The sequence below is a fragment of the Novosphingobium sp. FSW06-99 genome, assembly GCF_001519065.1.
Taxonomy (GTDB): domain Bacteria; phylum Pseudomonadota; class Alphaproteobacteria; order Sphingomonadales; family Sphingomonadaceae; genus Novosphingobium.
Genome location: NZ_KQ954254.1, coordinates 1 through 114,865 on the forward strand (window position 1 = coordinate 1; position 114,865 = coordinate 114,865).

The 114,865-nt window shown below is 65.3% G+C and carries 102 protein-coding genes, 1 pseudogene and 2 CRISPR repeat arrays (1 of these 105 cut by a window edge); of the genes and pseudogenes, 60 read left to right on the forward strand and 43 right to left on the reverse strand.

The window, feature by feature from the left end; all coding sequences use genetic code 11:
* The first annotated feature begins 141 nt into the window (after positions 1-141).
* Positions 142-933, forward strand: coding sequence for a hypothetical protein (locus AQZ49_RS06810; protein ID WP_067614323.1), 792 nt, complete (start codon positions 142-144; stop codon positions 931-933).
* 96 nt (positions 934-1,029) lie between these two features.
* Here AQZ49_RS06810 and AQZ49_RS06815 read toward each other — a convergent pair whose 3' ends face one another.
* Positions 1,030-1,806 (reverse strand): metallophosphoesterase family protein, encoded by a 777-nt coding sequence (locus AQZ49_RS06815; RefSeq protein WP_067614324.1) that lies wholly within the window; start codon positions 1,804-1,806, stop codon positions 1,030-1,032.
* Positions 1,807-1,866: 60 nt separating this feature from the next.
* Here AQZ49_RS06815 and AQZ49_RS06820 point away from each other — a divergent pair, with 60 nt between their 5' ends.
* From AQZ49_RS06820 to AQZ49_RS06870, 11 genes are all read left to right on the forward strand, one after another.
* The gene (locus AQZ49_RS06820; protein WP_082701620.1) at positions 1,867-2,715 is read left to right on the forward strand and encodes a TorF family putative porin; all 849 of its coding nucleotides are present in this window, start codon (positions 1,867-1,869) and stop codon (positions 2,713-2,715) included.
* 14 nt (positions 2,716-2,729) lie between these two features.
* A complete protein-coding gene (locus AQZ49_RS06825) occupies positions 2,730-3,164 on the forward strand; it encodes a VOC family protein (protein ID WP_067614328.1) in 435 nt (144 codons plus the stop codon).
* Positions 3,165-3,332: 168 nt separating this feature from the next.
* On the forward strand, positions 3,333-3,965 hold the full coding sequence (locus AQZ49_RS06830) for a TetR/AcrR family transcriptional regulator (protein WP_067614330.1): 633 nt from the start codon (positions 3,333-3,335) through the stop codon (positions 3,963-3,965).
* The gene (locus AQZ49_RS06835; protein WP_067614332.1) at positions 3,955-4,302 is read left to right on the forward strand and encodes a c-type cytochrome; all 348 of its coding nucleotides are present in this window, start codon (positions 3,955-3,957) and stop codon (positions 4,300-4,302) included. The genes AQZ49_RS06830 and AQZ49_RS06835 overlap by 11 nt, the downstream gene beginning before the upstream one ends.
* A 10-nt stretch (positions 4,303-4,312) precedes the next feature.
* Positions 4,313-5,716: a D-arabinono-1,4-lactone oxidase gene (locus tag AQZ49_RS06840; RefSeq protein ID WP_067614334.1), complete on the forward strand. Its 1,404-nt coding sequence runs from the start codon at positions 4,313-4,315 to the stop codon at positions 5,714-5,716.
* The gene (locus AQZ49_RS06845; protein WP_067614336.1) at positions 5,709-6,971 is read left to right on the forward strand and encodes an alanine racemase; all 1,263 of its coding nucleotides are present in this window, start codon (positions 5,709-5,711) and stop codon (positions 6,969-6,971) included. The genes AQZ49_RS06840 and AQZ49_RS06845 overlap by 8 nt, the downstream gene beginning before the upstream one ends.
* A 40-nt stretch (positions 6,972-7,011) precedes the next feature.
* Positions 7,012-7,773 carry an ABC transporter substrate-binding protein gene (locus AQZ49_RS06850; protein WP_197410961.1) on the forward strand — a complete coding sequence of 254 codons (762 nt, stop codon included), beginning with the start codon at positions 7,012-7,014 and terminating at the stop codon, positions 7,771-7,773.
* Complete coding sequence (locus AQZ49_RS06855; protein WP_067614340.1) at positions 7,770-8,423, forward strand: amino acid ABC transporter permease; 654 nt, start codon at positions 7,770-7,772, stop codon at positions 8,421-8,423. Before AQZ49_RS06850 ends, AQZ49_RS06855 begins: the two co-directional genes overlap by 4 nt.
* Positions 8,420-9,148 carry an amino acid ABC transporter ATP-binding protein gene (locus tag AQZ49_RS06860; RefSeq protein ID WP_067614342.1) on the forward strand — a complete coding sequence of 243 codons (729 nt, stop codon included), beginning with the start codon at positions 8,420-8,422 and terminating at the stop codon, positions 9,146-9,148. The genes AQZ49_RS06855 and AQZ49_RS06860 overlap by 4 nt, the downstream gene beginning before the upstream one ends.
* Positions 9,149-9,150: 2 nt before the next feature.
* Complete coding sequence (locus AQZ49_RS06865; protein WP_231738996.1) at positions 9,151-10,533, forward strand: NAD(P)/FAD-dependent oxidoreductase; 1,383 nt, start codon at positions 9,151-9,153, stop codon at positions 10,531-10,533.
* Positions 10,534-10,540: 7 nt separating this feature from the next.
* Positions 10,541-10,987, forward strand: a complete 447-nt coding sequence (locus AQZ49_RS06870; protein ID WP_231738999.1) for a hypothetical protein — start codon at positions 10,541-10,543, stop codon at positions 10,985-10,987.
* A gap of 42 nt (positions 10,988-11,029) precedes the next feature.
* Here AQZ49_RS06870 and putA read toward each other — a convergent pair whose 3' ends face one another.
* On the reverse strand, positions 11,030-14,596 hold the full coding sequence (putA, locus tag AQZ49_RS06875) for a bifunctional proline dehydrogenase/L-glutamate gamma-semialdehyde dehydrogenase PutA (RefSeq protein WP_067614347.1): 3,567 nt from the start codon (positions 14,594-14,596) through the stop codon (positions 11,030-11,032).
* 94 nt (positions 14,597-14,690) lie between these two features.
* Here putA and AQZ49_RS06880 point away from each other — a divergent pair, with 94 nt between their 5' ends.
* The 3 genes from AQZ49_RS06880 (at position 14,691) to AQZ49_RS06890 (ending at position 16,750) form a co-directional block, all read left to right on the forward strand.
* Positions 14,691-15,176 carry an Lrp/AsnC family transcriptional regulator gene (locus tag AQZ49_RS06880; protein ID WP_067614349.1) on the forward strand — a complete coding sequence of 162 codons (486 nt, stop codon included), beginning with the start codon at positions 14,691-14,693 and terminating at the stop codon, positions 15,174-15,176.
* 34 nt (positions 15,177-15,210) lie between these two features.
* Complete coding sequence (locus AQZ49_RS06885) at positions 15,211-15,621, forward strand: DUF2946 family protein (RefSeq protein ID WP_067614351.1); 411 nt, start codon at positions 15,211-15,213, stop codon at positions 15,619-15,621.
* A gap of 142 nt (positions 15,622-15,763) precedes the next feature.
* Entirely contained in the window at positions 15,764-16,750 is a 987-nt protein-coding gene (locus AQZ49_RS06890) for a hypothetical protein (RefSeq protein ID WP_067614352.1), read from the forward strand.
* Between the two features lie 222 nt (positions 16,751-16,972).
* Here AQZ49_RS06890 and AQZ49_RS06895 read toward each other — a convergent pair whose 3' ends face one another.
* The 5 genes from AQZ49_RS06895 to gluQRS all read right to left on the reverse strand — a co-directional run bounded on the left by AQZ49_RS06895 (position 16,973) and on the right by gluQRS (position 19,946).
* Entirely contained in the window at positions 16,973-17,320 is a 348-nt protein-coding gene (locus AQZ49_RS06895) for a DMT family protein (protein ID WP_067614354.1), read from the reverse strand.
* Between the two features lie 11 nt (positions 17,321-17,331).
* The gene (locus AQZ49_RS06900; protein ID WP_067614913.1) at positions 17,332-18,204 is read right to left on the reverse strand and encodes a 3-hydroxybutyryl-CoA dehydrogenase; all 873 of its coding nucleotides are present in this window, start codon (positions 18,202-18,204) and stop codon (positions 17,332-17,334) included.
* Between the two features lie 78 nt (positions 18,205-18,282).
* Positions 18,283-18,861, reverse strand: coding sequence for a cob(I)yrinic acid a,c-diamide adenosyltransferase (locus tag AQZ49_RS06905; protein ID WP_067614356.1), 579 nt, complete (start codon positions 18,859-18,861; stop codon positions 18,283-18,285).
* Positions 18,862-18,870: 9 nt separating this feature from the next.
* Entirely contained in the window at positions 18,871-19,104 is a 234-nt protein-coding gene (locus AQZ49_RS06910; RefSeq protein ID WP_067614358.1) for an HIG1 domain-containing protein, read from the reverse strand.
* Positions 19,101-19,946 carry a tRNA glutamyl-Q(34) synthetase GluQRS gene (gluQRS, locus tag AQZ49_RS06915; RefSeq protein ID WP_067614914.1) on the reverse strand — a complete coding sequence of 282 codons (846 nt, stop codon included), beginning with the start codon at positions 19,944-19,946 and terminating at the stop codon, positions 19,101-19,103. Before gluQRS ends, AQZ49_RS06910 begins: the two co-directional genes overlap by 4 nt.
* A 529-nt stretch (positions 19,947-20,475) precedes the next feature.
* Between gluQRS and guaA the strand changes: the two genes are divergently transcribed.
* The gene (gene guaA / locus AQZ49_RS06920) at positions 20,476-22,035 is read left to right on the forward strand and encodes a glutamine-hydrolyzing GMP synthase (protein WP_067614915.1); all 1,560 of its coding nucleotides are present in this window, start codon (positions 20,476-20,478) and stop codon (positions 22,033-22,035) included.
* 12 nt (positions 22,036-22,047) lie between these two features.
* Here guaA and AQZ49_RS22925 read toward each other — a convergent pair whose 3' ends face one another.
* The 7 genes from AQZ49_RS22925 to AQZ49_RS06955 are packed head-to-tail and all read right to left on the reverse strand — an operon-like array spanning position 22,048 to position 29,615.
* Complete coding sequence (locus AQZ49_RS22925) at positions 22,048-22,563, reverse strand: methylated-DNA--[protein]-cysteine S-methyltransferase (protein ID WP_067614361.1); 516 nt, start codon at positions 22,561-22,563, stop codon at positions 22,048-22,050.
* Positions 22,560-23,969 carry an efflux transporter outer membrane subunit gene (locus AQZ49_RS06930; RefSeq protein WP_067614362.1) on the reverse strand — a complete coding sequence of 470 codons (1,410 nt, stop codon included), beginning with the start codon at positions 23,967-23,969 and terminating at the stop codon, positions 22,560-22,562. The genes AQZ49_RS22925 and AQZ49_RS06930 overlap by 4 nt, the downstream gene beginning before the upstream one ends.
* Positions 23,970-23,974: 5 nt before the next feature.
* Positions 23,975-25,093 (reverse strand): ABC transporter permease, encoded by a 1,119-nt coding sequence (locus tag AQZ49_RS06935; RefSeq protein ID WP_067614364.1) that lies wholly within the window; start codon positions 25,091-25,093, stop codon positions 23,975-23,977.
* On the reverse strand, positions 25,090-26,214 hold the full coding sequence (locus tag AQZ49_RS06940; RefSeq protein ID WP_067614366.1) for an ABC transporter permease: 1,125 nt from the start codon (positions 26,212-26,214) through the stop codon (positions 25,090-25,092). The genes AQZ49_RS06935 and AQZ49_RS06940 overlap by 4 nt, the downstream gene beginning before the upstream one ends.
* Positions 26,211-27,926: an ATP-binding cassette domain-containing protein gene (locus AQZ49_RS06945; protein WP_067614916.1), complete on the reverse strand. Its 1,716-nt coding sequence runs from the start codon at positions 27,924-27,926 to the stop codon at positions 26,211-26,213. Before AQZ49_RS06945 ends, AQZ49_RS06940 begins: the two co-directional genes overlap by 4 nt.
* A gap of 1 nt (position 27,927) precedes the next feature.
* Positions 27,928-28,935, reverse strand: a complete 1,008-nt coding sequence (locus AQZ49_RS06950) for an HlyD family secretion protein (protein WP_067614368.1) — start codon at positions 28,933-28,935, stop codon at positions 27,928-27,930.
* A gap of 47 nt (positions 28,936-28,982) precedes the next feature.
* The gene (locus tag AQZ49_RS06955) at positions 28,983-29,615 is read right to left on the reverse strand and encodes a TetR/AcrR family transcriptional regulator (protein ID WP_067614370.1); all 633 of its coding nucleotides are present in this window, start codon (positions 29,613-29,615) and stop codon (positions 28,983-28,985) included.
* A gap of 121 nt (positions 29,616-29,736) precedes the next feature.
* Here AQZ49_RS06955 and AQZ49_RS06960 point away from each other — a divergent pair, with 121 nt between their 5' ends.
* The 3 genes from AQZ49_RS06960 to AQZ49_RS06970 are packed head-to-tail and all read left to right on the forward strand — an operon-like array spanning position 29,737 to position 35,242.
* Positions 29,737-30,789, forward strand: coding sequence for an efflux RND transporter periplasmic adaptor subunit (locus tag AQZ49_RS06960; protein WP_067614372.1), 1,053 nt, complete (start codon positions 29,737-29,739; stop codon positions 30,787-30,789).
* Entirely contained in the window at positions 30,786-33,845 is a 3,060-nt protein-coding gene (locus tag AQZ49_RS06965) for an efflux RND transporter permease subunit (RefSeq protein WP_067614374.1), read from the forward strand. Before AQZ49_RS06960 ends, AQZ49_RS06965 begins: the two co-directional genes overlap by 4 nt.
* Positions 33,842-35,242, forward strand: a complete 1,401-nt coding sequence (locus AQZ49_RS06970) for an efflux transporter outer membrane subunit (RefSeq protein WP_067614376.1) — start codon at positions 33,842-33,844, stop codon at positions 35,240-35,242. The genes AQZ49_RS06965 and AQZ49_RS06970 overlap by 4 nt, the downstream gene beginning before the upstream one ends.
* On the opposite strand, the gene AQZ49_RS06975 is transcribed toward AQZ49_RS06970, so the two are convergent.
* Positions 35,231-36,085: a DODA-type extradiol aromatic ring-opening family dioxygenase gene (locus AQZ49_RS06975; RefSeq protein ID WP_067614378.1), complete on the reverse strand. Its 855-nt coding sequence runs from the start codon at positions 36,083-36,085 to the stop codon at positions 35,231-35,233. The genes AQZ49_RS06970 and AQZ49_RS06975 overlap by 12 nt on opposite strands.
* 168 nt (positions 36,086-36,253) lie before the next feature.
* On the opposite strand from AQZ49_RS06975, the gene AQZ49_RS06980 reads away from it, so the two are divergent.
* On the forward strand, positions 36,254-39,616 hold the full coding sequence (locus AQZ49_RS06980) for a trifunctional glycoside hydrolase family 18/polysaccharide deacetylase/glycosyltransferase family 2 protein (protein WP_067614380.1): 3,363 nt from the start codon (positions 36,254-36,256) through the stop codon (positions 39,614-39,616).
* Positions 39,617-39,728: 112 nt separating this feature from the next.
* Here the strand turns inward: AQZ49_RS06980 and AQZ49_RS06985 are convergent, their stop codons facing one another.
* A complete protein-coding gene (locus AQZ49_RS06985) occupies positions 39,729-40,439 on the reverse strand; it encodes an RNA polymerase sigma factor (RefSeq protein ID WP_082701622.1) in 711 nt (236 codons plus the stop codon).
* Between the two features lie 352 nt (positions 40,440-40,791).
* Here AQZ49_RS06985 and AQZ49_RS06990 point away from each other — a divergent pair, with 352 nt between their 5' ends.
* On the forward strand, positions 40,792-44,145 hold the full coding sequence (locus AQZ49_RS06990; protein WP_231739002.1) for an autotransporter outer membrane beta-barrel domain-containing protein: 3,354 nt from the start codon (positions 40,792-40,794) through the stop codon (positions 44,143-44,145).
* A gap of 58 nt (positions 44,146-44,203) precedes the next feature.
* Here the strand turns inward: AQZ49_RS06990 and AQZ49_RS06995 are convergent, their stop codons facing one another.
* On the reverse strand, positions 44,204-45,346 hold the full coding sequence (locus AQZ49_RS06995; RefSeq protein ID WP_067614386.1) for a pyridoxal phosphate-dependent aminotransferase: 1,143 nt from the start codon (positions 45,344-45,346) through the stop codon (positions 44,204-44,206).
* A 124-nt stretch (positions 45,347-45,470) separates the two neighbouring features.
* Here AQZ49_RS06995 and AQZ49_RS07000 point away from each other — a divergent pair, with 124 nt between their 5' ends.
* Complete coding sequence (locus AQZ49_RS07000) at positions 45,471-46,004, forward strand: hypothetical protein (RefSeq protein ID WP_231739005.1); 534 nt, start codon at positions 45,471-45,473, stop codon at positions 46,002-46,004.
* A 93-nt stretch (positions 46,005-46,097) separates the two neighbouring features.
* On the opposite strand, the gene AQZ49_RS22210 is transcribed toward AQZ49_RS07000, so the two are convergent.
* Positions 46,098-46,355, reverse strand: a complete 258-nt coding sequence (locus AQZ49_RS22210) for a hypothetical protein (RefSeq protein ID WP_156428188.1) — start codon at positions 46,353-46,355, stop codon at positions 46,098-46,100.
* A gap of 169 nt (positions 46,356-46,524) precedes the next feature.
* Here AQZ49_RS22210 and AQZ49_RS07005 point away from each other — a divergent pair, with 169 nt between their 5' ends.
* From AQZ49_RS07005 to AQZ49_RS07035, 7 genes are all read left to right on the forward strand, one after another.
* Positions 46,525-47,445, forward strand: coding sequence for a hypothetical protein (locus tag AQZ49_RS07005; RefSeq protein WP_067614388.1), 921 nt, complete (start codon positions 46,525-46,527; stop codon positions 47,443-47,445).
* Between the two features lie 3 nt (positions 47,446-47,448).
* Positions 47,449-49,560, forward strand: a complete 2,112-nt coding sequence (locus AQZ49_RS07010) for a hypothetical protein (RefSeq protein WP_156428190.1) — start codon at positions 47,449-47,451, stop codon at positions 49,558-49,560.
* Positions 49,560-51,233: a COG3014 family protein gene (locus AQZ49_RS07015; protein ID WP_067614392.1), complete on the forward strand. Its 1,674-nt coding sequence runs from the start codon at positions 49,560-49,562 to the stop codon at positions 51,231-51,233. Before AQZ49_RS07010 ends, AQZ49_RS07015 begins: the two co-directional genes overlap by 1 nt.
* A gap of 40 nt (positions 51,234-51,273) precedes the next feature.
* Positions 51,274-51,708 (forward strand): hypothetical protein, encoded by a 435-nt coding sequence (locus AQZ49_RS07020; protein ID WP_156428191.1) that lies wholly within the window; start codon positions 51,274-51,276, stop codon positions 51,706-51,708.
* A gap of 3 nt (positions 51,709-51,711) precedes the next feature.
* The gene (locus AQZ49_RS07025; RefSeq protein WP_067614396.1) at positions 51,712-52,638 is read left to right on the forward strand and encodes a toll/interleukin-1 receptor domain-containing protein; all 927 of its coding nucleotides are present in this window, start codon (positions 51,712-51,714) and stop codon (positions 52,636-52,638) included.
* A 575-nt stretch (positions 52,639-53,213) separates the two neighbouring features.
* Positions 53,214-54,695: a hypothetical protein gene (locus tag AQZ49_RS07030; protein WP_231739007.1), complete on the forward strand. Its 1,482-nt coding sequence runs from the start codon at positions 53,214-53,216 to the stop codon at positions 54,693-54,695.
* A 242-nt stretch (positions 54,696-54,937) separates the two neighbouring features.
* A complete protein-coding gene (locus AQZ49_RS07035; protein WP_067614400.1) occupies positions 54,938-55,477 on the forward strand; it encodes a c-type cytochrome in 540 nt (179 codons plus the stop codon).
* A gap of 36 nt (positions 55,478-55,513) precedes the next feature.
* Here the strand turns inward: AQZ49_RS07035 and AQZ49_RS07040 are convergent, their stop codons facing one another.
* From AQZ49_RS07040 to AQZ49_RS07070, 7 genes are all read right to left on the reverse strand, one after another.
* Positions 55,514-55,732: a hypothetical protein gene (locus AQZ49_RS07040; protein ID WP_067614402.1), complete on the reverse strand. Its 219-nt coding sequence runs from the start codon at positions 55,730-55,732 to the stop codon at positions 55,514-55,516.
* Positions 55,733-55,764: 32 nt separating this feature from the next.
* The gene (locus AQZ49_RS07045; protein ID WP_067614404.1) at positions 55,765-56,247 is read right to left on the reverse strand and encodes a TspO/MBR family protein; all 483 of its coding nucleotides are present in this window, start codon (positions 56,245-56,247) and stop codon (positions 55,765-55,767) included.
* Entirely contained in the window at positions 56,244-57,446 is a 1,203-nt protein-coding gene (locus tag AQZ49_RS07050; protein WP_067614406.1) for a geranylgeranyl diphosphate reductase, read from the reverse strand. The genes AQZ49_RS07045 and AQZ49_RS07050 overlap by 4 nt, the downstream gene beginning before the upstream one ends.
* The gene (locus AQZ49_RS07055; RefSeq protein WP_067614408.1) at positions 57,443-58,750 is read right to left on the reverse strand and encodes a BCD family MFS transporter; all 1,308 of its coding nucleotides are present in this window, start codon (positions 58,748-58,750) and stop codon (positions 57,443-57,445) included. Before AQZ49_RS07055 ends, AQZ49_RS07050 begins: the two co-directional genes overlap by 4 nt.
* On the reverse strand, positions 58,747-59,655 hold the full coding sequence (gene chlG, locus AQZ49_RS07060; RefSeq protein WP_067614410.1) for a chlorophyll synthase ChlG: 909 nt from the start codon (positions 59,653-59,655) through the stop codon (positions 58,747-58,749). The genes AQZ49_RS07055 and chlG overlap by 4 nt, the downstream gene beginning before the upstream one ends.
* 69 nt (positions 59,656-59,724) lie before the next feature.
* The gene (gene ppsR / locus AQZ49_RS07065; RefSeq protein WP_231739010.1) at positions 59,725-61,053 is read right to left on the reverse strand and encodes a transcriptional regulator PpsR; all 1,329 of its coding nucleotides are present in this window, start codon (positions 61,051-61,053) and stop codon (positions 59,725-59,727) included.
* Positions 61,054-61,188: 135 nt separating this feature from the next.
* Positions 61,189-62,115 (reverse strand): cobalamin B12-binding domain-containing protein, encoded by a 927-nt coding sequence (locus AQZ49_RS07070; RefSeq protein WP_156428193.1) that lies wholly within the window; start codon positions 62,113-62,115, stop codon positions 61,189-61,191.
* 212 nt (positions 62,116-62,327) lie between these two features.
* Here AQZ49_RS07070 and bchF point away from each other — a divergent pair, with 212 nt between their 5' ends.
* From bchF to hemA, 14 genes are read left to right on the forward strand one after another with little or no spacing between them, the layout of a single operon-like run.
* Positions 62,328-62,867 (forward strand): 2-vinyl bacteriochlorophyllide hydratase, encoded by a 540-nt coding sequence (gene bchF, locus AQZ49_RS07075; protein ID WP_067614416.1) that lies wholly within the window; start codon positions 62,328-62,330, stop codon positions 62,865-62,867.
* Positions 62,864-64,141: a ferredoxin:protochlorophyllide reductase (ATP-dependent) subunit N gene (locus tag AQZ49_RS07080; protein WP_067614418.1), complete on the forward strand. Its 1,278-nt coding sequence runs from the start codon at positions 62,864-62,866 to the stop codon at positions 64,139-64,141. The genes bchF and AQZ49_RS07080 overlap by 4 nt, the downstream gene beginning before the upstream one ends.
* A complete protein-coding gene (gene bchB / locus AQZ49_RS07085; protein WP_067614420.1) occupies positions 64,141-65,652 on the forward strand; it encodes a ferredoxin:protochlorophyllide reductase (ATP-dependent) subunit B in 1,512 nt (503 codons plus the stop codon). The genes AQZ49_RS07080 and bchB overlap by 1 nt, the downstream gene beginning before the upstream one ends.
* Positions 65,642-69,307, forward strand: a complete 3,666-nt coding sequence (locus AQZ49_RS07090; RefSeq protein ID WP_082701624.1) for a magnesium chelatase subunit H — start codon at positions 65,642-65,644, stop codon at positions 69,305-69,307. The genes bchB and AQZ49_RS07090 overlap by 11 nt, the downstream gene beginning before the upstream one ends.
* Positions 69,308-69,318: 11 nt before the next feature.
* Positions 69,319-70,224, forward strand: a complete 906-nt coding sequence (bchL, locus tag AQZ49_RS07095) for a ferredoxin:protochlorophyllide reductase (ATP-dependent) iron-sulfur ATP-binding protein (RefSeq protein ID WP_067614424.1) — start codon at positions 69,319-69,321, stop codon at positions 70,222-70,224.
* Between the two features lies 1 nt (position 70,225).
* On the forward strand, positions 70,226-70,912 hold the full coding sequence (bchM, locus tag AQZ49_RS07100; protein ID WP_067614428.1) for a magnesium protoporphyrin IX methyltransferase: 687 nt from the start codon (positions 70,226-70,228) through the stop codon (positions 70,910-70,912).
* Positions 70,909-72,408 carry a PucC family protein gene (locus AQZ49_RS07105; protein WP_082701625.1) on the forward strand — a complete coding sequence of 500 codons (1,500 nt, stop codon included), beginning with the start codon at positions 70,909-70,911 and terminating at the stop codon, positions 72,406-72,408. The genes bchM and AQZ49_RS07105 overlap by 4 nt, the downstream gene beginning before the upstream one ends.
* 13 nt (positions 72,409-72,421) lie before the next feature.
* On the forward strand, positions 72,422-73,189 hold the full coding sequence (gene puhA, locus AQZ49_RS07110; RefSeq protein ID WP_067614430.1) for a photosynthetic reaction center subunit H: 768 nt from the start codon (positions 72,422-72,424) through the stop codon (positions 73,187-73,189).
* Entirely contained in the window at positions 73,186-73,824 is a 639-nt protein-coding gene (gene puhB, locus AQZ49_RS07115) for a photosynthetic complex putative assembly protein PuhB (protein WP_067614432.1), read from the forward strand. Before puhA ends, puhB begins: the two co-directional genes overlap by 4 nt.
* A complete protein-coding gene (puhC, locus tag AQZ49_RS07120; protein WP_067614434.1) occupies positions 73,821-74,300 on the forward strand; it encodes a photosynthetic complex assembly protein PuhC in 480 nt (159 codons plus the stop codon). Before puhB ends, puhC begins: the two co-directional genes overlap by 4 nt.
* A complete protein-coding gene (locus AQZ49_RS07125; protein WP_067614436.1) occupies positions 74,297-74,593 on the forward strand; it encodes a hypothetical protein in 297 nt (98 codons plus the stop codon). The genes puhC and AQZ49_RS07125 overlap by 4 nt, the downstream gene beginning before the upstream one ends.
* Positions 74,590-75,660 (forward strand): magnesium-protoporphyrin IX monomethyl ester (oxidative) cyclase, encoded by a 1,071-nt coding sequence (gene acsF / locus AQZ49_RS07130; RefSeq protein WP_067614438.1) that lies wholly within the window; start codon positions 74,590-74,592, stop codon positions 75,658-75,660. Before AQZ49_RS07125 ends, acsF begins: the two co-directional genes overlap by 4 nt.
* Positions 75,657-76,460, forward strand: coding sequence for a putative photosynthetic complex assembly protein PuhE (gene puhE, locus AQZ49_RS07135; RefSeq protein WP_067614440.1), 804 nt, complete (start codon positions 75,657-75,659; stop codon positions 76,458-76,460). The genes acsF and puhE overlap by 4 nt, the downstream gene beginning before the upstream one ends.
* A complete protein-coding gene (hemA, locus tag AQZ49_RS07140; RefSeq protein ID WP_067614442.1) occupies positions 76,457-77,677 on the forward strand; it encodes a 5-aminolevulinate synthase in 1,221 nt (406 codons plus the stop codon). The genes puhE and hemA overlap by 4 nt, the downstream gene beginning before the upstream one ends.
* A 31-nt stretch (positions 77,678-77,708) precedes the next feature.
* Here the strand turns inward: hemA and AQZ49_RS07145 are convergent, their stop codons facing one another.
* The 11 genes from AQZ49_RS07145 to AQZ49_RS07190 form a co-directional block, all read right to left on the reverse strand.
* Positions 77,709-78,962, reverse strand: coding sequence for a DUF3422 domain-containing protein (locus AQZ49_RS07145; RefSeq protein WP_067614444.1), 1,254 nt, complete (start codon positions 78,960-78,962; stop codon positions 77,709-77,711).
* Positions 78,963-79,020: 58 nt separating this feature from the next.
* A complete protein-coding gene (gene pufC, locus AQZ49_RS07150; RefSeq protein ID WP_067614446.1) occupies positions 79,021-80,154 on the reverse strand; it encodes a photosynthetic reaction center cytochrome PufC in 1,134 nt (377 codons plus the stop codon).
* Complete coding sequence (pufM, locus tag AQZ49_RS07155) at positions 80,151-81,125, reverse strand: photosynthetic reaction center subunit M (protein ID WP_067614448.1); 975 nt, start codon at positions 81,123-81,125, stop codon at positions 80,151-80,153. Before pufM ends, pufC begins: the two co-directional genes overlap by 4 nt.
* A gap of 15 nt (positions 81,126-81,140) precedes the next feature.
* Positions 81,141-81,965: a photosynthetic reaction center subunit L gene (pufL, locus tag AQZ49_RS07160; protein WP_067614450.1), complete on the reverse strand. Its 825-nt coding sequence runs from the start codon at positions 81,963-81,965 to the stop codon at positions 81,141-81,143.
* Between the two features lie 156 nt (positions 81,966-82,121).
* Positions 82,122-82,301: a light-harvesting antenna LH1, alpha subunit gene (pufA, locus tag AQZ49_RS07165; protein WP_067614452.1), complete on the reverse strand. Its 180-nt coding sequence runs from the start codon at positions 82,299-82,301 to the stop codon at positions 82,122-82,124.
* Between the two features lie 59 nt (positions 82,302-82,360).
* Positions 82,361-82,513, reverse strand: coding sequence for a light-harvesting antenna LH1, beta subunit (gene pufB, locus AQZ49_RS21745; protein ID WP_082701626.1), 153 nt, complete (start codon positions 82,511-82,513; stop codon positions 82,361-82,363).
* Between the two features lie 124 nt (positions 82,514-82,637).
* On the reverse strand, positions 82,638-84,083 hold the full coding sequence (bchZ, locus tag AQZ49_RS07170) for a chlorophyllide a reductase subunit Z (protein ID WP_067614454.1): 1,446 nt from the start codon (positions 84,081-84,083) through the stop codon (positions 82,638-82,640).
* Between the two features lies 1 nt (position 84,084).
* Positions 84,085-85,590, reverse strand: a complete 1,506-nt coding sequence (gene bchY / locus AQZ49_RS07175) for a chlorophyllide a reductase subunit Y (RefSeq protein ID WP_369819102.1) — start codon at positions 85,588-85,590, stop codon at positions 84,085-84,087.
* Positions 85,591-85,602: 12 nt separating this feature from the next.
* Positions 85,603-86,586, reverse strand: a complete 984-nt coding sequence (locus tag AQZ49_RS07180; protein ID WP_067614456.1) for a chlorophyllide a reductase iron protein subunit X — start codon at positions 86,584-86,586, stop codon at positions 85,603-85,605.
* Positions 86,583-87,509, reverse strand: coding sequence for a chlorophyll synthesis pathway protein BchC (bchC, locus tag AQZ49_RS07185; RefSeq protein ID WP_156428194.1), 927 nt, complete (start codon positions 87,507-87,509; stop codon positions 86,583-86,585). Before bchC ends, AQZ49_RS07180 begins: the two co-directional genes overlap by 4 nt.
* A gap of 98 nt (positions 87,510-87,607) precedes the next feature.
* On the reverse strand, positions 87,608-88,726 hold the full coding sequence (locus tag AQZ49_RS07190; RefSeq protein ID WP_067614921.1) for a methyltransferase: 1,119 nt from the start codon (positions 88,724-88,726) through the stop codon (positions 87,608-87,610).
* Positions 88,727-88,789: 63 nt separating this feature from the next.
* On the opposite strand from AQZ49_RS07190, the gene crtD reads away from it, so the two are divergent.
* Both crtD and AQZ49_RS07200 read left to right on the forward strand, forming a co-directional pair.
* Positions 88,790-90,343 (forward strand): 1-hydroxycarotenoid 3,4-desaturase CrtD, encoded by a 1,554-nt coding sequence (crtD, locus tag AQZ49_RS07195; protein WP_067614458.1) that lies wholly within the window; start codon positions 88,790-88,792, stop codon positions 90,341-90,343.
* Positions 90,244-91,176 (forward strand): hydratase, encoded by a 933-nt coding sequence (locus tag AQZ49_RS07200; protein ID WP_067614460.1) that lies wholly within the window; start codon positions 90,244-90,246, stop codon positions 91,174-91,176. Before crtD ends, AQZ49_RS07200 begins: the two co-directional genes overlap by 100 nt.
* Here AQZ49_RS07200 and AQZ49_RS21750 read toward each other — a convergent pair.
* Genes AQZ49_RS21750 through AQZ49_RS07215 form a run of 4 tightly spaced genes read right to left on the reverse strand, consistent with a single transcriptional unit; the run spans position 91,123 to position 94,869 of the window.
* The gene (locus AQZ49_RS21750) at positions 91,123-91,314 is read right to left on the reverse strand and encodes a hypothetical protein (protein WP_082701628.1); all 192 of its coding nucleotides are present in this window, start codon (positions 91,312-91,314) and stop codon (positions 91,123-91,125) included. The two genes, AQZ49_RS07200 and AQZ49_RS21750, sit on opposite strands and share 54 nt — an antisense overlap.
* Entirely contained in the window at positions 91,311-92,198 is an 888-nt protein-coding gene (gene bchO / locus AQZ49_RS07205) for an alpha/beta fold hydrolase BchO (RefSeq protein WP_067614462.1), read from the reverse strand. Before bchO ends, AQZ49_RS21750 begins: the two co-directional genes overlap by 4 nt.
* The gene (locus AQZ49_RS07210; protein ID WP_067614464.1) at positions 92,195-93,889 is read right to left on the reverse strand and encodes a magnesium chelatase subunit D; all 1,695 of its coding nucleotides are present in this window, start codon (positions 93,887-93,889) and stop codon (positions 92,195-92,197) included. The genes bchO and AQZ49_RS07210 overlap by 4 nt, the downstream gene beginning before the upstream one ends.
* A gap of 2 nt (positions 93,890-93,891) precedes the next feature.
* Entirely contained in the window at positions 93,892-94,869 is a 978-nt protein-coding gene (locus AQZ49_RS07215; protein ID WP_082701661.1) for a magnesium chelatase ATPase subunit I, read from the reverse strand.
* A 50-nt stretch (positions 94,870-94,919) separates the two neighbouring features.
* On the opposite strand from AQZ49_RS07215, the gene AQZ49_RS07220 reads away from it, so the two are divergent.
* The 9 genes from AQZ49_RS07220 (at position 94,920) to cas2e (ending at position 106,689) form a co-directional block, all read left to right on the forward strand.
* Positions 94,920-95,390: a TspO/MBR family protein gene (locus AQZ49_RS07220; protein WP_067614466.1), complete on the forward strand. Its 471-nt coding sequence runs from the start codon at positions 94,920-94,922 to the stop codon at positions 95,388-95,390.
* A gap of 1,004 nt (positions 95,391-96,394) precedes the next feature.
* A CRISPR array of direct repeats spans positions 96,395-98,131; the repeat unit is 29 nt; unit sequence CTGTTCCCCGCACGCGCGGGGATGAACCG.
* A gap of 82 nt (positions 98,132-98,213) precedes the next feature.
* The gene (gene cas3 / locus AQZ49_RS07225; protein ID WP_197410963.1) at positions 98,214-100,724 is read left to right on the forward strand and encodes a CRISPR-associated helicase Cas3'; all 2,511 of its coding nucleotides are present in this window, start codon (positions 98,214-98,216) and stop codon (positions 100,722-100,724) included.
* 124 nt (positions 100,725-100,848) lie between these two features.
* The gene (casA, locus tag AQZ49_RS21755) at positions 100,849-102,405 is read left to right on the forward strand and encodes a type I-E CRISPR-associated protein Cse1/CasA (protein ID WP_082701629.1); all 1,557 of its coding nucleotides are present in this window, start codon (positions 100,849-100,851) and stop codon (positions 102,403-102,405) included.
* Positions 102,402-102,950, forward strand: coding sequence for a type I-E CRISPR-associated protein Cse2/CasB (casB, locus tag AQZ49_RS07240; RefSeq protein WP_067614472.1), 549 nt, complete (start codon positions 102,402-102,404; stop codon positions 102,948-102,950). The genes casA and casB overlap by 4 nt, the downstream gene beginning before the upstream one ends.
* Positions 102,947-104,026, forward strand: a complete 1,080-nt coding sequence (gene cas7e / locus AQZ49_RS07245) for a type I-E CRISPR-associated protein Cas7/Cse4/CasC (protein WP_067614474.1) — start codon at positions 102,947-102,949, stop codon at positions 104,024-104,026. The genes casB and cas7e overlap by 4 nt, the downstream gene beginning before the upstream one ends.
* Positions 104,019-104,732, forward strand: coding sequence for a type I-E CRISPR-associated protein Cas5/CasD (cas5e, locus tag AQZ49_RS07250; RefSeq protein ID WP_231739012.1), 714 nt, complete (start codon positions 104,019-104,021; stop codon positions 104,730-104,732). The genes cas7e and cas5e overlap by 8 nt, the downstream gene beginning before the upstream one ends.
* Positions 104,729-105,439 (forward strand): type I-E CRISPR-associated protein Cas6/Cse3/CasE, encoded by a 711-nt coding sequence (cas6e, locus tag AQZ49_RS07255; RefSeq protein WP_197410964.1) that lies wholly within the window; start codon positions 104,729-104,731, stop codon positions 105,437-105,439. Before cas5e ends, cas6e begins: the two co-directional genes overlap by 4 nt.
* 7 nt (positions 105,440-105,446) lie before the next feature.
* Entirely contained in the window at positions 105,447-106,400 is a 954-nt protein-coding gene (gene cas1e, locus AQZ49_RS07260; RefSeq protein ID WP_067614480.1) for a type I-E CRISPR-associated endonuclease Cas1e, read from the forward strand.
* Positions 106,401-106,407: 7 nt separating this feature from the next.
* Positions 106,408-106,689, forward strand: a complete 282-nt coding sequence (cas2e, locus tag AQZ49_RS07265; protein ID WP_067614482.1) for a type I-E CRISPR-associated endoribonuclease Cas2e — start codon at positions 106,408-106,410, stop codon at positions 106,687-106,689.
* Positions 106,690-106,754: 65 nt separating this feature from the next.
* A CRISPR array of direct repeats spans positions 106,755-107,576; the repeat unit is 29 nt; unit sequence CTGTTCCCCGCGCGTGCGGGGATGAACCG.
* Between the two features lie 180 nt (positions 107,577-107,756).
* Here the strand turns inward: cas2e and AQZ49_RS22965 are convergent.
* A pseudogene (locus AQZ49_RS22965) lies at positions 107,757-107,940 on the reverse strand (hypothetical protein); the annotation flags it as partial.
* A gap of 217 nt (positions 107,941-108,157) precedes the next feature.
* Here AQZ49_RS22965 and AQZ49_RS07275 point away from each other — a divergent pair.
* Complete coding sequence (locus AQZ49_RS07275) at positions 108,158-108,493, forward strand: helix-turn-helix transcriptional regulator (RefSeq protein ID WP_067614486.1); 336 nt, start codon at positions 108,158-108,160, stop codon at positions 108,491-108,493.
* Positions 108,483-109,772: a type II toxin-antitoxin system HipA family toxin gene (locus AQZ49_RS07280; RefSeq protein WP_082701631.1), complete on the forward strand. Its 1,290-nt coding sequence runs from the start codon at positions 108,483-108,485 to the stop codon at positions 109,770-109,772. Before AQZ49_RS07275 ends, AQZ49_RS07280 begins: the two co-directional genes overlap by 11 nt.
* Before the next feature lie 229 nt (positions 109,773-110,001).
* Here the strand turns inward: AQZ49_RS07280 and AQZ49_RS07285 are convergent, their stop codons facing one another.
* Positions 110,002-110,190 (reverse strand): helix-turn-helix transcriptional regulator, encoded by a 189-nt coding sequence (locus AQZ49_RS07285; protein WP_067614490.1) that lies wholly within the window; start codon positions 110,188-110,190, stop codon positions 110,002-110,004.
* A 492-nt stretch (positions 110,191-110,682) separates the two neighbouring features.
* Here AQZ49_RS07285 and AQZ49_RS07295 point away from each other — a divergent pair, with 492 nt between their 5' ends.
* The 3 genes from AQZ49_RS07295 to AQZ49_RS07305 all read left to right on the forward strand — a co-directional run bounded on the left by AQZ49_RS07295 (position 110,683) and on the right by AQZ49_RS07305 (position 112,798).
* A complete protein-coding gene (locus AQZ49_RS07295) occupies positions 110,683-111,591 on the forward strand; it encodes an ArdC family protein (protein WP_067614494.1) in 909 nt (302 codons plus the stop codon).
* Positions 111,588-111,824, forward strand: a complete 237-nt coding sequence (locus AQZ49_RS07300; RefSeq protein ID WP_067614496.1) for an RNA polymerase sigma factor — start codon at positions 111,588-111,590, stop codon at positions 111,822-111,824. Before AQZ49_RS07295 ends, AQZ49_RS07300 begins: the two co-directional genes overlap by 4 nt.
* Positions 111,825-111,904: 80 nt before the next feature.
* Positions 111,905-112,798, forward strand: coding sequence for a HEPN domain-containing protein (locus AQZ49_RS07305; protein WP_067614498.1), 894 nt, complete (start codon positions 111,905-111,907; stop codon positions 112,796-112,798).
* Positions 112,799-113,213: 415 nt separating this feature from the next.
* Here AQZ49_RS07305 and AQZ49_RS07310 read toward each other — a convergent pair whose 3' ends face one another.
* Positions 113,214-114,092 carry an HNH endonuclease gene (locus tag AQZ49_RS07310; protein WP_231739013.1) on the reverse strand — a complete coding sequence of 293 codons (879 nt, stop codon included), beginning with the start codon at positions 114,090-114,092 and terminating at the stop codon, positions 113,214-113,216.
* Positions 114,093-114,539: 447 nt separating this feature from the next.
* Between AQZ49_RS07310 and AQZ49_RS07315 the strand changes: the two genes are divergently transcribed.
* On the forward strand, positions 114,540-114,865 hold the 5' portion of the coding sequence (locus tag AQZ49_RS07315) for an NUDIX hydrolase (protein WP_067614502.1). The gene runs 136 nt beyond the window's last position; the window shows 326 of its 462 coding nt (coding positions 1-326); it begins with the start codon at positions 114,540-114,542; the stop codon falls past the right edge of the window.

The window sequence follows — 114,865 nt, forward strand, 5'->3', positions numbered from 1 at the left end:
TTCAGTATACTGTCCCCGGAATTCCCAGAAATCTAGGGGCTATTCAGTATACTGTCCCCGGAATTCCGTAGGGGCTATTCAGTATACTGTCCCCGGAATTCCGCTGTCCCCGGAATTCCGAAAATGGAGAGGTTTTGAACAATGCATGTAGCAATCGACGACACCTACGGCCCGATCACGGCTACTCCCTCCAAATACATTACGGGCGCACGTCGAACCTATGTTGCGGTCGAATTCCCGGACCATGCAGTGGGCGATATCCGCAGGAACATCACCAATTGCCTCGACGAAATTCCCAATTTGTTGGGCATAAATCCGACCGAATTCCACTTCGTTGACATCTACAACCGTTCTAAAGAGTGGAAGGATGTGCCGGACGAGCAGAATCTCAAGATATTTGAATCCTTCGCTCAGATTTATCGAATGTACCGGTGGCGTGTGCATGTCCAAACGGTCGACGACCGAACCCTGTCGGATCATGGATTCCACTTCGACTTGACCGTGGATGGTATAGATTTGCGTGAGAGAGATGGGCAGGCGCTTTTCTTTCTTTTGGTGAAACTTAAGCAACGGGTGCCCCGGCCACCAGAGCGGCTGACGTTGCGCATCGACGCTGGGCGGGCCCAGCCTGGAAAGCCTATCGCGAAGGCTTTATTTAGCGAATGGGGCCCTCATTATGACGGGCAGTACGCGGCGTCGCACCTGGAGCCGCTGATCCAGATCGCAGACTTCCTCGCCTTCAGCATCAATCGCGTCACCCACCTGTCGCTCAAGCCCCAGCGCACCGAACTCGACCTCTGGTTCCTCAACCTCGTCGGCAGTATGGACATACTCTCAGACGACTTGGCGCGCGGCTTGCTACCGCCTAACTTCACTACGACGGATATCGACGATCTCCATTCGGCAGACCGCAAACAAAAGGGTCTTGAGTGACGGGAACTGGCAAACCCGGTCGTTCGAGGCGCTACCTCGGAAAGGCAGCAATGTCCCAGAATCCGCCCTTCAATCAACGGAAAACCAGCCCGCCCCTTACGCAGGCTCACCCTCGGCGGTGATCAGCCAGCGGTCGGTGCCTTCCAGGCCGATGGCGGTCAGTTGGCCGCTGGCGAAGGCGCCGGTGTCGATGCCAATGCGGCAGGGGTGGAGTTCGGGGCCGGGGGTGATCGTGTGGCCGTGGACCACGGCAAAGTCGCGCGGGGCCGGATCGTCCAGGAATTCGCCGCGAATCCAGCGCAGGTCGCCCGGGTTCTGCGCATCGAGCGGCACGCCGGGGCGGATGCCGGCATGGACGAACACATAGTCGCCGATCCGGATCAGGTCTTCCATCGCCTGCATGAAGGCGATGTCGGCGGCGGGCACGCGTTCGGCCATAAGCGCCTGCAGCTCTTCCAGCGTGGTCGGCTGGTACTCTTCGGGCGTGATGGGATAGCTGAACAGCGTTTCGCGCCCGCCAAAGCGCAGAAAATGCCGCAGCGTGTTTTCGTCGGTGAAGGATTTGAGGAACATTTCCTCGTGATTGCCTTGCAGACAGCGCACGGTGCGGTGCCTGCCCCATTCGCGCGCCATGGCGATCACTTGCGCGCTGCCGGGGCCGCGATCGACCAGATCGCCCAGCAGGATCACGGTGGTGCGCGCCGGGGCCCTGGCGGCATCGTCGGCCTCGATGCGGGTGACCATGGTTTCGAACAGATCGGCGCGCCCGTGGATATCGCCCACCGCATAGACCCGCTCACCCGCAGGGATTGCGGTCATGACACGCGCCGGGGCGGGCGCGGGGGTAAACAGGGTGCGCAACGATTTGAACATGATCTGGCCTCTTGTCCATATGGGCCCCGCTGCGCGGCTGGCAAGGGGAAAGCGGGCAGGATGCTTGCAAGGGCAGGCGCTTGCGGTCATGACGCAGGGGTGATCCTCAGCAAATATCTCCCAGTTTTGCACCCTGCGGTCTGGCTGATCGCCTGCGCCGCGCTGGCGCCCGTTTCAGCGCATGCGGGCGACATCGTCGCCCAGCCTTCGCCGTTCAGCCTGTCGGGCTCGGCCGAGGCGCTCAGCCAGTATCGCTTTCGCGGAATTTCGCGATCCGACGGGCAACCGGCGGTACAGGGCGATCTGTCGGTCACCCATACCAGCGGCATCTATGCCGGGGTTACGCTGGCCAGCGAATCGCCCGGCCCGGCGGTCGATCTGGGGCATGGCGAACTGGACGTTTACGCCGGATACGACCATGCGCTGGGCGCCAGCGGGTGGATGCTCGATGTGGGGCTGCGCGGCTATTTCTATGCAGACCGGGCCCATGCCGATCTGGTCGAACTGTCCGCCGCGCTCGATCACCAGATCGGGCCGATCGACGTGCGCGCTGGCGTGGCCTGGGCTCCGCCGCAGGGCGCCTTGGGCCGCACCGCGCCGGGCAACGGCCTGCGCGACAATCTCTATGCTTATGCGCAGGCGCGCGCCGACATTCCCGGCACGCCGTTCAATATCCACGCGCATGCCGGACATACCGCAGGCGGGCTGGATTACACCGGCAGCTATTGGGATTACCGCGTGGGTCTTGGCGCCAGCCGCAAGGCGGTGGGCCTTGATCTGTCGCTGGTCGGCACCAATGTTTCACATGCGGCCGCCCTGGCCGCACCGCAAGGCCCCGCCGCCGATCCCGAAGCCACCTGGCGCGCCGCGCGCCGCGCGGGCGTAATCACTTTGTCCTACCAGTTCTGAACCGGAGTCCCCCCATGACCAAGTTCCTCCATTCGATGATCCGGATCACCGATCCCGATGCCACGATCGCCTTTTTCAACCTGATCGGGCTGGAAGAAGTGCGCCGCTTCGACAGCGAAGCCGGGCGCTTTACGCTGATCTTTCTGGCCGCGCCGGGCCAGGCGGGGGTGGCCGAGGTGGAACTGACCTACAACTGGCCGCCTGCGGATGGCAGCGCCGAAGTCTATGGCAGTGGCCGCAATTTCGGGCACCTGGCGTTCCAGGTCGACAATATCTACGAAACCTGCGCGCGGATCGCCGCCGCCGGGCACATCATTCACCGCCCCCCGCGCGACGGGCACATGGCCTTTGTGAAGAGCCCCGACGGCATTTCGGTCGAACTGTTGCAGGACGGTCGGCTGGACCCCGCCGAGCCCTGGGCCAGCATGGCGAACACCGGCACCTGGTAGATCTGGCTGCATCGCCCGAATTTCTGATAGATTTCAATGTCCGTTCATCCTTCGACGGTTCAGGATGAACGGACTGCGGCAAGCTCGGCAAGGCTGGGAGTTGACAGCCGGCCCCGATAAAATGTAGTCATCGCTATCGAATCACGGTTCCGCGAAAGGGAACGGGCGATGGGCGAGGCTTTGGTACCCGATTTTGCGCGTGGCGCGCGCCCGGTTCAGGACCGGGCGCACCGCACGCGCGAACGGCTGCTCGATGTGGCGGGCGCGCTGCTTGGCGATGTCGGGATCGAGCGCATATCGACCAATCTGGTGGCGCAGCAGGCGGGCGTTACGCCGCCCGCGCTCTATCGCCATTTCCGCAGCAAATATGATCTGCTCGCCGCGCTGGCCGAACGGCTGATGGACCGGCAGAATCAGGTGCTGATCGACTGGCTCGACCGCCGCGCCGCGCAGGGCCTTACCGCGCATCTGCCCGAACTGTTCCGCCTGACCGCGCAAGTCACCGATGCCGAACCGGGCGGGGTGTGGATCGAACGCGCCTTGCGCGCGGTGCCGCAACTGGCGCCGATCCGCATCGCTTCGCACCGCCATGTTACCGATCAGATCGTTGCCGCCATGGCAGAGCCGGGGGAAGACCGCGATGTGCTGTGGCGACGCGTCCGGCTGGCGGTGGAACTGGGCTATGCGGTCGATGAGATGCTCCACGAAGAAGACCGCATAGCCCGCGAAGACCTGTTTGCCGACGCGGCCCGCGCGATCGAGGGGATCTTTGCCATGGGGGTGCCCGGCAATGCGGATTGAACGATACGGCGCGCTGCTGGCCACGGTGTTGCTGGCGTCTTGCCAGGCGGCGCAACCGCTGACCGAGGCGCAGGCGGCGGCGCGCCGGCCCGCCGGGGCGCATCTAGCCGCGCTGTATGATGCATCGTGCCGGTCGTGCCACACGCGGCGCGACAGCGGCGCACCGCTGTCGGGCGATCACACGCAATGGGATGCGCGCTGGGCCAAAGGGCCCGATACGCTGCTGCAACACGCGGTGGCCGGGTACAACGCGATGCCCGCGGGCGGCCAGTGCGCCACGTGCACCGCCGCCGATTACACCGCGCTGATCCGCTTCATGGCCGACCAACGCCAATAGGAGACGATGCATGGGGACGACACGCAGGGCATTGCTGATCGGTGGGGGTGTGGTCGCGGCGGGCGCGGCGGGGCTGGCCGGGCGGCGGGTCTGGCTCGATCGCGAACCGCCCGCATTGCCGGTGATCGACCGGTCGGGGCACTTGCTGTGGCAGAACTGGGCCGCCACCGAACATGCCTATCCGGCCACGCGCGTATCGCCGGCCAGCCCCGACGAAGCCGCGCATCTGTTGCGCACCGCCAAGGGCCCGGTGCGCATGGTTGGCGCCGGGCACAGCTTTACCGCGCTGGTGCCGACCGATGCCACGCTGGTCAGTCTCGACAACCTGAGCGGGGTGCTGGGCCATGATGCCGCGACCGGCCGCGCCAGCGTCGGCGCCGGGACGCGGCTCTATGATCTGGGGCCGCAGCTTGCCGCGATCGGCCAGGAAATGCCGAACCTGCCCGATATCAACAAGCAGACGCTGGCCGGGGCGACCCAGACGGGGACCCACGGCACCGGGCGCGGGTTTACCGCGCTGCACGGCGGGATCGTCGAGTTTGATCTGGCGACGCCGCGCGGCGAGGTGCTGACCTGCAATGCCACCAGCAATCCCGAAGTGTTCAACGCGGCGCGCGTCGGGCTGGGCGCGTTCGGCATCATGACCCGGTTCACGATGCAGAACCACGCGTTGACGCGGGTGAAAAAGGTCACTTCGCTGCGCCCGCGCGAAGAGCTGATCGAGGGGTGGGACGATCTCCAGCGCCGCCATCGCAATGTTGAATTCTATGTCATCCCGTTCAGCCACTGGGGTCAGTTGATCACCCACGACGAAACCACCGAGCCGGTGCGCCCGCGTGGGCCCGATACCGACACCAAAGGCGCGATGGATCTGAAACAGGCGCGCGATCTGTTTGAATTCGCGACGCCCTTGCGGTTCTGGACGGCGGATCACCTGATCGCCGGCATGCCCGACCAGGTGGCGATCGATCAGGGATGGAAACTGCTGTCGAACGAGCGGCCCTTGCGCTTTCGCGAGATCGAATACCATCTGCCGCGCGAAAACCAGATTGCCGCCTTGCGCGAAGTGGTCGATGCGATCGAACGCCATCGCCCCGACGTGTTCATCCCGATCGAGGTGCGCAGCATTGCCCCCGACGATGCCTGGCTGTCGTCATTCCAGGGCCGCGAAAGCGGATCGATCGCGGTGCACGCCTATTACAAGGACGATTACCAGTTCTTCTACACGCTGATCGAACCGATCTTGCGCAGCCATGGCGGGCGCCCGCATTGGGGAAAGCTCAACAGTCTGAAATACGATGATTTTGCCGCGCTCTACCCGCGCTGGAAGGAGGCCCTGGCCGTGCGTGATCACCTCGATCCCGAAGGAAAGCTGCTCAACCCCTATCTGACGCGGGTGCTGCGTCGTGGTTAGGCTGTCGCGCCGCGCGGCGATCGTCGGCGGGGTGGTCGCGTTCGGCGCGGGCGGGCTGGGTGCCGTGCGCAGCAATGACCATGGCGCCGACCACGATGCCTATTTTGCGGGTCTGCAGCGCGCGCTGGCGCAGGCGGCGATTGCCCAGCCGGTGCTGGTGGTCGATGCCGCGCGGCTGGATGCCAATATCGCCCGGCTGCGCGCGGCGGTGGGCATGGCGCATCTGCCCTTGCGCGTGGTGGTCAAATCGCTGCCGTGCCCGACCTTGCTCGACCGGGTGGCCAAAGGGCTCGGCACCAACCGCTTCATGGTGTTCAACGGTGCGATGTTGACGGCGATGCTCGCGCTGCATCCCGACGGCGACTATCTGATCGGCAAGCCGCTGCCTGCGCCACTGGTTGCGCAGATCTATGCCAGCCAGGGCGCGGCGGCGCTGGAGCATGTGCAATGGCTGGTCGATACGCCCGAACGGATTGCCGCCTATGCCGCGATCGCGCGGGCCAATGCCACGCGCATGAAGCTGAGCTTTGAAATCGATGTCGGGTTGCACCGGGGCGGGTTTGCCGATGCGGCGGCCTTGGCCGAAGGGCTGAAGGCGGCCCTGGCGGCGGGCTGTTTCGATGTGGCCGGGCTGATGGGCTATGACGCGCAAGTTGCCAAGCTGGGCAATGGCGATGCCGCCTGGGCCGACGCGCAAGGCCGCTATGCCGCCGCGATCAAGGCGCTGGCGGCGGTGGTGCCGGGCGATCCGCGCGCGCTGACGCTCAATTCGGCGGGCAGCTATACCGTGATGCGCCACACGCGCGGTACGGTTGCCAACGAAGTCTCGGTCGGGTCGGCCTTCGTCAAACCCAACGATTTCGACATTGCCGAAAACGCCGGGCTGATCCCGGCGCTGTTCATCGCCACCCCGGTGATCAAGGCCGGGCACAAGCTCGACTTGCCGGGGCACAGCTATCTCGACGGGCCGCTGGCGTTCATCGATCCCAACACCGCGCAGGCGATCTATATCTTTGGCGGGCACTGGCTGGCCGATCCGGTCTCGCCGCCGGGGTTGCAGACCAGCGATCTGATCGGACTGTCGAGCAACCAGGAATTGCTGACAGCATCGTGGCGCGTGCACGTCAAACCCGATGACAGCGTGTTTCTGCGCCCGCACCAGAGCGAGGCGCTGATGCTGCAATTCGGCGATCTGGCGCTGTATCAACAAGGCCACATCGGCGAACGCTGGCCGGTGTTTCCCGCCTCGGCTTGACATCGCGGCGGCGCGCTTCACACTCGGCATGGTGGGGACCATGCACCATCTTGTGACCCGTCGCGGCGCGGCAGCGGGGATTGGCGCGGCGCTTGTTACCGCCTGCGCGCGCCATCCGCGGGATCCGCATGTGGTGGTGGTGGGCGCCTCGCCCTCGGGCGTGCCGTTCAGCTATGTCGATCCGGTCACCAACCGGTTGACCGGGGCGATGGTCGATATTGCCGCGATGCTGCTGGCGCGGCTGGGCCTGGTGGCGGATTTTCGCATCGTGCCGTTCGCCTCGCTGGTGCCGTCGCTGATGACCGGGCGGATCGACCTGATCGCCGCCGCGATGCTGCGCACCCCTGCGCGTGAGGCGCTGGTCGGCTTTTCCGACCCGGTGTTCGCTTATGCCGGGGGGCTGGCGGTGCGCGGCGATACGGCGGGGCACTTTCCCGATCTGGCCAGCCTGCGGGCTTTGCGCGTCGGTGCACAGCTCGGCACGCGGTTTGTCGACCAGTTGCATGGCGCGGGCGTGGCGCAAGTGGTGACGTATCAGGGGCTGGGCGATATGCTGCGCGATCTGGCGCATGGGCGCATCGATGCCGCCTATGGTGATGCGCCGATCCTGACCACCATCCTGCGCGTGGGTCCGCGCTGGCATCTGCGTATGCCGGGCGAATTTCGCGGACCCGCCAAGGAACAATTGTGCCTGATCGGGCGCAAGGCCGCGCCCTTGCTGGCGCGCATCGATCACCAGTTGGATGGCCCGGCGCGCGCTGGAATTGCGCCAATCCTGTCGCATTGGGGGCTGAACGCGTGATCGGGTTTGTGAACGATGCCCAGGCCTTTTTGCCGGTGCTGTTGCGCGGGTTGCTGGTCACGCTGGAACTGACCGTTTGCGCGCTGACGCTCAGTCTGGCGCTGGGCGTGGTGTGGGTGGTGATGGGCCGCGCGCGGTTTGCCCCGTGGCGCTGGGTCAGCCGCACGGTGATCACCGTGGTGCGCGGCATTCCGATCATCGTGCAACTGTTCTTCATCTATTTCGTGCTGCCCGACTGGGGGCTGGATCTGCCGCCGTTTCTGGCCGGGGTGATCGGGCTGGGTCTGGCCTATTCGGTCTATCAGGCGGAAAACATCCGGGGCGGGATCGGCGCGGTGGACAAAGGCCTGATCGAGGCGGGTGAGGCGCTGGGGATGAACCGGATGACGCTGTGGCGGCGGGTGGTGCTGCCACTGGGGCTGCGCCATGCGCTGCCCTCGATTGGCAATACGATGGTCATGCTGTTGAAAGACACCTCGATCGCATCGACCATCACCATCGCCGAACTGACCCGCGAAGGGCAGTTGCTGGCCATTTCGACGTTCAAGAACGGATCGGTCTATGCGCTGATCGCGCTGCTCTATCTGGCCGCCAGCCTGCCGCTGTCGGGGCTGGTGCGCACGCTCGAACGCAAGGGGCGGCTGGCATGATCACGCTGCGCGGCGTTACCAAGCGGTTTGGCGACCGCACCGTGCTCAAGGGCGTCGATCTCGACGTGGCCAAAGGCGAAGTGCTGTGCCTGATCGGCGGGTCGGGTTCGGGCAAATCGACCATGCTGCGTTGTATCAACGGGCTGGAGCGCCACGACGAAGGGGAGATCACCGTCGGTGGCGTGCGCGTCGATGCGGCGGGGCTGCCCGCGATCCGCCGCCGCGTGGCGATGGTGTTTCAGCGGTTCAACCTGTTTCCCCATCGCACCGTGCTGGACAATGTGATCGAGGCGCCGGTGCATGTGCATCATGAGCCGCCGGATCAGGCGCGTGCGCGGGCGATAGACCTGCTGGCGCGCGTCGACATGGCCGACCATGCGCACAGCCTGCCCTCGGCGCTGTCGGGCGGGCAGCAACAGCGTGTCGGCATTGCCCGCGCGCTGGCGCTGCGGCCAGAGGCGATCCTGTTTGACGAGCCGACGTCTGCGCTCGATCCCGAACGCGTTGGCGAAGTGCTGCGGGTGATGCGCGAACTGGCCGAGGAAGGCATGACGATGCTGATCGTCACGCACGAAATCGGCTTTGCCCGCGAAGTGGCCGACCGGGTCGCGTTTGTCGACCAGGGGGTGATTGCCGAACAGGGCGCGGCGCGCGACGTGCTGACCGCCCCGCAGGCGGCGCGCACGGCGCAGTTTCTGGCGCGCGTGCTGCACAAGGATGGATGACCATGACCGGTTATGGCGCGATATACTGGCTTGACGATTGCGGCGATGATCTGACCCGGCGGCCCGCGCTGGCGGGCGATACCACGGTCGATGTGGCGATCCTGGGCGGCGGGTTTTCGGGGCTGTGGACGGCCTGGTTCCTGTTGCGCGCCAATCCCGATCTGCAGGTCGCGGTGATCGAGCGCGAGTTCTGCGGCTATGGCGCGTCGGGGCGCAACGGCGGCTGGTGCAGCCCACGCTATCCGATGCTGGTCGACGAACTGGAAAAGCATTTCGGGACAGAGGCGGCGTGCGCCACCATCCGCGCGCAGCATGCCATCATCGACGACATTGGCGCGATCATCGCCGAAGAAGGGATCGATGCGCATTTCACGCCTGGCGGGATGTTGTCGGTGGCGCGCACCGCGCGGCAGTGGGCGGCGCTCAAGGCAACTTATGACGGGTATGCACGGCTGGGGCTGGCCGATGACACGCGGCTGCTGACGGCCGACGAATCGCGTGCGCTGATCGACGTGACCGGCGTGCTGGGCGGCATGAAGACCGATTCCGGGGCGTCGATCCACCCGGCGCGGCTGGTGCGCGGGCTGGCGCGCGCGGTCGAACGGCGCGGCGGACGGATCTACGAAAGCACCGCGGTGACCGGGGTGCGCCCCGGCCAGCCCGCCATGCTGGAAACGGCGGGCGGGGTGGTGACGGCGCGGCGCGCGGTGGTGCTGGCGGGAGAGGCCTATCTGTCGGGGCTGTCTGCCTATCATCGCCAGTTGCTGCCGATGTCATCGATGATCGTGGCGACCGCCCCGCTCGATGCGGCCACATGGGATGCGATCGGCTGGCAGGGGTACGAAAGCCTGAGTTCCGGGGCCTACACCAAGGATTATCTGACCCGCACGCGCGACGGGCGCATCCTGTTCGGCAGCCGGGGCGCGCCCTATCTGTTCGGATCGGCGATGCCCGAGGCCGCGCTGGCCGACGCGGCGCTCTATGGCCCGTTGATCGACAATCTGCGGCGCTGGTTCCCGGTCTTGCACGATGTGCCGATCACCCATGCCTGGGGCGGCTATCTCGGCGTGCCGCGCGACGGCATGCCGTCGGTGCATTTCGATCCCGACAGCGGCATTGGCAATGCCTTTGGCTATACCGGGCGCGGGGTGGCCACCACTGCGCTGGCGGGGCGTGCTCTGGCCGGGCTGATCGCGGGGGTGCGCGCCTATGTGCCCGATCTGCCGATGCTGCACGCGCCGGGGCCGAAATGGGAAGTGGAACCGCTGCGCTGGATCGGCGTGCGTTATATCCAGAATGCCTTTGCCCGCATCGACGCCGCCGATTTCCGCAACGGCAGCGTGCCGGTCGATGCCAGGCTGGCCAAGACGCTGGCGCCGATCTGATCCGCCGATGGATGCCGATCTGACCACGGCGTTGCAGGCGGTTGGCGCCCTGATGCGCGCGGCGCGCGACCCGTGGTGGGTGATCACCAGCGCCGCCGTTGCGCTGCACGGAGCCGACGCCGGGCCGGTTGGCGATATCGACGTGCTGTTGAGCGTGGACGATGCGAAATGCATTTTGCCGACGCTTGGTGTCGAGCCCGCAGCGGGGGCGGCCCATCGCGATTTTCGATCAGGCCTGTTCGGCACTTGGCATGGCACCGTGCTACCGGTCGAATTCATGGCCGACTTTGCCTATCGATCCGCCACCGGCTGGATGCCGGTTGAACCGGTAACGCGCCAGCGCATCGACATCGCGGGCACCACACTGTTCGTCCCCGACCGCGCCGAACTGCGCCATCTGTTCCAAGCCTTCGGCAGGCCAAAGGATCTCGCCCGTGCCCGCGCCCTGGGCTGAATCCCAAAAAGCCCCGCCCCTCGGGGCGGGGCTTTTACAAGGTCAGGCCAGCGCCATCAGGCTGGCATTGCCGCCGGCCGCCGTGGTGTTGATCGAAATCGTCGTTTCGCGCAGCAACATCGCGGGGGCATAGCCACCGCCAGCGCACGGCATTTCGGCCGTGACGATCGGGCCGGGCAACGCGGCCAGATTGCCCAGCGCCGCGCGCACAAAGGGGGGTGATCCGGCGACCAGCGCGCGCGCAAAGGGCCCGGCATGGCGCCAGTCGCGCGGGGTCTCGATCCGCGCCAGCAATCCATCGGGCAGGCGCGCGATCAGGTCGGCAACCGGCGCGGCATCGGCCAGCACCACACGGTTGCCCGCCGCCAGCGCCCAGGCGATCTGTTCGATCAGCCCGGCGCGCGTTTCGGCCAGTGCCAGCACGGTCCCGGCAGCCCCCAGCCGATAGCGATTGCGTTCACCGACCGGGCCGGGCAAGTCGATATCATATCCCAGCGGCACATGCGGCAGCGCCGCCCCGCTTAGCGCACACCATGCCGTGGCGGCAGGGTCGCTGGTGCCGCCCGCCAGCGGCAGGTCGGGCACTGGCTGGGCCAGGCGTGTCAGGTACAGCGGCCCGCCGGCCTTGGGCCCGGTGCCCGACAGGCCGTGGCCGCCAAACGGCTGCACGCCGACCACCGCGCCGATGGTGTTGCGGTTGACATAGATATTGCCTGCATGGATCGCCTCGGTCACTTCGCGCAAGGTGGTGTCGAGCCGGGTGTGCAGCCCGAACGTCAGGCCATAGCCCAGCGCGTTGATCGCATCGATCAGGCGCATGCGGTCGGCGCGGGCATAGCGCACGACATGCAACACCGGGCCGAACACTTCGTGCGACAAGTCCGACAACGCGGACAGTTCGATGATCGCCGGCGCCACGAAATGCCCCTGCGCGGTTGCCGGGGGCAGCGCGATGCGGTGCACGGCACAGCCCCTGGCCGCCATCGCCGCGACATGGTTTTCGATGGTCAGCCGCGCCTCGGCGGTGATCACGGGGCCGACATCGTGCGCCAGCACATCTGGCGGGCCCAGGTGCAGTTCGGCCATCGCGCCTTTGAGCATGGTCAGGATGGTGTCGGCAATGTCGTCCTGCAGGCACAGTACGCGCAGCGCCGAACAGCGCTGGCCCGCGCTGTCGAACGCCGAGGCCAGGCAATCGGCAACCACTTGTTCGGGCAAGGCCGATGAATCCACCACCATCGCGTTCTGCCCGCCGGTTTCCGCGATCAGCGTGACCGGGCGCCCCGCAGGCGACAGCCGCAACGACAATTGCCGCTGGATCAGGCGACCGACCTCGGTCGAGCCAGTGAACAGCACCCCGGCAATGGCAGGCGCGGCGACCAGCGCGGCACCGATCGCGCCGTCGCCGGGCACGAGTTGCAGCACATCGGCGGGAATGCCCGCCGCATGGAGCAAGCGCACCGCCTCGGCGGCGATCAGCGGGGTTTCCTCCGCCGGTTTGGCCACCACCGGATTGCCGGCGGCCAGCGCGGCGGCAACCTGGCCGACAAAGATCGCCAGCGGAAAGTTCCATGGCGAAATGCACACCACCGGCCCCAGCGGGGTGCCATCGCTGGCGGCATCGGCGTAATAGCGCAGGAAATCGACCGCTTCGCGCACTTCGCCGACCGCGTTGGCGACCGATTTGCCCGCCTCGCGCACGATCAGGGCGACCAGCGGCGCGATCGACGCCTCCATCGTGTCGGCGGCCCTGCGCAGCATTGCGGCGCGCTGCGCCATCGGCACCGCCGCCCACTGCGGGGCGGCCGCAGCGGCGATGGTCACCGCCGCACGTGCCCCGTCGGGGGTGGTTTCCACCGCATGGCCGACCACATCGTCAAGCCGCGCCGGATTGCGCACTACGCGGGTTGCGCCATGCGCCAGATCGCCGGTCGGCACGGCGCGCCAGGTGCGGTCAGCCTCATAGGCAAATTGTGCCGACAGATCGGCCAGCACCGTCTCGCTCGCCAGATCGAGCCCGGCGCTGTTGCGGCGCGCGCCCAGGATCGCGGGCGGCGCGGCGATCATCGGGTGCGGCTGGCCCAGATCGGGATCGTCGATCGGATCGGCGATCACTTCGGCGATCGGGATGGCCGGATTGGCGATGCGGTTGACGAACGAGGAATTGGCGCCGTTTTCCAGCAGGCGCCGCACCAGATAGGCCAGCAGTGTCTCGTGCCCGCCGACTGGGGCATAGACGCGGCAGGGCCGATCGAGATGGTCCGGCCCCACGACACGCCCGTAGAGCGGCTCACCCATCCCGTGCAGGCACTGGAATTCATAGTCGCCGAGGGCAAAGTCGGGCCCGGCCAGCGCCATGATCGACGCCAGGGTCAGCGCATTGTGCGTGGCAAATTGCGGGAACACCGCGTCGCGTGCCGCCAGCAGGCGCCGCGCGCAGGCCAGATAGGCCAGATCGGTATGGCTCTTGCGCGTATAGACCGGAAAATCGCTCAGCCCGTCGACTTGCGCGCGCTTGATTTCGGCATCCCAATAGGCACCCTTGACCAGCCGCACCATGATCCGGCGCGAAGACCGGCGCGCCAGATCGATGATCCAGTCGATCACCATCGGGCACCGCTTGCCATAGGCCTGGACGACAAAGCCCAGCCCGTCCCATCCCGCCAGATCGGGATCGGTGGCCAGGCTTTCAAGCAGATCGAGGCTCAGTTCCAGCCGGTCGGCCTCTTCGGCATCGATGTTCAGGCCGATGTCGGCGGCGCGCGCCATCAGGCACAAGTCTTTCACGCGCGGCAGCAATTCGGCCATTACGCGGTCTGCCTGCGCGCGGGCATAACGCGGGTGCAGCGCCGACAGCTTGATCGAGATGCCCGGCCCGGCATGAATCCCGCGCCCGGCCGAGGCGGCGCCGATGGCGGTGATCGCGGTGCGATAGTCGGCCATGTACCGCGCGGCATCGGTGGCGGTCATCGCTGCCTCGCCCAGCATGTCATAGCTGTAGGCAAAGCCTTTGGCCTCCATCGCCCGTGCGCGGCCAAGGGCTTCGTCGACGGTGCGCCCGGTGACGAACTGTTCGCCCATCAACCGCATCGCCAGATCGACCCCGGCGCGGATGATCGGTTCACCCGCGCGCGCGATCAGGCGGGTCAGCGCTGCGCCCAGCCCCTGTTCGTCGATGCTGCCGACCAGCTTGCCGGTCACCACCAGCCCCCAGGTGGCGGCGTTGACAAACACCGGGCGCGTGCGGCCCAGATGCGCCCACCAGTCGCCGCCCGCGATCTTGTCGCGGATCAGCGCATCGCGCGTGGCGGCATCGGGAATGCGCAACAGCGCCTCGGCCAGGCACATCAGCGCAACGCCCTCGCTGGTCGACAGGGCATATTCCTGCACCAGATGCTCCACGCCACCCGATGGCGGCGCGGCGCGCAATTCGGAGACCAGTCGGGTCGCCAGCGCAGTGGCCTGTGCGCGTTGGTCGGCGGACAACGTTGCCGCTTCGGCCAGGGCGGCGATGCAGGCGGTTTCGGGCCTGCGTGTGGCAGCGGTGATCGCGGCGCGCAGCGGGGTGGCGGGGCGCAGGGCGGGGGCAAAGGCGGTGAAGCTGGGCATGGCCAGATGATACCATGCGCCAAAAAAGCAATCTGCCTTGTTTGTCTTGCAGAGATGTACGTGATACCTGAAATTATGGTACAGATCAGGTATTATGGCTGATAATTTTTCCAAAAACAGGCAACTTGATGCCTTTGACCTGAAAATCCTTGGCGTTCTGGCGCATGACGGGCGGATCGCGGTGACCGATCTGGCCGCGCGCGTCGGTTTGTCGCGCACGCCGTGTCAGCAGCGGCTGACGCGCTTGATCGAGACGGGGGTGATCCTGGGCTTTCGCGCGGTGATCGATCCGCGTCCGCTGGGGCTCGACCATATCGCCTATACCGAAGTGAAGCTGTCCGACACGCGCGAGGCGGCGCTGCAGGATTTCAACCGCGCGGTGCGCGCGATCGACGAAGTCGAAGAATGCCACATGATCGCCAGCAGTTTCGACTATCTGCTGAAAGTGCGTACCGCCAATATCGCCCGGTTCCGTGCGGTGCTGGGCGAAAAGATCTCGCGCCTGCCGCATGTCACCTCGACTTCGACGTTCGTGGTGATGGAGGCGGTCAAGGACAGCGCCAGTCCCCAAAAAGGATGACAATCGGCGGCGCCTGGCTTATCGGACCGGGATCATGCATCGCTTGCGCGCCTTTTTCCTGCGTCACCGCGCCACGGCCTTTGCCGTGATCGCGCTGGCCCTGGCGATGAAAGTGCTGTTGCCCGCAGGGACGATGGTCGGCGGCAGTGCCCATATGCTCACCGTGCAGATCTGCGATGGCTATGGCGATGCGGCGCACGATGCGGCCTTGTCGGTGGCAATCCCGATCAAGGGGCACAGCGACACCGGCAAGGGCGGGCCCGACCATCAGGCTTGTCCGTTTTCGGCGCTTGGCCATGCCGCGCTGACCGGCGCGGACCCGGTATTGCTGGCGGCAGCGCTGGCGTTCATTCTGGTGCTGGGGCTTGCCGCGTCGATTGCGCCGGCGCCGCGCCCGCAATTCCGGCTGCGCCCGCCGTTGCGCGCCCCTCCCGCGCTGGGCTGAACCGCCGATCCGGGCTGTCTTCGGGGCAGTTCACGATAGGCCACAAGACCAGTGCGCGCCGAACAACGGCGCCGATCCGACCGACAAGTGAGCCCGGCCTGTCCGGCACTTGCGGTCACACCCGGGATATCATGAGGGTTCAATGACCAGATTTGCACGTAACAGCGTGGCCGGCCTTGTGCTGCTGGCCGGTGTTTCGCCCGTCGCCGCGATGGCCTGCGCCTGCGGATGCGGTATTTTCGATGCCGGGGTCACGTCGATCACCCCGCAAGATTCGGACAGCGGGCTGTCGGTGTTTGCCCGCTATTCCTACATGGATCAGGACCAGAACCGCGAGGCGGGCCATGCCGCCAGCCCCGACGACAATTCGGACAAGCGCATCCAGACCGATTTCTACACGCTGGGCGTCAACTATGTGATCAACCACAAGTGGATGGTGATGGCCGAATTGCCGCTGTATCAGCGCAAGTTCACCACCACCGGCGCCGATACCAATGGCAATCCGGTGGTGGAAACCGTGCCGCTGACCGATCTGGGCGATGCGATGATCCGCGTCGATTACACCGGCTTTGCCCCCGACATGTCGACGGGCCTGGGGATCGGGATCAAGCTGCCGACCGGGCGTTATACCAGCCCGATGGATCAATATGGCGGCTATCCCTACGATCGCGATTCGCTGCCCGGCACCGGCAGCACCGATCTGGAAGTCAACGGCTACCACGTCGGGCATCTGGGCGGCGGCGCGCGTTGGTTTGTCCAGGCGCAGTACAAGTTCGCGGTGGCCACGCGCGATGGCTATCGCCCGGGCAACGAAGTCGATGGCGGGCTGGGGCTGACTTATGACTTGCCTGCGGGCCAGTCGATCGTGTCGCCCACGCTGCAATTGCTCGGTTCGGTGCGCGCGCATGACAGCGGACCCGAAGCCGATCCGCTCAATTCTGGGTATCAACGGCTGCTGCTGGCGCCGGGCGTGCGGGTGCAGATCACGCGCAAGCTGTCGGTCTATGGCGACGTCGCCTTTCCGATCGCGCAATATACCAATGCCGCCAGCTCGGTGGCGATCGAAGGCACCTCGGGCCAGTTGGCGGCCAAGGCGCTGTTCAAGCTGCAGGTCAATTACGGGTTCTGACCGGCTCGAAAAAAGGGCCGGCGGCTGGTTCAGCCGCCGGCCAATAAGTGTGATGCGATCAGCGACCGACGGGGTCGAGGTCGGCGCTGTCACGATCAGCATCGCCCGGTCCGAGGGTGGGACCGACTGGCAATGTGACCAATGCATCGCAATGCGAATTATCGCGGAACACGCTATCGGCGCAGCCTCGGAATCTACGCGTCGGATTTGAGGTTCGCGGCTCTATCGTCCCACAAACATGAAGCCGACCGCGCCGACCAGACAGGCAAATGCGGCAAAGTGGCGCCATTGCAAGGGTTCGCCCAGCACCACCACCATGAACACGCCAAAGATCACCAGCGCGATCACTTCCTGCACGATCTTGAGCTGACCCGCGCTCCACCCGGCGGCAAACCCCGCCCGGTTGGCGGGTATGGCCAGGCAATATTCAAAGAACGCCAGGCCCCAACTGATCGCGATGACCACCGGCAGCGATCGCGCCTCGGCCACGGCCACGCCGCCGCGCAAGTGCCAATACCACGCGGTGGTCATGAACGTGTTCGATGCGATCAACAGCAGGATGGTCTGCATGGGCCAGCCTTTCAGCGAGTGGGCACGGGAACCTCGCCGCTGTAATCATAGAAACCGCGCCCGGTCTTGCGACCCAGCCAGCCCGCCTCGACATATTTCGCCAGCAGTGGGGCGGGGCGGTACTTGCTGTCGCCGGTCGAATTGAGCAGCACGCGGGTGATTTCGAGGCAAGTGTCCAGCCCGATGAAATCGGCCAGCTCGAGCGGACCCATCGGGTGGTTGAGCCCCAGTCTGATGCCCTTGTCGATATCGGCCACGCTGGCGGTGCCATTGCCCAGCACAAAGCAGGCCTCATTGAGCATCGGCATCAGGATGCGGTTGACGATAAAGCCCGGCTCGTCCTGCGACAGCACGATTTCCTTGCCCAGCGGCCCGGCGGCAAAGGCGCGCACGGCCTCGACGGTGGCGGGCGCAGTGGCGAGGCCGGGAATGATTTCGACCAGTTTCATCACCGGCACCGGGTTGAAGAAATGCACCCCGACAAACCGCGCCGGATCGGTGGTGGTGGCCGCCATCCGGGTGATCGGGATCGAACTGGTGTTCGACGCCAGGATCGCATGGGGCGCCAGCACTTTGCCGGCCGCCGCGAAAATGCGCGCCTTGATCTCTTCGCGCTCGGTCGCCGCTTCGATGATCAGGTCGGCTTCGGCCATCGGCGCATAGTCGGCGACCGGCTGGATCAGCGCGACGGCGGCTTCGGCGGCGGCGGCGGTGATCTTGTCCTTTTCGACCAGCCGGGCCAGGCCTTTGGCGATCTTTGCCTTGGCCTTTTCCGCCAGCGCCAGATCGACGTCGCACAACAGCACGGCAATCCCGGCCTGCGCGGTCACCTGGGCAATTCCTGCGCCCATCTGGCCCGCGCCGATCACACCCACTTTGTTCATCACCAACTCCCGTGCAGACGATTCCATGCGCCGCCTTTGCCAGAACCGGGACACGCCGTCATGGGGCAGGGGATGTTTTTATGCGCGCGAGGCGCCGGGCACCCACAGCGGATCATCACCCGCGTTGATCGCGCGGGCGAGCACGAACAGATAGTCCGACAGCCGGTTGACATAGGCGCAGGCGCAGGGGTTGACCGGCTCGGCACTGGCCAGTGCGGCAATCGCGCGTTCGGCACGCCGGGCGATCGCGCGGGCCAGGTGGACGCGCGCCGCCGCTTCGCTGCCGCCGGGCAGGATAAAGCTGGTCAGCGGCGGCAAGGCGGCGTTGTGGCGGTCGATCGCCGTCTCCAGCCAGTCGATTTGCCTGGCAACAATCCGCAGCACCATGTCGGTCGGGGCAAAATCGGGCGTGTCGAACGCGCCGAGCGGGGTCGCCAGATCGGCGCCCAGATCGAACAGGTCGTTCTGGATGCGCAACAGCTCGGCATTTATCGCAGGCGCAACCATGAGCGTGGCCAGCCCGACCGCGCTGTTCAGTTCATCGATTTCGCCGATCGCGGTCATGCGCGCATCGTGCTTGGCGCGACGCGAGCCGTCGACCAGCCCGGTGGTGCCATCGTCGCCGGTACGCGTGTAGATCTTGTTCAGTTTTACCAAGGCCCTGGCCTACTTGTGGCCGCCGAGCGCCATCAGGATCGCCACCACAACGATCGCCAGCCCCTGGTACTTGATGCGGTTGAACATCATCCGGTTCTGCAGCATCTGCATTTTCAGCAGCGCCTCATCGCCGCCTTCGAGCCCGGCACGGGTGGTCTGCATGAACGCGACGATGCCGCGCACCAGCGACCAGACCACCAGGCCCATCAGCACGATCAGAACGGGAACCAGGATGTATGTCATGGGGACCGGTCTACGTATTCGGACAGCGAAATGCCAGTGTCAAATAGGGCGGCGCGCAAGGTCGCGGCGACCGCGTGTCCGTTTTCGCCCGCACGCCGCCGCGCGGCCAGCGCATCGGCTCCGCGCCGCTTGGCCAGCTTCCGCCCGTCCGCCTCGACCAGCACGCGATGATGGTGCCACACCGGTTCGGGCAGGCCGAGCAGAACCTGCAACAGGCGATGGACATGGCTGGCGGCAAACAAGTCGGCGCCGCGCGTGACCACGCTGACCCCGTCGGCGGCATCATCGAGCGTGGCGGCCAGATGATAGCTGGCCGGGGCATCCTTGCGCCACAGCACGACATCGCCGAACAGATCGGGCCGCGCCACGTGCAGCCCGCGCCGTTCATCGCGCCAGGTCAGCGGTCCGGCCAGATCCATGGCCTGTTCCATGTCGAGCCGCCAGACCGCATCGGGCCCTGGCGGCACCGGATCGCGCAGGCAGGTGGACGGGTAGACCGGGCCATCGGGCCCCATGCGCCGCGCCGTGCGGGCAATGTCGGTCCGGGTGCAGCGGCACGGATAGACCAGCCCCATGATCATCAGGGATTCGAGCGCCTGACGGTATTGTGCGATGCGGGTCGATTGCGCGGGCACCTCGCGCCAGGTCAGACCAAGCCAGGCCAGGTCTTCGCGAAATTCGTCGGCCCATTCGGCACGGCTGCGCGCGCCATCGATATCCTCGATCCGCAACAGCATTTCGCCGCCATCGGCCCGGGCACGGTCGTGCGCAATGATTGCGGCATAGGCATGGCCAAGGTGCAGCGGCCCATTGGGGCTGGGGGCAAAGCGGGTGGTGGTCACCACCGCTCTATCGGGCGATTGGCCCGCAAATGCAAAACGGCCGGCCAGTGAGGCAAGGAATTGCCCCCAAAGGCCAGCCGCCGTGCGGAAAGATCGGTTGCCGAACCGTGGTTCGTCAAGGCAGGCCGCCCGGTATGAGCCGGGTTTGGTGGCCAGACGCTTAGACGAGCGTGGCGGTGAACATCAGGCCGCTGATCCCAGCGGCGAGAATGATCGGCAGCACGATAGTCGTAATGCTGCGCATAGTGTCCTCCAAGTAATGAGGCACTTTCAGGCAGTCTCCCAAGTTCGGCGCGCCGGCAGGGTGAATCGCACAGAGCAACTGAACGAGGCCGCATCTACGTCAAATGGCGTATATGACAATTGCTCATAAGGCGCGTCCGGTTGCATTTTGTGCAACTGCCGGTCTTTGGCACTGTTTGTGTGCCGACGCGTTCGCGTCGGCGCGCCGGTGCGGCCTCTTCCAAATTCCCGCAGCCCGATAACCCTCCGGCTGGACAGCGGCGGTGTGCATCTCTATCGGCTGGCCATGTCCATAGAGCCCAGCGAATCCATCCTCATTGTCGATTTCGGCAGCCAGGTAACCCAGCTGATCGCGCGCCGCGTGCGCGAGGCCGGGGTCTATTCCGAGATCGCCCCTTACACCCAGGCCGAGGCAGCATTTGCCCGCATGAAGCCCAAGGGGATCATCCTGTCGGGTTCGCCCGCCAGCGTGCCCGCCGATGGCAGCCCGCGCGCGCCGCAAGTGCTGTTCGACAGCGGATTGCCGATTCTGGGCATCTGTTATGGCCAGCAGGTGATGAGCCAGCAACTGGGCGGGCAGGTCGAACCGGGCGATTCGGGCGAATTTGGCCGCGCGTTCCTGACCGTGACCGAGCCCTGCGTGCTGTTCGACGGGCTGTGGCAAGTGGGCGAACGCCATCAGGTGTGGATGAGCCATGGCGACAAAGTCACGCAATTCGCCCCCGGTTTCCGCATTGTCGCGGTGTCCGACGGCGCGCCCTTTGCGGTGATCGCCAACGATGAACGCAAATATTACGGCACCCAGTTCCACCCCGAAGTGGTCCACACCGCCGATGGCGGCAGGCTGATCGCCAATTTCGTGCGCCATGTCTGCGGGTGCGAAGGCACCTGGACGATGGCCGAATTCCGCAAGACCAAGATCGCCGAAATCCGCGCCCAGGTTGGCAGCTCGCGGGTGATCTGCGGGTTGTCGGGCGGGGTCGATTCGGCAGTGGCGGCGGTGCTGATCCACGAGGCGATCGGCGATCAGTTGACCTGCGTGTTCGTCGATCACGGGCTGATGCGGCTGGGCGAGGCCGAACAAGTGGTCGGCCTGTTCCGCAACCATTACAACATCCCGCTGGTCCACCACGATGCTTCGACGCTGTTTCTGAACGGTCTGGCCGGGGTCACCGACCCCGAGGCCAAGCGCAAGTTCATCGGCAAGACCTTCATCGACGTGTTCGAACAGGAGGCGCGCCAGGTCGGCGGGGCCGATTTCCTGGCCCAGGGCACGCTCTATCCCGATGTGATCGAAAGCGTGTCGTTCACCGGCGGGCCGTCGGTGACGATCAAGAGCCACCACAATGTCGGCGGGTTGCCCGAACGCATGAACATGCAACTGGTCGAACCCTTGCGCGAACTGTTCAAGGACGAAGTGCGCGCATTGGGCCGCGAATTGGGCCTGCCCGATATTTTTGTCGGTCGCCACCCGTTCCCCGGGCCGGGCCTGGCCATCCGCATCCCCGGCGAAGTCACGCGCGAACGGTGCGACATCTTGCGCAAGGCCGATGCGGTCTATCTCGACGAAATCCGCAAGGCCGGATTGTACGATGCGATCTGGCAGGCGTTTGCGGTGCTGCTGCCGGTGCGCACGGTGGGCGTGATGGGCGATTTCCGGACTTATGATTCGGTCTGTGCGCTGCGCGCGGTCACCTCGACCGACGGCATGACCGCCGATATCTATCCGTTCGATGCCGCGTTCCTGGCCCGCGTGGCCACGCGCATCGTCAACGAGGTGAAGGGCATCAACCGCGTCGTCTATGACTATACGTCAAAGCCGCCCGGCACGATCGAGTGGGAATAGGTCCGACCTGATTCAAAAGAAGCGGGCTTGCGCGCCTTCGTGTTCGAGCAGCCATTGCTTGCGCGGCAGACCGCCGCCAAACCCGGTGAGTGCGCCGTTGGCCCCGATCACGCGGTGGCACGGCACGACGATCGCGACCGGATTGGCGCCATTGGCCAGCCCGACCGCGCGACTTGCGCCGGGTGAGCCCAATTGCCGCGCCAGCGCGCCATATGTCGCGGTGTGCCCGGCAGGAATTGTGCGCAGGGCCGCCCACACGCTGCGTTGAAACGCGGTGCCCCCGGTTTCGACCGGGATCGCCGCCAGCGCGCCGAAATCACCCTCGAAATAGCGCTGCAACGCCTGTGTTGTGCGATGTGGGGCGGGGGCATCGGCCAGGGTGAACGGGCCATAGTGCAGCCGCAACAGACGGTGCATGCGGTCTTCATAATCGCCGAAATCGAGCGCGCGCAGAACGTGCGCGTCGTCGTGCACCAGCAGAATCGTGCCGACCGGCGCGGCAAAGCGGCTGAGCAGCAGGGGGGTCATCGTGGTGCATCCTCTTGCCAGCCGCCGCCGAGCGCCTTGACCAGTGCGGCATAGGCCTCGAACGCGGATTCGTGGGCCTGAATGGCCGCGCGCTGCACTGTGGCAAAGGTCGACTGCGCCTGCAACAGCGCCAACCGGTCGTCTTCGCCCGCCGCAAAGCGTTGATGCGCAAGGTCGAGCGAACGGGCGCTGGCGGCCAGCGCGGCATCGCGTTCGGCCGCCGTGGTCTGCCACGCGGCGTAGCGGTTGATGGCGGTTTCGCTGTCGGCCAGTGCGGCCAGCACGGCCTTGGTATAGCGCGCGGCGGCCTGGTCGGTGCGGGCATCGGCGGCGCGGATCTGCGCGCGGATGCGCCCGCCATCGAACAGTGCCCAGGTGAACCGGGGCCCCACCGCAAAACCCAGACTGTTGCCAGTGGCAAGATTGCCCAGCGCGCGCGATTGCGGGTCAATCCCGCCGGCCAGGCTCAACCGGGGATAGAGATCGGCAGTGGCCACCCCGACATTGGCGGTGGCGGCGGCCAGATCGGCCTCTGCCGCGCGCACGTCGGGGCGTCGGCGCAGCATGTCGGCCCGCGTGCCGGGCGCGACATTGGCGGGCAGAATCGGCAGCGCGGCAGGGGTGTCGATCAACGACGACAGCGCTTCGGGCGGGCGTCCGGTCAACAGCGCGAGGGTGAACACGGCGGCATGGGCATCGGCCTCCAGCCCGGCGATCGGCGCATGGGCGGTGCGCGCCGCTTCGCGCGCACGTGTTTCATCGCCTCGCGCGGATTCGCCCGCCTGCAACCGTTGGCGGGTGATCTGCGCGGTGTCGGCCTGTGCCGCGGCATCGGCGCGCGTGGCGATCAGCAGCGCCTGGCTGCCGCGCAACTGGGCATAGGCGCGCACCACTTCGGCCACGGTCTGCAACCGCACGTCGCTGGCACGCGCATGTGCGGCCTCGATCTGGCGCCGGGCCGATTGCACCGCGCGGCGCTGGCCGCCCCACAAGTCGATTTCCCACGAAGCGTCGAAGCCTGCGTCATAGAGCGCGAAATTGCGTCGATAACCGGGCAGGTCGCCCACCGGGAATTCGCCGTTCAGGCTGGTGCGGTTCTGCTGTGCCGATCCGCTGAGCGTGGCCTGCGGCGCACCGTTGGCGCGGGTCACGCCAAGCGCGGCACGCGCCTCGCGCAAACGACCCTCGGCCTCGGCGATGTCGGGATTGGCGGCCAGCGCGCGGGTGATCAGATCGGTCAGCACCGGATCGCCGAGTTTTAACCACGGCATCAGATCGATATCGGCACCTTGCGCCGGCGTGGTCCACGCGGCCTGTTCGCCCGCCACGGTGGGGCGCTGATAGTCGGGCCCGACGGTGCAGGCGGTCATCACCAGGGGCAGACAGGCAGCAAGCAAGCGGCGCATCGGGGTCACTCCAGGCGCGAACGGAACAGGGCAGAGGCGGCACCGATCGTCACCGTGGCGATCACCACCATTGGCCAGGTGTTGGCGAACACGTCGGCGGCGGGCATGCCCTTGAGGAACAGCCCCTCGGACACGATGAAAAAATGCTTGGCGGGGTTAGCCTGCGCGATCACTTGCAGGAACGGCGGCATGTTGGCGATCGGCGCGGCATAGCCCGACAACAGCGTGACCGGGACAGTCAGCGCAAACATGCCCAGAAAGGCCTGCTGCTGGGTCTGGGCGATGACCGATATCAGCATGCCGATGCCCGTCATCGATAGCAGGAACAGGATCAGCGCGGGATAGAACAACAGCAATGCGCCATGGAACGGCACGCCGAACACCAGTGGGTTGATCACCAGAAACAGCGTCGCATTGGCCACCCCGATCGTCACCGGCGGCACCATCTTGCCCACCAGGATTTCCCACACGCGAAACGGCGAAACCATCAACTGGTCAAAGGTTCCCAGTTCCTTTTCGCGCGCCACCGATTGCGACACGACCGAAGTGGCTGACACCAGCGAGATCACCACCACCAGCGAGGGGATGGTGAACCACAGATAGTCGAGATTGGGATTGAACCAGTAGGTCACGCTCGAATTGCCCGGCGCCGGCGGCTGCGCGACGGCGATCGTGTCGGACACGTCGCCGACGATGCGATCGACATAGCCGCCGACGATCTGCGCCGCGTTGACCTTGCGTCCGTCATAGGCCGCACCCACGACACCGCCCCGGCCGGCACTGACATCGGCCGAAAAGCGGGCATCGAACCGCAACGCGGCGATCACCTGTTGGCTGTCGATCGCGCGGGCCAGATCGGCATCGGAATCGAGCCGCACGATCCGCTGCACATTGGGGCTGCCGGCCAGGCGCTGGATGATCTCGTGGCTCCAGTATCCGCCGTCGCGGTCGAGCACGCCGATGGTGACATGCTTGACCTCCATCGTCGAGGCATAGCCGAACACCAGCAACTGGATCAGCGGCGGCATGATCAGCGACAGGCGCGCGCGCGGGTCGCGCAGCACCGCCCAGAATTCCTTGACGATGATCGCCACGAGGCGCGGCCCCAACAGCGCGGCAATCATGCGATCCTCCGCAGCGTGGCCCGCACCGTCAGCGCAAAGAACGCCATGCCAAAGCCCAGCAGCACCGCCATGTCGGGCACAAACAGGCCCCAGTCGTCCCCGGCGATAAACACCGTCTGCAATTGCGGGATCAGATAGCGCGATGGCACCAGATAGGTGATTGCCTGAATCGGCACAGGCATCGAACTGATTTCAAACAGAAACCCCGACAACAACAGGGTCGGCAGAAACGCCGACAGCAGCGCCACCTGGCTGGCGACGAACTGGTTTTTGGTCAGCGCCGAAATCAGCAGGCCCTGACCCAGCGCGGGAAACAGAAACACGCTGGCAATCACGATCAGCGCCAGCGGGCTGCCCCTGAACGGCACGCCGAACACGGTGACCGCCAGCACCGCGCACAAGGTCATCGAGCCGAGCCCCAGCAGGAAATAGGGCACCACTTTGGTGGCGATGAATTCGGCCATGCCCAACGGGGTGGCCATGATCGCCTCCATCGTGCCGCGTTCCCATTCGCGCGCAATCACCAATGCGGTCAGCAGCGTGCCGACCATGGTCATCACCACCGCGATCGATCCGGGCACCAGATTGTAGCGGCTCTTGAGTTCGGGATCGAACCAGTAACGCGGATCGGTCTGGATCGGCGGCGGTTTGGCCGTGCCGCGATCGCCAGCCCGCGCGGCGGCCCAGGTGGCGCGCACCCCTTCGGCATAGGCGGCGATGAAGTTGGCCGTATTGGGCGCGGCGCCGTCGGTCAGCACCTGGATCGTGCCGCCGCCTTGTGCCACCAGGCGCCCAAACCCGTCGGGGATCACGACGATGCCGCTGATGCGTCCGCCCACTAGATCACGCGATAGCTGGCTGACCGCGCCGGTGGTCACCACGTCGAACCATTTCGAGGTCTGATAGCTGCCCGCCAGGCTGTGCGCCGCCTCGCTGTGATCGGTGATGACCAGGCCGATGCGGCTGCGCGCGGTATCGAGATTGATCCCATAGCCGAACAGGAACAGCAACAGCATCGGCAGTGCGAACGCGATCAGGAACGTCGAGGGATCGCGCGCGATCTGCAGGCTTTCCTTGACCAGCATCGCGGCAAACCGCCGGGGTCTGAACACGTCGGTCATGCCGCGTCCCGATGCAGATCGCTGGCTTCGATCAGCGCGACAAAGGCGTCTTCCATCGTTGCGTCGGCCTTGCCCGCCATGGCCTTCAGTTCATCGGGGGTGCCGGTGGCGATCTGCCGGGCGCGATAGATCAGCGTGGCGCGGTCGCAATATTCGGCTTCGTCCATGAAGTGCGTGGTGACCAGCACGGTCACGCCCTTTTCGACCATGCCGTTGATATGGGTCCAGAATTCGCGCCGCACCAGCGGATCGACACCCGACGTCGGCTCGTCCAGAAACAGCACCGGCGGCTGATGCAGCACCGCGCAGGCCAGCGCCAAGCGCTGTTTGAAGCCCAGCGGCATGGTGCCCGCATTGGTGCCCAGATAGCGTTCGAGATGAAAGATCGCGATGGCCTGCTCGATCGCGTCGCGCGCGCGTGCGCCCGATAGGCCATATGTCCCGGCAAAGAAGTTGAGGTTCTGGCGCACCGACAGATCGCCATAGAGCGAGAATTTCTGGGCCATGTAACCCAGCGCCTGGCGCGCATCGGCCTTGGCGCGGCGCAAGTCGATGCCGGCCACCGAACCACTGCCGGTGCTGGGCGTCAACAGCCCGCACAGCATCTTGAAGGTGGTCGATTTGCCCGCGCCATTGGGGCCGAGCAGGCCGAAGATCTGCCCGCGCGGCACGGTAAAGCTGATCGCGTCGGCGGCGACGAAGGTTCCGAACCGGCGCGTCAGCCCTTCGGCCACGATCGCGGGCCGGTGCGTGTCGGGGATCACCCGGTAATGGCGGGCCAGGTCCGAGGTGCCCGAGGGACCGCCCCCGAGCAGATCGATGAACGCGTCCTCAAACCGGGGCCGTGCGGGTTCGATCACCGATCCTGGCGCCAGACCCAGCGCCTTGGCATCCGGCACCGGGGTGTCGGCGCGGACCATCAGGCGCAGCGCGTCGCCCTGCACGGTGCCATCGATGATCGCCGGATTGTCGAGTGCATGCTGCAACGCCACGCGGCGGCCTTCGCCAGGCACCGCGATGCGGATCACCCGGCCCTTGATTGCATCGGTCAGCGTTTGCGGCGGGCCATCGTAAATCGCCTTGCCCTCGCTCAGCAGCGTGACGCTGTCGCATTTTTCGGCTTCGTCGAGATAGGCGGTCGACCACAGCACGCCGATCCCGTCGCTGGCGAGATCCTTGACCATCTGCCACAATTCGCGTCGCGACACCGGATCGACCCCCACGCCGGGCTCGTCGAGCAGCAGCAGGCGCGGCGCGCGCACCATCGCACAGGCCAGACCCAGCTTCTGCTTCATTCCGCCCGACAATTGCCCGGCCAGCCGCGTGGTAAACCGGCGCAGATCGGTGAAATCGAGCAGCCGGTCGAAACTGGCCTGCCGCTCCGATGGGGCCAGCCCGCGCAGATCGGCATAGAGCCGCAGGTTTTCCATCACGCTCAGGTCTTCGTACAGGCCAAAGCGCTGCGGCATATAGCCGATCATGCTGCGGTCGGTCGCGGTGGCGGGTTGCCCGAACACCGTGGCCGTCCCCTGATCTGGGTCGATCAGCCCGGCCAGAATGCGGATGAGGGTGGTCTTGCCCGCGCCGTCAGGGCCGATCAGCCCGGTCATCCGCCCCGGCGCGATGCTGATCGACACGCCGTCGAGCGCCGGGCTGGCCTGCCCGGCAAAGCGCTTGGTCAGCGCGTGGGCCGTGGCAACGGGTTCGGCCATGTCAGTGGCCGGTGTCGGCGCGCGCGCCCGGAACGGCAATGGTGACCGGCGCGCCCTGCCGCAACGCATCGTCGGGATCGGTCACGATCACCCGCACGCGATAGACCAGATCGGCGCGCAGCGCGTCGGTCTGCACGGTCTTGGGGGTGAATTCGGCGGTCGGCGCGATATAGCCGATGGTGCCGTGATAGGCCTTGCCGACCCCGTCGACATGGACCGTGACCGCCATGCCCGGTGCGATCCGCGCCAGTTCGGGTTCGGGAATATAGGCGCGCACGCGCATTGGGCGGTCGATCGTCAGCGTCAGCACCGTCTCGCCGGGCTGGACAATTGCACCGGGTTCGCGCGCGCGGGTCAGGATGGTCCCGGCGTTGGGCGCGCGCAGCACGGTATCGCCCAGATCGGTCTTCGCCCGCGCCGCACTCGCCAGCGCCTGTTGATGGCTGGCCGCCGCCGAGGCGATGTCTTCGCGGCGATATCCGGCCTGTTGCAGCGACAGCGCCTGTGCGGCAGCATCGACTTCGGCCTGGGCCGAATGGAACCGTGCCGCCGTGCTGTCGAACAGCGCCTGGCTGACCGCGCCGGTTTTGACGAGCGTGACGCGGCGGTCGTAATCGTCACGGGCCGTGGCCAGCACGGCCTGCGCATCGGCCAGCTTGGCGCGCGCCTGCGCAATGTCCTGTGGCCGGTTGCCATTGCGGCGCTTGTCGAGTTCGGCGCCGGCGACCGCAACCTGGGCTTCGGCGGCGTCGAGCTGATCGTGCAGCGGCTGGCGGTCGAGCGTGGCCAGCACCGCACCGGGCGGCACGTGCACGCCTTCCTCGAACGGGATCGTCGCGATCCGTCCCGATACACGAAAGCCCAGATCGACCTGCCGGATATCGACATTGCCGTGCAGCACCAGCCCGTTGGCATCGGCACCGCGCCACAAGCCGAAACCGCGCGTGGCGAGGGCCGCCACCACCAGCGCAACCAGCGCCAGAATTCCAAGGATACGACGGCGGTTCATGCGAGGGGCGTCTCCGGCTCGGGGCAGGTCGGCAGCGTCGGTTGCGGTCAGTCGGTCACCCGCTGGTCGGCAAGATAGGCGCGCGCCATGGCCAGCACCGCCTCGATCAGCGTTTCACGTTCGGCCCAGGGAAAATAGGGCTTGCTGATCAACAACGCGGTCAATCCGTGGACCAGCGCCCAGATCGCCTGCGAAATCACGCCGATCGCGGCATCGTCGCGCCCGCAAATGCGCACGACCGGATCACGCAACGCGGCAAAGGCGTGCAAGCCCGCCGCCATGCCCGGATCGCACGTCGCCAGATCGAAGGTGACGTCCGGCGGCGGTGCGGTCTCGCGCGTGGGCATGAAAGCGATGCGATACATGTCGGGGTGTTCCAGGCCGAATTCGATGTAACTGCGGCCCAATATGTCGATGCGCTGCCACGGATCATCGACATCGATCAATTTTGCCGCAAATCGTGCGTGCAGGGCATCGAACGCGCGTACGCACAGTTCTTCGGCAATCGCATCGGCGCTGGCAAAGTGGGCATAGAGCGACGGCTGCGAAATGCCCACGGCCAGGGCAATCTGGCGCGTGGTCACGTTGCCCGCGCCCCGTTCGCCAAACAGGCGCAGTGCAACCTCCAGGATCTGTTCGCGGCGCTCGCCGCTGCGCGCGCGCCTGGTGGGCTCGTTCATGGGGCCAGACTTCGCGCGAATCCGGCGCGCGGTCAACCGATCATCGATAGGTATCGCTTGAATACCTATCGATGATAGCCTATCGCTGATAGGTCATTAGCGATTTCGGGGATTCGCAGCCATGGTCGACCGCCGCCTTGCCGCCGTTGCCACATTTGCCGTGCTCGGCCTGGGGGCGCTGGGTCTGGCGCTGGCCCAGCCGCACCACGCCGCCGCGCCCGCACCCGCGCTCGCGGTGCGCGCGGTAACCGTGGCCGACAGCGACGCGGCGGACAGCGGCGGCCCGCGCTTTGCCGCGACGATCCACTATGACCGCGAGGCCAATCTGTCGTTTCGCGTGCCAGGCCGGATTGCCGGACTGGCGGTGCGTCCCGGCGATCGGCTGGCCGCAGGCGCGCTGGTGGCGGCGATCGAGCCGGCCGCCTTCGCCTCGGTTGCCGCGATACGCGGGGCCGATGCGGCGCATACGGCACGCGATGCCGATCGTCTGGCCGGGCTGGTGCATGACGGCGCGAGCAGCCCGGCCGCCGCCGACGCCGCGCGCGATGCCGCGCAAGGCAGCGCGGCGGCGCTGGCCGGCGCGCGCTATGATCTTGCCTCGACCCGGTTGACCGCGCCGTTCGCCGCGCTGGTGCTGGCGCGTGGGGCCGAACGCGGTGAAACCGTGGCCGCCGGGCAGACCGTGGTGCGCGTGGCCGATCGCGCGTCGGCCTTGCTGGCGATGGCCGATGTGCCGGCCGAAACCGCCGCGCATCTGGCGCGCGGCCAAGTGGCGCAAGTGTGGACGGCGGGCGCCACCGCCCCGGTCGCTGCGCGGGTGTGGCGGATTGCGGGCGGGGCCGACGCGCGCAGCGGGCTGGTCTCGGTCGAAGTCCGGCTCGACGGTGCGCATGATCTGGCCAGCGGCAGTCCGGCAGCGGTCGGCTTTGCGCAAGAGACGCAGGTGACGCGGCAACAGCGCCTGCCCGCCGAAGCGCTGATCGATGCCGACAGCGCCGGGGCGAGCGTGTGGGTGATCGATGCGGAGGGCCGCGCGCGGCGGCAGCGGGTGCGCTTTTTCGGATTTGACGACCGTGATGCGCTGGTCGGCGGCCTGCCTGCGCGCGCGCGGGTGATCACCGCCGGGGCCGGGTTTGTCGGCGAGGGCCAGGTGGTTGCGGTGATCGGCGCATGACCAGGATCATCGCGTTTGCCGTGGGGCGCTGGCAGTTTTCGTTGCTGGCGACATTGCTGATCGCCGCGTTGGGCGTGTTGACCTTCGTCTCGCTGCCGCAGACCGAAGATCCGCAGCTCAACTTTCCGCTCTATATTGTCACCGCCGTGCTGCCTGGCGCCAACCCGCGCGATATCGAACAGCAAGTGACCAAGCCGATCGAGGATGCGCTGTCGGGGCTCGATGCCATGCGCGAGATCAGCTCGACCAGCAGCGACGGGGTCGCGGTGATCCGTGCCGAATATCTGTGGGGCACCGACACCGATCGCAAATACGACGAAGTGGTGCGCGAAGTGAACGCCTTGCGCGCCACGTTGCCCGCCGGGATCACCCGGCTGGAGGTCGAGCGCGCGCGCCCCAACAATGTGCCGATTGTCGAAGTGGCGCTGATCAGCGACGTGCTGCCGATGCGCGTGCTCGACAAATCGGCGCGCGACTTGCGCGACCGGTTCGCACGGATCGCCGGGATCCGGCTGGCCGAAGTCCATGGCGTACCGTCGAACGAACTGGCGGTGTCGATCGACACCGCGCGGCTCGCGGCGCTGGGGCTGGCACCGGGCGCGGTGGTCGATGCCTTGCGCGCGGGCGGGATCGACACTCCGATCGGTTCGGTCAATGCCGGGGATCGGCGGTTCAACGTGCGCTATGCGGGCGACTATCCCGATGCGGCCACGGTGGCGGCTGTGCCGCTGCCCACGCCGGGGGGCAAGCTGCTGACCGTGGGCGATGTCGCGCAAGTGCGCTGGGACAGTGCCGAGCCGACGCATGTCGTGCGCTACAACGGGCATCGCGCGGTGCTGGTCACTGCCTCGCAAGGCGATCGGCAGGATATCGGCGCGCTGACCGCACAGATCTCCCAGGCGACCGAGGCCTTTCGCCGCACTCTGCCGGGCAGCGTGCGGCTGGAAACCGGGTTTGTGCAAAGCGCCAATGTCCACCACCGCATGCACCAGTTGGCGCGCGATTTCCTGCTGGCCTTTGTCATTGTCGGGATCACGCTGTTGCCGCTGGGCTGGCGTGCGGCGGGGGTGGTGATGATCGCCATTCCCGTGTCGCTGCTGATCGGCGTGCTGGTGCTGGCCATGGCCGGGTACAATCTCAACCAGTTGTCGGTGGCCGGATTCGTGCTGTCGCTCGGCCTGTTGGTCGACGATGCGATCGTGGTGATCGAAAACGTGTCGCGCTGGCTGCGGTCGGGGGCCAGCCGCACCCATGCGGCGATTGCCGGGACGGGGCAGATCGCGCTGGCAGTACTGGGCTGTACCGCGTGCCTGATGTTTGCCTTTCTGCCGCTGATCGCCTTGCCCGAGGGATCGGGCGAATTCATCCGCTCGATGCCGGTGGCGGTGCTGGGCACGGTGGGCGGGTCGCTGATCGTGGCGATGACGCTGATCCCGTTTGTCGCCAGCCGCCTGTTGCCGCGCGATGCCGACCCCGAAGGCAATCGCCTGTTGCGCGCGCTGCATGCCGGGATCGAGCGGGTCTACAGCCCGCTGTTGCACCGTGCGCTCGATCGGCCGTGGCGTGCGCTCGGGGTGATCGCGCTGATCGCGCTGCTGGCGGTGCCGTTGACCGCCGCGATCGGCAGCAGCCTGTTTCCGCCCGCCGATCTGCCGCAATTTCTGGTACGCGTGGAAATGCCGCGCGGCACCGCGCTGGCCGCGACCGACCGGGTGGTCCACGCGGTGGCCACGCGGCTGGCGCGCGAACCGTCGGTCGCCTGGACGATCGAAAACACCGGGCGTGGCAATCCGCAGCTCTATTACAACAACCCGGCCTCGGTCGAAGATCCCGCGCTGGGTGAAGTGGCTGTGGCGTTCCACGCCTGGGATGCGCGGCGCTCGCCTGCCGTGCTGGCAGGTTTGCGCGCCGATTTTGCGAAAATTCCCGGTGCGCGGATCAATGTGATCGAATTCGTGCAAGGGCCGCAAGTGCTGGCGCCGGTTGCGCTGCGGATTGTCGGGCCCGACATTGCCGTGCTGACCCGGCTGGCCGATGCGGGCGAAAACGCGCTGCGCACATTGCCCGCCTTGCGCGATGTGACCAATCCGCTGCGCGCCCGGCGCACCGATCTGCATCTGGCGGTGGACGAGGCGCGCGCGCGGGCGCTGGAGGTCGCGCCCGGTGCCTTGCGCGAAGCGGTGCAACTGGCCATCGGCGGCGCGTCGCCCGCCATCGCGCGCGATGCCGATGGCGACCAGTATCCGGTTACCGTGCGCCTGCCGATGGTCGGCCGGCGCGAGATCGGCGCGCTCGACCGCATCTTTGTGCCGACGCTGGCCGGGGGCAATGTGCCGCTGTCGGCGCTGGCGGCGATCACGCTCGACAGCGGGCCCGGCGCGATTGAACGCCACCAGCGCGAACGCGCGGTCACGCTGACCGCCTATGTCGCGACCGGCGAGCTGGTGTCGCGCGCCACCGCCCAGGCGATTGACCGGCTGAACACGGCGGTGCCGCTGCCGCCGGGATACCATCTGGAAGTGGCTGGCGAGGCGGAAAGCTCGGCACGCAGTTTCGGCGGATTGCTGCCCGCGATCGTCGTCGCCACGGTGGGCATTCTGGCGGTGCTGGTGCTGGAATTCGGCAGTTTCCGCAATGTGCTGGCGGTGGCGACGGTGATCCCGCTGGGCTTTTTCGGCGCGGTGCTGGCACTGTGGCTGACCGGCAACAGCCTGTCGTTCACCGCCGCGATCGGGATGATCGCGCTGGTCGGGATCGAGATCAAGAATTCGATCCTGCTGGTCGATTTTACCGAACAGTTGCGCCGCGACGGCATGGCCATGCGCGAAGCGGTGGAACGGGCGGGCGAAACCCGGTTCCTGCCCGTGCTGCTGACCTCGATCACCGCAATCGGCGGGCTGCTGCCGCTCGCGATCGAGGGCAGCGGGCTCTATTCGCCGCTGGCGATCACCATGATCGGCGGTCTGGTCACGTCAACCCTGCTCGCCCGCATTGCCACCCCTGCGCTCTATCTGCTGCTTGCCGAACGCGCGCCATCCGAAGGAGTTGCGGCATGACCGCGCGTCGGCTTGCCCTGCTGGCCACGCTGTGGCTGACCGCCTGCGCCGGGGCAGGGCCCTATCATGCGCCCGACCTGCCGCTGGCCCCGGCGTGGGATGCGGCCAATGCCGATCCGCGCGCGGCGCGTACCGACTGGTGGCATGACTTTGGCGATCCGCAGCTCGATCGCCTGATCGCGGCCGGGCTGGCCGACAATGCCGATATCGCGGGCGCGCTGGCGCGGCTCGATCAGGCGCGCGCGGCGGCAGGCGCAGCGCATGCCGCGCGGCTGCCGAGCGGCGAGACGCAGGATACCGTGGCACGTCAGCGCCAGTCGATCGACAGCGGGCTGGGGCGGCTGGTGCCCTATGTTCCCGGCCTGTCGCGGGTGCAGAACCAGGGTGATCTGGGTGTTTCGGTCAATTGGGACATCGATTTTGCCGGGGGCCTGGCGGGGCAGGCACACGCTGCGCAGGCCGATGCCGAGGGCGCGCATGCCGGGCTGGCGGCGGCGCAACTGGCCACTGCAGCGGCCATCGCTGACGCCTGGTTGGCCTGGCGCCACGCGCGCGCCGATCGGGCGCTGTTGCTGCATCAACGCGAACTGACCGATCAGCAGGTAAGCCTGGTCGATGCGCGGGTGGTGCGCGGTGATGCCGCGCGCCACGATGGCGACGAGGCGGCGGCCACGCTGGCGGCAATCGATGCCGTGCTGCCCGATGCCGACAGCGCGATCGTCATCGCGCGCAACCGCATCGCCATCCTGATCGGGCGCCCTGCCGGGACCGACTTGCCCGAACTGGACGGCCCGCCCGATACGGCACCGATGCCGACGGCCGACGAACCGGCGGCGGGCACCCCTGCCGATCTGTTGCGCCAGCGCCCCGATCTGGTACTGGCCGAGGCACGCCTGCGCGCCAGCCATGCGCGCATCGGATCGGCGCTGGCCGAATATTGGCCGAAATTCAGCCTGTCGGGGCTGTTCGGGTTTTCCAGCAACAATCTGGCACTGCTGGGCGGCAATTCGGCCAATGTGATCACCGGGGCGGCGGGCCTGCGGTGGCGGCTGTTCGATTTCGGGCGCATCGATGCCGAAGTTGCCGGTGCCCGCGGCGCCGAGCGCGAGGCGCTGGCGGCTTATCGCGGCGCCGTGCTGTCGGCGGGGGGCGAAGTCGAGAACGGCTTTGTCACGCTGGCTGCGGCACGCCGCCGGCTGGCCGCGCGCATGGCCGCCGACGCGACCGCCGAACACTTGCTGGCGCAAGCCCGCGCCCGCCAGCGCGCGGGCGATATCAGCCAGTTCGAACTGGTCGTTGCCGAAACCCGCCGCATCGATGCGGCACGTGGCCTGCTGGCGGCGCGCGCCGATGTGGCCAGCGCGCTGGTGGCCTGCCACCGTGCTTTAGGTGGCTAGCGCCATCCCCAGCCGGTCGAACCCGGTCGGCGTGGTATCCTGGCCAAAGCGCCAGGCCGAAACGGTGATCCCGCCGCGCAAGTCGTCCTGCGAATAGATGCACGCGGCCGGATCATCGCCCGCCGCGCCGACCGCGACCATCAGCGGGATCAGGTGATCTTCGCGCGGATGGGCGATGCGGGCCGCAGGCGCGCGCTCCCAGGCGTTCAGCGCGGCAATGCGCCGGGCCGGATCGGGATCGGTCAGCGTGTGGCGCAGCCAGCCGTCGAATGCCGCCGAGGGCCCCGCCGCCTGCGGATTGAACATCCGCAAGTTGTGATAACTCAGCCCCGATCCGATGATCACCACGCCTTCATCGCGCAGCGGCGCAAGCGCGCGGCCCAGCGCGATATGCGCCGCCGGGTCATAGCTTTGGCGCAGCGACAGGCTGACCACCGGCACTTGCGCGTCGGGATAGATCGGCTGCATCATCGAAAACGTGCCATGGTCGAACCCGCGCGCCGGGTCGGTGCCGATGGCGATCCCCGCCGCTTGTCCCAGATCGACCACCCGCGCGGCCAGTTCGGGCGAACCCGGGGCAGGGTATGAAATGTGATACGTATGTTCGGGAAAGCCGAAATAGTCATAGACCATGCCCGGCTGCGACGCGGACGAGACGGTAAACCCCGGTTCTTCCCAATGGCCCGACACCGCCAGCACTGCGCGCGGGCGAGCGGGCAATTGCGCGGGCAGCGCCTTGAGCGAAGCCTCCAGCCAGTCGAAGTCGCGGCGGAATTCGCCGTCCAGCCAGGGCCAGGGACCGCCGCCGTGCGACAGGAAGAATACGGGTTGGCGTGTTGTCATGGCTGGCATTTAGCGCCGATCCGCGCGCCGGGGCAGGGGGAAAGTCTTGGGGACAACCGTTCGGAAAAGCTGAACAGCGGGCCTGCGTTCCAGCGCTGTGTCCCGAGGGTCTGTGCATTCGCGTGATGTCGGTGCTATAGGCCTGCGGGTCAAACCCCGGGGACCTTTGTGCAACGTCCGATTTTCTTCGATCCCACTGGCCGCAGGCGCCGCTGGACACGCCGTATCGTGTTTGCCGCGATTGCCGTTCTGATCATCACGGCGCTGGCCTTTGCCACCACGGTTGCCACGGTTCCCGCGTCCCAGCCGCTGAAGCTCGGCTTTGAACGGCCCCAGCCTTTGCCGTTGCGGACCCAGGTCGGGCGGCTGTCGCGGCGCATCACGCTGCTGTTCCGGCCGGGCCGCGTGCGCGCCGCGCGCCAGTCCGACAATCTGACGATCGGGTTCTATTCGCCGTTCGGCGAAGGCGCGGTGGAAAGCCTGAAGCGGCAGGCCGCCACGCTCGATTGGGTTGCCCCGACGTTGTTCACGCTCGACCATCAGGGCAATTTCAACGCGACCGACGATTCGCGTATGCGCCGCGTGCTGGCCGGGCAGATCCGCCGCCCGCTGGTGATCGACGTGATCCAGAACATCGACAACGGCACCTGGGACGGGGCGGGGACCACCCGCGCGCTGGCCGACCGCACCCGGCGCACCGCGCTGGAACGCAGCATCGATGCCGCGCTCGACACCAACGGCGATGCCGGGGTGATGATCGATTTCGAGACGATGCCCAAGGCCGGGATCGCACTCGAACGCCAGTTCATTGTCGAATTGCGCGCGCGGCTGGCGCCCAAGCACAAGCTGGTCACCGTGACCGTGCCGATCGATGACGATACGTGGAGCCCGCGTGCGTTCGCCGAGGTGGCCGACAAAGTCGTGCTGATGGCCTATGACGAACACTACATGACCGGCACGCCCGGCCCGATCGCGTCGAACAACTGGTTTGTCAGCCACCTGGGCGATGCGCTGAGGGGGGTCCCGGCCAACAAGGTGGTCGTTGCGCTGGGCAGCTATGCCTATGACTGGCACGGCGGCGAGGCGGACCCGCTGACGATCGAAGAAGCCTGGTTGTCGGCACTCGATTCGGGCACGCGCCCGAACTGGGACAAAGTCAGCGGCAATGCCGGATTTGCCTTTGACGGCGATCCCAATCCCGCCACGCCGGTGGCCCGCCACGATGTGTGGATGATCGATGCGGCGACCAGTTGGAACCAGATGCAGGTGCTGGGACAATTCGGCATCGGTTCGGTCGCGTTGTGGCGGCTGGGTTCCGAAGATCCCGGATTCTGGACCGCGCTGTCGAGCTGGCGTCAGCATGGCGGCGCGCGCCCCAATCTGGGCCCGCTGCGCGAAATGACCAACGTCGATATCGAAGGCAATGGCGAGATTCTGCGTGTCGATTCGGTGCCGCAGGGCGGCAGCCGCACGCTGCGCTATGACCCGCGCTCGGCGCTGATTGTCGATGAAAATTACGATCAGTTGCCAACGCCTTATGTCGTGCGGCGGACGGGTGATAAGCCAAAGCAGATCGCGCTGACGTTCGACGATGGCCCCGATCCGAAATATACCCCGCAGATCCTGGCCGTGCTCGAACGGTACCATGTGCCGGGCACGTTCTTCGTGATCGGCGAAAACGGCGTGGAAAACCGCAAGCTGCTCGAACGCGAACTGGCCGACAACTTCGAGATCGGCAACCACAGCTATACCCATCCCAACATGGCCGATGTCAGCGACACCGGCATCCGCATCGAACTCAACGCGACACAGCGGCTGATCGAGGCCTATACCGGGCGATCGACCCGGCTGTTCCGCGCGCCCTATTTCGGCGACGCCGAACCGTCCACGCCCGATGAACTGGGGCCCGCGCTGATCGCCCAGCAACAAGGGTATACGATTGTCGGCCTGCACGGCGATCCGGGCGACTGGCAGAAACGCACCGCCGACGACATTTTTCAGCGCACGATCAACCAGGTCGAACAGGCCACGCCCGATCGCACAGTGAATGTCGTGCTACTGCACGACGGCGGCGGCGACCGCAGCCAGACCGTCCTGGCGCTGCCCCGGATCATCGAAAAGCTGCGCGCCGATGGCTATACGTTCGTGCCCGCATCGCAACTGGCCGGGCTCGACCGCGATGCGGTGATGCCCATCGTGGCGGGCTGGGACCTGGCGGCGGTGCGCCTCGATGTCGGGATCTTCGTGGTGCTGGCCGGGCTGTTGGCAGGGCTGAACTGGACGTTTTTCTTTGCCATCGCGCTGGGCGTCATCCGTTCGCTCAGCCTGACCGGGCTGGCCCTGTTCGCCGGCCGGGACGAGGCGATGCAGCCGCCGGTCGATGCGCCCGAAGGGCCGTGGCGCCCGCTCGTTTCGGTGATCATCCCGGCCTACAACGAGGAACGGGTGATCGAGGAATCGGTGCGCCGGATCCTCGCCAGCAACTATCACCCGATGGAAGTGATCGTTGCCGACGACGGGTCGAAGGACCGCACCAGCGCCATTGTCGCAGCGGTGTTCGGCACCGAATCGCGGGTGCGGCTGATGACCATGGCCAATGGCGGCAAGGCCAGCGCGCTCAACCGCGCGTTGGCGGTGGCCAGTGGCGAGATCGTCGTGGCGCTCGATGCCGATACCCAGTTCGAACCCGAAACGATCGCGCGGCTGGTGCGCTGGTTCCGCAACGCGGATATCGGCGCGGTCGCCGGCAATGCCAAAGTGGGCAACCGGGTCAATCTGGTCACCCGCTGGCAAGCGGTCGAATATGTCACGGCGCAGAATATCGAGCGCCGCGCGCTGACCCGGTTCGATGCGATCATGGTCGTGCCCGGCGCGGTCGGGGCCTGGCGCCGCAGCGCGCTCGAAGATGTCGGCGGCTATCCCGAAGACACTCTGGCCGAAGACCAGGATCTGACCATCGCGATCCAGCGCAAGGGCTGGAAAGTCGCCTATGACGAAGACGCGGTGGCCTGGACCGAGGCGCCCGAAACGCTGCGCGCGCTGGGCAAGCAGCGGTTTCGCTGGGCCTATGGCACGCTGCAATGCCTGTGGAAGCATCGCTCGGTAATCTCCGAACGCGCGCCGTCGGGGCTGGCCTTTGTCGGCATGCCGCAGGCGTGGATGTTCCAGATCGTGTTTGCGATGATCTCGCCGCTGATCGATCTGGCGCTCGCGGTGTCGATCATCGGCACCTGGGTGCGCGTGTTGCAGCATGGCTGGGCGCAGACCCAGACCGACGTGCTGCGCATGGGTTTCTACTGGATCGGCTTTACCACGATCGACCTCGCTTGCGGCTGGATCGCGTTTCGCCTCGACGTGCGCGAAAAGCGGTTCCCGGCGCTGTTGCTGCTGACCCAGCGGTTTGTCTATCGCCAGTTGATGTATGGCGTGGTCATCCGCGCGGTCGGTGCGGCCACCGCCGGGCTCGGCATCGGCTGGGGCAAGCTGGAACGCACCGGCCGCGTCAATTCGCAACCGCCTTCGGTGGGCTGAGCGTTGGACGTTAACAAGTCCGCACCGGCCCCGCTCCCCCACCCGACCACCCTACGATAGCACCCTATGGGTGGTCGGGTGGGGGAGCGGGGCCGGTGCGGACTTCAAGCGATCAGCGCGTCGCAGCCAGCAATTCGGTAACCCCAACCTGCCGCGTGACGAGAATGTCGCGCAACTGGCGGCGGGCGCGAAACAGCAATGATTCCATCGCTTTGATGTGCAGATTCAGCGCGTCGGCGGCCGCTGCGTTGGACAGGCCATCGTAATAGCACAGCATCAGCGCGGTGCGATGGCGATCGGGCAGCGCGCGCAACGCCGCGGCCATCTGCGCGGAGGCCTGTTCCGCCTCGATCATGCAATCGGCCAGCGGCGCCTCGTCGGCGATGTCGGGCAGATCGGGCGTGGTGGTCACGCGATGACGGCGCTTGCGGTCAAAGCACAAGTTCAATGTCACGCGGTGCAGCCAGCCGACCAGCCCGGCGCCGCTCGGTTGCCATGTGCCCGCGTTCTGCCACAGCCGGGCGAAACAGTCCTGCACCACGTCTTCGGCTTCATGCGCATCGCCCAGCATGCGCAAGGCCTGGCGGTGGAGCGCGGGGCGGTGCCGCGTCACCAGGACGGAAAACGCCTCGACCGAACCGGCGCCGACCGCTGCCACCAGTGTCGCATCGTCGATCTGTGCCGGATCGTGGACCGAACGAAAACGGGCTCGCCCTGTTTCGCCAATTGGCCTAAGAGCGCTTGCACACGTGGGCGCGGCCTCTCGCGGCGGTGTTCCCGCACGGGCTCCACGACCGGGCCGGTTCTCGCAGACCACAGTCATCGAATGGTTTCACCACGCAAGAGGTTTGCTCCACCCCCCCCGATTAATCCCAATTCAGCCCGCGTTTGTGCTGACAATGCGCGGATGAACATCAAATTTACGGCGAACCGAGTGATGTTCTTTTTTTGACCGGCTTGCCTTGCGGGGTTTTCCGACTATCCACGTTAGCCATTCTAGCACCCTTGCGCCGGGTTTCGGGCCCCTGACCACGATCAGGAGCAAAAGGCCGGTTGCACGGGGGGGCAGTACCATTTCGACGGGCGGGGGGACGGCTACGCCAGCCATCCGCTAACCAGACCACGGTCCACCAGGCATCATGCCGACGGACCCATTGCCGGATGACTCAATGCTGATGCAGCGCAAAATTTCGCAATTCCTGGCTTCGGCGGCGCCGGTTGCCTTCACCTGTGCAGCCGGGCTGCTGGCCGCGACCCCTGCCCTGGCAGACACCACGGTTTCAACCGGTACGACCACCACGCTCAACACCTCGACCGCCGGCAATGTCACGATTTCGGGCACCGGCACGCTGACCTCACCGACCGGTGCGACATCCGGGGTTGCGGCGGTGACCGTCGATTCGTCGAACACCGCCACGCTCAACGGCGGCGGGATCATCTATGCAGGTGTCGCGACGGCTCCCCAGAACAACGCGATCGGCATCCAGATCAACACCGGGGTGACCACCACTGTCACCAATCTGGGTTCGATCTATTCGCTGGAAGATTTCACCCCGGCGACGATCAACAACGGTATCGTCTATAGCGCGGTATCGGGCGTCAGCGGCCGTTATGGCATCTATGGCGCGGCCGGCGGCACGATCAATGGCACGATCAACAACAGCGGTGCAACGACGGTCGGTTCCAACACCTACACCGGCTCGATCGCGATCGACGGCAACAATTCCGCCGGGATCGAAATCAACAGCGTGCTGAACGGATCGCTCAACACCGAAGGCAACATCACCGTCCTGGGCAACAACAGCTATGGTGTCTATCTGTCGACGGTGACCGCCAACACCGCGACCAATTCCGCGGCGACCGGCGATGTGACCATCGGCGGGGTGATCACGGTGACCGGTTCGGGCAGCCAGGGCTATGTCCAGGCTGGCGATGTCATGGGTTCGGCGGGGATCCTGATCGACGGCGCGATCAGCAATTCCTACACCTATACCGACACCAGCGGCACCTCGCTGACGCTGTCGCGTTCGTCGCTCAACGGAGGCACTCTCACCGGGACCGCCTATCTTTCGCCCAGCAGCACCCCGGTGGTCGAAATCGAAGGCAATGTTACCGGCGGTATCCTGATCAACGCCCCGACCACCTCGACGTCGAGCGACACCAATCGCGGCAGCATCACCTCCTATGGCAACAACGCCGCGCTGCAGATCGGCGATGAAACCAACATCACCATCGGCGCCAATGCCAACACCGACAACGGCAGCCTGAACCCCAACACCAACAGCGGCAGCTTTGCACTGGGGATCGACGGCTCGATCTCGGCCAACGCCTATTACAGCTCGACCGCCGCCTATGCCGTGATCATCGGCAATCCGTCGACTTCGAGCACACCGGGCAGCAACGTCACGCTGACCGGCGGGATGGAAGTCTATGGCACGGTCAGCGCCTCGACCGTCGATACATCGGCCACGGCGATCCTGATCAACGCGGGTTCGAATGTCAGCACGATTTTCAATTCGGGCACGATCAAGGTTTCCGCCAGCCAGGAAGCGACCGGCAATCTCTACGGCGTTCAGGATCTGTCGGGCACGGTCAAGACGTTCACCAACCAGGGCTATGTCACTGTGTCGGGTTCGACCGACGGCACCGCTGCGGCGCTGGATTTCTCGCACAACAACACCGGCACGACGCTGATCCAGAATTACACGGTCACCAACCAGACCAACGAAACCAACGATGAAGCCGCCACCGGGTACAACCCGCTGACCGAAACGCTCTATGCCGGGATCACCGGCGATGTGCTGTTCGGCGGCGGCACCAACGTGATGAACATCGAAAGCGGCGGTGTGACGGGCAACACCTATTTCGGCGAAGGCAGCGCCGACACGGTGACCGCCAGCGACGTGACGCGCTGGGTCGGCAACATCAACGTCGGTGACAGCACCGCCGGTGGCTCGCTGACCATGACGCTGAACAACTATGCCCAGTTCAACGGCAATCTGAACCTGTTCGGCAGCACCGGCACGCTGACCATCAACAACAACGCCTCGTTCCTGGGCACGGTCAACAACGGCAGCAACTTCAACGTCAATGTCACCGGCGGCACGTTCGGTGCCAATGCGGTCACCACCAGCACGGTGGGCGCGCTGCACGTTTCTTCGGGGGCGTCGCTCGGTGTCTATATCGATGGCACCACCGGTACCGCATCGCAACTGATTGCCAAGTCGGCACAGTTCGACAGCGGCTCGAAAATCGCGCTGACGATCAATTCGCTGACCAACGTGACCGGCAAATACGACGTGCTGACGGCCACGACGCTGACCGGGGCGAGCAACCTGACCAGCGAATCGTTCAACCTGCCCGTGCTGTTCAATGCGTCGGTGAGCACTGATGCCAACAATGTCTACGTCACGCTGGCCAAAGCAACCGCCGCGCAACTGGGCCTGACCACTGCGCAGGCGGCTGCCTACAACGGCATCCTCAACGATGCGGCCAACAACAGCAATATCCAGGCGGCACTGCTGGCGGTCTATGACACGCCGACCTTGCGCGGCCGGTTCAACGAATTGCTGCCCGATTACTCGGGTGGCGGGTTCGATATCGTGACGCGCGCCACGCGGATTGCCGACAAGCATTTCGACGACGATTCGACGATGTTCTCGATCAGCGACAGCTCGGCCTGGCTCGAACCGATCGTGTTCCATGGCACGCGCACGTTCGGCGACACGCCGGGCTTCAAGGACAGCGGCGGCGGTCTGTCGCTGGGTTATGAAAAGGTCACGCCGGTTGGCAATATCGGCTTCCAGTTTGCCTGGCTGACGGGTTCGGCAAAGACCGCGACCTATCAGAACGTCAAGACCGGCGAATTCGAGCTGGGCCTGTTCTGGCGCAAGTCGGCCGGACCGTTCTATGTCTGGGCGGGCGGCAATGTCGGTCGTGAAACGTTCAACTCGACGCGCACGTTCTACGGTTCGTACACCACCACCACGCAGACCTCGGTGACCACCACCAACTTCACCAACAACGCGGCCGGTCACTGGGCCGGTTGGTCGGCGGCCTTCAACGGCGGTGCATCCTACACCGTGGCGTTGAACGAACACTGGAACTTGCGTCCGCGCGCGGTGCTCGAATACGACCGCCTCGAAGAAAACTCCTATATCGAAAGCGGCGATACGCCGATCGCGCTGACTGTGGGTGGCCGCGTGGATACGCAGACCACCGCCACCACCACGCTGGCTGCGCAATGGACTTCGGGGCCAAGCAGCCACGAAGGCCGTCCGTTCGGGGTTTCGCTCGAAGCGGGCCGTCGTAGCTGGCTGTCGGGCGAACTGGGCACGACCACCGCGACGTTCGAAACCGGTGACGTGTTCTCGATCAACGGCGGGCACTTGCCTTCGGCCTGGGTCGGCAACCTGTCGATCATGCAGGGTGGGCTCGATTACACTTGGAAAATCGGCACCGATGTCGAACGCGGCACCGACAAGGGCGTCGCCTACGGCGTGCGGGCATCGATCTCGATCGCACTGTAACGCGAGACCGGCAAAGGCATGAAAGGGGCGGGCGACCAGCGGTTGCCCGCCCCTTTTGCTATCCGGCGGCGGCCATTTGCGCGGCGAACCAGGGGATCATCCGCGCGATCGCCGTTTCGACCAGCGGGGTGGCCACGGCAAAGCTGATCCGCACGAAGCGGTGGCCCAGCACCGGGTCGAAATCGATCCCCGGGGCGATCGCCACACCGGTGTCTTCCAGCAGGCGCATGGCAAAACCCAGGCTGTCCTGTGTCAGATGGCCGACATCGGCATAGATGTAGAACGCGCCATCGGGCGGGGCGATGCGATCGAGCCCCAGCGCGGGCAGCGCGGCCAGCATCAAGTCGCGGTTGCGGGCATATGTCGCGACATGGCCGTCCAGTTCGCCCCGCGCGTCAAACGCGACCAGGCCGGCCTTCTGGCTGAGCACCGGCGGGGTCAGGAACAAGTTGCCCATCCGCGCGCGCGCCTGATCGACCAGATCATCGGGCACCACCAGCCAGCCAAGGCGCCAGCCCGGCATGCTGAAATATTTGGAAAAGCTGTTCACCACCAGCGCGTCGGGATCGTGCGCCAGGATTGACCCCGCGACCGCGCCAAAGGTGATGCCCTGATAGATCTCGTCGGCGATCAGCCGGATGCCGCGCGCGCGGCAGACCTGGGCAATGCGCGCCAGTTCGTCGGGCGCGATCACCGTGCCGGTGGGATTGGCGGGGCTGGCCAGAATCACGGCACCGGGCGCCGGATCGAGTGCGGCGAGCGCAGCGGCGTCCAATTGATAGCGCTGTTCGGGGCCGCAGGGGATCTCGACCGGTTCCATGAACAGCGCCCGTGCGTTGTTGCGATAGGCGACATAGCCGGGCCGGGCAAAGGCAATCCGCGCGCCGGGGCCGCCGACCAGCGACAGCGCCATCACCAGCGCGGGCGATGCCCCGCAAGTCAGCACAATCCGCGCCGGATCGATCGCCACGCCGTCGGTTTCCAGATAGTGCTGCGCGATGCGCGCCTTGAGCGCATGGCTTTCCCAATACCCCATCGGATCGGTGTCGAGCACCTGATGGGCGGCGGCGATTGCCGCCGCCGGGGCGCCGGTCGACGGCTGGCCGAATTCCATGTGGATGATCGAGCGACCTTCGGCACCCAGGCGGTGCGCAAGCGTCGATATGGCGATGGCGTGAAACGGTTCGAGCTGGGCAATCATGCCCCACGCCTAGCAGACCGGTGGTGCGGGTGAAACCGGCCCATTGACAAGCCCGCCGCGCTGGTCGAGCTTTCACGACGAAGGCCGGGCGGCACGTATCGCCCCGCCACAGGTGGAGAGTTCGATGCAAGATGCGTCCGTCGTTCCTGGTACGCCCCCGGTCCAACCCCTGATGACAGCGCTGGTGATTACCGTCATCGCCGTCGTGCTGATCGCCGGCTTTGTGGTGATCGGCGCCGTGTTGCATGTGGTGCCGGTCTATGCCGGGTTTCTACTGTTGTGGTACTGGACGTCGGTCACCCATTCGGATTTGCGCGCACTCGCCCCGGCGGTGGTCGGCGGTCTGACCGGCGCGGCGCTCAGTTATCTGTTGCAGACAGGGGCGGCGATGGCCAGCGTGCCGCTGATTCTGGCGGCGCTGGGCCTGATGATCGTGGCGCTGTTTCTGGTCATTGCCGGGCGTCTGCCGCTGTTCTGCAATGCCAGCACGATGCTCTATGTGACCGTGTTCAATGCGCCCGCGCTGCAAAAAGCCGAAGATTTCCGCCAGGTGATCGTCGCCACCGTGCTGGGGCTGATCTGGTTCGGCCTGACAATCGGGCTGCTGGGCCGACTGGCACCGCAAGCGGCGGCGGAAAGTGCCCCGGCCCAGGCATAGCGCCGGAGGCCTTTGCCTCGACCAGATCAACCCCATAGCGCAAATCCGCCGTTGCGCAGTTTCGCAACGGCGCCCTGGTCTTTTCGGAACGGGTCAACGCGAAATCTGACGATCCTCATGGCCTGCCGCAGATTGCCGCACTGCGGTAATACAACGGCTTTTTACTGCACAAAACATCTCTCCAAGCAAAAAATGCCTCGCTTTGACAACGTCTGCGTGGCGAATGGGGAAAAATATACCCGATTCTAAAAAGGAGGCTGAAAATTCCGGAATCGGGTCGCTGGTATTTCCAATAAATATAAAATGAATCCAACAGGCGTATTCGATCGAAATGAGGCGGTCGAGGTCCATGCTGACCGTTAAATTGGCCCCGTGCTAAAGGGGCTGACAGGCAGCCCGGAATCAAAATTGCCGTCTGTTGGGGAAACTGGTCGGTTGACCTCGAAAAAATAGACATTCAGGATAGCGATGATTTTTCCGATTCGCGAAAGATCATCTCATATACTGGATCGGAATCGTCATGATGTTGAAATATATCAGCCGATACATGATCCAATTTGCGATATTAACATATTGTTTTTCATGTAATATTTCCTACGCGGCAGAAAATGGCACGGCCAAGATTTCTGCAGTAGTCGAAACGGTACAAGTCGATTCCACCCTGCAATCGAGCCTGCCAACTTTCTATTCTGCCGACACTCTGACGCGCGAATTGGAAACCGCACTCGAAGCAACCGGGGTGTTTACTGTGCCGACGCGCGACCGGCGCGAGATCGAACCGATGATTGCCGAATTGAAGCGGGCCCATGGACAATCGTTGAAATTTTCCAGGGCACGCTACATCATGGAGCCAGTAGTTACTTCGATCAGGCTCGACATGCGTCTGCGCGAGGCGCCGCATATGCGCACAAAAGTGCTGCGTTCAGTCAATGGTAGTGCAACGATGTTCGTTACCGTGATCGATACGCGTGACGCATCGGTCAGCAAACGAATTCCGATAGAGGCGCATTATTCGACGCCGGAACGCCTCGACGATTATTATCCCGGCGAATACGTCGGAGACAATGGTGCACTTCACCTCGATGCCGGATCGAGTGCCTATATTGCGCTGTGCCAGACCGTCGGCCGCGCCTTTGCCAAGCGCATCCTCGATCAGGTAAGCCCGGTCTTCGTGGCCCAGCGCGATGGCGACCGCCTGTTCCTGACGCGGGGCGAAGATGCCGGGTATCGCATCGGCGAAGTGCTGCGGGTCATCCATCGCGGCGGCGCGATCATTCATCCGGTCACACACGAAGTGCTTGGCTACGACGAACACGAAGTCGGCCAGGCCGAAGTCATCGAAGTCCTTCCCAAGTTGTCTATTGCCCGAATAACGCCAGTCAGCAGCACCGCCACTGCCGGGGACATCGTGCGAGAACCTGTGGAAGAGGGCGGGAACTGAGTGATGATCGAGATCCGATCCAAACAGCGCAGCCTGATCGTGCTAGGCGCCCTGATGGGCATCATGGGCCTGATGGCGCTGGGTGTCGCCGGGCGCAATCTCTACGATCGCTATGCCCGGCAAAGCCGCGATGTGCCCAGCATCATGATCCTCAGCCGGGACCTGCTGTCCGATGCGATTGTGGCCAACACCGCTGCCGACCAGCTCAAATTGCAGAACAAGAAATTTACGACCGATATTCTCAAGGATGCCGCGCCAAACCAGGCCAGGGATGCCAGGGCGACCGGGCAGGCGGCAGGCGTCGATCGGACGCAAGGATCGGACACCCACGAGGATCGCAATCTGCAATTGCAGTTGCTCAAGTCGTCGATGGGCGACGGGATCGCCCTGTCGATAAGCGATCTTCTGCGCCACAGCCATCTGTTCAACCCGATTGCGGGCGGGCTGGTCGCGGGCCAGCTCGCACAGTTGCACCAGACGCGTGACGCCGAGTTGGCGTCGGCCGGCGGCAAGGCGAGCGGTCCGGCAACCAAAGTGAGCGATACCGAGCGTGCGACCAGGGCGGCTGCGCGGGCGCAAGTCAGCGATCCGACGCTGGCGACGATGGCGCACAATCTTGACGCGCAATATGTGCTGACGGTGGCGGTCACCGAACCCGATCTGCGCGTTCGCATTCTGCCCGGGGACAAGTCGACGCCGCAGGTCCATGCCGAGCTTTCGGCCCGTCCGATCGTCCATGTCGAAGTCTTTGCGGTTGGTGGCAAAGGATTTTCCGATTCGAAGGAGATCATGTTGCCCGGTGCGATCAGCCGGAACGTGCCTCTCAGACTTCCGCTGATCGAAACCAACGTCGAATCCGATGTTTCCGAAGCCTCTGCGGCGATTGCTGTCGAAGTCGACAGGCGCGTGGCGCAGGCCGTGGTCGAATGGCTCGTCAACGAGGCCGCACCCGCGCGCGTGGTGCTGGCCAACAATGGCCAGTTCACGATCGATCGCGGCAGCAACGACGGCGTTCGGGTCGGCGCGGTCTATCCGGTGCTGCGCGAAGTCGGCGACGATGTTTCCGGCGGGGGTGTCGACGGCGCGCAACGGAGCCTTGGCAAGCAACGCATCCCGGTTGGATCGATCACAATCAGCGGGATCGACACCCTGAAATCCTACGGCACGGTTGCCAGCGGCGGACCGTTCAAACAGGGCGATGTGGTGGCTATGACCGGGTCGGGCAGCGGCGGGGGCACGGCCGACGTCCCGCTCGGAACCCAGGAGCTGGCCCGTGCTGGTGTGGCTGCGGGCCATAAAGTGCAACTGGCGGTGGACGACATCAACTATAGCGCCGAGGGGCGTTCGGGTGACAGCGACCAGCTTGGCGAGTTGATTTCGGCTGCGCTGGCGCGTGATCCGCGCGTTACCGTGATCCCCCGTGCCGAAATGCAGAATGTCGTCGCGGAACGCGATCTCAATGCCCAGAGCTCGGGCGATCAGGATGCGGGCGGGGTTCAGGGCATGGCCACCTCGAACTATCTCGTCTCGGGCAGCTTTTCCAGCGCCAGCAGCCGCCACAACCGGACGATCTCGGCCGGCGGGGTGACTGAAAACCTCTCCAGTTATATGACCACCGCGGTGAGCGGCACCTTACGCGTGACCAGCACCGGTGGCGTGCTGAAATACACCACGAGTGTCAGTGGTGGATCGCCGCAGGAGGTGGCGCAGGCCGCCGCGCGTGCCTTGCTGGTCATGCTTTTTCCCACCCAGGTGGTCGAGGTCAGCGGGCAGATGATCGTGCTTGATCGCGGACAGGACGTCGGCATGCGCGTGGGCACACGCCTGTCGCTGTTTCATGTTGGCAGCCCGATCGTCGACAAGATGACCGGCGCGGTCCACGAAGGGGTGCGCATCCCCGCTGGCGAGGCCATCGTGCAAAGCGTCCAGCCGACGCTGAGCACCGCGCAGTTGCAGGGCACGTCATCGGCGCGCGAGGGGGATATCGTGCTGACCGGCGGCGGCGGTCGGACCGACGCGCTGGCGCCTGGGGCAGCACCGCATCGGGTCACCCATCGCGCTCCGCGACCCGCGGACCGCGCAGCCCCGGCGCACGACGAAGGCTTGCATTTCTGATGCGCAACGAAAAGATGGTGCTGCGCCTGTCGCGCAGGGCAATGCTGGGCGGGTTGATCGCGGCCGGTCTGCCCCATGCGGCATATGCCCAGCTTTCGCTGGGCAGCCTGTTTGGCAAAAAGCCCGATGCCGGCAAGGACGCCGCGTCGACCCAGAAAAAGCCCGCCGACAAGCTTAAGCCCGGCAAACAGGGCCTGTTTGCCGGCGGTTATTCACAACGTTTTGAACCGCTTCGCGTGATGATCGCCACCGCCGATTATACCGATGCGATCCAGGCCTTCGTACCTCCCGCAGCACCCACCCCCACCGGTTCGGGCACCGCGCCCGAAACCAAAGGCGACGTCAAGGCGCCCCTGCCAGAGGCGCATCATGCGGTGCTGACCAGCGATCCTTTTCTGGCCAATGTCGAATTGGGCCTAATCGCGTTCGAAGCGGGGCAGCTCGACGAGGCTGTCGATCACCTGAAGAAAGCCGAGATTTTGCAAGATCACGCCAAAGGTCTGGGCCATACCCTGGGGCGCGGGTTTGGCTGGTTCGGCAGCAAAGTCACCGGGCAGGGAGAACTCGCACCCTATCACCCGCTCGATTACGAGGCGGTGCTGCAACTCAACTATCTTGCCCTTGCGCATCTGATGAAGGGGCAGCCGACCTGCTATAACGTGGCGCGCCGCTGCATCGACTTTCAGCAGGAAATCAAGGCCCGGTTCGAAAAGGAAATCGACGAGGCCAAGGCAAAGCTGGCCAGGCAGGACGCCGACGAGGCCAAAAAGCCGCCGCCAAAAGACCAGGCGGCCAGGGACGAGCAGGCTACCGAGCACCAGACGCTCAACGATTTCACGGGCGAATTCAAGGCCTATGACAGCTATGCGGGGCGCGTGCCGAATGCCTATGTCAATCCGCTGGGCGATTATCTGGCCGGGGTGATTCAGGAAATTGCCAGCCGTGAACAGGATGCGCTGCGCGACAATTCGCGCATTGCCTATGAAAATGCTGTCGCGCTGTGTGGCCGTTCGTCGCAATTGAGTGCCGCTGCGGCGGCGATGAAGCGCGCCCGTGTGCCGAACGGCGAACGTGTTGTCCATGTCATCGTTGGCGAAGGCTTTGCGCCTGAACGGCGCGAGCTGTTTTTCGTGCTGGGCCTGGTCGGCCAGTTGCTGCCGGTCCGGGTGCCGATCTTTACGCCGGTCGCCTCGCCGATTGAAGCCATCGATGTGCACGTCGGGTCGGCGCGTCTTGCCGTGCTTGACCCGATCGGCGATTTCGAGGCGATCCGCATGCGATCGCAACAGGATCGCGTGCCGCTGCTGACGCTTGACGTGACGGTCGGTCTGGTCGCTTCGTACATGGAGGGCAAGGCGGCGCACAAGTTCGGTCCGCTTGGCGATGTGCTTTATGGCGGCAAGGAACTGGCTTCACATGCCGATACACGCAGTTGGCTCAGCCTGCCGCGACGGTTTCATGTGGCGCGGGTGGCCTTGCCCGCCGCCGCCACCAGCATCACGCTGGGTACACTCGGCAAAGCGGGGCAACGGCTGGCCAGCCAACGCGTCGAGGTGCCCAAGGGCGAAAGCCATACCGTGGTCTATGCAAGGGCGGTCGACGGGCAGATCACCGTTCACAGCGCGCGGCGGTTGTGGATCGATGGCAAACTGGAGATCGATACCCATGCGTGAAGCACCCGACCGGAGGTGGCGCAACGTGTCGATGGCGGGCATGGCGCTGGTGGCGGCGGCCCTGTGCGCGACACCTGTCGCAGGCAGAGAGGCGCGCGCGCTGAATCTTGATACGCTCAACGCGCTTGCAGATGAATCCGCCGAAAAAATGCTGGCTAGCACAGTGTTTCAGGCCAAACTGCAAGGGGCCAAAAAGGCGCGTGTGGTGATTGGTGACACGCGCAACAACAGCGATGACGAAGGTGCCCGGGTTGAAGATATTTCCAACGAGATCCGCAATCGCATTGTCGCCGCCGGTACCGCGCGGATTTTTGCGCCGGGCAATCTCGATGCCGATTTCATTATCTCGCCCGATCTGAGCTCAAGCTGGATTGCGGGCTCTGGCGGTCGCCGCCACTGCTTTATCCTGCAACTGACTTTGACATCGCCGGAAGGGGAATATGCCGCGGCCTTCAGCGCACAGCGTTGCGACTGAACCATGGCGCGGGTCTTCATCAGCTATTCCAAGAAAGACAAGGCCCGACTGAAGCCTCTGGAAAAAGCGCTTGCCGCGCAAGGGCATCTGGTTTGGTGGGACGATCAATTGCGCAGTGGCGACAATTTTCAGGCGATCATCGAGAAAAACCTAAGCAATGCCGAAGCGGTTGTGGTCGTCTGGACACCCAATTCGGTGCAAAGCAAATGGGTTCTTGCCGAAGCGCAGGCCGCCGCCGACCGGGGCAAATTGCTCAATGTCCGCTATGAACCGTTCAGCAGCGACCTGCTGCCCGACTTCGCACGCGAGATGCACATCGAATCGCTGATGCAATGGGATGAAAAAGATCTCTGCGAACCCGCTATCCTCAAGCTGAACGAGGCGATCGGCGAACGCAAGAGCGTGGCAGACAGGGCGCGCCTGCGGAAAACGATCGGGCCGACCATCACGCACATCGACGAACGGCTGGGACTGTCGCGCGTGCTGTTCGATTTTGGCCTGCCGGGCGGGCTGCGCGTCTATCGCCTGCTGGCAGGGTCGGTCGCGATGACGGCATTGGTCTGGGGTCTGCTCTATTTCGCGCAAATGTTCGACGATGACAGCAAAGGACTGGAATGGACCGGAATCTTGCTGGTATTCGGCTTTGTCTTGCTGGTGCGGTCGCTGCACCAACTGCGCCGGGCAATTGTCGCCGGTGATCTTGAACGCTACATCGACCGCTTTTTTGAATCCGATTTCGCTTATTGCACGGCCATTTCCGCCATGACCGGAGCGATCATTGCCTTTGCCAGGGTTATCATGGGCGGCGAGCCATCGGCCTTCTATGTCATCGATGACGGGGTCGAATGGGCCGGTATGACGTTGCTGACCATCACTGTCTTTCGCCTGGTTTGGGCAGTGTGGATCGCACTTGGCAGACGAATTGAATAGAGCATCGTGCAAAGACGTGGGCGCCGCTTTTTTGCCAGACCGCTTCGCCGCGCCAGCGGCAGCATAGGTCGATTGGCCAAAGTCCATGCCAGCCAACAACCGCGAGACCTCATATCATGATCGAACAGGCAGATAGGGACGCCCTGAAGGACACGCGCCGACCGGCGTTTGCCTTTCGCGTGGCCATCAGCGGTGCGCGCAAGCTGCCACCGGGCGGGACGCCTGAACGATCGCGTATCGAGGCGCAAGTGCGGGCCGTTCTCGCGCAAATCCATGCGCGGTTGTTGATCGCGCGCAAGGCGCCTGATGTCCGGCACTGTTACGATGCCACCCAGTCGTCGCGCATGACCTGTTATTCCCCGCTGGCCGATGGCGCCGACCGGGTCTTTGCCAGGGCAGTGCTGGAACTGGCTGACAACACTGTCGACAGCGATCTGGCGGTTGAACTTCGCGTGGTCATCCCGTTCGACCAGGGCTCCTATGAGGCAACTTTCGGCGGGGTCGATGGTCTGGACCAGGCGCAATCCGCCGCAGAATTCGCGGCTCTGCTGAAACAGGCCGCCACGCCGCCGCTGGTGATCGATGGCGATGCTGCCGAGGCCAACTGCCGCCATGAAAGCTATGAAGCGGTTGGCCGCATGGTCGCGCGCAACTGTGACGTGCTGATGGTAATCTGGGCCAGGGAAGCGCAGTCGGGCGGGCGCGGCGGGGCGAGCGACATCGTGCGCTTTGCGCTGCACGCCGGTATCCCGGTGTGGTGCATCGACAGTCTCGGGATGCGAGAGCCCGTGTTGTGGACCAGTGCGCGCGCACTGCACGAAGACACCGCGCCGGAACACGCCCATGCAGCGCTGAACAGGCTGGTCGACGATACGGTGATACCGCCGCCACCCGCCGCCATGGAAAAAGGCTATCTCGCAGAGAAAGTGTCCGATCCGATGGGCGCCTTTTTCGATGAGAAGATGCATGGCGCCTCAAATATCTGGCTGTTCCATTCGGGTGCCATCGGCTTGCTGCGCCGGGTATGGGCAAAACACCCCACGGCGAAGGACCTGGACCATGGCTATACAAGGCGCAGGCAGACGTGGGGGGATTCGCATCTGGTCAAGTGCCTCTCCAAACCGTGGAATTCGTCACGATTTGTCAATACGCGAAGCCTGTCGTCACAGTTGTCGGAATCGTATCAATATAGGTATCGCACATCATATCTGTTTATTTCGATTTTCGGGGCGATCGCGTTGATTTCGGCGGTGATCGATGTCGGCTACAATCCCGCTGAACGCATCGCCAGCGTCATCGAATGTGTCGCTCTGTTCGGCATTGCCGTGCTGGTTTTGCTCAACGGGCGCCTTGGCTGGCACCGGCGCTATGTCGATTACCGTCTGTTGAGCGAACTTGTTCGCCCTTTGTCGTTCCTCGCGCCCCTGGGTTGGAGCCTGCCGTTCAACCGCATGCGCAAGGTTGCCGTGGCGGGAAAGGGTGGCTGGGTGCCATGGCTGGTGGCGGCCTATGTGCGCGCGGCGCCGCTGCCCTGTGGCGCCTTGGCCGACACCGTAGCAGGCCAGAAGGAACGCCTGATCAATGCGATGATTGGCAGCCAACTGGAATTCCACGTTCGCCGGAAACTCGAATGCAGCGGTGCAAATGCGTGGTTCGATCGTGGCGGCAGCGCACTGTTTGGGCTGACCATGCTGTGCGTGTTCGCAAAAATCGCCCTGCTGTATGGGGAGAGCCAGTTCGGTGAAAAACTTGCGGTTTCTGCGGATGTGCCGGCAATCGTCCAGTTTCTCGGCTGGGTATCGGCCGTTGCGCCCGCCTTGTCTGCAGCAGCGTTCGGCATGAAGGCATACGAGGAGTTCGAGTCGCTGGCGGAAAGTTCGGAAAAAATCATCGAGGATCTGGCCGCTGTTCGCGAACAGGCTAGGCGGATCAAGCCAGACGATCCGCTCGCCTCGCAGCTTCTGGCGGAAACCTGCCTCGACGCATCGCTGGTGATGCTGTCGGAAGCATCGGGCTGGGCGCAAATGCTGCGTGCCAAGGCGATTGAGGCTGCTTGACCGCAACGGCGCGCAGAAGATGGACATAAATTTGTGTCAATTTGCCCGTAATGTCACCGTGCGAGCTCGATACTGATCCGGTATGTCATGCGGAGATTGGGTGTAATTCCGCCATTCCCCGCGCGATGCGATGCGTCCAGAAAGCGTGTGTCGAGTTGATTGAATGTAAACAATAATGGACAATTGTTCGTCGCGGGTCGATAGTCGGAACCTGGGATGAGGTCCTGAGTGGAGAGATCGAGATGAAGCAGTCTGAATCGAAAATTCGGGTTGGTGGTGTGGTGTTGTGCCTTGCGGTGTCGGCGCTGGCGCTGGCGGCATGTTCCAAGAAAGACGATACGGTCGACACCAGTGCAGACAGCGCGCCTGCGGCGGCAACCACGTCGGCGGCCGCTGCCGACAGCGCCACGCCCCCTGCGGCCAAAGTGGCGGCAGACAATGTCGAGACGATCAGCGGCGCCAAGTTCGCCAGCTTCACCGGCGATGCAGACAAGGGCAAGGCCGATTTCGTGACCTGCACGACCTGCCACGCGATCGAGGCCGGGGTGAACAAGATCGGCCCTTCGCTGCATGGCGTGGTTGGGCGTCCGGCGGGATCGATTGCGGGCTATGCCTATTCGACCGCCAACAAGACGAGCGGTATTACCTGGAGCCAGGAAAAGCTGTTCCAGTATCTCGAAAATCCGCAGCGCGTGGTCCCCGGCACCAAGATGTCCTTCCCCGGCTGGTCCGACCCGCAAAAGCGCGCCGACGTGATCGCCTATCTCAAAGCCAACAGTTGATCGGACGGGCCCGGCGGTGTGTGCTGTCGGGCCCCCCTATCCTTGTCGCTGGCGCCATGCCAGATCGGCCAGATTGAGCGGAAACGCCGCCAGCAGCAACAGCGCGATCCAGCGCCAGTCCATCCCTACCAGCGCCGCGCGCAGGGCCAGCAACATCATCGCCCCCGGCGCCAGGCACAGCACCGCGCGCAACATCGGCCAGCGCAGCCGCGCCACCAGCCACACCAGCTCGATGGCGATGACCGCCAGCACCACATCGACGGCGTGGCCAGTGGCGAACAGCCAGATCAGGAAAACGGTCCGTTCAGCCGGTCCACGGTCATCGTCAGATAGCCTGCAAACGTGACCCACAGCAGATAGGGCAGCAACAGCACCGCGCCGGTCATCGATCGGCGCCAGATCACCAGGATCAGCGCCAGCACCGACAGCCACAGCCCGATCGATTCGACCATGGCCCAATCCGGGCGGTGCAGGCGAAAGAACAACAGGCTCCAGGCGATATTGAGAAAGCCGTTGAGCGCGAACAACCCGACCAGCGCTTCGCGTTCACGGCCGGTGGGCGCGGCCAGCCAACCGGTCACCCCGGCCAGCGCGGTAAACGCATAGATCGCCGTCCAGGCCACGCCATAGGCGGCATCGGGCGGGGCCCAGCGCGGCTGCGCCAGCGCGTGATACCACGGGCCCAGATCGGTGATCGTCGCACCCAGAATGGCCACCATCGCGGCGGCGAGCGAGGCGATGATGACAGGGAACAGCCAGGCGCGGTTCATCCGGCAAACCCTGCGGTCTGCAACAGATGGCGCATATCCTTCACAAAGATGCGCAAATAGGCAAGCGGACTGGAATAGACCAGTTGCTTGTTCATATAGGCGGGCCACATCATCCGTTGCACGTCGCGGTCCTCGCACATGGTCACAAAGCGTTCGCGGCGGCGATCGCTATGGTACCAGAAATACTGCATGATCCCCAAAACCCGGAACACCGTGCCATGCGCGCGCATGAAGCGACGGCGGGCCTGGCGCAGCGCGCGGGGGTTGCCCGATACCAGAAACACCCCGACCGCGCTGGCGGCCTCGCGCCCTGCCACCATCGCATAATAGATTCCCTCGCCCGAAGCCGGGGCGACCACCCCGGCGGCATCGCCGGTGACCAGCACATCGCGGCCATTGTCCCATCGGCGCAACGGGCGCAGCGGGATCGGCGCGCCTTCGGACCGGATCGTGTCGCACGCATCCAGCCCTTCGCGCGCGCGCAACCGGCCGACCGCGCGGCGCAGGCCAAACCCCTTTTGCGCGCTGCCCACACCGACGCTGGTGGTGTCGCCATGGGGGAACACCCAGGCATAGAAATCGGGCGACAGGGCGTGTTGGTAGAACACATCGCAGCGCGCGCGATCAAACCGGGCGTCGCCTTGCGCGGGCGAGCGGATCACTTCGTGATAGGCAAACACGCAAGGCATCGCCTCGGCCCCCGGCAGGGCCTGCCGCGCAACGCGCGAACGCGCGCCATCGGCGCCGATCACGCAGCGTGTGGCGATGCGGCGTTCAATGCCATCGTCCGCAGTGGTGTAGACCACCGTCGCATCGCCGTTGCCATCGCGCTCGATCCGTTCGAACCGCCCGGTGCGGCGCACGGCCTGTGCGGCAACGGCGCGTTCGCGCAGCCATTCGTCAAAATGTTCGCGATCGACCATGCCCACAAACGCGTCGCCGCCATGGCGGTTGACCGGCATGTCGACGACCGTGTCGGACGGCGCGATCATCCGCGCGCCGACCACGCGGCCCACGATCAGATGGTCGGGGATGGCAAAATCGCGGATCAATCGTGGCGGGATTGCCCCGCCGCAGGGTTTGATCCGCCCGGCACGGTCGAGCAGCAGCACGCGATGCCCGGCGCGGGCCAGATCGGTCGCGGCGGTGGCCCCGGCCGGACCGCCACCAACCACCACGCAGTCGTAGATCCCGTTCATGCGGCAGACGGCATCGGCTGCGCGCCGCGCACCGGTCGGCGCAGCGCCAGCGACGCGGCGACCACAAACAGCAGTGCCTGCACTGCAAACACGATCATGAACGTGCGCGACGTGGATCCGATCAGCGCGCGCCCCAGATCGAGCCCGATCGCGCCCATCAGCCCGCCCAGCGCAAAGGCGATCGCTTGCGCCGCACCCCACACGCCCATGCGAATGCCTTCGCGATGCCCGCCATCGGCGCCCGCCAGGCCCATCATCGCGCCGATGGCCGACACCGCGAACACCCCGTTGGCGAGGCCCAGCGCGGCAATATTGGCCGTCAGCGGCCAGCCGGGCCCCATGCGCGCTGCCAGGATCAGCCCGACCAGCATCAGCGCCGATGCCGCGCATCCGCCAACGATCCACACTTGCATGCTTTCGACCGTGCGTTTGCCCACCACACTGCCGCCCACGCCGACCAGGATCATCCCGCCCAGCACCCCCGCATGCAGCACCCCGCCCAACTGGGTCGATTGCCCCGGCGTGAAGCCGAACAGCAGGCCTGCGAACGGTTCGAGAATCAGTTCCTGCATCGAATAGGCAAACATCGACAGGAACACGAACAGGGTGAACCGGCGTGCATCGTCGTCTGCCATCATCGTCCGCAACGCCGCGCCAAAACCGGGCCGGTCTGCATCATCCACAGCGGGCACGGGCGCAGGCGGGCGCCCCTCTACGCCCCATACGCCCAGCATGGCCACCACGAAGGCGGTGGCGACCACCCCTGTGACCACTCTGGCCAGGCGCGGCAGGGAAAACGGATCGATCAGGGCCCCGGCCACGCCGGCGGTAACGACAATGCCGACGATCATCATGATCCAGGTGATCGATGCCGCCGCCGCGCGCCGTTGCGGCGCAACCCGCGTGGCCAGCAGCGCCAGCAGCGATGTGCCCGCTGCTCCGACGCCCGCGCCGATCATCGAAAAGGCGAACACGGCGCCGATCACCCCCCATGCCGAATGGGCCGCCAGCAAGGCCAGCGCGCCGATCGAACCGACCACACCGGTGGCCAGCGTGGCCATGCCCAGCACGATCCACGGGGTTCGCCGCGCGCCGCGATCGGACCCATGGCCCCACACCGGGCGCGACACTTGCACCGCATAATGCCACGCGACCAAACCGGCAGGCAGTGCTGCGGGCAGCGCATATTCGACCACCATCACCCGGTTTAGCAGCGAGGTTGCCAGCATCACCATCGCGCCGATGGCGCTTTGCACCAGACCGAGCCGGACAATCCCCGACCAGCCGAGCGGGCGCAGCGTCACAGTCCGCTTGCTCCGCCCAACCCGAAGGCCGAGGCCAGCATGCCGAACACATAGAGCGTGGTTCCCGTGGCATTGTACCACGGCGTGTGCGCGCGCGGATCGCCGAGCAGGCGCCGCATCAGCCCGATCTGTCCCACCAGCAGCCCGGCGACGATCGCTGCATCGGCACGATGCCCCCACTGCACCAGCAGCGCGACCACCGCGATCTGCGGTGCGGCCATCACCACGCAGGCCACGCGCGCCGCCCGATCGACCCCCAGGACGACGGGCAATGAGCGCAGCCCGGTGGCACGATCGCCCTCCACCGCCTTGAAATCGTTGAGTGTCATGATCCCATGAGCGCCAAAACTGTAGAGTGCCAGGATGATCAGCACATGCGTCGGCGGCAGTGCACCGGCCATCACGCTGGCGCCGGTAAACCAGGTCAGCCCTTCATAGCTCAGCGCCACGACCGCCGGGCCCCAGATCCCGCTGACCTTGAACCGGAAGGGCGGGGCGCTGTAACCCCAGGCGCAGATCAGCCCGATGCATGTCGCGCCCAGCACCCACGGCCCGGCAAGGGTTGCCACCAGCAGTGACAGCGCGGTGCCGGTCAAGGCGATCCACAAGCCCCAATGGCCCGCGATCCGGCCCGAAGGGATCGGCCGAGCCGGTTCGTTGATGGCATCGACATGGCGATCGAACCAGTCGTTGACCGCCTGGCTGGTGCCGCACACCAGCGGCCCGGTCAGCACCACGCCGGCCAGCAGAAACGGCCAGCGATCGGCCAGCGGCACACCGGACGATACCACGCCGCACATGAACGCCCAGATCGGTGGAAACCAGGTGACCGGCTTGAGCAGTTCAAGCACATCGCGCGGGGCGGGCAGGGGAGTCGCGGTGGAAAGGGTGCCCGATCGGTCCATCCCCGAAGGCTAAGCCCCGGACCCCCGATCCGTCAAACCTAATTTACACCCGGAAGTGTACAATTTGTTTTAATTGTCGCCCGCGGTGGTGTTGGCCAGCCCATGGCGGTGCAGCTTCGAATAGAGGCTTTGGCGGCTGAGCCCCAGGATTTCCGCCGCCGAAGCGCGGTTGTCAGACGTGTATTCAAGCGCCGCCTCGATGCACAGGCGTTCGATCAGGTCGGTGCTTTCGCGCACGATGTCCTTTAGTGACATGCGTCCGACAAGTTCGGTCAACTGATCGACCGAACGCGGCACATCGCGGGTGGTGACAGAGACAGTGCGCAACCGGCGCGCGACATTGCGGATGGTGAACCCGAAGCAATCCTTGCCGTCCATCGATGCGATCACGCCCGAGATCTCGATCTCTTCCTGAGCGCCCGCTGCGCCGCGCAGGATCGTCGCGACATTGTGGATCGAACCGTGTTCGCGCAACTGCGCCACGATCAGATCGAGATCGCGGCCCGGACGCGCCAGCCAGGTGCCGAGCGACATCCCGGTGACCCGGTCGGCGGAAGGCATTTCCGCCAGTTCGACAAAGGCGGCGTTGGCGGTCAGCACCTTGAGATCGCGATCGACCAGCACAAAGGCATCGGGCATGCGTTCCAGCACATCGCCCAGGGTGCTGTCGAACCGGTGCGCGGTGTCGTCGGTGGTTGCAGGCTCGATCCGGATGATCAGCATCGGCGTGCGCGACTGGCGGAACAGGCGCGCGGAAAACCGCGCCTCGCCACGCCCATCGGCCAGTGGCAGCATGATCGGTTCAAGATCGTCGGTGGCTTCGGCAGCCCCCAGATAGGCGACCAGATCGTCGCGCTGTTCGCTGGCGACGATGGCGTTGGCCGGATTGCCCACCAGTGTGCCTTCGCGCGCATCGAGCAGGCGGTGTGCCGCCGGATTGGCCTCGCGGATACGGCGGGTCTGGCCATCGACGATCAGCACGGCCTCGGTCGCCATGTCAAACAGCAGGCGATAGCGGGTTTCTGCCTGGCGCAGGCGAATATAGTCACGTTCAAGCGATTGCTGTGTCTGCAACAGCCGCTGTTGCATTTCGGCTGCCGCGCGCATGTCGCGGCCGATCGCGACCAGCCGCTCGCTGTCACCCAGCGCCAGCACCATGTATCGTACGGGCACATCGCCGCCGGGCGCCGCATGATTGACCTGACGCCAGCGTGGGGGCACCGCACCGCTGGCGGCCGCGACCATTTCGACGGCCTTGTTGCGGCTTTCCGGCGTCAACGCATCGATCCAGGATTCACCGATCAGATCGGCAAAACCTAGATTGGCCAGATCTCCCTGTGACACGGCGACATCGAGAATGGTGCCGTCGCAGGTCAGTATGAAGGTTACATCGCCCACTGCCGCAAGCAGCGACGCGGCGACACTAGCGGGGAGATGCCCGGGCGAGGCGCCAGGTGCGGTGAAGGCCGTATTCCGGAAGGGGGCGAATTGCTGGCTCATCGACGAGCGACGCACTCCAAACGAAAGTCAACGTTATGTTGCAGCGGTCCGTTCGCGTTCGCGGACGAGATCGCCGGCAACCTGCGGTGCAGCCTTTGCATCCGGCGCAGTGCCATCGGCGCCGACTTGCGCGACCAGATCAGGATCCGCGCTGAAAACCCTTCCCCCGACCATTACGCAGACCCGCGGATTTTTGGAGACCTTCCGCAGTGCAGCAATAAGCAGGCGAACCGGGCCAATATGGCAGTCACAACTGACGGTCAACCCGATAATGTCGAACCAGTCGTCCTTTGCGTGTCTGAGCAGATCGGCGGATTGCGGTTCGCACAAGCGTTCGGTTTGCCAGCCTTCGTGCCGGAAGATTTCGTCGATCATGACCGTGCCCAGGCTATGTTGATCGCCGGGCATTGGCGAAAACAGCGCGCGATGGGCTCCATTCGATGACTGGCGCATTTCGGGCAGGCGCGTCGAGATTTCATGGACGACTTCCTGCAGCCGCCACAAACCCATTGTTACATCGACGAAATCGACCCGATCCTGCTCCCAGTATTCGCCCAGCAGTCGCGCCGTGGGGGCCAGCAGATCGACCAGCACCGCGGCCACCGCCACACCGCGCGCAAGCATCTGTTCGACGATATCGAGCAATTCGTCGGCTTCGACCTGCATCACCAGCGGGGCAAACGCCTCGATTTCATCTGCGCCGATCGGGCTGTCGCCGCTGGGCAGGATGCCGCCATGCGATGCAGGGGCATGCGCCACCATCATCCGCGGGATGATTTCGCTTTCGATCAGGGTTGTCAGTGATCGTGCATATTCTGCGTCAATGTGTCCGCGAAATGCGGTCAGGCTCATGCGTTCGGGAACGGGGCGGCGCTCTACCCGATGGCCGCTCGGCATCGGGGCATGTGCAACATATCGGTTCATAGATGCCATCACCGGCTCTCCCCGCCTGACCGACATATTTTAATGCTGTTTACGCCGGACGTGCCGGAGCCGGACTTGTCTGGTGCGTCTTGTGCGACTCGCAGCGTATGCCTGTTGTCGGCAACTGGCAACAGGCATACGCCGCCATTGCCGGGCAAAGTGTCAAAAAAAATGGACGTCAATTTCAGTTGACACTTGTCGAGGCGGGGATAATCTGGAGCCGACAACAAGAGGGCAGGCGAGAGGCGATGCGGGCGAACAACCCACCATTCTCAGACACGCGTTTCCCGGATGAGCGGCGCGAAAGCGTGGCACCGCTCTACACACCAGAGCAACGCCGCCGTCGCGACTCGACGGCCTGGACCACGGTGCAGGGCGTGCTGGCGCCGCTGCAATTCATGGTGTTTCTGGTCAGCCTGGCGCTGGTCCTGCGCTATCTTGCCACGGGCCACGGCGCCGCCGCCGCGACGGCATCGATCATCGTCAAGACTTGCGCGCTCTATACGATCATGATCACCGGCGCGATCTGGGAAAAGGTCGTGTTCGGCAAATGGCTGTTCGTTCCGGCGTTCTTCTGGGAAGACGTGTTCAGCATGCTCGTCCTGGCGCTGCACACCGCCTATCTGGTGGCGCTGATCGGCGGCTATGGCACCGAGCATGACCGCATGCTGATCGCGCTGACCGCTTATGCGACTTATGTGATCAATGCGACGCAGTTCATCCTGAAGCTGCGCGCGGCGCGCCTGCAATCCGGGCCCGGCACCCCGGCGATGGCGGTAGCGGCATGACCCCGGCGCTGCCCGCCGAACGGCCCGGCTGCTCTGCGGCGCCGGTGTTGCGGCAACGCGGGCAGCGCGAGGTGTTTTGCGGGCTGACCGGCATCATCTGGTTGCACCGCAAAGTTCAGGATGCGTTTTTCCTGGTGGTCGGATCGCGCACGTGCGCACACTTGCTGCAATCGGCCGCCGGGGTGATGGTGTTTGCCGAACCCCGGTTCGGCACCGCGATCATCGAGGAACGCGATCTGGCCGGGCTGGCCGACTGCAACGAGGAACTCGACCGCGTGGTCGATCGCCTGCTGGCGCGGCGGCCCGATATCAAGCTGCTGTTTCTGGTCGGCTCGTGCCCGTCCGAAGTGATCAAGCTGGACTTGTCGCGCGCCGCAGCGCGGCTGTCGGTCAAGCATGCCGGGACGACCCGCATCCTCAACTATTCGGGATCGGGGATCGAAACCACCTTTACCGAAGGCGAAGATGCCTGCCTGGCCGCGCTGGTGCCCGAACTGCCGACCGATACAGCCGATCAGCCGGGGCTGATGATCGTGGGCGCGCTGCCCGATGTGGTCGAAGACCAGTTCGCGCGCCTGTTTGCCGAACTGGGCCTTGCGCGGGTTCATTCATTTCCCGCGCGCCGTGCCGATGCCATGCCTCCGGTCGGGCCCGGCACGCGCTTTTTGCTGGCGCAACCGTTTTTGGGCGAAACCGCCCGCGCGCTGGAGGATCGCGGCGCCACGCGGATCGACGCGCTGTTTCCGTTTGGCGCAGAAGGCACCACGGCCTGGCTCCACGCCGCGGCGCAGGCATTCGGCATCGACGAAATGCATTTTCGCCGGGTGATCGCGCCGGGCCGCGAACGCGCCAAGCGGGCGATCGCGCACAGCCGCACGCTGCTTGCGGGCAAACGGGTGACGTTCCTGCCCGATTCGCAACTGGAAATTCCGCTGGCCCGGTTTCTGGCCAACGAACTGGGGATGGTGCCGGTCGAAGTGGGTACGCCCTATCTGCACCGGCGCCATCTTGCACAGGAATTGGCCCTGCTGCCGCGCGAAACGCTGATCAGCGAAGGCCAGGATGTCGATCTGCAACTCGATCGGGTGCGCGCGAGCCGGCCCGATCTTACCGTCTGCGGCCTCGGGCTCGCCAACCCGCTCGAAGCCGAAGGGCTGACCACCAAGTGGGCGATCGAACTGGTGTTCTCGCCGATCCATGGCTTTGACCAGGCGGGTGATCTGGCCGAGCTGTTCGCGCGTCCGCTGCGGCGGCGCGATGTGTTGAAAATCTGATGCAACTGACCGTCTGGACATACGAGGGGCCACCCCATGTCGGCGCGATGCGGATCGCCACCGCGATGGATGGCGTGCACTACGTGCTCCACGCGCCGCAGGGCGATACTTATGCCGACTTGCTGTTCACCATGATCGAACGCCGGGGCAAGCGCCCGCCGGTGACCTATACCACCTTTCAGGCGCGCGATCTGGGCAAGGATACCGCCGAACTGTTCCAGAAGGCGGCGCGCGATGCCTTTGCGCGGTTTGCCCCGGCGGCGATGCTGGTGGGCGCGTCGTGCACTGCCGAGCTGATCCAGGACGATCCGGCGGGTCTGGTCGAGGCGATGAACCTGCCGTGCCCGGTGGTCGCGCTCGAATTGCCCAGTTACCAGCGCAAGGAAAACTGGGGCGCGGCTGAAACGTTCTATCAATTGGTGCGCAAGCTGGCCGCGGGCACCACGCCCGCGCGGGGCGCACGGCCCAGCGCCAATATCCTGGGCCCCACCGCACTCGGGTTTCGCCATCGCGACGACGTGATCGAGATCACCCGCCTGCTCGACCGGCTGGGCATCGCGGTCAATGTTACGGCGCCTCTGGGGGCCAGCCCGGCCGATCTGGCACGGCTGGGCGATGCGGATTTCAACATCTGCCTCTATCCCGAAATCGCCGACACCGCCTGCCGCTGGCTTGAACGCCAGTTCGGCCAGAAAACCGTGCGAACCGTGCCGATCGGCCACGGCGCAACGTGTGATTTCGTGGCCGAAGTGGCGGCGCTGGCCGGGGTCGATGCAGGCGCCGTGCTCGATACCTCGAACCTGCCGTGGTGGAGCCGCTCGGTCGATTCGACGTATCTGACGGGCAAACGCGTGTTCATCTTTGGCGATGCCACCCACGCGATTGCCGCCGCACGCGTCGCCCGCGACGAACTGGGTTTCACAGTGGTCGGGCTGGGCTGTTACAACCGCGAATTCGCGCGCGACCTGCGCGAGGCGGCCAGACTTTACGGCGTCGAGCCGCTGATCACCGACGATTATCTTGAAGTCGAAGAGGCGATCCAGGCGTTGCAGCCCGAACTCGTGCTGGGCACGCAGATGGAGCGCCATATCGCCAAACGCCTGCGCATTCCCTGCGCGGTGATTTCCGCGCCCGTGCATGTGCAGGATTTTCCCGCGCGCTATTCGCCGCAGATGGGGTTCGAAGGCGCCAATGTGCTGTTTGACACCTGGGTCCATCCGCTGGTGATGGGGCTGGAGGAACATCTGCTGACGATGTTCCGCGACGATTTCGAATTCAGCGATCACGCCGGCGCCTCGCATCTGGGTCACGGCACCCCGGCCGAGATCGTTGCCGCACCGGTTCAGGCGGCCAGCGGCTGGTCCGCCGAGGCCGAGCGCGAACTGCTGAAAATCCCGTTCTTCGTGCGTGGGAAAGCACGGCGGAACACCGAGCGCTATGCCACCGAGCTGGGCATAGCCGCCATAACGCTCGAAACGCTCTACGATGCGAAGGCGCATTATGCCCGTTAGCTCAGCCATCCCCGTAAGGGTCGTGATCATCACGCTGGACAACCATCTGTCGGGTGCCGTTACCCGGGCACAGGAACTGTTTTTCCGCAGCAAATCGGGCGTCACGATCGGGTTTCACGCCGCCGCCGACTGGGATGAGAAACCCGAAACGCTCGAAGCCGCTCGCGCCGATATCGCGCGCGGCGATATCATCTTGATGACGATGCTGTTTCTCGAAGATCACATCCGTGCGGTGATGCCGCACCTGCAGGCGCGGCAGAACGACTGCGATGCGATGGTCGGCCTGATGTCGGCGGGCGACGTGGTCAAGCTGACGCGGATGGGCGATTATCGCATGGACAAGCCCGCCACCGGGCTGATGGCGATGATCAAGAAGCTGCGCGGTGCCAACAAGACCGGCGCCAGTTCCGGCGCGCGGCAGATGGCGATGCTGCGCCGTCTGCCCAAATTGCTGAAATTCATCCCCGGGACTGCGCAGGATGTGCGCGCCTATTTCCTGACCATGCAATATTGGCTGGCAGCGTCGGACGACAACGTGGCCGACATGATCCGCATGCTGGTCGATCGCTATGCCGATGGCGACCGGCGGGCCCTGCGTGGCATGATGAAGGCCGCGTTGCCGCGCGAATATCCTGAAGTCGGCGTCTATCACCCCTCGCTGGCGCAGCGCATGGCGCGTGATGTGGCCGATCTGCCGCGTCGTCGCGGGGCAAAGGGCACGGTCGGGCTGTTGATGCTGCGTTCTTATGTGCTCGCCCGTGATGCCGCGCATTATGACGGGGTGATCGCCGCGCTTGAGGCGCAGGGGCTCGATGTCATCCCCGCCTTTGCCGGTGGGCTCGACGGGCGCCCGGCGATCGAGGGGCTGTTCATGAAAGACGGCGCCGTCACGGTTGATGCGGTGGTCAACCTGACCGGGTTCAGTCTGGTTGGCGGCCCCGCCTACAACGACACCGCCGCCGCCGAAGCGATCCTGACCCGGCTAGACCGGCCTTATATCGCCGCACACCCGGTTGAATTCCAGACCTTGCAGGCCTGGGGTGCCAACCGGCAGGGGCTGTTGCCGCTCGAATCGACCATGATGATCGCGATCCCTGAACTCGACGGCGGCACCGTGCCGATGGTGTTCGGCGGGCGCTCGGATGGCTCAGACACGGCCTGCACCGGCTGCCAGCGGGCCTGCACATTTCCTGCCACAGGGCCGGTGCGCGCGATGCAGGCCTGCACCGAACGCGCCGACATGCTTGCCGCACGGGTGCTCAGGCTGATCGAACTGCGCCACGCCGCCAATGCGGACAAGCGCGTTGCGGTGGTGTTGTTCAATTTTCCGCCCAATGCGGGTGCGGCGGGGACCGCGCAGTTTCTGGCGGTGTTCGAATCGCTCCACGCCACGCTCGTCCGGCTGGCGCGCGAAGGCTACGCGGTCGATGTGCCCGCCTCGGTCGATGCGCTGCGCACGCGCATCCTTGGCGGCAATGCGGCGCGTTATGGCAGCGAGGCCAATGTCCACGCCCGCGTCGGTGCCGATACCATCGTGCGGCGCGAAACCTGGCTGAACGAGATCGAGGCGGCCTGGGGCCCGGCGCCGGGCAAGTTGCAATCGGATGGCACCAGCGTGCACATCCTGGGCGCGCAGTTCGGCAACGTGTTTGTCGGCATCCAGCCCGCGCTGGGCTACGAAGGCGATCCAATGCGCCTGCTGTTTGCGGGCCGGTTTGCCCCGACCCACGCGTTCGCGGCGTTCTATCGCTGGCTGAAAGAGGATTTTCGCGCCCATGCCGTGCTGCATTTCGGCACCCATGGGAGTCTGGAATTCATGCCCGGCAAACAGACCGGCCTGACCGCGCAATGCTGGCCCGACCGCCTGATCGGCGATCTGCCCAATATCTATCTCTATGCCGCCAACAATCCTTCGGAAGGCGTGCTGGCCAAACGCCGCTCGGGCGCCACGCTGATCAGCTATCTCACGCCCGCGCTGACCAATGCGGGGGTCTACAAAGGGCTGGCCGATCTCAAGGCGTCGGTCGACCGCTGGCGCCAGGCCGAACCGGACAGCGACGAGATCGCGGTGCTGGCCGGGCTGATCGCGGATCAGGCGGCGGCGCTCGATCTCGATGGTGGCGATATTGCCGCGCTGGCCGCGCGGCTCTACGAAATCGAACGCGAACTGATCCCGCAGGGGCTGCATGTGGCAGGCGCCGCCGCGACCCGCGCCGAACGCATCGCGATGATCGCCGCGTCGGCACAGGCGCGTGGCGAGGCACTGTCGCCTGGCACGATCGAGGGCCTGGTCGATGGCACGGTCACGCCGGATACGCCGTTGCTGGCCGACATGGTCGCGCTGGATGCCGCGCTGTCGGCCAATGGCGAACTCGATGGCGTGGTTCGCGCGCTCAACGCGCAATTCATCGCGCCGGTCAGCGGTGGTGATCTGCTGCGCACACCCGAAATCCTGCCGACCGGGCGCAACATCCACGGTTTCGATCCGTTCCGCCTGCCCTCCGCCTATGCGGTCAAGGATGGCGCGGCGCAGGCGCAGCGGCTGATCGAGCGCAGCCTGGCCGATGCCGGCCATATGCCCGAAACCGTGGCGATGGTGCTGTGGGGCACCGACAATCTGAAAAGCGAAGGCGCCCAGATCGCGCAGGCCATGGCGCTGATGGGCGCACGCCCGCGCTTTGACAGCTACAACCGGCTGGCTGGGGCCGAACTCATCAGCCTGGAGCAACTGGGCCGGGGGCGCATCGATGTGGTGATCACGCTGTCGGGCGTGTTCCGCGATTTGCTGCCGCTGCAGACGCGCATGCTGGCTGAAGCCGCGCTGCTGGCGGCGCGCGCGGACGAGCCGATCGCTGCCAATGCCATCCGCCGCCACAGTCTGGCGCATCAGGCCGAACACGGCTGCGATCTGGAAACGGCGGCCTTGCGCGTGTTTTCCAATGCCGAAGGGGCCTATGGCGCCAATGTCAATCTGATGATCGACAATGGCGGGTGGAGCGATCCCGACGAACTGGCCGACAGTTTCGAGCGCCAGAAGGGTTATGCCTATGGGGTGAAAGGCGCGCCTGTGCGGCAGGCGGCGGTGCTCGCCTCGGCGCTGCGGACGGTCGAATGCGCCTATCAGAACCTGGAAAGTGTCGAACTGGGGATCACCGCGATCGACCAGTATGTCGATACGCTGGGCGGGATCAGCCGCGCCGTTACCCGCGCACGCGGCGGCCAGACCGCGCCGGTCTATATCGGTGACCAGACGCAAGGGGCGGGCAAAGTCCGCTCGTTGCAGGAACAGGTCGCGCTGGAAACGCGCACGCGCATCCTCAATCCGGTGTGGACCGAGGGCCTGTTGCGCCACGGCTATGAAGGCGTGCGCCAGATCGAGGGCAGCGTGACGACCACGATGGGCTGGTCGGCCACCACCGGCGAAGTCGATGCCTGGGTCTATCAGCGCATCGGCGAGACTTATGTGCTCGATCCGGCGATGCGCGAACGCATCGCCGCGCTCAATCCGCGCGCCGCGGCGCGTGTCGCCAACCGGCTGATCGAGGCGAGCGAGCGCAACTATTGGCAACCCGACGCGGCGACGCTCGCCGCACTCCATGCCGCCAGCGATGAGCTCGAGGATCGTCTCGAGGGTGTTGTTGCGGTTGCGGCCTGAAGGAACAGATCATGGCACTTTTCGATCCCCCCGTCCGCCACCGCGATACCATCGGCCTCGATGGCGAAGGCTCGGTTCAGGTCAAGCTCGATCCCGCCGACCGGATCGGCACCGCCAAAGTGTTCGCGGTCTATGGCAAGGGCGGCATCGGCAAATCGACGACATCGTCGAACTTGTCCGCCGCGTTTTCGCTGCTGGGCAAGCGGGTGTTGCAGATCGGCTGCGACCCCAAGCATGACAGCACGTTCACGCTGACCAAGAAGCTGATGCCGACGGTGATCGACGTGCTGGAAACCGTGGAATTCCATGCCGAGGAACTGCGGCCCGAAGATTACATGTTCGAAGGCTTCAACGGGGTGATGTGTGTCGAAGCGGGCGGGCCTCCGGCGGGCACCGGCTGTGGCGGCTATGTCGTGGGACAGACAGTCAAGCTGCTGAAACAGCACCATCTGCTCGAAGAAACCGATGTCGTGCTGTTCGACGTGCTGGGCGATGTGGTGTGCGGCGGGTTTGCCGCACCGCTGCAACATGCCGAAAGCGCGCTGGTGGTCGCCTCCAACGATTTCGACAGCATTTTCGCGATGAACCGGATCATGGCGGCGATCCAGGCCAAATCGAAGAACTATGCCGTGCGCATGGCGGGGATGATCGCCAACCGTTCGGCCGCAACCGACGAGATCGACCGCTTCAACGCCGCCACCGGGTTGAAACGGCTGGCGCATTTTCCCGATCTCGATGCGATCCGGCGGTCGCGGCTAAAGAAATGTACGCTGTTCGAAATGGATTCGACACCTGAAGTCGATGCCGCCTGCCACGAATACAAGCGGCTGGCCGCGCAACTGTGGGCGGGCTGCGAACCGCTCGATGCGAAATCGATGAAGGATCGCGACATTTTCGAATTCCTGGGGTTCGAATAAGATGACCACGGCGACCTACGACCGGTTTCGCGGGAACCTCGAAACCTATTTCGACCGCACCGCAGCCCGCGCGTGGGAACAGTTGACGTCGGACGCACCGGTCAGCGGGATCCGCGCCACCGTGCGCGCCGGGCGCACCGCGATGCGCGATACGCTGCTGTCGTGGTTGCCCGCCGACATGCGCGGGGCGCGCCTGCTCGACGCCGGCTGCGGCACCGGCGCACTGGCGGTCGAGGCGGCGCAGCGCGGGGCCGAGGTGGTGGCGATCGATGTCGCCGGCAGCCTGGTGGCGATCGGGCGCGACCGGGCACCTGCGGGGCTGCACATCGATTGGCGGGTGGGCGACATGCTCGATCCGGCGCTGGGACATTTCGACCATGTCGTGGCGATGGATTCACTGATCCATTACAAGCCCGCCGATAGTGTCGCTGTGCTGGCGCGGCTGGCCGACATCACCCATGCATCGATCGCGATGACGTTTGCGCCGCGCACGCCGCTGCTGATGGCGATGCTGGGCATGGGGCGGCTGTTTCCGCGCGGCGACAAATCGCCCGCGATCCTGCCGGTGCGCCAGGATCACCTGTGCCGCGCCATCGGTCAGGCCATTCCGCGTGCGCGGATTGGCCGCAACCGGCGCATTTCCGCCAGTTTCTACACCAGCCACGCATTGGAGATCGTGACCCGATGAGCTATCTGGCTGCCCTGAAGGCATCGCTGGCGCCGCAAGCGGGCGCGATCAGCCGCATCGAAAGCCTCAAGACCGGCGCCTTCTGGAACCGGCTCGGTACGCGCTTTCTGCCGTTTGCCGATGCCGCGACCGAGGATCTGCCGCTGGGGCGGATATTGCGCCTGTCGCTGTTTCAGGTCTCGGTGGGCATCGCGGCGGTGTTGCTGACCGGCACGCTCAACCGGGTGATGATTGTCGAATTGGGCATGTCGGCCAGCCTGGTCGCGGTGATGGTGTCGCTGCCCTTGCTGTTTGCGCCGTTGCGCACGCTGATCGGGTTCAAATCGGATCACCATGCCTCGCTGCTGGGGTGGAAACGCGTGCCCTATATCTGGTTCGGCACGCTGTTGCAGTTTGGCGGGCTGGCGATCCTGCCGTTTGCGCTGCTGGTGATGACCGGCGGCGGCACCGGCCCGGCGTTTGTCGGGCAAATGGGTGCGGTAGTCGGCTTTCTGCTGGTGGGTGCCGGCATGCACACCACCCAGACGGCGGGTCTTGCGCTCGCCACCGATCTGGCGCCCGAACAGGCCCGCCCGCGCGTGGTGGCGCTGCTCTATGTCATGCTGCTGTTCGGCACGATGGTCGCGGCGCTGGTGATCGGGCGGCTGCTGGCCGATTTCACCGCGACCCGGCTGGTGCAGATCGTGCAGGGCGCCGCCGCGCTGACGATGGTGCTCAACGTGATCGCGCTGTGGAAACAGGAACCGCGCAACCGCGAGGCAACCCGCAACCGCGAGGCGCAGCCTTCGTTCGGCGAAGTCTGGGCGGTGTTCATCGCGCGGCCCAGGACGATGCGCCTGCTGGTCACGGTCGGGCTGGGCGCGGCGGCCTTCACCATGCAGGACGTGCTGCTCGAACCTTATGGCGGGCAAGTGCTGGGTCTGTCGGTCGGGGCCACCACCGCGCTGACCGCGCTGTGGGCGGTGGGGATGCTCACCGGCTTTGGCTATGCGGCAAAGAGCCTGGGTGAGGGGGGCGATCCGCACCGGCTGGCCGGGTTTGGCGGAGTGGCCGGGATCGGCGCGTTCCTGCTGGTGCTGTTTGCCGGGCCGCTCCATTCGGTCACGCTACTGGAAATCGGGGCGACGTTCATCGGGCTGGGCGGCGGGCTGTTTTCGGTCGGCACGCTGACCGCGGCGATGGCGATTTCGGATACCGACACACTGGATGGCCGCACCGGTCTGGCGCTGGGCGCGTGGGGCGCGGTGCAGGCGACCAGCGCGGGGCTGGCCATCGCGATCGGTGCCTTTGCCCGCGATCTGGTGTCGCATGCGGCGATGGCCGGGCAACTGGGCGCGACGCTGGTCGACCCGTCCACCGGCTATGTGTTTGTCTATGGTGTCGAGATCGTGCTGCTGTTTGCCACGCTGGTTGCGCTTGGCCCGTTGGTCAGGAGCGAGGCGATCCGTCCCGTGCCGGCCGGCACCCGTTTCGGCCTCAGCGAATTTCCGATTTGAAAGGGGAAATCTGATGCATCCCAATCTTGTTGGCGGGATCGATGTCGCCTTGCTGGTATTCTGGGCCTTCCTGGCGTTCTTTGTGTGCCTGATCTTCTATCTGCGCCGTGAAGATCGCCGCGAAGGCTATCCGCTGGAAGACGAGGCGAGCGGTCGGGTCGATACGGTGGGCGGCGTGCTGCACACCGCGGCGGCCAAGACGTTCAAGCTGCCATTTGGCCATGGCACGGTGTCGGCGCCGGCATGGCGCCGCGAACCGGTCGATATTGCCGCACAGCGGACCGATCGCTTTGCCGGTGCGCCTTATGCGCCGACCGGCAACCCGCTGGTTGACGGCATCGGCCCGGCCGCCTGGGCCAATCGTGCCAAGCGCCCCGATCTCGACATGGAGGGCCATCCGCGCATCGTGCCGCTGACCACGGCCACCGGGTTCAGCATTGCGCGTGCGGATTCGGATCTGTCCGGCTGGCCGGTGGTGGGTGCCGATGGCCGCGTGGCCGGGCATGTCAGCACGCTGTGGATCGACAAGGCCGACCGGCTGGTCCGCTATATTCAACTGGGCGCCGAAGGCGGGCCCCTGCTGGCGCCGATGATGATGGCCAAAGTCGATCGGCGCCATCGCCGGGTGGTGATCGACGCGCTCAACGCTGCGCAGTTTGCGGGCGTGCCCCGGCTGGAGGCGACCGACCAGATCACGCTGTACGAAGAAGAACGCGTGCAGGCCTATTTCGGCGGCGGCTATCTTTACGCCAATGCCGATCGGCAGGAGCCACTGCTGTGAACGAATATGAAAACGAGCCGATCCGGGGCCTGCCCGGCATGCTGCCACCGGGCGAACAGATCGTGTGGCAGGGATCGCCCCAATGGCGGGCGTTGGCACGCGGTGCGTTCCGGACGCGGCTGGTCATGGGCTATTTCGCGCTGCTTGCCGCCTGGGCGCTGGTTTCGGCCTGGTCGGCGCATGGCACCTGGCTCGGCGTCGAACTGACCGCCGGGCTGGGGCTGACCTGCGTGGCAGTGCTGCATGTGCTGGCGTTGTTGGCGGCGCGTACCACGGTCTATACGCTGACCAACCGGCGGATCGTGCTGCGCATCGGCATCGCCGTGCCCAAATGCATCAATCTGCCGCTCAAGATGATCGGCGCGGTCGATCTGGCGCTCCATGCCGATGGCACGGGCGACGTGCCGCTGGTGATTGCGGGACCGGCGAAGCTGGGCATCCTGGCGCTGTGGCCCCATGCGCGGCCGTGGAGGATTGTCACCCCGCAACCGATGCTGCGCGCGATCCCCGAGGCCGGGGCCGTGGCCGCGCAGATTGCCCGCGCCTGCCGTGCGGTCAATCCGCAGGGTCACGCCGTCTTATCCGGCACGCCCGCGCCGCGTGCGCCCGCGTTTGCAGAGGCGATCGAGGCATGAGCACGCACAGCCACGCCGACATGCTGCCGCGCGGCACGCTGATCACCGCCGGGGCGCTGGTGCTGTTTGCGTTCACCGCCACCGCCACGGTGCGGCTGGCGCATATTCCCGCCGCCGCATCGCCGGTGGCGATGCGCGCGGCGCAGCATCTGGTGCCGGTCGAACAGCGCAATCTGCGCTTCACCGATCGCCCCGATGGCGCGGTGGTGATCGCCGACACCGACCGGGGCGAAAATGCCTCGATCATCGAACCGGGGCAAAAGACCGGGTTTATCCGGGGGGTCATGCGCGGGCTGGCGCGCGATCGGCGGATGCGCGGCATCGGCGACCGGCCACCGTTCAATCTGGCGCTCTATCGCGATGGCGAACTGTCGCTGACCGATACCGCGACGGGGCGCTCGATCGAACTGACCGCGTTCGGTTCGACCAACCGCGCCGCGTTTCTGGCGCTGTTGCCCAAAGGCGGGGTGTCATGATCGGGCTGCGCCGCATCCGTTTCGACACGCCGTGCACGATCGAGGTTGAACACAGCGACCGGCAATTGTGCGCGCATGTCGAACTGGCGGGTGGCGTGTCGATTGGGCCGGGCGACACCGTGCATGTGCATGGCGCGCCGATCAGCCTGGGCTTTGGCGAACGCCGCGTGATCGAACGCATGGCGACGGTCGAACGGGCCAGCACGCTGGGGCGCCTGTGGACCAAGTTTGCCGGCCATTTCGAGATGACCGAGCTGTGGGAAGTCAGCTTTACCGACGAGGCCATGCCATGAACGCGATGACCGACATCAAACCGGGGGCAAGCAGCGACCTGATGGCCGCTGCTTGCAAGGAGACCATCCTGTCCCCGCGGTTCTACACCACCGATTTTGCCGCGATGGACCGTATCGACGTGTCGGGGGTGCGCCGCGACTGGGATGCGCTGATCGCCGAAATGGTGGGTGATCCCAACAAGCTGCATTTCAAGCGCACGCAATCGTTCGATGGCGTGATCGAAAGCCTGCCCGACGGTCTGCGCCAGGAATTCGTCGATTTTCTGGTCAGTTCGCTCACCTCGGAATTTTCCGGCTGCATCCTCTACGCCGAAATCGCCAGGCGCGTGACCAACCCCGATATCAAGCAACTGTTCCGCCTGCTCAGCCGCGATGAAAGCCGCCACGCCGGGTTCATCAACGAAACGCTGAAGGATGCGGGCATCGGCATCGATCTGGGGTTTCTGACCAAGGCCAAGAAATACACCTATTTCCGGCCCAAGTTCATTTTCTATGCGGTCTATCTCAGCGAAAAGATCGGCTATGCCCGCTATATCACGATCTTCCGCCATCTGGCGCGGCATCCGGAATTGCGGTTCCACCCGATTTTCAACTGGTTTGAACAATGGTGCAACGACGAGTTCCGCCATGGCGAAGCCTTTGCGATCCTGTTGCGCACCGATCCCAAGTTGCTGACCGGGGTCAACCGGCTGTGGATCCGGTTCTTCCTGGTGTCGGTCTATGCCACGATGTACGTGCGCGATCACAACCGGCCCGCCTTTCACAAGGCGCTGGGGATGGACCCGACCGAATACGATCACAAAGTGTTCAACGTCTGCTCGACGATCAGCCGGCAGGTGTTCCCCGTCGTGCTCGACAGCGATTCCCCGCGTTTCCGCGCCGGGCTGGAACGCATGCGGCGCATCGCGGGGCGGATCGATGCGGCCCGGGCCCAAGGCGGGGTGATCGGGGCGGTCAAGCGCGCCGGGTTGACGCTTGCCGCCGGGGCGACCTTTGCCGGGCTCTATTTCACGCCGGTCAAACGCAATGTCGCGCCTGCCACCGTGCGGCTGGTCCCGGCCTGGTGATCGTTCCCCCGCTCCTCTTTGCGTTCCTGATGTGGTTCATCGGCACGGCTGCGATCGTCTGGCTCGACAGCCGTCCGCGCGCGACTTACGCGACCAGCCTGACTGTGTGCGGGGTGCTGGCGCTGGCGGCGATCCGGCTGGTGTGGGCGCAGGCCGGGGATGCCAGCGCGGCGGGCGCCTATACCGGGTTTGCGGCGGCGATCGTGATCTGGGGCTGGCACGAAATGAGCTTTCTGATGGGCATCGTCGCCGGGCCCAATCGCGCGCCATGCCCGGAAGGGGCGACCGGCTGGCGCCGGTTTTGTGCGGCCACCGCGACAGTCATCCACCACGAACTGGCGATTGCGGCAACGGCGATCGTGCTGTTTGCGGTCACCTGGGGGCAGCCCAACCAGATTGCACCGTTGACCTTTCTGCTGCTGTTCGTGTTGCGGCTGTCGGCCAAGTTCAACCTCTATCTGGGCGTGCCCAATCTCAGCGACGAGGTGTTTCCCGATCATCTCGCCTATCTCAAAAGCTATTTTCACAAGGCGCGTTGCAATCCGCTGTTCCCGTTCTCGATCGTGCTGGGCGCGGCGATCACCGTCCGGGCGTGGCAGGCGGGGCAGGGCGCGGCGGCGGGCAGCGGGGCGTGGGCCAGCGGCATGCTGCTGGCGGGCCTGGCGGCGCTGGGCGTGGTCGAACACCTGTTTCTGGTGCTGCCGCTGCGCGACGCCAAACTGTTTCAATGGGCATCATCACCATCAGCCGGCCCTGCAAAGCCGGCCATCCTCTTTGAGCAAGCGGGGAAGATCAAATGAACTACGAGGCCTATTTCACCAGCGAACTCGCGCAGCTCAAGGATGACGGTCGCTATCGCATCTTTGCCGAACTGGAACGCAAGGCGGGCGCCTTTCCCGCCGCGCAACAGTATGTGGGCGACGATTCCCGCCCGGTGACGGTGTGGTGCTCGAACGACTATCTGGGCATGGGCCAGCATCCCGCCGTGCTGGGCGCCATGCATGAAACGCTCGATCGCTGCGGCGCGGGCGCGGGCGGCACGCGCAACATTTCGGGCACCACGCACAGCCATGTCCTGCTCGAAGCCGAACTGGCCGACCTGCATGGGAAAGAGGCGGCGCTGCTGTTCACGTCGGGCTATGTTTCGAACTGGGCGGCGCTGGGCACACTGGGCGCGCGCATCCCCGGCTGCGTCATCCTGTCCGACGCGCTCAACCACGCCTCGATGATCGAAGGCATCCGCCACAGCCGCGCGCCGGTGCAGAAATTCGTGCACAATTCGCCCGAAGATCTCGACCGGCGGCTGTCGGCGCTCGATCCCTCGCTGCCCAAGCTGGTGGCGTTTGAAAGCGTCTATTCGATGGATGGCGATATCGCGCCGATCGCCGAAATCCTCGATGTGTGCGAACGGCACGGGGCGATGAGCTATCTCGACGAAGTCCACGGTGTCGGCCTCTATGGCCCACGCGGCGGCGGGGTGGCCGAACGCGAAGGGCTGATGGACCGCGTGACCGTGATCGAGGGCACCCTGGGCAAGGCGTTCGGGGTGATGGGCGGCTATATCGCCGCCTCGGCCGCGCTGTGCGATTTCGTGCGCAGCTTCGCCAGCGGGTTCATCTTTACCACCGCATTGCCGCCCGCGCTCGCCGCCGGGGCCACCGCCAGCATCCGTCACCTCAAGCACAGCAACGTCGAACGCGAACGCCACCGCGACCGCGTGGCCCAGGTGCGTCGCCGCCTCGATGCGATGGGCATCCCCACGCTCGACAATCCCAGCCATATCATCCCGATCATGGTGGGCGATGCGCACAAGTGCAAACGCATCAGCGACTGGTTGCTGGAACACCACGGCATCTATCTGCAGCCGATCAACTATCCGACCGTTCCGGTCGGCACTGAACGTCTGCGGCTGACCCCGTCGCCGGTGCACACCGATGCCGATATCGACAAGCTGGTGTCCTCGCTCAGCGAAATCTGGTCGATGTGCGAACTGGCCCGGCGCGCGATGGCGGCCTGATCCCCGCGCGGGCGCGCCGGGCGCGCCCGCGCTATTTCAGCATGTGGCGTTTCATCCGGTACAGGGCAAATGTCACCAGCAGCAGCACCAGCGGCACCGCGATCGCCATGGCCACGTCGTGCGAAACGATCGTCACCACGCCCAGCACATGGCCGATCAGCGCGACCAGGTAATAGCTGATGGCCACCACCGACAGGCCTTCGACGGTCTGTTGCAGGCGCAATTGCAGATCGGTGCGGCGATCCATCGATGACAACAGATCGCGGTTCTGCCGCGCCAGCGCGATATCGATGCGTGTGCGCAACAAGTCGCTGGTCCACGCCGCGCGGCGCGACAGATCGTCAAGCCGGGCCGAAAAGCTGTCGCAGGTGCGCACCGCCGGGATCAGGCGGCGCTCGGTGAAATCGTCGAGCGACTGGTATCCGCGCACCCCGCCGATGTGCAGGCTGACCAGCCGGTCTTCGCTCAATTGGGCGTAGGCGCGCGTCGCGCTCATGCGATAGCGCGTTTCGGCCACCAGCCGCGCCAGTTCGGCCGACAGAAAGCTCAATTCGTCGAGCAGCAGATCATCTTGTGACGACCGTTCGGACACGCCATGGGTCAGTTCGGCCAGCCGCGCCTGCAACTGGCTGACAGAGGGGGTCAGTTGCTGCGCCAGCGGCAGGCCGAGCAGGGCCATGTTGCGGTAATTGCCCAGTTCCTGCAGGCGCATGAACAGTTGCCCGGGCTCGTCGTGCTGCAACCCGCGATCGTGGATCAGCAGGCGGCCGTAGCCATCGGCGTTGAGCCGGAAATCCGATGCAATCCGCGCCAGCCCATCCGCCACATCGCACACCACGGTCGATTCGGCGGCAAACCAGCGCGGCAGATCGAGCGCCGTCGGTTCCCATTCCGCCCCGGCGACGAGCGCAATCTGGGTCGACCGGATGATCTCACCCGGCATCCCGGCATAGAGCCTGTCGCGCACCGGATCGAAATCGGCCGGGTTGAACGGTTCGGCGCTGATGCCGGGGCGCAGCAGGGTGTATGTCGCGAATTCGGTATGGCGTTCCCACACCAGCGTCACCCCGTCGATCGACAGCACGGCATATTTGGCCGACAGCGGCACGATCACCGTGGCCAGCCGTTTCAGCGCCTCGACATGCGCGCGCGTGTCGTCGGTGTTCGCCTCGCCCAGCACGGTGACGACCTGCATCATGCGGCAGGGTGCGGCCATGCGCGGCATGCGGCGCACATGCATTTCCGCCGACAAGGCGCCGCGCAGCGGATGATCGCGGATCGTCATACGCGGCCCGATCCGGGGTCATGCCCCGCCTCGCCCATGGCGGCGGCGGGGCGCATGGTCACTTCATGGCCGGTTGTGCAGCGGTTGCATTCATCGCCAGTGGCACCGGCGATGCGGGAGCCACCGGCGTCGCTGCGGCGGAGGCCGCGCCGGGTTTGACAAAGGCGGGGATCGGCCCCCACAGCGCCGGGGCCTGTGCCAGCATGCTGACCCCGCCCAGCGGCTTGTTCTGCCCCTGGTGGCAGGTCATGCAGTTGACTTTGTAGGGGTCGCCCAGCGGGCCCTTGCGGTCGTGGTTGTCGGGGAACACCGATTTCAGCGAGCTGATATAGGTGTTGTTGATATCGCGGACCATGCGGATGCCATACCAGGCGGTCGCACGCTGCGGCCGGCTGAGGTTCCATACGCCAAAGGCCTGCGTGTTGTGGCAGAACGTGCAGTTGACCCCCAACGCCTTGCTCATGTGCATCATCAGGCCATAGGTCTTTTCGGCGGTCTGCACCGAGGCCCCGGTGCCATCGTATTTGGGCAATGCGGTCGTGCCATAGACGCGGATATTGTTCGATCCGTACAGATAGTCGGCAAACCCGGTGGTCGGCAGATCGGAATAGGCCGCGTCCGGGCTCAGTTCGTTCTGGTCATGGCGATTGCCCAGGATCGATCCCGGATGCGGGGCCCCGGTGGGCAGGGCCCACTTGTAGGCGGGAACGCCATTGCCGCGATGGCAGGTATAGCAGGTCACGCCCACTTTCTGGACATGGGGCGACCAGGTCGAATTGATCGCCTGGGTCATCTGCAACATCCGTCGCGCGACGACTTTGGTGTATTTTTCGTCCGAGGCCATGTTCTCTGGGTTGTGGCAATAGGCGCAGCCCTGTTCGGGCGGGGCGATCCACTGGCTGATCTCGGCCATCAGATGGTTGAACCGTTCGGTGCTCAGCCCGCTCAGCACTTTGACATTCTGATAGGTCTCGCCCGCCTTGGGCCCGCCATCGGGTGGCAGCGGATAGGGCGCATCGGGGATCGCGGCGGTCTTGATCATGTGCCGCACATCGACGATCTGGTCGAGTCCCGCGCCGCGATAGCCGTTCTGCGTGGTCTGCTTGGGGCCAGGTTCGCACCCGCCCAGCATCATGATGCCGAGGCCGCCGACCGCCATCAGGGCGGTCCTGGTAAGATCGATGCGGTTCATTTCGGTGCTCCCGGCAAAGTTGCGGGATCGATCACGCCCGTGCCCGGATAACCCGGCGCGTAGTGGTGCATGACGGCCCACAGATACCAGTTGTCGACGACGGTGCCGGTTAGCAGGATGCCGATGCCGCCGGTCAGCGGGGTCAGCACGGCAAACCACCATGCCCAGCGGTGGATCGATTCCATCGTGGCGTTGAACCCCATCGTCCAGCGCCAGAACAGCGCCGCGCGTTCGGAGGCGGTGCCGCGATCGGTGATCTGTTCGATTTCGCGTTCGCCGCCATAGCGGCCCACCGCCAGGATCGTCGCGCCGTGCATCGCAAACAGCAGCGTCGAGCCATAGAGGAACGCGATCGACAGGCAGTGGAACGGATTATAGAACAAGTTGCCGTACCGGATCGAAAACGCCGCCGTCCAGTCGAGGTGCGGAAAGATGCCGAACGGCACTGCTTCGGCCCAACTGCCCATCAGCATCGGGCGGATGAAACCCAGCGTCAGGATCAGGAAGATGCCCGCCGCAAAGGCCCAGGCGACATGCGTGCCCATGCCCAGCGACCGCGCCCGGCGATAAGTGCGCAGGAACCACAGCAACAGCGACGTTGTCATGCAGAACCCGGCGATCAGCCACCAGCCGCCTTTGTCGAGCGGAACGAACATCGAAAATCCGTATTCGGGCCCCGGCGGTTCCAGCGCAAGCCAGGGCAACTGGCGCACGAACTGGATCGGGTTCCAGTTCACGCTGGCCCACATGTTGAGCCCGATGATCTCGAACGAAAGAAAGGCGAACATCAGCGATGCCATGCCCAGCGTGCCGAGATAGACCGGCCCGATCTGGGCATTGCCGAATTTGCCCATCCAGTAATTGTAGAAACCGGTACCGGTGCGGGTGAAGCTGGCGTCACGCAAGGGAGGGCCGGCTTCTAACGGGCCGCGCACTTGCACCTGGGTGAACATGTTTTGATAGCGTGCCATCGGGAATGCTCCTCCTCAGGACCAGATCGGCAGGTTGAGCCACCAGTTCCACCATTCGGGCCAGCCATGCGTCCACAAGGGGCCGGAAATGATGATGCAGATCGCGCTCCAGAACCCGGCCGACAGCGCCAGGAACAGCCCGAGCCGGTGAATGCCCAGCGTCCCCACCGAATAGCCGATGGTGTCGCGGAAAAAGGCATCTTCGTATTCGGGCGATTTCACCGCTTCGCCCGGCGCCGGATTGACCGACGACAGCACGAGTGCGCCGTGAAAGGCGAGCGCGCCGCCAGTGACGAAGAAAAAGCTCACCGCGATCATGTGGGCGGGATTGTAGTGGAAATGCAGGTACTGATACCCGGTGTTCGACACCCAATCGAGATGGCTGAAAATGCCGTAGGGAAAGCCGAAGCCCCACGCGCCCAGCAGGAACGGCCGGATCACCTCCAGCGAGACATAGGCAAAGATCGCAAAGCCATAGGCAAACGGCACATGATAGCCGATGCCCAGTTTTCGGCAGATCTCGACCTCTCGCAAGGCCCACGAGACAAACGCCCCGATCGCGCAGATGGTGATGATCTGCCAGAACCCGCCTTCGCGCAGCGGCGCCAGGCGCAAACCGTAACTGATATCGGGCGGGGCGATGCTGATCAGCCACGGGTTCCACGTCGGCCCCAGCGAGGCTGCGTAGAAGATCAACGCGGTGCCCAGCGACGCGGTGATCGCGGTCGTCACGCCGAAGAAACCGACAAAGAAAGGGCCGACCCAGAAGTCGAACAGGTCACCGCCGATGAGCGTGCCTCCTCGCACCCGGTATTTTCGCTCGAAGCTCAGCAGCGCCATCGCACGTCTCCGCCTCCCGGCAGGGGCCGGGTCTTTTTGTCATTGGAGTGTTGGCGAGTGACGAAACCGGTATCGGGGCCCGGTCTCGTCAGCTCCCCGTCGCGCGTGTGCGCGACATATCAACGGACCTCGCGCGGATGCGCGACATCGTTGCCGTCAGGTTCCCGCCGGTGAGGCCATCGCCGAAGCGACCGCCTTCTTGTGCGGACCGTCCAGCCAGTTGTAGCGATCGGTGCTGAGCAGGATGAAGTGAATCAGCAATGCCAGCACAAACAGGAATACAAACAGCGCGACCAGCGTGCGACGCGGGTCGAATATCAACCAAATTCTCCACATAACGTGGTTCCTTCTCGTTTACTGCCCAGGTTTCGGTGCCAGACCCTTTTGACCGGGTCTTAGAGCCAGGGGCGCCAGTTCCAGACCAGCACGTGTGCGATAATCGCCACGAGGGTGAAGATCAGAAAGCTGCTGACAAACAGCTTGTGAAATTCCTTGGCTTCTTCGGGGGTCAGGTATGTGCCCGGTCCCAGCTTTTCTGGATCACTCATAGTTGCGTCTCCATTGTTCCCGACGAGGGCAGGAGCGTGTTTGGCGCTCCCCGACGGCATCCACGCGGGCCCAGTGCCTGCGAGGATCTGTGAACCCGCGCTCGGCGGGAAAGGCGAGCCGCGCCTATGGGTCGCGGCTTTCATGAACGGCGAGCGCCAGGCGCTCGGTACTGACAGAGGCTTCGCCCGCCCGGCGCGCGGCGCGCTCGGCGGCATCGCGGATGCGTTTGGCCATCGAAATGCGCACCAGCACCGGTGCCCGTTCGACCATGGCATCGAGTTCGCTCTTGGCCGCGGCGTCCCAGGCCAGTTCGCGCTGCATGCGCGCGGGCGTGGCGTCGGCCTTGTCGAGTTGACCCGCCAGCGGCAGGATGTGGAACAGCGCGTCGAACAGCGCGTTGCACACTTCCTGCACCAGATAGGTCGCACCGGCATAGCCCATGAACGGGGTGCCGGTGTGGCGGCGGATGACCGCGCCGGGAAAGCTGGCGGGGATATAGACCCCGCGCCCGCCCGCCTCGGCCATGTACATCCGTTCGTTGAAGCTGCCGAACAGCACCAGCGGCGGGTTGGTTGCGATCATCGCCTTGACCGCCTGATTGTCGGATTTGCTGCCCGCACAGCGCGATATGGCAAAGGTGCAGGGCAGGCCCATGTCGTCTTCGAGGAAGTGGCGGATGCCGCGCGCATAGGTATCGGTGGCGACAATGCCGAAGCTGGCCGTGCCGAAGAAATCCTGGGTGACCGAACGCCACAGATCCCACAACGGCTTGATCGTGGTGTGCTTTTCCCGCGCGATGAACGGTTCGGGATCGAGCCCGGTCAATTCGCCCAGCGTGCGCAGGAACAGCGTGGTCGAGGTCAGCCCGATCGGCGCCTGCAGATAGGGCCGTTCCAGCGCTTCGCACAGGCCGCGCCCGAATTCGCGATAGAGGCACACGTTGACATGGGCATTGGCCAGCTTGCGCACGTCGGCCAGATGGCTGCCGAGCGGAAAGACCATGTTGATCTCGGCACCGATGCCTTCGACCAGACGGCGGATCTCGGCCAGATCGCTGGGCATGTTGAACGTGCCGTACATCGGCCCGATCAGGTTGACGCGCGGCTTTTCACCCGGCTTTGGCGCGCGCACGGCCGGGGCTTTCTTTGGCCCGAACTGGGTCCACAGCCAGGTCAGCGCGCGGTCGGCGGCCTGCCACTGGTCCTCGTCGATCGTGCGCGGCAGAAACCGCTGGATATTGGTGCCTTCGGGGGTGACGCCGCCGCCGATCATTTCGGCGATCGATCCGGTCACCACCACTGCGGGCAGATCGGGATCGAGCGTTTTCCACGCCCGCTTCATCGCGCCTTCGGTGCCGTCGCGGCCGAGTTCCTGTTCGCCAAGGCCGGTCACAACGATCGGCAATTCATGCGGCGGCAGGCCGTCGGTATAGTGCAGCACCGAAGTGACCGGCAGGTTTTCGCAACCGACCGGGCCGTCGATGATCACCTGCAGGCCCTTGATCGCGGTGAACGCATAGACCGCGCCCCAATATCCGCCGGCCCGGTCGTGATCGAGGATGAGCGTCATGTCACACCCCCACGCTTTCTTCGGCCTTGGCCGCGGCGATGCGTTTGGCGGCAAAGCGCGCCTTGAACTCGGGATGATCGACCGGCATGTCTTCCCACACGCCTGCCGCATGACCGGTGCCGACCCCGTCGAAAAACGCCGTCATGCGGTCGAACCGGTGCCGGTTGGCCAGCGCGGCATTGACCACCATGGCCAGACTGCCCGCGCCGGCCGGGCCCATCAGCGGGCGCGCCGAGATCAGGTTGGTGAAATAGAGCGCGGGGATCGATTTCTGCTTGGCGTGCTGTACCACCGGGGTCGTGCCGATCGCCAGATCGGGCCCGAATTCCTCGACCGCAGCAATGTCCTGTTGCAGGCTGGCGCGAAACTGCACGCGGGCGCCGTGCGCTTCGAGCCATTCGCGATCGGGATCGGACCATACCGTGCGCGGGCAGGCCGTCCCGACATAGGGCACCTCCGCGCCGCTTTCGATCAGCAGTCGCGCCACCAGCAGTTCCGACCCTTCATAGCCGGACACCGTGATCCGGCCCTTGATCGGGCGGGCCGCCAGGGCCCCGGCGATGGCCGGCAGAAAGGTGTTCTTGGCCAGATCGATGGTGTGTTGCGCCACGCCGCAGGCGCGCCCGATGGCATCGAGCCAGGCCGCCGTGCCATGCTGCCCGACCGGCGCGGAACCGACCACGGTGCGCCCGGCGGCTTCGAATTCGCGGACGCTGGCGGTGTAGAACGGGTGGATCGCGCCGACCGCTGCGCAATCGAGCGCCGCATAAAGCTCGCGCCATTCGCGCGTCGGCACCACCGGCCCGGCGGCCAGCCCCAGCGGCGCCAGCAGCACGCCGATACCCGGCGGATCGGCGGGGAACATTTCGCCCAGCAGGGTCACGGTGGGCCGGTCGGGGCGTTCACGCGGCGCGGCCACGGGGCCCTGTTCGGCCTCTTTGCGGGCATAGGACAGCATCGCCCCAGCCAGCACGTCCTTGGCCTCGGCATGGGTCGGCACGCCGAAACCGGGCACATCGATGCCGATCACGCGCACCCCGTTGATCTGGTCGGGCAGCAGTTGCAGCGGCACGCCCGACGCGGTGGGCACGCACAAATTGGTGACGATGATCGTGTCGTAGAGTGCCGGATCGGCCAGATCCTGCACCGCATCGCGGATGTCTTCGAACAGTTTGCCGGTGACCAGCGTTTCTGAGCTGAACGGCACATAGCCGACGCTGCGTCTGGCACCATAGAAGTGCGCGGTGAACGTCAGCCCATAGACACAGCAGGCCGATCCCGACAGCACGCTGGCGGTGCGCCGCATGCGCAAACCCACGCGCAGCGAACCGAATGCGGGGCACATCGATTGCGGTTGATCATGCGGACCTTGCGGATAATCGGCGGCATAGCGCGCCAGAATGTCCGACTTGCCGGCCTGAACGGCGGCGGCGCGCAGCGTGTCGTGCGATCCGCAGGCCCCGTCCGGCGCAAGATCGATGCGATCGCGTTCGCGTGGGGGGGTGATCACATCCACCGGTCAGACCTCGTCATAGACGACTTCGAGGCTGGGCTTCGTCACAAAGGCCCCTCCGCGCATGTCGGCCTGGGTGGCGGGTTTCAGCGAGAAATCGGCGCCCGTCACATCGGCGCTGAACAGGCCGAGCAGTCCATCCTGATCGAGCGGGGCGGGGCGCAGCGGCGGCGCGCTGGCGACATTGAGCGCCAGTTGCTCGAACAGCGAGGCCCATTGCCCGCCGGGCTTGCCGATGATCTGGTAGTTGGCGCTTTTCTTGCGAATATCTTCGTTGGCGGGGATCGCGGTCAGCACCGGGATGCCCACGGCTTGCGCAAAGGCATTGGCTTCGCCGGTGCCGTCGTCCTTGTTCAGGATCATGCCCGCCACGCCAACATTGCCGCCCATCTTGCGGAAATATTCGACCGCCTTGCACACGTTGTTGGCGACGTAGAGCGATTGCAGGTCGTTCGATGCGACCACGATCACTTTCTGGCACATGTCGCGCGCGATCGGCAGGCCGAACCCGCCGCACACCACATCGCCCAGAAAATCGAGCAGGACATAGTCAAAGCCCCATTCGTGGAAGCCCAGTTTTTCCAGCGTTTCAAACCCGTGGATGATCCCACGTCCGCCACAGCCGCGCCCGACCTCGGGGCCGCCCAGTTCCATCGCGAACACGCCGTCGCGTTGAAAACAGACGTCCTCGATGCCGATCTCCTCGCCCGCCAGTTTCTTGCGCGAAGAGGTCTCGATGATCGTCGGGGTCGATTTGCCGCCGAACAGCAGGCTGGTGGTATCCGATTTGGGATCGCACCCGATCAGCAGCACGCGCTTGCCCTGCTGCGCCATCATGTAGCTGAGATTGGCGAGCGCAAACGATTTGCCGCTGCCGCCCTTGCCATAGATCGCGATGATCTGGGTCTGGCTGGTGACCGGCCCGGTGTGGACGGGATCGGGCTCTTCATCCGCTTCATCGCGCAACTGTCCGGGATCGAGCATGCTCATAGTTCACTCCAATCGAGGACCATTTTCAGACAATCGGGATCGTCAAAGGCCTGGGGATAGGCCTGCGCCGCCTGCGCCGCCGGGCGCACATGGCTGATCAGTCCGCCCAGATGCAGCGCGCCGCGCGCGATCAGCGCAGTGGTTGCGGCAATGTCGGCGGGGGTGAATTCGGCGGCGATGCGCAGCCGCGCCTCGCGCATGAACGCGGCGGGAAAGGCGAACGACAGGCGGTCGTAAAACCCCGCCAGCACGATCTCTCCCCCTTTGCCAAGGCGGGGGATCAGCATGTCGAGCACATCGTGGGCGCCGCTGGCGTCGCAGATCGTGCGATAATCGTGGCGCGTGTCGGTTGCCGGATCGATCACCGGATAACCGGCCGCCTCGCGCCGCGCCGGGCTGGTTTCCCACACCACCGGGGCCGGGGCGCCGGTGGCAATCACCTGGCGCGCAAGCAAACGGCCCAGAATGCCATGGCCGACGATCAGATCGGGCGCCGGGCCGCTCGCCACGGCATGATGCGCGGTGGCGGCCAGCGCCAGCAGGATGCCGTCGCGACCCAGCGTCGGTTCGATACGCACCGCACGCGCGGCGGGCACGATCACCGTCCTGGCGGTGCCGCCGAACAGACCGCGTGCATCCTGATAGCAATTGGCGCCCGGCACGAACACGCATTCGCCGATGCGGTCGCGCGCGTCCGGCCCGGCATCGACGATATGGCCCACCGATTCATAGCCGGGGACGAGCGGATAGCCCATGCCGGGAAAATGCGGCATGCGGCCGGTCCACAACAGCTTTTCGGTGCCCGAGGAGATGCCGCTCCAGTCGACTGCCACGCGCACATCGTCGCGGTCCATCGGATTGAGCACAAGCGGCCGCATCGCGATCCGTTCCGGCGCTTCCAGGATGACCGCCAACGCGTTCACATGCACGTCCCCCGAGTCAGGAAGCTCCGGTTGAGCTCCGTTTACGACTGTCACTGTAACTTGACATAAAGCAATGTCAAGAATGGTGGACAGTTGCCTCAACAGGTCGCGACAATAATCCGGGCGGTCAGCGGCATCGCGGTGCGCAGCAACCGCGATTGCGCAAAACCGGCGGTGCGCAGCATGGCGCGAATCGCCTCGGGGCTGCGTGGTCGGCCAGACCCCATCGCCAGCAGATAAAAGCCGAAATAGGCATCGCCCGCAGGCTCTGCCCCAGGGGTCTGCGCCATCGGTTCGGCAATCAGCAGCGTGCCGCGCGGCGGCAAGGCGGCGCGAATATTGCGCAGCAAGGCCAGCGCCGGGCCATCGTCATGATCGTGCAGGACCCGGATCAGCGAGATGATGTCATACCCCTGCGGCAAGCGATCGGCGAGAAAATCGCCGTCCCGGATCTGCACGCGCGAACCCATGCCGGCCAGGTCGAGTCGCGACCGCGCGCGCCTGCCCACGGCGGGCAGATCGTACAGCGTCAGTTCGAGCACGGGCGCCCTGGCGCCGACCGCGGCCAGGAACGCGCCTTCGCCGCCACCCACGTCGAGCAATCGCGTGTGGCGATGAAATGGATAGGCATCAAGCACTTGTGCAGCAATCATGGGCTGCGATGCGGCCATCAGCGCCGAATAGGCAGTCACTGCCGCGGTGTCGCCACTGCCCGGCGATTCGGCATAGCGCCACAAGCCCGACAGTGCGCCGCCACCACCGCCACGGCGCAACAGCGCCACCGGATCGGCCAGATCGGCATAGAGCAAGTGGTGGTGAGCGACCATTTCGACAATGCCGCGATTGCCCAGCAGGGCCGCGCCGTCGCTGCCCAGGGCCCAGCCCTGGCCCAGCGGTTCGACCAGCCGCAGCGCCGCCGCACCGCGCAGCAGGCGCAACGCGCCATCATCGGGCAAGGCGCAGCGGGCGGCGATTGCGGCGGTGTCGAGCGGGCCCTCGGCCAGCACGTCGAGCAGGCGGGTTTCGACACAGGCGGCCAGGATCTGCGAATACGTGAACCCCGCCACCAGATCGAACAGCGCCCGCGCCCGGCGCCGTGCGACCGGGCGGGTCAGCATGCAGCGCGCGGCGAACCGCTGAAAGCCGGGGCTGGCCAGCACGCGATTGCGCCAGGCGATCCAGCGGCCTCGCCAGCCATAGTCCAGACTTGTTTGCATTTGCATGTGTCAATTCTAATGGACACATGCTAGCCTTGCGTCAACGAAAGGATGCGTGGCGGCATGAACGAGCACGTGGTGGTGATCGGGGCGGGCATCGGCGGGCTGGTCAGCGCTGCCTTGCTGGCTGCGCGCGGCTGCGACGTGACCGTGGTAGAGGCAGGCGCGGGGCCCGGTGGCAAGCTGCGCTCGGTCATGGTCGATGGCCAGGCGATCGATGGCGGGCCGACGGTGTTCACCATGCGCGGCGTGTTCGCCGACATTTTCGCCCGGTGCGGGGCCACGCTCGAAGACCATGTGACGATGCACCCGGCGACCATTCTGGCCCGCCACGCCTGGGGCGCGGATCGGCTCGACCTGTTTGCCGATCCGGCCGCCAGCGAGGCGGCGATCGGCGAATTTGCCGGTGCCCGGGCGGCGCTGGGCTATCGTGCGTTTCGCGCCGAGGCAAAGCGCATTTTCGACGCGCTCGATCGACCGTTCCTGCGGCGGACCAACACCGATCCGATCACGCTGGGCTGGCGGATGGGGCTGCGCGGGTTTTCCGACTATTGCACCTTGCGGCCCTATACGTCGCTGTGGCGGGCACTCGACGGCTATTTCGAAGACCCGCGCCTGCGCCAGTTGTTTGGCCGCTATGCCACGTATTGCGGATCGTCCCCGTTCGATTGCCCGGCCACCTTGATGCTGATCGCACATGTCGAGGCGAGCGGGGTCTGGCTGATCGAGGGGGGGATGCATCGCCTGGCGCAGGCGCTCGAAACGCTGGGGCGCAGGAACGGCGTCTGCTTTCGCTATGGGGCGCCCGTGTCGGAAATTGCCGTCGAGCGCGGGCGGGCGAGCGGCGTCGTGCTGCGTACCGGCGAACGCATCGCGGCCGGTGCGGTGGTGTGCAACGCCGATCCCTCGGCGATCGGCGCTGGCCGCTTCGGTGCGGCGGCGCGCCGCGCAACCACGGCAGTGCCGCTGCGGCGGCGCTCGCTCGGCGCGATGGTGTGGACCGGGCATGCGCGCGTGCACGGCTTTCCGCTGGTGCGCCACAACGTGTTCTTTTCGGACGACTATGCGGCGGAATTTGTCGCGCTGGCCCAGGGTCGGCTGGCTGGCGCGCCCAGCGTCTATATCTGTGCGCAGGATCGCGATGGCCCTGACCATGCGCCTGCGGGTGACACCGAACGTGTCCAGATCATCGTCAACGCGCCGCCGCTTGGCGACGTCAGCCCCATCACACCAGCGGAGATCGCAACATGCACACGGCACATGCTGGAGAGGGTCTGGCAGAGCGGCCTTTCGCTCGAACTGGCGCCCTCGACGGTGCTGACCACGCCGGGCGGGTTCGAGACGCTGTTTCCCTCGACGGGTGGAGCCCTCTATGGACCGGCCTCGCACGGGTGGGCGGCCTCCTTCCGCCGGCAGGGCAGCCGGACACGGATCCCTGGGCTCTATTGCGCGGGCGGGAGCACCCATCCGGGCGCGGGCGTGCCGATGGCCGCGCTTTCCGGCCGGCTAGCCGTCGAATGCCTGCTGTCGGACCGCGCTTCGACGTTGCGGTCGGTCCGGGTGGCTATGCCTGGTGGTATATCGATGCGACCAGCGCAGACGGTGCCCACGGCCTGACCATCATCGCGTTTATCGGCAGCGTGTTTTCGCCCTATTACAAGTTCAGCGGGCGTGCCCGGCCCGACAACCATTGTGCGATCAATGTCGCACTCAATGGCCCACGCGGATCGGCCTGGGCAATGACCGAGCGCCCGGCCAGCCGGGTCAGCCGTTCACCGGTCCATCTGGCGGTCGGGCCCAGCGGGATCTATTGGGACGGCGCGACACTGGTGATCGAGATCGCCGAAGTGTCGGCACCACTGCCCTACAAAGTGCGCGGCACGGTGCGGATCACCCCTGAAATGATCGGTTCGACCGCGTTTGCGCTCGATCCCGCCGGGCGGCATCGGTGGCATCCGGTGGCGCCGCGCGCGCATGTCGAAGTGGCGATGACGCATCCCGGGGTGTGCTGGTCGGGGCCCGGCTATTTCGATTCGAACTTTGGCGACGAACCGCTCGAAGACGGCTTCAACGACTGGCACTGGTCTCGCGCGCATCTGCGGGATGATGTCGCGGTGTTGTACGACGGGCAGCGGCGCGATGGCACGCCGTTCGATCTGGCGCTGCGGCTCGACCGGCAGGGCAACTGGCACGATGCATTCCAGCCCGCGCCCGCCGCCCTGCCGCGCACCGGCTGGCTGGTGAAACGGGCCACGCGGGCCGATGCGGGATCGACCCCGCGCGTCGTCAAAACGTGGATCGATGCCCCGTTCTATGCGCGTTCGATGCTGGCCACCCGGTTGTTCGGCGAAGACGTGCGCGCCGTGCATGAAAGCCTGTCGCTCGGGCGTTTCCGCTCACCGATCGTCCAGTCCATGCTCCCCTACCGCATGCCGCGCATCGTCTGGTAGGCGCGCCTTGCGGGCCTGTTCGCCAGCCTTGTCCCTGGCGATCTCGCGATTGACCGAGACAAGTTGCCAGATCCCGATGCCGAGCGCGGGAATGCTGCAGATCGCCATGTCGAATAGGCTGAAATAGGCACTGCTCATCGGTTGGCCTCCTGTGCAAAGGGGATGATCAGGGCGACAATCTCCTGCGGTTGTTCCTCGTGCGCAAGATGGCCCAGATCGGGCAGGGTGATCAGCAAGCCCTGTTTGACGATGCCTGCCACCTGGCGCGCATGGGCGATCGGGATCGCGGCATCGCGCGCGCCATGGATCAGCAGCAGCGGGGTGGCCAGTCGCGGCAGATCGCGGCGCAGCGCCGCCAAGTCCCATTGCGCCATCATCGTCACCGCGCCCGCGCAATGCGCAGGCGTGGCAAACAGGCTTTGATACCAGGCGATCCCTTGTGCATCGATCCGCGATCCCGTGCTGCGCGCCAGAAAGCGCGCCGTTTCGCCCGAGATACGTGCGGTGCGGGCAAACAGATGCGGCGCCAGCGGATTGACGAACAGCATCCGCGCCAGCGACGGAAACAGCACCCCGGCCAGCCCCGCAATCGGCAGCAGTGCGGCGCCGAGGCCGATGATCGCGCGCGGGCGCGCAATGCCGTCGATCGCCATGCGAATGCCGATCGCCGCCCCGGCGGAATGGCCCACGATCACCACCGGATCGGCGCCCAGCGCCGCCATCAGATCGCCCGCCGCGCGCGCCATCGCGGGCATCGTCAGACCGCCGCCGGGGCGCCCGCCGGTAAAGCCATGCCCCGGCAGATCGGGCGCGATCACCCGGAAATGCGTGGCCAGCAGCGGCGCCAGATCACGCCAGCTATGCGTGGCGGCGCCGGTGCCGTGCAGCAGCAGCAGCACCGGCGCGGTATCGTCGCCCAGCACCTGCACATGCCAGCGGAGCGGGCCCACGGTGACAAACCGGCTGGCCGTGCGGTTGGGCCAGGCGTGCCCTTCGACATCCCAGCGCGGCGCCTGGCTCATCCCGGTTGCGCCCGGCCGATCGCGGCGTGCATCGCGCCGGCATCGGCGCGCGGCAGTGGCAGATAGCGCGCGCCCATCGCGGCGGCGATCGCGGCGCCTTCCGGCCTTGGTCGCGCCGACGTGTCGACAAAGGCCGCCGGAATGCCCGCCAGCCGCATCGCCGTTGCCTCGGCGGTGGCATCGGCCTCGGCCTGGCTGCGCACGGCGCGGCCATCGGCGGCAATATTGGCGCGCCCGTCGGTCAGCACGATCACGAATGGCGTGCGCCCGCGCGCCCGCGCCGCCTCGGCCAGTTCGCGCGCGGCGGCCAGCCCTGCCGCCAGGGGCGTGCCACCGCCGCCGGGCAATTCGGCCAGCATCCGCCGCGCGCGCGTCAGGCTGCGCGTGGGGGGCAGCAACAGATCCGCCCCCGGCCCGCGAAACGCCACCAGGGCGACATGCGCACGTTTGACATAGGCCTCGGCCAGCAGCAGTTCGACCGCGCCTTTCGCCTCGGCCAGCCGTGCCGCCGCCGCAGAGCCGGATGCATCGACGGCAAAGATGGTCAGCACTTCGGCACGGGTCTGAAACCGTCGCACACGCAGATCGTCGCGCCGGATCACGATGCGGTCGGTCGCACCGCGCAGCCTTTGCCAAGGCGCGGCCGCGCGCAGGGTGTCGATCACGCTGAGCCGCCTGCCGCCACCGGGCACGCCAGCGGTTGCCCCCATCGGGCGCCCGCGCAACGCCGATTTGCGCCGCGCGCCCTTGCCGCGCATGGCATTGGTACGCGCCCGCCGCGCGCTGCCATCGGCAATGCGGGTCAGCAGGTCTGCGGGTATGGCGGCCCGGGCGGCCTCCAGCACCACATCCTCGATCGGGCCGGGCTCGCGCTGGCTTTGCTCGCCGTCATCGCGCTCGTCCGCTTCGGCATCGGGTGGCGGTTGATCGGGGGGGGCTTCATCGGGCGTGGCGGGCATGCGCGTGGCGCGCGGGGCCAGCACCATGCGCGCGGCAAAGGCCAGATCGGGCAGGGTGATCGCGTGCCGCCCGGCCAGATGCGCGCGCGCCCGGGCCGCGCGCAAGGCAAACAGCGCGGGTCGTACCGAATCGATCCCCAGCGCGGCCGCGGTGCGCGCGATGATGTCGATCGCTTCGTACGGCGACACGCTTTCGCCGGCCTCGTCAGCGGGTGCGGGGGGCGTCGGCGCGCACAGGTCCGCCAGATCGATCCAGAACGCCATGCGTTCGGCCAAGGCGGCGGGTGGGTGCTCTTCGAGCGCGATCCCGTCGTCGAGCGCCATGATCACGAACCGGGCCGGGGCCTGGCCATCGCGTTCGGTCACCACCGTGCCGGTATCGATCACCGCTGCGATCCGCGCGGCCACGGCATCGGGCAGGCGCTCGGCCATCGGCACGATCACCATGCCGCCATGCGCTGCCTGCAACAGGCCGCTGCGCGTGACCGCTTTGCCCTGCGCCAACGTGGCGGTCAGGTCGATCCCGCCCAACAGGCCGTCATCATCGATATGGGTCGGTATGCGGCGCACCGGCGCCCCGGCGGGCAAGGCCTCGCGCAGATCGGTCACCAGGGTTTCGCGCAGATCGCCACCCCCGCGCACGATCAGGCCGCCCAATCCGGGATCGATCGCGCACAGCCGCGCCGCGATCCGCGCATCGCCAAACCGATCCGGCGCGTGCGGATCGGGCATGGTCAAGCCACCAGTTCCTCCAGCGCGCGTTCGATGCGCGTGGTTGAGCCTGTTTCGTCGAGCACATTGCGGCGCAGCCGGTGGCGCAACGCCATCGGCGCGACTGTGGCGATATGGGTTGCCGTTACCACATCGGCGCCATCGAGCGCGGCCAGCGCACGCGCCGAACGCATCAGCGTCAGTTCGCCGCGCAGGCCATCGGCGCCAACCGCGATGCACAGCCGCGATGCCAGCATCAGCACATCATCGGGCACAGTGACCGTGGCCAGCGCGGCGCGGCCGCGCGCGATCTTTTTCAAGGTCTTGCGTTCTTCGCGGCGCCATTGCTCGGCAAATTCGTCAGGCGTGCGTTCAAATGCGTCGCAGCGTTTGAGGATTTCCACCCGTTGTTTCAGATCCTGCGGCGTGCGCACTTCGACCGACAGGCCGAACCGGTCGAGCAATTGCGGGCGCAATTCGCCCTCTTCGGGATTGCCGCTGCCGACCAGCACAAACCGCGCCGGGTGCCGCACGCTCAACCCTTCGCGCTCGACCACATTTTCGCCCGACGCCGCCACATCGAGCAGCAGATCGACGATGTGATCCTCCAGCAGATTGACTTCATCGATATACAAAAACCCGCCATGTGCGCGCGCCAGCAGGCCCGGTTCGAACGCCTTGACCCCGGCGCCCAGCGCGCGTTCGAGATCGAGCGCACCGACCACGCGGTCTTCGGTTGCGCCAAGCGGCAGGTCGATGAACGGCACCGGCATGGTTGCCCCCGCCTTGGCCATCCCCGTGCTGCCATCCTGATAGCCGCCATCGGTCACCGGAATCGGCGGCAGCAGCGCGGCCAGCGCGCGCACGGCGGTCGATTTGCCGGTGCCGCGATCGCCAAACACCATCACCCCGCCGATGCGCGCATCGACAGCCGCCATCAACAGCGCGCGCTTCATTTCGTCCTGGCCGACGATCGCGGAAAAGGGGAAGGACACACGCACGCCCAACGTGTAACATGCGCTGGACGTTCCGCAAGATGGACAAATCAGACATGACGGTCCCGATACTCGTTGCCGCCGCCGTGGCGGTCCTGCTGGGCGGGCTGGGTGGCCTGATGACGCCGATCGACGGCTGGTATCGGGATTTGCGCAAACCCGCATTGCAACCGCCCAACTGGCTGTTCGGCCCGGCCTGGACGGTGATCCTGGGGCTGGCCGCGTGGTCGGCGGTGATCGCCTGGACAGCGGCGCCCGATGGCTCTGCCCGCATGACCGTGGTGATCCTGTTTGCCACCAACGCGGTGTTCCACGCGCTGTGGAGCCCGCTGTTCTTTCGCGCGCGCAGGCCCGACTGGGCGCTGATCGAGGTCGTCTTCCTGTGGGCCTCGCTGGTGGCGCTGGTCGTCGGGCTATGGCCCATCTCGCACCAGGCAAGCGCGCTGATCGTGCCCTATCTGCTGTGGGTCAGCTTTGCCTCATGGCTCAACAGCGCGATTGTCCGGCTCAACCGCCCCTTCGCCTGACCCGCACGACACCCCGCCTGCAAGCATGGCGCAATTCGGGTTCACATCGAATGGCCAGAGCTTGCCACCGGCAGGCATAACCAAAAGGAACATCCCGCCCCATCGGCCATTTTGACGGCCGTTGGGTCTGGCTTGGCATTCCTTGTGGCGATGTCTGTCAGCGGCATTGTACCCCCAGCAAATCCAGCGCCTGGGTCCCTAAAATACCCCCAATCATACCCCCAACTGCGGGGGGCTGTTGGCGAACGAAGGCAGCGGCCAGCGGCGGAATGTCGCTGGAATACCTTGGATTTCTTGGGGTTTGTAAAGACGTCAGCGGACAGGGAAATGGAGCGGTGAAGGGAACCACAAGTCATCCTTAAACATCTGCAAATCAACAAAATGCTGCAGTGCAGCAAAAAATATGGCCCCGAGGCTTGGCCCCAGTCCCTTTCCGCAATTCGGGTTCGAAGCACAAACTGGGACGGCTATATCAATTGCGCAACATCCCCCGAATTCTGGTCTCTACGTCAACCTAGTTCGGAGTCCTGGACCGCCCAAAGTGTACCCGGCTTGGGGACTGGCGGAGCGGTTAGCACCAACTAGGCTGCCGATTCGTACATGGTCGTCCCCTCGCTTCATGCGAGCCTTGATCATGCCCTCGGACGGTACAATGAATGGGGCCAGCAGGATGGGTATCATGCTGCCGACATAGGACTCCTCACTAAGGAGAGGATCTCTCGGTGTGTCGTTGGGCGGGGGCGGGAGATCGAAACGCTAGGTCGGCAATTCATCATCGCCTGGCAGGTAAATCTGCAGGACTATTGTGGATGGCGGCACACGGCGAGTTGCTGCGCGTCGATTTGGAGTGAGTGCGGCGGCGGCGGTTCGTCTGAGGCACAACTGGCACCCGCGCCTTGGCACCTTGACAGCCATCCGGAAAAGGGGTGCTAAGGGCACCTGAAAATCGGTAGGTTCTTTGACACCTGTAAATTCGCTTACGATTGAATATCTTGCAAACAAGTCTGTTCCCCGCACGCGCGGGGATGAACCGGAGCCAATCCCCATGCCATTGCCTTCGATCCTCTGTTCCCCGCACGCGCGGGGATGAACCGGAGCTGGGCCTGCCAGGTGACCTCAGGCCACACTGTTCCCCGCACGCGCGGGGATGAACCGCTGGCCCATCCATTCCATGCCCAGTCGCTTCACTGTTCCCCGCACGCGCGGGGATGAACCGTATCCTGACAACGACATCCCTGGCTGTTGCACCTGTTCCCCGCACGCGCGGGGATGAACCGGCAATCCGGTCGATCCCGGCGCCGCGCTATGGCTGTTCCCCGCACGCGCGGGGATGAACCGGATCGCGTAATGGACCAGGTCCGCATCGACGTCTGTTCCCCGCACGCGCGGGGATGAACCGTATCAAGCGGGGCTGCGCCGGGTGCGTCGATCCTGTTCCCCGCACGCGCGGGGATGAACCGGCCAGGCTGTTGAGCGTGGTCGAGCCATTGGCCTGTTCCCCGCACGCGCGGGGATGAACCGCCTTCGTTGGCGATCTCTTCGTCGGAGATTGCCTGTTCCCCGCACGCGCGGGGATGAACCGATCGATGGGCTGTACCTCAACCAGTCAGGGCTCTGTTCCCCGCACGCGCGGGGATGAACCGTCGTGTAGCCGCCGCCGCAATTTACCGTGGTGCTGTTCCCCGCACGCGCGGGGATGAACCGCACCGTATGATCCGGTGTTGAACTTGCCCGACCTGTTCCCCGCACGCGCGGGGATGAACCGCAGCGCATCCAGCGCGCCCGCGCCACTGGAATCTGTTCCCCGCACGCGCGGGGATGAACCGCAGCCAGGCCGCGAATGTGGCGCATTCGAACACTGTTCCCCGCACGCGCGGGGATGAACCGTCTTCGCGCTGCATCATTTCGGTGACGAAGCCCTGTTCCCCGCACGCGCGGGGATGAACCGTGTCCGGGCCTTCGTATTCGGTGACCACGCGCCTGTTCCCCGCACGCGCGGGGATGAACCGGGCCTCCACAGCAGCGACCCTAGCGGGGATGGCTGTTCCCCGCACGCGCGGGGATGAACCGGCGATTTGCCCATATGCCCCGTTGTCGATGATCTGTTCCCCGCACGCGCGGGGATGAACCGCTGTGGGAAGTTACCCGCGTGCCTGATCTTGCCTGTTCCCCGCACGCGCGGGGATGAACCGCCTACGCGGGCACCGACCCGGTAGCCCAGGGGCTGTTCCCCGCACGCGCGGGGATGAACCGCCGCTTGTTGCTTGCTCGCCTGTGCCGATAGTCTGTTCCCCGCACGCGCGGGGATGAACCGACGGAAAGCGCCATTCTACAAGGGTTTACGTGTTGTTCCCCGCACGCGCGGGGATGAACCGGTAAAACGCAGACCGCCGCGCAGTCTTCGTCGCTGTTCCCCGCACGCGCGGGGATGAACCGGATTAGTATCGTGCAGTACGCTCCATCGAACGCTGTTCCCCGCACGCGCGGGGATGAACCGACGGCCTTGGCGCTGTCGGACGCGGTCGGCGCCTGTTCCCCGCACGCGCGGGGATGAACCGCAGATCCGCTTGTACAGACCATCGGCCAGCGCCTGTTCCCCGCACGCGCGGGGATGAACCGGGAGAGGAACTTTGGGACATGGTGGGCGACCCCTGTTCCCCGCACGCGCGGGGATGAACCGATCGACGCCGCAGAACGCGATTTCGCCGTACACTGTTCCCCGCACGCGCGGGGATAAACCAAGATCTGGAACGGTAGTCAGCCCTTTGACACCGGAGCCTTTGCATTCCATTCTTGGGTCATCTGCGACAAAGGGCCGAACCAATGTTGACCAGCCTGCTGGCGTGGCCCGGCAAAAGCCCGCGGGACGAGGGTGGGGTGTTTCACCCGGCCGCCTATCATATGCTCGACGTGGCGGCCGTGGCGGTGGAATTGCTGGCGGTGCCCGGGCTGGGGCCGGGGCATACGCTCGCTCGGGATGCGCGCGATGCGCTGGTGTTGCTGACCGCGCTGCACGATCTGGGCAAGATCAACCCCCGCTTTCGCGCGATGCTGCTGCAAGGCGACAGCCAGGGGACCAAGCGGCATTGGGAGGTTTCCGAAGCCTATCTGTGCGCCAGCGACATCCAGCGCGATCTGGCCGCGCATCTCGATTGTTCGCGTTTTGCGCTCGAACCTTTGGCCTCGGCCACGGCGGGCCATCATGGGCGCCCGGCGCGGATCGACAAACAAAGTCTGAAAGAACTGGTCGCGGGGCAGGGGGCCGGGGCGTTGGACGATGCCCGCGCGCTGGTGGCCGCGCTGTGCGCGCTGTGGCCCGATGCGCGGTTGACCGGTTGGAGCGCAGCGCAGGCGCGTGCGCTCAGTTGGTGGTTTGCCGGGCTGGTAACCGTGGCCGACTGGATCGGGTCAAACCCCGATTGGTTTGCGCCATGCGCGCCGGGCCCGGATCTGGCCGCCTATTGGCGCATGGCACAGACGCGCGCGGCCTTTGCCGTGACGCAAACCGGGCTGCTGCCGCCGGGCGTGGTTGATCGTGCGCTGTTCGATTTCGCACTGCGGCCCATGCAGCAGGCGGCATCGCGCGTGCCCTTGCCCGATGGCCCCACGCTGGTGTTTGTCGAAGATGAAACCGGCGCGGGCAAGACCGAGGCGGCGTTGATCCTGGCCCAGCGGATGCTGTTGGCCGGGCATGGGGCAGGGCTGTTTTTCGCGCTGCCAAGCATGGCCACCGCCGATGCCATGTTTGCGCGGGTGGAACAGCAGATCGGGCGGATGTTTGTCGCCCCGCCCTCGCTGGCGCTGGCGCATGGCCGGGCGGCGCTGTCGGCACGGTTTCGCGCCTTGCGCGATCGCGCGGCGGTGTCTGATGATGTGGTCTGTGGCGAATGGATCGGCGATAACCGCCGCCGCGCGCTGTTGGCCACGATTGGCGTGGGCACGGTCGATCAGGCGCTGTTGGCGGCCTTGCCCACGCGCTTTGCCACGCTGCGCCATTGGGGGCTGGCGGGCAAGATCCTGATCGTGGATGAAGTGCACGAACTGGGCGATGCCTACATGGACGAAGAGCTGCGCCAGCTTTTGCGCCTGCACGCCATGGCGGGCGGCTCGGCCATTCTGATCACGGCGACCCTGCCACGCCATCAGCGCATGGCGCTGGCCCAGGCCTTTGCCCAGGGGGCAGGGCAGGCCATGCCGATCGATGATGATCCGGCCTATCCCGCGCTGACCGTGGCGGGCGGGGCGGCCTTACGCGATTTTCCGCCACGCCTGGCCGAAAAAGGGGTGGTGGGTATCGAGCGGCTTGGCAGTGTCGAGGCCGCGCTCGATTGCCTGGCCGAGGCGGCGGGGCGAGGGGTGGCCTGTGTATGGGTGCGCAATGCCGTGGATGATGCGATTGCCGCGCGCGAGGCGCTGCGCGCGCGCGGGATCGAGGCCGACCTGCTGCACGCCCGTTATGCCCTGTGCGATCGCAAGCGGATCGAGGCGCGGCAGATGGCGCGCTTTGGCCGCGATGGGGATGATCGCGCGGGCCGGGTGCTGATCGGCACGCAAGTGCTGGAATCGAGCCTCGATCTCGATTTCGATGTGATGATCAGCGATCTGGCGCCGATGGCCGCCCTGATCCAGCGCGCCGGGCGATTGTGGCGCCACATGGCCCGGCGGCCCGCCCCGGATCGGCCCGTGCCGGCCCCCGTGCTGCACGTCGTGTCGCCCGACCCGGCGCAAGTCGAAGATGCACGCTGGCTGCAGGCGCTGCAACCGGGGGGCGCCTTTGTCTATCCCGTGGCCGATCAGTGGCGCACTGCCGACACGCTGTTTCGCGCAGGGCAGATCGTCGCGCCCGCCGATCTGCGTGGGCTGATCGAGGCGGTGCATGGTACCGAACCCGGCCCCATTCCCACCGCGCTGGATGCCGCCGAGCAAGAAGCCGATGGCGAACGCATGGCCCGCGCCAGCCACGGGCGGCAGAATGTGATCAAACTGGGCGAAGGCTATCGCGGCGGCGGCGGGGGCGAGGACGATCGCGAATATCCCACTCGCCTTGGCCGGGAAACCCGCACGCTGTTGCTGTTGCGCCCCGACCATACACCATGGGCGCAAGAGGCGGGTGCCAGCATGATCGAGCGCGAAGCCCTGAGCGAGGTCAGCGTGGCCGCATCGCGCCTGCGCGGGCTGAACCTGCCGGGCGGGGACGATCCGGCGTGGCGTGCGCTGACCGCCGACTGGCCGGGCTGGCGCCGGGCCAGCGTAACGCCCTGTGTGGTGGGCGACGATGGGGTGATTGTGCCTGGATTGCGCTATCGCGCTGATACCGGGCTGATCCTTGGCTAGTTGCGCTGCGAATTATAAATCGTTTGCAGACACTATTTTGGAATCAGTTGGGATCAGTATTGACACGTAATCGGTGTGACCGATAAGCCTGTTCCGCAACGGCAAAGACGTGAGCGGGCGAGGCATGTTCAATCTTCTGCACGAATATTGGATTCCCGTCATTACACGCACCGGGCGGCGCCTGATCCGCCCGTTCGATATTGTCGATCCGGCCGTGTTGTGGCCCGATTGGCCGCGCGCGGATTTGAATGTGGCCTGTCTGGAACTTCTGATCGGCATGGTGGCCATGGCCGATCCGCCACGCGATCCCGAAGATTGGGATGCCCGCCGCCGCCCCGATGCGGCCCGTTGGGCCGAGCGGCTTGGCGCCTTTGCCGATGCCTTTGCGCTGGATGGGCCGGGCCCGCGTTTCATGCAGGATCTCGAACCGTTTGAAGTGGGCGTGAAACAGCCCGGCTCTGTCGATATGCTGTTTATCGATTCCGCTGGGGCAAATGCGACTCCCAATAACACCGATTTGATGGTGCATCGCGGTCGCTATGCCGATTTGTCGATGGGCGAGGCCGCCATGGCGTTGTTTACGCTTCAGGCATATGCGCCTGAAGGGGGGCGGGGATATCTTACTTCGCTCCGCGCAGGTGGGCCCTTAAGCACGCTGGTTGTTCCGGGTGGTGAGCCCAATCTGTTCGATGTGATTTGGGCTAATGTGCCCGATGGGCGACCAGGAAATCCTGACGATTTGCCATGGATGAAGCAAACTCGCGCGTCAAAAGTTTACCCGCCTGCGATGGAGACTTTTAGCGCGGTCGAAGTTTTTTTCGGAATGCCGCGTAGAATACGGCTGATTTTCAGTGAAGATCGAGTTGTTGGGGTTGAGCAGCGTCAGTATGGAAATAAATATGAAGGATGGGTCCACCCACTCTCGCCATACTATCGTAATAAAGCCGGAGAGATGGCGTTTTGCCAGCGTGCTGCAACGTGGAATGCGGGGTATCGTAATTGGCTTGGTGTCGTTTGTCAGGCTGACGATGCCTATTTGCGCGATAGAGCATTAGCGCTACGACAATATGATAACCGCGCAGATTTCGATGAAAAATATTCGGTTCTTGTGAGTGGATGGGCAACAAATAGCGCAAAAATACTTGATTTTGTTTGGTCTCGAGAGCCAACATTTGTCTTATCAGACACGAAATCCGCAATTTTGCGAGGTGTCATACGTGCCGCTGAGGTCGCTCAAAATGAAATGATAAGTCTCATGGCAATATTGAGTGGTGCACGAAGGAAGGCAGAATTAAAGTCCAAGGGTCTACCACAAGATTATAAGCCCTCAGATTGGAAATGGGGAGGATCTTGCGAAAGTAACATGGCCGACGCCTTTTACGTCAACACAGAAGCTGCGTTTCTCGAGCATATGGTTTTGATCCGTCAGGGAATTAGTGTGGGCGAGACATGGCTGGCAGTATTGCGTGATATGGTGCTAAATCTCTTCAATCATGAAGCGGCTAGAGCTTTTACCTCTCAAGATGCTGCTCGCATCCACCGAGCACTTTTCGTGCGAGAGCGTCTGCTGTCCATGCTGGGCGGATATTCGAAATCGGGTGTGGCGCTGTACGAGCATTTGCGGCTCGAACCGCCAAAGCCTGCAGCCAGACCGGCCAAAGCAAAGGGGATAGCAGCATGAACGCCCTGCACAAGGATGTGGCGGCATGGTGGCACGATCATCTGGGCCATTATCAGCAGCGCGCCGATCACCGCGCCTTGCGCGCGCGATTGCGCCGTGCTGCCGGGCCCCTGGCGGTGGTGGGTGAGCCGGCGGTGCACGATCTGGTGCGGGCACAGCCCTGGCTGGCGCATCGGGCCGATGTGCTCGCCGATATCGTGCTGGCCATCGCCCATGTCGATCGCGACGGGCGAGAGCCTTTGGCGCGGGCGCTGGGCAAGCCGCCGGGCGGCGACAGCCCGGTGATGAGCCCGCTGCGGTTTGAGCGGTTGATGGCCTCCTCGCGCGCGGAGCTGGCCCCGCAGATCCGCCGCGCGCTCGCCCAGGCCGAAAACACCTGCAACGTGGGCGCGCTGGCCGCCGACCTGGCCGCGTGGGACGACCCAGAGCGGGGCGAGGCGGTGCGGCTGCGTTGGTGGTTTGCCTATTACAACGCCCGGCCCGCCCAAATGTCCGAAACGTCCACCGATCACGACAACGCTCTTCACAAGGAACAGGCCGCATGACGACCTTTGTGCAATTTCACCTGTTGACGGCCTATCCGCCCAGCAATCCCAATCGCGACGACCAGGGGCGGCCCAAATCGGTGCATCTGGGTGGGGCGCCGCGCCTGCGGCTGTCGAGCCAGTCGATCAAGCGGGCGGTGCGGATCAGCGATGCGTTCCAACAGAATCTGGCCGGGCATCTGGGCACGCGGACAAAGCGGATCGGCGAAGACCTAGTCGAAACGCTGGTGGCAGGCGGTGTCGATGCCGAAGCCGCGCGCAAGGCGGCAGAGCAAGTTGCCGCCGTGTTTGGCAAGCTGGATGCCAAGGGCAAGGGCGGGGCGCTGATCAACGCCACGCTGGCGTTTGTGTCGCCCGACGAGCGCGCCCATGCGCTGGCTCTGGCGCAAAAGATTCTGGCCGGTGAAAAATTGCCCGATGACAAAACGCTGGGCAAGACCGTGCTGCGCAGCGCCGATGGCGCGGTGGACATCGCCATGTTCGGCCGGATGCTGGCCGAAGCAACCGAATTCAACCGCGAGGCGGCAGTGCAGGTCGCCCATGCCTATACCACCCACCGCGCGGTCAGCGAGGATGACTTCTTTACCGCGGTCGACGATCTGAAGCCCCGTGATGACGATGCCGGCAGCAGCCATCTGGGCGATCTGGGCTTTGGCTCGGGGGTCTATTACCTTTATGCCTGCGTCAATGTCGATCTGCTGGTCGAAAATCTGGGCGGCGATGGTGCGCTGGCCGCGCGCGCGCTCGATGCCCTGGCGCGGGCGCTGGCCACCGCTACGCCTTCGGGCAAACAGAACAGCTTTGCCCACCATCCGCGCGCGCACTATATCCGCGCCGAACGCGGGCCCTTTGCGCCGCGCGACCTGGGCGGGGCCTTTTTCAACGCGGTGAAGGGCGACGATCTGATGGCCGCCTCGATTGCCCGGCTCGAAGACACTGCCGCGCGGATAGAGGCTGCCTATGGCCCGAACTTTACCGCGTCTGACATTATGAATCTGACAACGGGGCAGGGCAGTCTGGCCGGGATTGCCGAATTTGCGGCGCGCAGCGTCGATGATGCGCCCGACCATGGCTGATTATCTGGTGTTTACCCTGGCCGCCATGATTGGCGCGATGGGCGATCTGGCCGGGCATGAACGGCGCGGCACGCATGTATGGCCCGCGCGCTCTGCCGTGCTGGGCCTGCTGGGCGCGGCAACGGGGGTGCGGCGTGACGATTCTGCGGGTCTGGCACGGCTCGACCGGTTGTCGATGGCGGTGGGCCAGTTTGCCCAAGGAGTGGCGTTTCGCGATTTTCATACCGCGCAGACGATTCCCGCCGCGTTCGGCCGCGTGGATGGCCGGGCCGATGGCCTGCGGCGCGCAAAGGCGGCGGGCAAGCTGAACACCGTGCTGACCCAGCGCGACTATCGCGCGGGTCTGGTCCATGGGGTGGCGCTGTGGCAGGATGATAGCGGCGGCGATCTGCTGGCCGAGCTGGCGGACGCGCTGCGTCAACCGGTGTTTACACTCTATTTCGGGCGCAAGGCCTGTCCGCTGGCGATGCCTCCGGTGCCGCGCCGGATCACGGCGGACGATGCGATAACGGCGCTGGGTCATGTCGCGCTGCCGCAGTTTGTCGGGGCAGGGCCGTGGACGCTGGGCATGGTGGCCGCCGATTGCGATCTGGGGCAGGGGCACAGCGAATGGCGCCATGATGTGCCGATCGACCGTGCGCGCTGGCACTTTGCCCAGCGGCAGGTTCATCTCTGGCACAATGCGGATCAAGGGGCCGCATCATGAGCCGCTATCTTTCGCGGCTGACCTTGCGACGCGATCCTGCGCTCGATGCCTTGCGCGCGCTGTTGCAGCCCGATGATGCCGGGCGGCTGCTCGATGCCAATCATCGGCTCGTTTGGGCGGCCTTTGCGGGCGATCCCGATGTCGAGCGCGATTTTTTGTGGCGGGCAGAGGGTGAGGGGCGGTTTCTGGTGCTGTCGGCCCGGGCGCCGGTCGAATCCGCCTTGTTCGAGCCGCATGCGATCAAGCCCTTTGCCCCCGTGCTGAATGCAGGCGACCGGCTGCATTTCAGCCTGCGCGCCAATGCCACGCGCGCGCGGGCGATGGGGCAGGGGGTGCGCGGGCAGCGGGTCGATGTGGTGATGGATGCGCTGCATCGCATGGGCGCGGTCGATCGGGCCATAGCGCGCGATGGCGCAGCGCATGGTGCGGCGCTGGACTGGATGGCGGGGCAGGGCGCAGACCACGGGTTTCATCTGGCGAACGATCAGGATGGCGCGCCGGTGCTGAGCGTTGTTGACTATGCCGTGATGGCCATTCCCGGCCACAGCGGGCGGCGGCGCGGGCAGCCGCAATTTGGCGTGCTGGATCTGGCGGGCACATTGGTGGTGGATGATCCGGCGGCGTTTGTGGCCAAGCTGGCCCGGGGTTTCGGCCGGGCGCGCGCCTTTGGCTGTGGCCTGATGCTGATCCGCCGGGCCGGGGGATAGGCACGGCATGGCCATGCCCGGCCTGCCGCCGCCCAGGCCGATTCCGCTGAAGGATCGGGCATCGCTGCTGTTTGTCGAACATGCGCGGCTTGATGTGATCGATGGCGCCTTTGTGGCGGTCAATGCCGATGGCACGCGCACGCATATTCCCATTGGCGGCATCGCCTGCCTGATGCTGGAGCCGGGGGCGCGCATTTCGCATGCGGCGATCGCACTGGCCGCGCGCACCGGCACGCTGATCACCTGGGTGGGCGAGGGCGGGGTGCGGCTCTATTCCGCGGGCCAGCCCGGCGGGGCGCGGTCTGATCGATTGTTGTGGCAGGCGGCGATAGCGCTGAATGACGAGGCGCGGTTGAAAGTGGTGCGGCGCATGTTTGAGTTGCGCTTTGGCGAGGCAGCGCCACAGCGCCGGTCGATCGAGCAATTGCGCGGGATCGAAGGCGTGCGCGTGCGCAAGAGCTATGAATTGCTGGCGCAGGCCCATGGCGTGACATGGACCCGGCGCGCCTATGACCGGGGCGATTGGGATGCGGCCGATGTGCCCAACCGCTGTCTTTCGGCGGCGACGGCTTGCCTGCACGGACTGTCGGAGGCGGCGGTGCTGGCGGCGGGCTATGCCCCGGCAATCGGCATGTTGCACACGGGCAAGCCGCTGTCGTTTGTCTATGACATTGCCGATCTGTGGAAACTGGATACCGTTGTGCCAGAGGCCTTTCGCATTGCCGGTGCGGCGGCACGGGGGAAGCTGGCACAGCTTCCGGGCGGCACGTCGCCTGAACGCGCGGTGCGGCTTGCCTGTCGCGACGCGTTTCGCCGCAGTGGGCTGTTGGCACAGATCATCCCGCGCATCGAAGAGGTCTTGTCCGCCGCCGAAGTGGCCCGGCCAGAGCCGCCCGCCGATGCCGTGGGCCCGGCTTTTGAGGACGAACCGGCGGGCGGCGACGAAGGGCACCGGGGATGATGCGGCGATGATGGTCATCGCGCTGACCAATGCCCCGCCGCGCCTGCGCGGACGGCTTGGCGCATGGTTGCTGGAAATCCGCGCCGGGATCTATGTGGGCGATTACGCCGCCCGCACGCGCGAACGCATCTGGGGCGAAGTGGAAAACGCGATCGGCGAGGGCGATGCGGTCATGGTATGGACCGCCCGCACCGAACAGGGATTTGACTTCCGCACCGCCGGCGCCAACCGCCGCATGCCGGTGGATTTTGACGGGCTGAAACTGGTATCCTTTCTGCCGCAAAGTTGACGCGGAAAATCGGTAGAGTCTTTGACATCGTAAAACTGCTGTGAAATCAGACCTTTCCACGAAGTCTGTTCCCCGCGCGTGCGGGGATGAACCGGCGCCTACACCATTGCGCAGGACTTCCCGCGCCTGTTCCCCGCGCGTGCGGGGATGAACCGCCTATCTGCTATGTCGTCAGGGCCCATCCTGTCTGTTCCCCGCGCGTGCGGGGATGAACCGGTTTGCGCCCTCGACAAAGCTGGCGATATCGACTGTTCCCCGCGCGTGCGGGGATGAACCGACGGCCTGCACGTGCATTTGCCGCAGCTTCCCCTGTTCCCCGCGCGTGCGGGGATGAACCGTCTCTCCCGGCGTCACCGAGACGGTGCCGGAGCTGTTCCCCGCGCGTGCGGGGATGAACCGAAGTTCCTTGCCAAGAAAAGCCCGAAATTTCCCTGTTCCCCGCGCGTGCGGGGATGAACCGCCGATCACGCAAATCCCCTATCTCGATCAGCTCTGTTCCCCGCGCGTGCGGGGATGAACCGCGGCGCTGGGCAACGACATGGCGATGATCGCCCTGTTCCCCGCGCGTGCGGGGATGAACCGCAACGTCTCCACGCTTGTCGGCGCTGCTGGCGCTGTTCCCCGCGCGTGCGGGGATGAACCGTGATCACCGTGGCGGGGCTGGTGGCGATGTTGCTGTTCCCCGCGCGTGCGGGGATGAACCGCGGTGCCATTGCAGAGCACGCGCCCGGTGACCCTGTTCCCCGCGCGTGCGGGGATGAACCATAATAGCACCGCTGCGACCCGTCGATGGTCGACTGTTCCCCGCGCGTGCGGGGATGAACCGGCCCCGCGCCCCCGCAATCCTCAACCCGCGCGCTGTTCCCCGCGCGTGCAGGGAAGAATCTAATTCGACGGTCACAGGCTCGCGGTTGAAAGTCCGGCGCAATATGCGATGACAGGCTTGCTGGCCCGAGGTAGAAAAACGCTATTGCGACGCGGACATGGCTTTGGCCATCTCTGAGATGAGGGATACTCGGCGACCCTCCGGGCCAGCATCGCAGGACCTTTGGGGCAGGGCCCGGGCGCTATTGGGCAAGGGCGCGGCGGCCGTGGTCGCGCAAGGTGCCTTGCGGGTCGACATAGCGGTACAGCGTTACCGGTTTGATGCCCAGTTCGTGGCATAGCTCGGCCACGCTGGCGGCCCCGGGCGCGCGCTGCGGCTAATCCGGCCAGCGAGGCGAATATTCCAAACGACTGGCAGCCATCGGCCTTGGACACGCGGGCATGGCGGATCAGCAGGTTTCACAAACGATCATAAAGGGTGGCGGCAACGATTTATGATAACGCACCGGAGGGTACCGCACGCGGGGGGCGGCGTTTCAAAAATGATCGATATAAGAGGCATAAAGTCCATATTTGGAGGTTATAACAGTCATTATCTTGCCTTTTCACACCGTGCCCGTTATTGGTGGGGTTGGAGAAGGCGATGAACCACCATCCGCGCACGTATTCACGCGTCACGCATCAAACGCTGGCCTTGCTGGGCGGGCGCATTCGCCTTGCGCGCAAGCAGCGCAAGATGTCCGAGGCGGATCTGGCCGAGCGGGTCGGGATCGCGCGCAGCACTTTGCAGGCGATAGAGAAGGGCCATCCCACGGTCGAAATCGGGCTGGTGTTCGAGGCGGCGACGCTGGTCGGGGTGCCGCTGTTTGTCGATACCCCTGCGCGTCTTGGCACAGAGCTGGCGCGGGTCAGCGAAACCATGGCTTTGCTGCCACGGTCGGTGCGCCGCGCGCGCGGGGATCTGAACGATGATTTCTGAGGCGGGGCGCGCACGGGTCGAGCCGGGCGAGGCCTTTGTCTGGATCTGGCTGCCGAGAGCGATGCAGCCGGTGATTGCGGGCCGGATCGTGCGTGATGGCGACACCTATGCCTTCAATTATGGCCGGTCGTATCTGGCGCGGGCCGATGCCGTGGCGATCTATGCGCCGGAATTGCCGCTGCGGCGCGGGCTGATCGAGCCAGAGCCGCCGCTGGAGATGGCCGGGTGCCTGCGCGACGGCGCGCCCGATGCATGGGGGCGGCGGGTCATCATCAACCGGCTGACCGGGTTGGGGGGTGAGGCGGCGCACCAGGTCGATTTTGACGAGCTGACGTTCATGCTCAATTCCGGATCGGACCGGATTGGCGCGCTCGATTTCCAGCTTTCGGCAGAGCGCTATCAGCCACGCGAGCAGGAAAATGCAACGCTGGACGATCTGATGGACGCGGCCGACCGGGTCGAGCGCGGCGAACCCGTACCACCCGCGCTCGACAAGGCGCTGTTTCACGGCAGCTCGATCGGGGGGGCAAGGCCCAAGGCTCTGGTCGAAGATGGGCGCGACAAGTTCATCGCCAAATTTTCGAGCACCGGCGACACGATGTCGGTGGTCAAGGCGGAATTTTTGGCGATGCGGCTTGGTGCGGAGCTGGGGCTGGATGTCGCGCCTGTGCGTCTTGCGCGGGCCAGTGGCAGGGATGTCTTGCTGGTGCGCCGGTTTGACCGGGAATGGACCGGCGAGGGCTGGGCGCGGCGCGGCATGGTGTCGGCGCTGACCATGCTGGGCCTTTCCGAAATGCAGGCGCGCTATGCCAGCTATGGCGATCTGGCCGATCTGGTGCGCGCGCGCTTTACCGAGCCACGAGCTACCTTGCGCGAGCTGTTTGGCCGCATGGTGTTCAATGTGCTGATTGGCAATACCGATGATCACGCGCGCAACCACGCTGCATTCTGGGACGGCGCGCGGCTGACGCTGACCCCGGCCTATGACTTGTGCCCTCAACCGCGCGGCGGACGCGAGGCCAATCAGGCCATGCTGATCCATGGGCCAGACAAGCGCAGCCTGCTGGAAACCTGCCGCCTGTCTGCGCCCCAATTCCTGCTGAGCGACAACGATGCGCGCGCGCTGATCCGCGCGCAGATCGGCGGGATCATGGCGCAATGGAACAGCATTTGCGACGAGGCGGAACTGGGCACGATCGATCGCGCCTTTCTGTGGCGGCGCCAGTTTCTTAACGACTATGCGTTCGAGGGTTATATCGACGGCGCGCCCGGGCTTTGATCGGGCAGGGTTTTGTCCGGGGCTATGCCAAAGCCTGGGCCCGCGCGCCCTTAGAGTATCCGTGATGATCAAGCGATAGATTGCTGCCAGCAGCGGTCGGCTTTGAGCAAACTTTGGAAGGCTTCCAGTCGCTGGTACGCGCTAATTTCCGGCTGACTTACCCGTTCTTGGGGGCCTGAAAGGCTCAGGCCTCCATCGCGATCGGGGCGGTCTTTGCCACAGCTGTCCTTCAGCCCAGATGAAGACCGTTGAGCCAGGCATCGATGGCACTCTGCCGCCATCCGACACAGCGTTCAGCGATACGGATCTGACGCGGGAAAGTGCCAGCCTGCATCCTGCGATAGAGCGTCGCCCGGCTGAACCCGGCGATCTTGAGAACCGCCCTGAGGCGCAAAATGCGGTCGGGTGCCGTGTCCATGATGAGGTCTCCATTGGTGTTGTCCGATGGGCTTCATGCAGTATCTGGCGAACCCGCTGGAGAGACTTTACCCGGCCAGAGATGGCCAGTTTCAGCCATTCGATTGGCACCTGGGACCAGGGCGCCTGTTTGCAGCAATCGCGCGTGACGCGATCGGGTCGGACAAGGGCTGGGTCATGCGGACGGCGCGCCTGGGCGCGCCGGCGTTGGGCCTTGCGGCCCCGGTCGGCCGGGTGGGCGTCGCTGCCCGTTAGACCCGGCGCGGCATGCTGCAACCCCGGCTGCGCCGGGGTGCTCCTCTTCGTTCCGCCCCCTTTGGGGTGCAGCCCGCCTCCTCGCCGGGCCTGCTGGTCCGCTCCTGCCGCCCACCCGCCCGACCGGCGCCGGGTCATGGCGGTTTGGGAGAGGAGGTGGATCATGGCCATGTTTGGTGCGCATGCGCAGCGTTGCGTGGCGAGGGTTGCAGGGGCTGGTGAAGCACGGCCCCGGCCCATGGAGGAACTCTACGACCGGGTGACCCGGCGGATTGTCGCCGAGCTGGAGGAAGGGCGACTGCCATGGGTGCAGCCATGGAATAGCGCAACAGTGCTGGCGGGCCTGCCGTGCAATGCGGTGAGCGGTCGGGCCTATTCGGGGATCAATATCCTGATCCTGTGGCACGCGCTGTTCGAAGGCGGGTTTGCCGCGCAACGCTGGCTGACGTTCAGGCAGGCCGAGGCGCTGGGCGGGCACGTCCGCAGGGGCGAGCGGGGGGTGACGGTCTGCTATGCCGATCGCTTCACGCCGAAGGACGCGCAGAACGGCGAGGGAGGCACGCCTGCCAGCGATGGCGAAGCCGTGCGGCAGGTGGCATTCCTCAAGCGCTTTACCGTGTTCAATGTCGCGCAATGCGAAGGCCTGCCCGATGCATTGACCTTGCCCGAGGGTGATACGCCGCGCGGCGATGCGGTCACGGTGCCCGAAGCCGAGGCGCTGGTTGCAGCAAGCGGGGCGCGGGTCTGCATCGGTGCACCCCATGCCTGCTATGTGCCATCGGCAGACCGGGTCGAAGTGCCACTGCCGCGGGCCTTCGGCGAGCCGATCAATTTCTATCGCACCGTGCTCCACGAACTGGGCCACTGGACCGGGCACCCGACCCGGCTTGATCGCGACCAGTCAGGCCGCTTTGGCAGTGCAGCCTATGCACGCGAGGAACTGGTTGCCGAACTGTGCAGCGCCTTTGCCTGTGCCGCGATGGGGATCGTGCCGACCGTGCGGCATGCCGACTACATCGGTGCATGGCTGGAAGTGTTGCGCGCCGATAACCGCGCGATCTTTCGGGCCGCCAGTCAGGCCAGCAAGGCCGCCGATTACCTGCTGGCATTCCGGCCGCAGGCAAGCGCGCCGGAGGCAGTGCCGTGACCGCGCCCGACGACGACGGCCCGGATCCCGAGGCCAGGGCGGCGCATCTCGCCCGGGTCGAAGCGGTCATCATGCGCATGCCGAAGATGACGCGGGCAATCTTCATCGCCCGGCGCTTCCATGATCTGTCGATCGCCGAGATTGCGCACCAGACCGGTCTGTCGCGCAAGCAGATCATGCGCCATCTGAACCGTGCCGTCGCCCATATCCATGACGCCTTTCGCGAAACATAGCGGGGCGTCCGGTTCCTTCATCCCCGCCGCCAAGCGGAACCCGCTTGGCGCGCGCGGGATTTTGTCGGTAGAGACAGGACATGCGCACCGATCTCGACCATCTGCCACAGCCCAAGCAGCGCGAGCTTGAGCATGTCGTGCGGGTGATCTTCGAGGAATTCGAGGCCGCCCATGCGCTGGGCACGCTTCGCTGGAAGAAGCAGGGCCGCATTCTCAAGCTGGTGCTCTATGGCAGCTATGCGCGGGGCGGCTGGGTCGATGATCCCATCGGCGGCTACAAGTCCGATTACGACATCCTTGTCGTCGTCAACGACGAGCGGCTGGTCGATTTCGAATACTGGTCGGCAGCCGAGGACCGGCTGATGCGCGACATGACCATCACCGGCACGCTGTCGGCACCGGTCAATCTGATCGTCCATTCGCTGACCGACGTGAACCAGCAACTGGAGAAGGGGCGACCGTTCTTCATCGACATCGTGCGTGACGGGATTGCGCTCTACGAGGCCGAGGGCTTTTGCTTCGCCCAGCCGCGCGACCTTCCGCCCGAGGAGGCCAGGGCAGAGGCGCTGGCCCATTTCGACAAGTGGTTCCCGAGCGCCGATGCTTTTTTGGCGTCTGCAAAGTTCTTGATTGAGCGCGGCGACACAAACGAGGCGGCATTCAATCTACATCAGGCTGCCGAGCGACTGTACCACTGCGCGCTGCTGGTGCTGACCCTTTACAGCCCCAAGTCGCACAAGCTCAATTTCCTGCGCTCGCATGCCGAGGAACTGGCCCCCGATCTGGTTGCCGCCTGGCCGCGCAGCGACAAGGTCAGCCGGCGCCGCTACGAGCTGCTACGCCAGGCCTATGTCCATGCGCGCTACTCACCCCATTACGTCATCACCGAAGAGGAGCTCCTCTGGATCGCCGAACGGGTCAGCGAATTGCAGCGTCTCGTTGACGCCGTTTGCCGTCGTCACCTCGACCTGTAGCCTATCCCACCCCGACACACCTTGAGCTGCCCTGAGCCGAGCTGCGGTTCAGGGCATTTTTGCGTGCTGGCGCTGCGCGGTGGCATTGGCGGCCGGGCTTCTTGAGACGGCTTGGGAGAAAGGCATCGGGGCGGATTGGGGGGTAGGGAGGTTTTGCAAGATAAAGGCAGTGCCTCCGGGGCACTGCTAACTTACTGTCTGCACATCCTTTTTGCAGGAGGCATGGCCTTTGTGGGTGGAGGCTGGTTTGTCACCGACCCTGTCTGGGCATTCGGGGCAACGGAAACCCGGCGTTTGCCCCCATTTTCCCTCACCGCAAATCCCGGTTTTCGGCCAATGAGCTCGACTCGAAAGTGGCTCCCGGATCGATTGCCAGACAGGGATATTCAGCCGTTCCGGAAGCTGGATCTGGCGGTCAATGCTTGAAGCAATTGTCGCGATGCCATGCGAGGAAACTCGGGTGTGGGCGATCCATCGTGCGGGACGGAGCCACGGCAAAACCGGTCCGGTTGACAAGCGACCGTATGCTCGCCGGATCGTTCGTTTGCCGGCTGATCATGATCTCCAGGTCGTCCTTCAGGCTGATCAGACCACGATCGAACATCCAGTGGACCGTGCCCGAAAGCGCGATGCCGTTGCTCACGATATCGGGCCCGCCATGTTCAACGGGACGGATGTGGGCTGCTTCGACTTCGGCCCTGCCACCACCGTTGATCAGCTTCAAACCGGTCACTGCACAACGCGCATCATAGGCGGTGACAATGCGCCGCCGGAACAGGCGATCGCGCACCATGCGTGACGCCAAAAACGCCACCCGATCGCGCTCAATTTCGTGCTGAAAGGGCACGCGCTCCTGCCGGAAACTGTTGCCCGCATCGCTGTCGACACGGGGCAGAAAGTCGTCGTTTTCGGCCGTGCCGAGGTCGATGATCCGGTTGAAATCGGCGATCGAAAGCGGCCGCACGGCCGATTGCGCCCGTCCGGAAATCCGTCCGGCATCATTGAGAACCCCGCGCTCGACGATGCCGGTTGCGCCATTGAAAGGCACGTGATTGACGAAGTCGAGATAGGTGCCTGGCTCGATCAGCGCGAGGTACATATCGGGCGCCGTTGGGTCCGGCACGACTTGCTCGACCTTGGCCGTCGCGAAATAGCCACGGCTGCCGCGCACCTTGCCGGGCTCAAGGTAGATGATCCAGTCGCCGATGCAGGCGCTCGCGCGACCCAGGTATTGCTTGGGGAACTGGTATTGCACGGCTGGGCTGTCATCGTAGATCGAATCCGATCGATGCATGAAGATGCCCTTTGCCATGGGTTCAACATAACGACATGCCGACTGATTGGATACGTGCCGTCGCTTGTGATGGGCGCGTTTACCCGTCCCGTTATCTTGGCATAAAAGCAGTCGAAATCGGACAAGCTGTCATCGACCTTGCCGCTCGGCCGTTCGACCGGGCGGAGTTCCGGTTCGTGTTTCCAAACGTGATGGGCGCGACCTGGGACATTCCTGCCTGTCAGTGCCGCTACTGAGAGTGTCCGACTATTTTGGGAGCCGACATTCGGCGGTTGTTCGCACCACCGACAGTTATTTGGGCAAGCTGCGTCGCACGCTTGATGACGCGGGAGAGGCTGGAATGCCCCAAAAGCGTTTGCTGCGTTCGCTAAACCACACCGGAGATGCTCGCATCTTTCCTACTCCGAAAGATTCGACTATATTGGGAGTTGAAATGAAGGAGCCGAAATGACCAGAATGTGGATTCACAAGGTCGGACTGGCGGCCATCAGCGACGGCCATTTGCTCGTTGCCAGGAAGCGTAAATCCGACATTTTTATCCTTCCTGGGGGTAAGCCCGAGGGGAACGAGAGCGATCTTGAAACCCTCGCGCGCGAGATTGACGAGGAACTGGGGTGCCGGATCGTCGATCCGTGTCTTTTGCGCGTCTTCAAAGATGTGGCCGCAGGCGTCGCCGACTCGGTCGTTGTTGTCCGCCTTTATAGCGCCACGCTTGTCGGTGAGCCGCAGCCGTGCTCGGAGATCGAAGAGCTCGCTTGGATCAATATCCGCTC

Excerpts from the sequence above, each read along its gene's own strand:
- AQZ49_RS06810 (WP_067614323.1), top strand. The coding sequence starts at position 142 with ATGCATGTAGCAATCGACGACACCTACGGCCCGATCACGGCTACTCCC.
- AQZ49_RS06815 (WP_067614324.1), bottom strand. The coding sequence starts at position 1,806 with ATGTTCAAATCGTTGCGCACCCTGTTTACCCCCGCGCCCGCCCCGGCG.
- AQZ49_RS06820 (WP_082701620.1), top strand. The coding sequence starts at position 1,867 with ATGCTTGCAAGGGCAGGCGCTTGCGGTCATGACGCAGGGGTGATCCTC.
- AQZ49_RS06825 (WP_067614328.1), top strand. The coding sequence starts at position 2,730 with ATGACCAAGTTCCTCCATTCGATGATCCGGATCACCGATCCCGATGCC.
- AQZ49_RS06830 (WP_067614330.1), top strand. The coding sequence starts at position 3,333 with ATGGGCGAGGCTTTGGTACCCGATTTTGCGCGTGGCGCGCGCCCGGTT.
- AQZ49_RS06835 (WP_067614332.1), top strand. The coding sequence starts at position 3,955 with ATGCGGATTGAACGATACGGCGCGCTGCTGGCCACGGTGTTGCTGGCG.
- AQZ49_RS06840 (WP_067614334.1), top strand. The coding sequence starts at position 4,313 with ATGGGGACGACACGCAGGGCATTGCTGATCGGTGGGGGTGTGGTCGCG.
- AQZ49_RS06850 (WP_197410961.1), top strand. The coding sequence starts at position 7,012 with ATGCACCATCTTGTGACCCGTCGCGGCGCGGCAGCGGGGATTGGCGCG.
- AQZ49_RS06860 (WP_067614342.1), top strand. The coding sequence starts at position 8,420 with ATGATCACGCTGCGCGGCGTTACCAAGCGGTTTGGCGACCGCACCGTG.
- AQZ49_RS06865 (WP_231738996.1), top strand. The coding sequence starts at position 9,151 with ATGACCGGTTATGGCGCGATATACTGGCTTGACGATTGCGGCGATGAT.
- AQZ49_RS06870 (WP_231738999.1), top strand. The coding sequence starts at position 10,541 with ATGGATGCCGATCTGACCACGGCGTTGCAGGCGGTTGGCGCCCTGATG.
- putA (WP_067614347.1), bottom strand. The coding sequence starts at position 14,596 with ATGCCCAGCTTCACCGCCTTTGCCCCCGCCCTGCGCCCCGCCACCCCG.
- AQZ49_RS06880 (WP_067614349.1), top strand. The coding sequence starts at position 14,691 with ATGGCTGATAATTTTTCCAAAAACAGGCAACTTGATGCCTTTGACCTG.
- AQZ49_RS06885 (WP_067614351.1), top strand. The coding sequence starts at position 15,211 with ATGCATCGCTTGCGCGCCTTTTTCCTGCGTCACCGCGCCACGGCCTTT.
- AQZ49_RS06890 (WP_067614352.1), top strand. The coding sequence starts at position 15,764 with ATGACCAGATTTGCACGTAACAGCGTGGCCGGCCTTGTGCTGCTGGCC.
- AQZ49_RS06895 (WP_067614354.1), bottom strand. The coding sequence starts at position 17,320 with ATGCAGACCATCCTGCTGTTGATCGCATCGAACACGTTCATGACCACC.
- AQZ49_RS06900 (WP_067614913.1), bottom strand. The coding sequence starts at position 18,204 with ATGAACAAAGTGGGTGTGATCGGCGCGGGCCAGATGGGCGCAGGAATT.
- AQZ49_RS06910 (WP_067614358.1), bottom strand. The coding sequence starts at position 19,104 with ATGACATACATCCTGGTTCCCGTTCTGATCGTGCTGATGGGCCTGGTG.
- guaA (WP_067614915.1), top strand. The coding sequence starts at position 20,476 with ATGTCCATAGAGCCCAGCGAATCCATCCTCATTGTCGATTTCGGCAGC.
- AQZ49_RS22925 (WP_067614361.1), bottom strand. The coding sequence starts at position 22,563 with ATGACCCCCCTGCTGCTCAGCCGCTTTGCCGCGCCGGTCGGCACGATT.
- AQZ49_RS06930 (WP_067614362.1), bottom strand. The coding sequence starts at position 23,969 with ATGCGCCGCTTGCTTGCTGCCTGTCTGCCCCTGGTGATGACCGCCTGC.
- AQZ49_RS06935 (WP_067614364.1), bottom strand. The coding sequence starts at position 25,093 with ATGATTGCCGCGCTGTTGGGGCCGCGCCTCGTGGCGATCATCGTCAAG.
- AQZ49_RS06940 (WP_067614366.1), bottom strand. The coding sequence starts at position 26,214 with ATGACCGACGTGTTCAGACCCCGGCGGTTTGCCGCGATGCTGGTCAAG.
- AQZ49_RS06945 (WP_067614916.1), bottom strand. The coding sequence starts at position 27,926 with ATGGCCGAACCCGTTGCCACGGCCCACGCGCTGACCAAGCGCTTTGCC.
- AQZ49_RS06950 (WP_067614368.1), bottom strand. The coding sequence starts at position 28,935 with ATGAACCGCCGTCGTATCCTTGGAATTCTGGCGCTGGTTGCGCTGGTG.
- AQZ49_RS06955 (WP_067614370.1), bottom strand. The coding sequence starts at position 29,615 with ATGAACGAGCCCACCAGGCGCGCGCGCAGCGGCGAGCGCCGCGAACAG.
- AQZ49_RS06960 (WP_067614372.1), top strand. The coding sequence starts at position 29,737 with ATGGTCGACCGCCGCCTTGCCGCCGTTGCCACATTTGCCGTGCTCGGC.
- AQZ49_RS06965 (WP_067614374.1), top strand. The coding sequence starts at position 30,786 with ATGACCAGGATCATCGCGTTTGCCGTGGGGCGCTGGCAGTTTTCGTTG.
- AQZ49_RS06970 (WP_067614376.1), top strand. The coding sequence starts at position 33,842 with ATGACCGCGCGTCGGCTTGCCCTGCTGGCCACGCTGTGGCTGACCGCC.
- AQZ49_RS06975 (WP_067614378.1), bottom strand. The coding sequence starts at position 36,085 with ATGACAACACGCCAACCCGTATTCTTCCTGTCGCACGGCGGCGGTCCC.
- AQZ49_RS06985 (WP_082701622.1), bottom strand. The coding sequence starts at position 40,439 with ATGACTGTGGTCTGCGAGAACCGGCCCGGTCGTGGAGCCCGTGCGGGA.
- AQZ49_RS06990 (WP_231739002.1), top strand. The coding sequence starts at position 40,792 with ATGCAGCGCAAAATTTCGCAATTCCTGGCTTCGGCGGCGCCGGTTGCC.
- AQZ49_RS06995 (WP_067614386.1), bottom strand. The coding sequence starts at position 45,346 with ATGATTGCCCAGCTCGAACCGTTTCACGCCATCGCCATATCGACGCTT.
- AQZ49_RS07000 (WP_231739005.1), top strand. The coding sequence starts at position 45,471 with ATGCAAGATGCGTCCGTCGTTCCTGGTACGCCCCCGGTCCAACCCCTG.
- AQZ49_RS22210 (WP_156428188.1), bottom strand. The coding sequence starts at position 46,355 with ATGGACCTCGACCGCCTCATTTCGATCGAATACGCCTGTTGGATTCAT.
- AQZ49_RS07005 (WP_067614388.1), top strand. The coding sequence starts at position 46,525 with ATGATGTTGAAATATATCAGCCGATACATGATCCAATTTGCGATATTA.
- AQZ49_RS07010 (WP_156428190.1), top strand. The coding sequence starts at position 47,449 with ATGATCGAGATCCGATCCAAACAGCGCAGCCTGATCGTGCTAGGCGCC.
- AQZ49_RS07015 (WP_067614392.1), top strand. The coding sequence starts at position 49,560 with ATGCGCAACGAAAAGATGGTGCTGCGCCTGTCGCGCAGGGCAATGCTG.
- AQZ49_RS07020 (WP_156428191.1), top strand. The coding sequence starts at position 51,274 with ATGGCGCTGGTGGCGGCGGCCCTGTGCGCGACACCTGTCGCAGGCAGA.
- AQZ49_RS07025 (WP_067614396.1), top strand. The coding sequence starts at position 51,712 with ATGGCGCGGGTCTTCATCAGCTATTCCAAGAAAGACAAGGCCCGACTG.
- AQZ49_RS07035 (WP_067614400.1), top strand. The coding sequence starts at position 54,938 with ATGAAGCAGTCTGAATCGAAAATTCGGGTTGGTGGTGTGGTGTTGTGC.
- AQZ49_RS07045 (WP_067614404.1), bottom strand. The coding sequence starts at position 56,247 with ATGAACCGCGCCTGGCTGTTCCCTGTCATCATCGCCTCGCTCGCCGCC.
- AQZ49_RS07050 (WP_067614406.1), bottom strand. The coding sequence starts at position 57,446 with ATGAACGGGATCTACGACTGCGTGGTGGTTGGTGGCGGTCCGGCCGGG.
- chlG (WP_067614410.1), bottom strand. The coding sequence starts at position 59,655 with ATGGACCGATCGGGCACCCTTTCCACCGCGACTCCCCTGCCCGCCCCG.
- AQZ49_RS07070 (WP_156428193.1), bottom strand. The coding sequence starts at position 62,115 with ATGTCGGTCAGGCGGGGAGAGCCGGTGATGGCATCTATGAACCGATAT.
- bchF (WP_067614416.1), top strand. The coding sequence starts at position 62,328 with ATGCGGGCGAACAACCCACCATTCTCAGACACGCGTTTCCCGGATGAG.
- AQZ49_RS07080 (WP_067614418.1), top strand. The coding sequence starts at position 62,864 with ATGACCCCGGCGCTGCCCGCCGAACGGCCCGGCTGCTCTGCGGCGCCG.
- bchB (WP_067614420.1), top strand. The coding sequence starts at position 64,141 with ATGCAACTGACCGTCTGGACATACGAGGGGCCACCCCATGTCGGCGCG.
- AQZ49_RS07090 (WP_082701624.1), top strand. The coding sequence starts at position 65,642 with ATGCCCGTTAGCTCAGCCATCCCCGTAAGGGTCGTGATCATCACGCTG.
- bchL (WP_067614424.1), top strand. The coding sequence starts at position 69,319 with ATGGCACTTTTCGATCCCCCCGTCCGCCACCGCGATACCATCGGCCTC.
- bchM (WP_067614428.1), top strand. The coding sequence starts at position 70,226 with ATGACCACGGCGACCTACGACCGGTTTCGCGGGAACCTCGAAACCTAT.
- AQZ49_RS07105 (WP_082701625.1), top strand. The coding sequence starts at position 70,909 with ATGAGCTATCTGGCTGCCCTGAAGGCATCGCTGGCGCCGCAAGCGGGC.
- puhA (WP_067614430.1), top strand. The coding sequence starts at position 72,422 with ATGCATCCCAATCTTGTTGGCGGGATCGATGTCGCCTTGCTGGTATTC.
- puhC (WP_067614434.1), top strand. The coding sequence starts at position 73,821 with ATGAGCACGCACAGCCACGCCGACATGCTGCCGCGCGGCACGCTGATC.
- AQZ49_RS07125 (WP_067614436.1), top strand. The coding sequence starts at position 74,297 with ATGATCGGGCTGCGCCGCATCCGTTTCGACACGCCGTGCACGATCGAG.
- acsF (WP_067614438.1), top strand. The coding sequence starts at position 74,590 with ATGAACGCGATGACCGACATCAAACCGGGGGCAAGCAGCGACCTGATG.
- hemA (WP_067614442.1), top strand. The coding sequence starts at position 76,457 with ATGAACTACGAGGCCTATTTCACCAGCGAACTCGCGCAGCTCAAGGAT.
- AQZ49_RS07145 (WP_067614444.1), bottom strand. The coding sequence starts at position 78,962 with ATGACGATCCGCGATCATCCGCTGCGCGGCGCCTTGTCGGCGGAAATG.
- pufC (WP_067614446.1), bottom strand. The coding sequence starts at position 80,154 with ATGAACCGCATCGATCTTACCAGGACCGCCCTGATGGCGGTCGGCGGC.
- pufM (WP_067614448.1), bottom strand. The coding sequence starts at position 81,125 with ATGGCACGCTATCAAAACATGTTCACCCAGGTGCAAGTGCGCGGCCCG.
- pufL (WP_067614450.1), bottom strand. The coding sequence starts at position 81,965 with ATGGCGCTGCTGAGCTTCGAGCGAAAATACCGGGTGCGAGGAGGCACG.
- pufA (WP_067614452.1), bottom strand. The coding sequence starts at position 82,301 with ATGTGGAGAATTTGGTTGATATTCGACCCGCGTCGCACGCTGGTCGCG.
- pufB (WP_082701626.1), bottom strand. The coding sequence starts at position 82,513 with ATGAGTGATCCAGAAAAGCTGGGACCGGGCACATACCTGACCCCCGAA.
- bchZ (WP_067614454.1), bottom strand. The coding sequence starts at position 84,083 with ATGACGCTCATCCTCGATCACGACCGGGCCGGCGGATATTGGGGCGCG.
- AQZ49_RS07180 (WP_067614456.1), bottom strand. The coding sequence starts at position 86,586 with ATGAGCATGCTCGATCCCGGACAGTTGCGCGATGAAGCGGATGAAGAG.
- AQZ49_RS07190 (WP_067614921.1), bottom strand. The coding sequence starts at position 88,726 with ATGCAAACAAGTCTGGACTATGGCTGGCGAGGCCGCTGGATCGCCTGG.
- crtD (WP_067614458.1), top strand. The coding sequence starts at position 88,790 with ATGAACGAGCACGTGGTGGTGATCGGGGCGGGCATCGGCGGGCTGGTC.
- AQZ49_RS07200 (WP_067614460.1), top strand. The coding sequence starts at position 90,244 with ATGCCTGCTGTCGGACCGCGCTTCGACGTTGCGGTCGGTCCGGGTGGC.
- AQZ49_RS21750 (WP_082701628.1), bottom strand. The coding sequence starts at position 91,314 with ATGAGCAGTGCCTATTTCAGCCTATTCGACATGGCGATCTGCAGCATT.
- bchO (WP_067614462.1), bottom strand. The coding sequence starts at position 92,198 with ATGAGCCAGGCGCCGCGCTGGGATGTCGAAGGGCACGCCTGGCCCAAC.
- AQZ49_RS07210 (WP_067614464.1), bottom strand. The coding sequence starts at position 93,889 with ATGCCCGATCCGCACGCGCCGGATCGGTTTGGCGATGCGCGGATCGCG.
- AQZ49_RS07220 (WP_067614466.1), top strand. The coding sequence starts at position 94,920 with ATGACGGTCCCGATACTCGTTGCCGCCGCCGTGGCGGTCCTGCTGGGC.
- cas3 (WP_197410963.1), top strand. The coding sequence starts at position 98,214 with ATGTTGACCAGCCTGCTGGCGTGGCCCGGCAAAAGCCCGCGGGACGAG.
- casA (WP_082701629.1), top strand. The coding sequence starts at position 100,849 with ATGTTCAATCTTCTGCACGAATATTGGATTCCCGTCATTACACGCACC.
- casB (WP_067614472.1), top strand. The coding sequence starts at position 102,402 with ATGAACGCCCTGCACAAGGATGTGGCGGCATGGTGGCACGATCATCTG.
- cas7e (WP_067614474.1), top strand. The coding sequence starts at position 102,947 with ATGACGACCTTTGTGCAATTTCACCTGTTGACGGCCTATCCGCCCAGC.
- cas5e (WP_231739012.1), top strand. The coding sequence starts at position 104,019 with ATGGCTGATTATCTGGTGTTTACCCTGGCCGCCATGATTGGCGCGATG.
- cas6e (WP_197410964.1), top strand. The coding sequence starts at position 104,729 with ATGAGCCGCTATCTTTCGCGGCTGACCTTGCGACGCGATCCTGCGCTC.
- cas1e (WP_067614480.1), top strand. The coding sequence starts at position 105,447 with ATGGCCATGCCCGGCCTGCCGCCGCCCAGGCCGATTCCGCTGAAGGAT.
- cas2e (WP_067614482.1), top strand. The coding sequence starts at position 106,408 with ATGATGGTCATCGCGCTGACCAATGCCCCGCCGCGCCTGCGCGGACGG.
- AQZ49_RS07275 (WP_067614486.1), top strand. The coding sequence starts at position 108,158 with ATGAACCACCATCCGCGCACGTATTCACGCGTCACGCATCAAACGCTG.
- AQZ49_RS07280 (WP_082701631.1), top strand. The coding sequence starts at position 108,483 with ATGATTTCTGAGGCGGGGCGCGCACGGGTCGAGCCGGGCGAGGCCTTT.
- AQZ49_RS07285 (WP_067614490.1), bottom strand. The coding sequence starts at position 110,190 with ATGGACACGGCACCCGACCGCATTTTGCGCCTCAGGGCGGTTCTCAAG.
- AQZ49_RS07295 (WP_067614494.1), top strand. The coding sequence starts at position 110,683 with ATGGAGGAACTCTACGACCGGGTGACCCGGCGGATTGTCGCCGAGCTG.
- AQZ49_RS07305 (WP_067614498.1), top strand. The coding sequence starts at position 111,905 with ATGCGCACCGATCTCGACCATCTGCCACAGCCCAAGCAGCGCGAGCTT.
- AQZ49_RS07310 (WP_231739013.1), bottom strand. The coding sequence starts at position 114,092 with ATGCATCGATCGGATTCGATCTACGATGACAGCCCAGCCGTGCAATAC.